The following is a 115,343-nucleotide window of genomic DNA, read 5'->3' as shown; positions in this document are numbered from 1 at the left end:
CGAGCTTATCGAGGTGAAGGGCCCGGGAGATGCCCTAAGAGATAATCAGACAGTCTGGCTGGATTGGTTTAATCGAAACGGCGTTAAGGCCAGCGTCTGTTATCTCTCTTGGCTCGACTAACATTGAGTAACCTTGACTAAAATAGGGTGTTCGTTCAGGCGTTTTCATAATGCACACTCTTTCTTGCTAAGTCGTGATAACAGCATCTTTCCCTGTCCTAATACCATGATTTTTTGCTAACCTCATTAATAAGATAGGAGACTTTTGTTAGTAAACGCCCGGTACAAGCGATAAAGAAAGTGTTTAACCAGCTGTGAAGGATTTGTGATGTCACGAGAACAGAAGATGCAAGGCGTTCCGCCGTCGGTAGAGGGGAGAATGAGATCCCCCATGATGACCAAGCTTGTTTGGTTATCGATGGCAATGCTCGTTTGTCTGTCTATGGTGCTGACGAGTCACGCTGCGCCGCGTCTGGACTTGAGCGCCAAGACACAAAGCGGCGAGCTGGTGTCTCTAGCGCCTTATAAGGGCAAGGTGGTCTACGTGGATTTCTGGGCCTCCTGGTGCGCGCCCTGTCGCGACTCCTTTCCCTGGATGGAGCTGATGCATCAACGCTATGGCGACAAGGGGCTCGCGATCGTGGCGATCAATCTCGATGAAGAGAGTGAGATGGCAGGGCCATTTCTGGCCGATTTCAACACTAGCTTCGATATCCTCTACGATCCCAAGGGGGAGGTGGCCGGTCACTTTAATCTGCAGGGGATGCCCAGCAGTTATCTGTTTGATAGCGACGGGCACTTGGTCAGCGAGCATCTGGGGTTCTTCAAGTCCAAGCAAGTTGCCGTCGAGCAGGAGATACAATCTTTGTTGAAGAAGAGGTTAGTCGATGCGAACTGATTTAAAGCTACTGATCATATTGGTAGCCTTGCTGTCTGGCTGTGCCAATCTCGGCGTAAAGCCCTGGGAGCGAGGGCAGTTCGCCCGGGAGGATATGCAGCTAGATGCCGACGAGATGGATATGGCGATAGAAGATCATATCTATTTCAGTAAGGAGGGCTCCAGCGGCGGCCGTACCCTTGCCGGTGGTGGCTGTGGTTGTAACTAGGTTGTTTTAAGAGATAACAGGGAATAAGGAAGATCGCTTGAGCGACATGAAGGACAGGCCGACACCAAATCAACTTGGGACAGTAGAAAGTGCTTCGCTAAAAAGCGACTCGCTAGAAAGTGAGTCTGTCATGGCATCTCTGCTGATGGCCAGCAGCCTGTTTCTCGGTGTTGGCGCGGCACTGTCCTGTGGCAGTGCGCTTGCGGGCGAACAAGCCGCCGAGACGCGCGATAATACCGCTGAGCAAGAGGAACAAGCGAGCGATCCGCTCGCCGGCGCGACCATAGATGCAGCCCTAGTCTACTATCAGGAGCAGGACAGGGTCACGGCGGCAGAAGGGATAGTCAACTACCGTCAGGCGCTGAATGATGCCAATATTATTCGCGGCAAGATAGCGCTGGACGCCCTAACTGGCGCCTCGGCCAATGGCGCCGTGATCCAGGCAAGCCCTCAAAGCTTTACCCGGCCTTCGGGAACCGGCGTCTATCAGGCGAGAGCCGGAGAACTGCCGCTGGATGACACCTTCAAAGACACCCGCTTGCAGCTAAGCGCCAACTGGCAGCATCTCTTCTCTGCCAAATGGCAGACCAGTCTCGGTGGGTATCTCTCTCGCGAATATGATTACACCTCACTCGGTGTCAATGCTGGGCTCGAGCACTCCTTCAATCAGAGCAATACCCAGGTGTTTGCCGGCGCGGCCTACTATTTCGATATCGTCAATCCAGTGGGCGGGCGGCCCGTTGGGATGAGTGAGATGGTGTTTCGTAAAGACTTTGCCAGCGAGGCCGAGTTTAGGCAGGCATTCGATGCCACCCGTTATTACGATACGGCCCTCAAGCGCACCTTAGATCTCAATGTGGGCATCACCCAAACCCTGAATCGTCGCTGGCAGGCTCAGCTTAGTTATGGCCTCTCGGCCGTCAATGGCTATCTTAATGATGCCTACAAGGTGGTTAGCCGGGTCGATAGTAGAGGGCAGGCCCTTGGCTATCACTATGAGCAGCGCCCCGACGAGCGGCTAAAACACAATCTCTATCTCATGACCAAGGGCGCCTTAGATAGCGGCACACTGACCTTTTCCTATCGCTACAGTAATGATGACTGGTCGCTGCAGGCCCATACCTTAGATGCCCGTTATCGCTACAACCTCAGCGGCGCCGCCTATTGGCAATGGCAGTTTCGGGTTTATTTGCAGGACGCGGCCGAGTTTTATCACCTCTATCTCACTGAGGGTGAGCCCTTGCCCGAGTTCGCCTCGGCGGATCATCGTCTCGGTAAGATGCAGACCTATACGATAGGCGTCAAATATGGCCAGAAGTTAGAGCAGGGGATGCTGGCAAGTGTGCGTCTGGCCTACTATCAGCAGCGCCCGCAAAACCCAGGTGTCGAGTTGCCAGGAGAGCTGGCTAGCTTCGATCAGTTCCCCCGCATCGATGCCATAGTGCTTCAATTTGGAATGCGATTTTGATCTCAACAGGTGAAGGTCTCAAATTTTCGTCGCTTGCTGATCTAGACAATCAACAGGCGGTGATCTCGGATGAAAGCCAATACGGTCACTATAACCTTAAGGGTCTCAAGGGCGAGTTCATGGCTATGGCCAGTCGCTGTGAGTTCCTGGCGCGTCCTAAGCAAGCTGCTAGCAAAGCGCAAGGTGACAAGACTCAAGGTGACAAGGTTCAAGGTGACAAGACTGGCGGAGAGCGAATAACTCAGGCCTTTGAGCGCGCCATGGCCGAGGTTAAGCGCATCGAGGCTAAGTACAACCGTTTTAGCGAGAACAGCGTATTAACTCAAATCAATCGCAGCGCAGGTGACTGGCAAGCGATCGACGATGAAACCCTTGGACTACTCAAGTTTGCCGAGCATTGTTACCGGTTAAGTCAGGGCAAGTTTGATATTACCGCCGAGCCTGTATTGGCCCTCTGGCCATTCGGCGATGGGGAGAGTGCTACTCCGCCGAGTGACTGCCAGATAGAGACGGCGCTTGAATGTGTAGGCTTCGAGCGGCTGATTATTGAGGAGCTGCGCCTCTTTCTACCCTATGGGATGGGGATCGATCTCGGTGGGATCGCCAAGGAGTATGCTGCCGACAGGGCCATAGAGGTGCTGCGACGTGAACTGCCCGAATATGATCTCTTAGTGAACCTCGGCGGGGATATGATTGCCTCCCCATGTTGCGAGTGCCCCTGGCAGATAGGCATAGAAGATCCCCACAAGCTAGATACCCCCGCCCGTGTGGTGACGCTTAAATCTGGCGCGCTGGCCACCAGCGGACACTCCCGGCGTTATCTACTCCACCAAGGCAAACGCTATGGCCATATCATCGACCCCAGCACTGGGTATCCCATCAAAGGCGCGCCGCTGTCGGTCAGTGTGTTTGCTCCTCAGTGTGTCGTCGCCGGCATGCTGGCGACCCTGGCCATGCTTCAGGGGGAGGGAGCCGAGACCTTTCTCGTCGGTCAGGGCACCGTTCACCATATCATCCGTGGCTAGTTTTTTATGATGAGCTTGTCATGACTAACTTTTCATGACTGGTTTTTCACGATTAGCCTTCAGGTATTTAAGGTGCGAGAGCGAGTCAATATTCATGCTCATTTTGCCCATTCTAATGCTCGTTGATACGACATGACTGTGGTGCTCGTTTATCCGGCATGACTCTGCTAGAGTGGCTATAAATCAATGACTTTAGTTTAGTAAATCATCAATAATAGGTTTATTAAATGTGCATGCGCATTTTGCCAAATAGATGCGCATGCGCACTAGTGAAATGTTAAATCTACAGGGAGTAATCATGTATACCGGATATTGGATTGATGATAATTACATTTGGGGACCTGAAGAGTCGGGTAAATTCTGGATCGACGATGGTTGGGTCTGGGGGCCATACAATTCTGGGAAGTGGTGGATTAAAGACAATTGGATTTGGGGGCCAACTGACGGTGGTAAGTTTTGGATAGATGATGGCCATATTCATGGCCCCTCCAATACATTACCTTGGTTTAAAAAGTAGGAGCCTCAAATGACTGAGTGGGTAAATGTTAGGTCTACGGCAATTCGCCGCATTGGGTATGACGCAGGTTCAATGCGTATGTATATCGACTTTGAAGATAGTGACCCAATCTACACATTTTGCAGGGTTCCTGAGCGTGTATTTAGAGAGTTCGTGAAAGCTCGTTCAGTTGGTCAGCATTATCACCAATATATAAAAGATCGCTACGATTGCTAAAAAACATTTAATAAGGCCAATCACAATTGTTTAATGCAAAAAACGCAGTGTACTGAAAGGTTTACACTGCGTTTCGGCCGCCCGTGTAGGCAGCGTTAATTGGCTTTAAGGTCGTCAGGAGTAGTCAAATTGAGTAGATATGAACAAGTCGATTTAGCCTATGAGTTTCTGTCTTCAAAAGAGACCGAAGGTGAATCTTTTACAATTGATGAATTAGCCAATGCAACAGGTTGGAAAAAGCAAACTTGCGCAACGTATCCCTCAAAACGTTGGCATCAATATGTTCAAAAAGATGGTTCTCATTACCTCACAGCAGGAATCAAATTTCTAAGCAAAGATGAATTCAGGGCTGTACATAGTCAAAGGTTACAACAGGTTGCAGATCAATCTGCAAAAGGCATGTTGCTGTACAAAGCAAGAGAGTTCGCGTTACTTGCTGTCTCAACCTATAACAACCCATACACAGAGTTTAAAACGTATGGTTATATCGTAAATATCGTTATTGCCTATACGGCACTATTCCATGCCATCTTTGAAAAGAAAGGTGTTAACTATTTCCATCTGAAAGGTGGAGAACCGGTGGTAATAGACGATGAAGTGAAAGCGTGGGAGTTGATGGAGTGCTGCAATCAATATTGGAATGGTGTTGAACGTCCTGAAAAGTACAACTTACAGTTTTTGATTGGGCTTAGAAATAAAATCGAACACCGTAGTCTACCTGCGATAGACCTTGCGGTTGCTGGGGAGTGTCAAGCCGCTTTAATTAATTTTGAAAATCTGTTGGTAGAAGAGTTTGGTGATGCTCATGCGCTCTGCACCAACCTAGCTATTGCCATGCAACTCAGTCGTATCTCTGAGCAGGCGCAAATTGATGCTATGAAGCAATTACAAAAAGAGAACTATAAAGTTGTACGTCATTACATGGAAACGTATCGTGCTGACTTAGAGGATAATATTGTTGAAAGTCAGAAATATCGTATTCGAGCAATGCTAGTTCCAAAGTTAGGTAATCATGCCAAGTCATCAGATATTGCAGTTGAGTTTATTAATGTTAATAAGCTCACCGAAGAAGAACTGCAAAACTATGAACAAGGTGTAGCTTTCATTAAGGGAATCGAAAACCCATATAAATTGAAACCGTCTAAGGTAATGATTCTCGTGCGTGATGCGATCCCTATTTTTAATATGTCTTTACACACAAAGTCTTGGAAGTACTTTGAAGCTCGCCCTAGAGACAATTCACCTGATTTCAAAGGTGAGTATGCATCATTTGTTGAGGGCTTTGATGGTTACTTATATACGAAACAATGGGTTAAATTTTTGATAGCAGAGCTTAAAAAAACAGAAGTGTTGGAAAAGGTAAAAAAAGCCAATTAAGTACGCTCTCGTTGGTCGCCGGATTCATTCCGCTCTTCGCTTATTGGTAGCGTTAGTCCATAGAAATTACAATCTGAAATCTGCGCCCATAAAAAAACGCCCCGTAGGGCGTTTTTTTGCAGAACTGGCTTTAGAAGTTCGCTGACTTAGGCGCGCGTGGGAATGGGATCACATCGCGGATGTTCGATACGCCGGTCACGTAAGAGACCAAACGCTCGAAGCCCAGGCCGAAGCCTGAGTGTGGCACTGTGCCGTAACGGCGCAGGTCACGATACCACCAGTAATCTTCCTTGCTCAGACCCATCTCGTCCAGACGGGTATCTAGTACGTCCAGACGCTCTTCACGTTGGGCACCACCGATGATCTCACCGATGCCAGGAGCCAGTACATCCATGGCCGCTACTGTTTTGCCATCTTCGTTGAGACGCATGTAGAAGGCCTTGATATCTTTTGGATAGTTCTTCACGACCACAGGTGCCTTGAAGTGCTCTTCTGCCAGGTAGCGCTCATGCTCAGATTGCAGATCGATACCCCATTCGACATCGAACTCGAACTTCTTGCCGCATGACTTTAGGATCTCGATGGCGTCTGTGTAGTCTACCTGGGCGAAATCGCTGTTGACGAAGTTTTCAAGGCGCTCGATAACTGTCTTGTCGACGCGCTGGGCAAAGAACTCAAGATCGTCACGGCGCTCATTAAGCACGGCGCGGAAGCAGTACTTCAGCATACGCTCGGCCAGGCCGGCAACATCGTTCAGATCGGCGAAGGCCACTTCCGGCTCAACCATCCAGAACTCCGCCAGGTGACGGCTGGTGTTTGAGTTTTCGGCGCGGAAGGTTGGGCCAAAGGTGTAGATCTTAGACAGCGCACAGGCGTAGGTCTCGCCGTTCAGCTGACCCGATACCGTCAGGAAAGATTCCTTACCGAAGAAGTCTTCGCTGAAATCGACCTTACCCTCGTCGGTACGTGGCAGGTTTTCCAGATCCAGAGTCGAGACGCGGAACATCTCACCGGCACCTTCACAGTCAGAAGCCGTGATCAGCGGGGTAGAGACCCAGATGAAGCCTTCTTCGTTGTAGAAGTTGTGGATGGCATGAGACAGACAGTTACGCACACGGGCCACGGCGCCGATGATGTTGGTGCGAGGACGCAGGTGAGCCAGTTCGCGCAGATACTCGATAGAGTGACGCTTGGCCGCCATTGGATAGGTATCAGGATCTTCAACCCAACCTGTGACCTCAACCTTAGTCACCTGCATCTCAAATGCTTGACCCTTACCTGGGCTCTCAACCAGTTCACCCGTCATCACGACTGAGCAACCGGCCGTGAGGCGTAAGATTTCGTCGTTATAATTGTCTAAGCTATTTGGCACAACGCCCTGAATGGGATCAAAACAGGAACCATCATATACGGCAAGAAAAGAGATGCCGGCCTTGGAATCTCGGCGAGTTCTTACCCAACCGCGTACGGTAACTTGCGAACCAACCGCAAAATCACCCTTAAATACAGAAGCGACAGATGCAATGCTCATTGTTGCTTAGTTCTCCAACGAAACGTTTTATTAAAAATTTTGGAGGTTTATATTACCTTGCTGGTGGCTTTTCTCAAGGGAAAAACAGCAGATAGATTGGCCTATAGGCAAATAAAATGGGCATTTCAGCCAAGGCAGGCGTAAGCGCCGTGAAAAAGCGGCCTTAATCTGCTGTTTATCCGCTAATGGTGTTAGGCTGGAAAGCTTGTTATGCTTAAAATATGGCCAGTTAATTCAGTGGGCTAGATGGTATACCAATCGTAGTAAATAATTGATCATGCTAACTTGTTAAAACGTCCGATAACGGCGTTACAATTTTTGATTGTAGAATAACTACTAATCGAAAAATTCTGCCTTGTTCTCGACCGTTTTTCCTGCGTTATTTCTGATCACTTACTTACCGTGATTGGTATCAGGGGGCTAGATGAAAAAAGTCAAAGTTTTCCAGATTTTTTTAGGCACCTTGTCGATCTTAGGTTGGTCCTTGGCCGTGTACGCATTACTGCTCTTTGGTGAGGCCAGACCGGATCGCGCCGTGGGCTACTTTCTCAGTAAAGGGGCTAGCGTGCGTCTCACCTGGGATCCCACCATCACCCTGAGGCTGGAGTATGTGATCTGGAGCTGCGCCGCCATCAGTTTGATCAACCTGGCCTTTAACTTCTATGTGGCCCACCACAGCCGCATGGGCTACTGGTTCAATATCCCGCTGCTCTTGTTAACCTCTACTGCTGCAGGTCTCTATCTCAAGTTTTTTGTCTAGGGCGTCAGTCCGCAATCGATCACAGTATTCGCAGTTTGAAAAAATGCATAGACTAAGTGCGGGCTTGTGCAGCGTTGTTAGCTCTTCATTAGAGCGAACTTAGCTCGTTCGTTAATTGCCTATCTGGCGACAGAGCCTGTCTATCATGGCGGCGGTGGCGCCCCAGATAAAATATTCGCCATAGGGGATGAAGTAGACGGGGTAACTCACGCCGCGGCGGGAAAACTGCTTCTGAATGCGATTGGCAGGTTCTAAAAGGAAACTTAGGGGCACGCTGAACAGCTCATCTACCTCACCGGGATCTAACACAGGCTCGAAGGCTTCTCTCACGACACCTATGATGGGCGCGATGGCAAAGCCGGTGAAGGTGTTAAACATGGGGTATTGGCCCAGCACCTCGACATTGTCTCGCGGCAGGGCGATCTCCTCAAACGCTTCACGCAGGGCGGTGTCGGCGTAACTGGCATCACTCTCTTCGACCTTGCCGCCGGGAAAGCTAATCTGCCCCGGATGGGCCCTTAGGTGGGTGGGCCTGCGAGTGAGCAGCAGTTCCAGCTCACCACTAGCTTCCATCAGGGGAACGAGCACGGCGGCCTGTCGCAGGGTGCGATGGATCTGCGGCCCTGTGTCTGTGGGCAATTGGTGCAGAGCGTAGCGCCGTTTAAACTCGTCCAGTGTCATATTTGCCTAATTACTTGTCAGTTACTCAGTATGGGGAGGATCTTACTCACCTTATCATAACTCTCCTGATATTCGGCATCGACCTGCGAGTCGGCCACTATGCCGCCACCCGCCCAGCAGTAGAGACGTGGTGGCTCGGCCACCAGGGTGCGTATGGTGATGCTGGTATCCATCTGCCTGTCTTGGCTGATGTAGCCGATTGAGCCGCAATAGAGGCTGCGGCGCGACGGCTCCAGCTCTTCGATGATCTCCATGGCGCGGATCTTAGGCGCGCCCGTGATAGAGCCACCGGGAAACGCGGCTCTTAATAGATCGCAGGGGCTGTTGGGGGTAGCCAGCTTGGCAGTCACTGTGCTCACCAGATGGTGCACCGCCGGGAAGCTCTCTATGGCAAACAGATGAGGCACCCGCACGCTGCCAGGACTTGCCACCTTGCCGATATCGTTTCGCAGCAGATCCACGATCATCAGGTTTTCGGCGCGATCTTTCTCCGATGCCGCCAGGGCTTCGGCGGCGGCCTTATCTGCCGCGGCGTCGCTAGATCTCGCCATGGTGCCCTTGATGGGCTTGGTCTCTATGGCATCGCCCTTAAGCTTGATGAAACGCTCGGGCGAGATGGAGAGAATGGCGTGCTTATCCAGGCGGATAAAGGCAGAGAAGGGCGCCTTGTTACTGGCCCTAAGCTTTAGGTAGGCCTGCCACTCATCTCCGCGATACTCGGCCTCGAAGCGCTGGGTCAGGTTGATCTGATAGCAATCGCCGCTGTGTAGATAATCCTGCACCCGATCAAACTTGTCTCTGTATTCGTCCTTAGTGATCTGTGGCTGCCAGTCGCGGCTCAGGGCAAACGTCTCATTATTGGCTGCTTCGTTCGACCGCGAATTTAGCCTCGCTTCTAGGTCTGCGAGACGTTCTTTAAGCGCAGTTTCTCCTAGATAGTGCACCAGAGACCATGTCTGACTCTGGTAGCAAAACACTAGCGCCCAGTCATAGAGGCCGACATTCATCTCGGGAAGCGCGATATCCTTGGCCGCGGTGGCAGGGAGCTTCTCGATGCGTCTGCCCAGATCATAGCTAAAGGTGCCCAGGGCGCCGCCGCTGAAGGGCAGCTCACAGGCGTGCTGAATTGGGAAATAGTCGGCTATCGCATTTTGCAAAATTGAAAAGGGATCGTCCTGGCTAGTTTCATCACTGTTTTTAGAGTTCCCAGTAGCGGTCGCCGCAGTTGGACGCAGATGCCTGGTTTGGGTCACGCCATCCTGGCTGGTGATGGTGGCCAGAGGATCGAAGCTGATGATGTCGTACCGGGCGTCAATATGATCGCTGTCGGCAGAGTCCAGCAGTATGGCCCAAGGCAGGTGAGCGAAGCAGTCAAATACCTCAATGGTGGAGAGTTTCCAGTCTAACTTTTGCAGTGCAACGCCTTGAGTCGACGAAAAATCCATCGATAACCCTTATCTAAAATGTGATGTTCCCCTAAAAGTCGCGAAAGAGTATCATATTGTGAACGGATTCAAAAAAAATACGCGACCCTGCAAAAGGGCGGTGAATAACCAAAACGTGAGTAAGGAAATGTCTGTGACTATAGAACAGCCCATCATCAAGCAAGCGGACCTCATCGAGAGTGTCGCCGACGCACTACAATATATCTCCTATTACCACCCTAAAGATTTCGTTGATGCCATGGCCGAGGCCTATGAGCGTGAAGAGAGTGCGGCGGCAAAAGATGCTATCGCGCAGATCTTGATCAACTCTCGTATGTCCGCCGAAGGCAAGCGCCCACTGTGTCAAGACACAGGTATCGTGACCTGTTTCGTTAAGATCGGCATGGGCGTCAAGTGGGATAAGACAGACATGACAGTGCAGCAGATGGTGGATGAAGGGGTAAGACGCGCCTACACCAACCCAGATAACCCGTTGCGCGCCTCTATCGTTGCCGATCCTGCCGGTGGCCGTAAGAACACTAAAGACAACACGCCATCTGTGGTACACGTCGAGATGGTGCCGGGCAACCATGTTGAAGTCGCCATCGCCGCTAAGGGCGGTGGATCGGAAAACAAGTCTAAGATGGTGATGCTTAACCCATCGGACGATATCGCCGAGTGGGTCGAGAAGACACTACCAACTATGGGCGCCGGCTGGTGTCCTCCAGGCATGCTGGGCATAGGCATAGGCGGCACCGCCGAGAAGGCGGCCGTGATGGCCAAAGAGGCCCTGATGGATCCTGTCGACATCCATGAGCTGCAAGCCAAGGGCGCCGAAACCGCCGAAGAGAAGCTGCGTCTGGATATCTTCGAGCGCGCTAACAAGCTAGGCATAGGTGCCCAGGGCCTTGGCGGCCTGACTACCGTGCTGGATATCAAGATCAAATCGGCGCCAACCCACGCGGCCTCTAAGCCTGTGGTGATGATCCCTAACTGTGCGGCAACTCGCCACGTACACTTCCACCTCGATGGAACAGGCCCAGCCGAGTTGGAGACGCCTAAGCTGGAAGATTGGCCAGAGATCACCCGCGAAGCGGGCGAGGGCGTACGCCGCGTGGATCTTAATACCGTTACTCAAGCTGACATCGAGCAGTGGAAGAGCGGTGATGTGCTGCTGCTAAACGGTAAGATGCTTACCGGTCGTGACGCGGCGCACAAGCGCATTCAAACCCTTATCGAGAGCGGTGAAGGTCTGCCTGAAGGCGTTGATTTCACCGGTAAGTTTATCTACTACGTTGGCCCAGTCGATCCTGTGGGTGACGAAGTGGTTGGCCCAGCGGGTCCAACGACGGCGACCCGTATGGATAAGTTCACCGATCTGATGCTGGATAAGACAGGTCTGATGGGCATGATAGGTAAGGCAGAGCGTGGCCCGGCCACAGTCGAGTCTATCAAGAAGCATAAGGCGGTTTACCTGATGGCAGTAGGCGGCGCCGCTTACCTGGTGTCTAAGGCGATCAAGAAGTCACGGGTAGTGGCCTTCGAAGACCTAGGTATGGAAGCCATCTACGAGTTCGACGTGACCGATATGCCGGTGACCGTTGCCGTAGACAGCGAAGGGGTCAATGCCCACGAAACAGGTCCTGCCACCTGGCGCGTCAAACTTGCCTAACCCAGAGTAAAGCATCAAGAAGTGGGCGGGATTAGGTGAGTCAGGCGACTTGCTTAACCCCCCATTTTTGTTTAGTGTCTGTTGCGTATTTTGGCGACACTTTTTGGCTTTAGGCGCCTTTTCTTAGCATTAAGCATTGTCGCCTTGCCGTTCAACCATAAAGATGACTATAACAATGAAAAAAACTGCAATCATACTTGCCTTGGCGACAGCCGGTCTGGTGTCTGGCGCTCACGCCGCAGCACCTGAGCCTTTCAAGGTACAGCATCTCGTTAAAATGAATAAGCTGCATTCCAGTGCACTGTCTAATGATGGCACTAAAATCGTTTATGCAGTTAAAAAATTTGATGATAAGGGTGAGGCGCAATCTGACCTTTATCTTCAGTCGCTGACCGATGGCAAGGTAAAGCGCCTGACCTCGGCCAAAGGCACTGAGCATAGCGTTGCCTTTAGCGCAGACGATAAGAAGATCTACTTCCTGGCGGCTCGCGATGGCAGCTCACAACTGTATGAGCTGGCACTCGATGGCGGCGAAGCGGTTAAGATCTCTAATCTGCCGCTGGACGTGGAAGGCTTTAAGCTGTCTCAAGATGGCGCACAGGTCGTGATGAACATGCGTGTCTACCCTGAGTGTGACACCTTGAAGTGCACAGCCGACAAGCGTGAGCAGGAAGCCGAGCGTAAATCTACCGGCCGCGAATACAAGCAGCTGATGGTGCGCCACTGGGATACATGGGGCGATCACAGCCGCAGCCACCTGTTTGTGGCAAAACTAGACGGCAAGATGATCGACACTGCCGTGGATGTGACTAAAGGCCTGGACACCGAAACCCCACCGCTGCCATTTTCAGGTATGGAAGAGGTGACCTTTACCCCAGATGGTAAGTATGTGGTCTACAGCGCCAAGGCGCCGAGCAAGTCACAGGCTTGGGAAACTAACTACGACCTATGGCAAGTCTCCGTCCTGGGCGGTGAGGCGAAAAACCTAACCGAGAGCAACAAGGCGTGGGACGCCCAGCCAACCTTCTCGGCCGATGGCCGCTACCTGGCGTATCTCGCCATGAGCAAGCCTGGCTTCGAGGCGGATCGTTACCGCGTCATGCTGCGTGATACTGTGACCGGCCAAGAGAAAGAAGTTGCGCCGCTGTGGGATCGCAGCCCAAGCTCGCTGACTTTCGGCGCAGATAACCGCACACTTTACGTGACTGCGCAGGATCTGGGTCAGGTAAGCATCTTCGAGGTCAACACTCAATTTGGTGACGTGAAGACGCTGCACAACGATGGCAGCAACAGCATCCTGGGTGTGACCGGCGACAAGATCGTCTTCAACCACAAGAGTCTGGTTGAGCCGGGCGATCTCTATACCATGTCTCTCGACGGTCAGAATGTAAATCGCCTGACCGAGGTGAACAAAGACAACCTGGCCAAGATCAAGTTTGGTGAGTTTGAACAGTTCAGCTTCAAGGGCTGGAACAACGAAGAGGTCTATGGTTACTGGATCAAGCCTGCTAACTACAAGCAAGGTAAGAAGTATCCTGTTGCCTTCTTGGTACACGGTGGCCCACAAGGCTCATTCGGTAACTCATTCAGCAGCCGCTGGAACGCGCAGCTATGGGCGGGTGCCGGTTACGGCGTGGTGATGATCGATTTCCACGGTTCTACCGGTTATGGTCAGGCCTTTACCGACTCTATCTCTAAGGACTGGGGCGGCAAGCCGCTGGAAGATCTGCAGAAAGGTTTGGCTGCGGTGACGGCTCAGCAGAAGTGGCTAGATGGCGATCGCGCCTGCGCCCTGGGTGGTTCATACGGCGGCTACATGATGAACTGGATCCAAGGTAACTGGAACGACGGCTTCAAGTGTCTAGTTAACCACGCGGGTCTGTTCGACATGCGCTCTATGTACTATGTGACCGAAGAGCTGTGGTTCCCTGAATATGAATTCGGTGGCACCTACCAGGACAACAAGGAGTTGTTCGAGAAGTTTAACCCGGTTAACTATGTCGATAACTGGCAGACTCCTATGCTGGTGATCCATGGAGAGAAGGACTTCCGTGTGCCTTACGGACAGGGCCTGGCGGCGTTTAGCTTCATGCAGCGCAAAGGGATCCCATCTGAGCTGCTTGTCTACCCAGATGAGAACCACTGGATCCTTAATCCAGACAACCTGGAGCAATGGTACGCCAACGTGCTGGGCTGGATGGACCGCTGGACCAAGAAGTAAGCCGAGTTTAAGACTCGCAAGATGTGGGTGACAATTTAGTCACCCGATCATAGAAAATAAAAAGCCAGAACTCAGTTCTGGCTTTTTTGTGGGCGTTTTTTGTATGCGATTAGCTTGCCCGAGTCTAGTTCACATGCGCTTCCAATGATAATCGGGCAGGGTGAGCTATCGTTTGCCTATATAGCGCTCTCATTCGACAAATTTGCACATGCCAAGTCCAAGAGGTTCCCCTGTTCTGGGGCTGTAGCCAAATTGAGAGTAAAACGCTTCCTTACCGCAGGCGGCCAACAGCCCAATGGTGGCGCCGGGCATGGCGTTGTCTGCAACAAAACTCTCTATCTCTTGCATGATAGATCTGCCTACACCTTGGTTTTGATACTCGGGTGAGATCACTATGTCTTGCAGATAAAAATACATAGCGCCGTCGCCCACAATACGGCCGTAACCCACAAGCTTCGAATCGATATGGGCGCAAACGTGAAAAAGCGAGTTATTCAGGCTTTGTTGAACCAGTCCAGGCTTGGGGTTTGTCCAGCCAACTGCAGTTCGCAAAGTCATGAACTCTTCGAGATCTGGTGCCCGGTTGCTTATTCTCACTTCCATCTTTCTCCTTGTGGTGCTTCCTAATCTAGCTAAAGATTTATCTCGTTGATTCATTTTATGATATTTTTTCTAACGCATTTGTAATGGGTATTTAATAGACTTAGCCCCACGGCAACTAATAGCCAGTGAACATCCAATTTTCAAATACAGTCGCGTATGATGCAGATATATACATCACCTGGGAGGCGAATAGCTTTTGCGTGTTCCATTCGAACAATCAAAATAGTGGGCCTGCAGATTTCTTTAATTAGCACACCTAGTGTCAGGAGAGTCAGTCAAGATGAAAGGTAAATGTCTGTGTGGAGATGTCGAATTTTACATAAGCGGATCTCTTCCTCACTTTTATCAGTGCCATTGTTCTTTATGTCGAAAGTTGTCTGCTTCTTCGTCAGATACCGCCACATTTCTTAATAAAGCGCAATTTACATGGATTAAGGGGGAGTCCCTTGTTAATTCATACATCAGTGAAACCGGTTATCGTTCTGATTTCTGTAGCAAGTGCGGCAGTACAGTACCTCACCTGATGAGTAATAAAAAACAGTATTGGATCCCTGCTGGATTACTCGATGATGCTAAAGATAGCCGTGTCGTTGCGCATCTTTTTGTTGAGTCTAAAGCCAATTGGGACATTATTGGTGACAGCGGAGCACAATTTGAAGAGATGCCCGACATGGAAACCCTTAATAAGGCATTGCAAAGATCAAATTGACGATCACTTTAGGCTCATCATTTCTCAGGAAGACCCTATCAATTTAAGCGTGTTATCTCCCTTAGTGGCAACCTGTGATGAGGCCTGAAAAACCTATGTCGCTTTCCAAAGCGGTCGGTCGAGATATGCGGCTAACTGTTTAGCACTGGCTTCAATTTCTAACTCGCTGCCGTGATCCATCACATTGGCTCGCTCACCATTGCGAAAGACCAGATTAAGCTCATAGCTGCGGTACGATCGATTGTTAGAGCGTATAGACTCACTGATGATTTGTAATGCGTAGATATCGCTGAGTCGTCCCTGACGACTGGCATCACCTCTTTTAGAGCCATCGTAGCTTTTGCCACAAAAATAGGTGCCTAAGGTTTTATCGAAGGTCATGTGCTTCTTGCTGGACAGCATCAAGAGACTAACCCCGATGAATAGGGCGCCAAGTAACGCCATGGCGCTGCCACCACCAGATTCACCTTCGAGAAACAGGGTGGGACTGACGATGAAAAATATCCCTAAACCAGGTAGCAAAAACATCGCATATAAAATAATAGCCGTGACAGAGTGCTTAATAACAATCCGGCCTTGGGTCTCGACCATATCTTGTGTTATAAAGTTTGCGCCGCCAGATTTCAGCGGATCCCAGCTGGTCTTTTCGGCAACGGGGTCATCCGTATCAGCTAATTTCAATTCGAACTTGTTGATTCTTATGTCCTTAATGGCGCTCATGGGCGTTTCCTTCTATGGCATTACTCCATAAGGGAAAGAGTGTAATGCTATGGGAGTATTGAGTTTGAATCTCAGTGACGGCTTCAGTTATGACTTGTCATCTTCTATGCGGTTAGCGGCTTCTCAAGTGATAGTCATTACAAGCGACGATCATCACAAGCAACAAGCTTCACACTCATAGCGAGTAAGCAAAGGATCCTTTTCATGTGGCATCCCTATCATCTATCACCTCCTAAGAAGTGCGCACCTTGCTCGGCTGACCTAGCTAGCTTTGTTAGCAATTTTTAGTGGGGATAATTCATTTTTACAATAACTTATCACCGTCTTTGGCTGGTTGCTAATAGGTTGACATGGGGAGAAGATGGAAGATTTGCTGAGCGAGACTGCAGGTGGGCTGCTTGTTGTGAATTAGAGTACGAGATTCGATGCCGCTCGGCGCCCAATTTCCTTATACTTATATCTAAAGGGAATTCAGGCGCTGTAGCCTAGATACTGTAATGCTTAGTGCCCCGGCATGCCGTCGTTGATGCGATACCAGGAGGTGAGGCTGTATCTGTGGTGATGGGACAGGGATACCTCATGGGGAAACAGCTCGCTTAAGAAGATCACCATGGTGCCGGATCTGGGCTCGACCGTCTGAAAGGGAGCCGTTTCGTCACCTTGGTACATCAGCAGTTCACCGCCATGGCTGGGTTGCCAATCGGGGTTGAGGTAGAGAATGCTGGTGAGCTTGCGGTTGGTCTGACCCCGAAAGGCGTCCAGGTGTCGCTTATAGAAGGCGCCTGGGGCGTAATAGGCCAGCATGGCTTCTTGATCGAACAGGCCAAGATAGAGATAACGGTTGACTGCCAGGCGCAGTTGCTCTGACCAGGTGAAATAGTCCAGGGTAAAGTCCATCGACTCGTTGAGCCAGCAGATCTTGTCGCGGCGTATGGTCTCGACAACCTGTTGGTCTTGGGCACGGCCGATTGCCGCGGCCTTAAAGTCTTCCTCGGCAAGCTCTGTGATCCCATCGAGTAGCTGTTGCAGCATGCTGGGTGGGAAGACATTATGCAGCACCGCATAACCATGGGTGGCAAGCTGGTCGCATATGTCGGCAAACAACATATCGTCGAGTGCGGGATCGGATGTTAATTCTAAATTTGCAGTCAATGGCTTAGGTTTTTATTGAGGCGGTGAAGCCTTATAGTCCTAAGCGCAGAGGCTGGCTAACTAATAATTTTTGTGGTTAGGATAAAAAGCTTTTTATTTTGTTTTTATCTAATAATAACAGATAGCTATATTTATATATGGACTAACTATGAAATAAAAAAGGTGCCACATGGGCACCTTTTAAGCTTAGCTAACGCCATCGCGTCTTAGACAGGATCTTGATACTTCTTACCGTAGAAGCTGGCGGTCAGAATCGCTTTTAGCTCGGCGATCAATGGGTATCTTGGGTTGGCACCGGTACACTGGTCGTCGAAGGCGTCTTCGGCCAGCTCATCAAGCTTGGCGAAGAAGTCGGCTTCGTTGACGCCTGCTTCTTGGATCGAAGCCGGAATGCCAATCGTCTTCTTGAGTTCATCGATTTTTTCGAGCAACGCTTCCACTTTTTCTTCATCGCTAATGCCTTCGCCTGTCGCGCCTTTAAGTTTAAGATGTTCAGCTATCTTTGCGTAACGACAAAGGGCCTTGGGTCGATCGTATTGGCTGAAAGCGGCCTGCTTGGTAGGCAGATCGGTCGCGTTAAAGCGGATCACGTTACTGATAAGCAGCGCGTTTGCCAGGCCGTGGGCCAGGTGGAACTCTGCGCCTAGCTTGTGGGCCATGGAGTGACAGATACCCAAGAAGGCGTTGGCGAAGGCAATACCGGCAATGGTTGCGCCGTTATGGACCTTCTCACGGGCAACCGGAGCCTGAGCGCCCAGTGCGTAGGAGTCTGGTAGGTACTTAACTAACAGATCCAGTGCCTGCAGTGCCTGACCGTCGCTGTATTCGTTGGCCATCACGCTGACATAGGCTTCCAGTGCGTGGGTGATCGCATCGATACCACCGAAGGCGGTGAGCGACTTTGGCATGTCCATGACTAGGTTAGGGTCGACGATCGCCATGTTAGGTGTCAGCTCATAGTCGGCAATCGGGTATTTCATGCCGGTTTGCTCGTCGGTGACCACAGCAAATGGCGTGACCTCTGAACCTGTACCCGAAGTGGTCGGGATAGCGACCATCTTGGCCTTCCTGCCCAGTTTAGGGAACTTGTAGATACGCTTACGAATATCCATGAAGCGCAGCGCCAGGTCGGCAAAGTCTACATCAGGGTGTTCGTACATGACCCAGATGATCTTGGCTGCATCCATAGGTGAACCACCGCCCAGGGCGACGATCACATCGGGTTGGAAGCTCTTGGCCACGCTGGCGCCTTGATTAACGATGGCCAACGTAGGATCTGCTTCTACCTCATAGAAGACTTCGGTTTCTAAGCCCTGAGACTTCAATATCTTGATGGTCTCATCGCAGTAGCCGTTATTAAACAGATACTTGTCTGTCACGATCAGCGCGCGTTTCTTATCGCTTAACTCTTCGAGAGCGATAGGCAAGCTGCCGCGGCGGAAATAGATAGAGGAGGGGAGTTTATGCCACAACATATTTTCGGCTCGCTTGGCGACAGTTTTTTTGTTGATAAGGTGGCTAGGGCCAACGTTTTCTGAAATAGAGTTACCGCCCCATGAGCCACAGCCCAGAGTAAGCGAAGGCGCTAACTTAAAGTTGTAGAGATCGCCGATGCCGCCCTGAGAAGCCGGGGTGTTGATCAGAATACGGGCCGTCTTCATGCGATAGCCGAAGGTTTTCACTCGCTCTGTTTGGGTGTCTTGGTCGGTATAGAGGCCAGAGGTGTGGCCGATGCCGCCCAATGTGACTAAGGCTTCTGCCTTGTTGAGTGCGTCATCGAAGTCGCTCGCACGGTACATGGCCAGCAGCGGAGAGAGCTTCTCGTGGGCGAAGGCCTCGGCTTCGCTGACTTCGGTAGCCTGACCGATCAACACCTTAGTGGTGTTTGGTACCTTGATGTTGGCCATGGCGGCTATGGTCGCCGCACTCTGACCAACGATGTCGGCGTTGAGGGCACCATTTTTCAGGATCACCTTCTGCATCGCCTTGGCTTCTTTGGCCGAGAGGATATAGCCACCGTGGCTGGCAAAACGCTCTTTAACTGCGTCATAGACGGCATCGACCACGACGACGGCTTGTTCAGACGCGCACACTACGCCGTTATCGAATGTCTTGGACATCAGGATAGAACTGACCGCGCGTTTGATGTCGGCGGTTTCGTCGATAACGATCGGGGTGTTACCGGCGCCGACACCGATCGCAGGCTTACCTGAAGAGTAGGCGGCCTTAACCATGCCAGGGCCACCCGTGGCCAGAATCAGGTTGATCTTCTCATGGGTCATCAGCTGATTAGACAGGGCAACGCTGGGCTCGTCGATCCAGCCGATGATATCTTTCGGTGCGCCGGCTTCAACCGCGGCTTCTAGTACCAGGCGGGCGGCCGTAGTGGTCGATACTTTGGCTCTTGGGTGCGGTGAGAAGATGATACCGTTACGTGTCTTAAGGCTGATTAAGGCCTTGAAGATGGCAGTAGAAGTCGGGTTGGTTGTCGGCACAATACCGCAGATGAGGCCCACTGGCTCGGCGATGGTGATGGTGCCGAAGGTGGGATCTTCCTCTAGGATGCCGCAGGTCTTGTCATCTTTATACTTGTTGTAGATGTATTCGGATGCAAAGTGGTTCTTGATCACCTTATCTTCCAGCACACCCATGCCGGTTTCGTTTGCCGCCATCTTGGCAAGCGAGATACGGGCATCGGCCGCGGCCAGGGCGGCGGCGCGGAAGATCTTGTCGACCTGCTCCTGACTAAAGTTGGCAAATTGTGCCTGGGCCTTGGCGACCCTTTCGACCAGTTGGTCGAGTTCCTGTTGGTTGCTAACAGTCATAATGAGATCCTTTGAAAAAAATTTAGCGAAAATCGGTTTTGGCTAAATTCTCTTGATGAAACAAAATTACACTCTTGACGGGGTGATAACCGTGATCGACGCCGCAAAACCTCCTGTTAATGTAATAAAATGACATTGTGAGTACAATGTGAAGGTCCTCACTGGCATAATTCTAGTCGGGTAAAAATAGAATATTTAAGTCAAAGTTGTGAATTGTGATAGAAAATCTCGTTTTTCCAGGCGTGAGCAATACTGTACAGTATGCGTTTTTCAACCATACTGCTTTTTAACCGACTATAACGTCACTTGAGGAGATGACATTGGATTTAACACTCTATGTTAAATTTTTTCTTGGTTTGGTAGCCATAATTAACCCCATAGGTTTGCTGCCCGTGTTTGTGAGTCTGACCAGTCACCAGACGGAAGCGGAGCGTAACCATACGGGCAAGGTCGCTAACTTTGCGGTGGTCGTGATCCTCCTGGTCACCATCATTGCCGGCCAGCACATCCTCAATATGTTTAGTATCTCACTGTCGGCGTTTAGAATTGCCGGCGGTACCCTGATCGCGATCATCGCCATGTCCATGCTGCAAGGTAAGCTGGGCGAGGTGAAGCGTAACCAGGAAGAAGACAGGGAGGCTTCGGGCATGGAGTCGGTTGCCGTAGTGCCCCTGGCTTTGCCACTGATGGCCGGTCCCGGCGCGATCAGTTCGGTCATAGTGTCGGCGGCTCAACACAACACCTTCAGCGATCTTATCGGTATGTCGATCACTGTGGTGATCTTCGGCCTCACCAGCTTTACCCTGTTCCGTATGGCGCCGGTGATCTTCAAGTTACTGGGCAAGACGGGCATTAACGTGATCACCCGTCTCATGGGTCTATTAATGCTCTCTATCGGTATCGAGGTGATGGCGGCCGGGTTTAAGGGCTTGTTCCCAAGTTTGATAGGCGGCTAATCGTTAGGGCCTATTGATATTACTGCAGATAAAAAAAACGCGCCTAGAGCGCGTTTTTTTATGCCTAGGTCTTAGATTCTCTATTGCAGATCGATCAGGGACCCAGCGCGGGCACTAAAGAGATGTTGGTGCAGGCGGGCGGCAAACTCATCTGTCATCCCCGAGATATAGTCGGCGATCACCCGGTTGCAGTTACCCTCTAGCGCCGCCATCTGCTGCCAGCGCTCCTGGGTATTGAGCGGTAGCAGGCGCTCGGGATCCGAGGCGAAGGCCTCAAACAGCTCCATGACGATCTGTTGCCCCTTGTACTCCAGCATCTGGATCTCTGGCTTACGGATCACTCTTTTGTAAACAAACTGCTTGAGTACATGCAGCGCCTCGGCAAAGGGGGCTTCTAGGCGGGCATTGTATCTTAGCAGGGGCTCGTTAAATTCCGGGTTTTCATCGATAAGGATAGCGGTGACAAAGCCGTTTACTAAGGTGCCTATGGCATCCTTGCGCAGATGATTTTCCAGCGCAAACAGCTTGTCGCCGATATTGGCAAACTCTTTCGCTATCCAGTTATCTTCACTCTGACTCAGCACACTGGCTACATCCTGTTGCCACATGGCCTGGGTGACTATGCCCATGACGATGGCATCTTCGAGATCGTGGATCGCGTAGGCGGTATCGTCGGCCAACTCCATGATGGAGCAGTCGAGCGACTTATATCGGGTGCGCTTGTGTTGATCTTTTTCTCCGGGCGCTGCAGAGACGAATCGCTCTCTGTCTTGGGTCGATAACGGCTCGAGTACCCAGTCGAGCACAGGCTTGTCTTCGTCGAAGATCCCTTTAACCGGGCGCCATTGGCTGGGCTTGAGCTGGCGATAGCTATCGACGTCCGGCCTTGGCTGGGACTGGTACAGTTCGGCATGGCTCGCAGGATACTTGAGGATCCCTAATAATGTGCGCCGGGTGAGGTTCATGCCAAAGTGTTGGGTATAGGGCTCGAGCGCGGTGAGGATCCTGAAGGTCTGGCCGTTGCCCTCGAATCCCCCGTCGCTGCGCATCATATAGTTGAGCGCGACCTCACCGCCGTGACCGAAAGGGGGATGGCCTATGTCGTGGGCCAGGCAGAGAGACTCTATCAGGCTCATGGAGTCGAGCAGGTGATGCAGGTCTGGGTATTTCTGCTTGAGCTGGGCGCAGATCCCTGTGCCTATCTGGGATACCTCTAGCGAATGGGTGAGGCGGGTGCGGTAGAAATCGTTCATACCCACCCCTAACACCTGAGTCTTGGCCTGCAGGCGCCTGAAGGCAGCCGAGTGCAGAATGCGGGCTCTATCGCGTTGATAGGGGCTGCGGTGATCGTTGCGCCTGAGTTTCTCTTCGCCCAAGCGTCTTTCATGCCAGATGGCAGATGTCATATGGTTTCCTCTTTGGCAGCCTTAGCCGCTATAGCAGGCGATTGATCTCATCGAGATTGAGCTCGAAGCTGGGAATAAAGGTGTCGATAAAATATTTTACCGCCGGATCCGGGTTCTTGCTTAGGGATTCGGTGAGGCGTCGCTTGGCGGTGTTGAATTCATGATTGCCAGCGGTCTGCTCCTCCAGGCATTTGAGGTAGGCGCACAGGGTGTCGGCAGATTTTACCAATTGTTTGTACTCTTCATCGGCCTGCTCGCTTAGCAAGAGATCTTGGTAATCTTCCTGAAACTCCTCCGGCACCATCTCAAGTAGCCTGCGCTCGGCAATCGCCTCTATCTTCTTGTACTCGGCTTCGATCTCCTTATTGAAATACTTGACCGGGGTGGGCAGATCGCCGGTAAGGATCTCGCTGGCATCATGAAAAATCGCCAGGGTGGCGGCGCGCTCTGGGCTGAGCTGCTTATTGAATTTCTTGTTGGCTATGATGGCTAAGGCGTGGGCCACCATGGCGACCTGAAGCGAATGTTCCTGTACGTTTTCCGGGCGGACGTTATACATGAGCGGCCAGCGTTGGATCAACTTCATCCTGGCCAGGTGGGCGAACAAATGACTCATACTGCTATCCCTGTTGCTAAGTTGCATTAACAGTAACACAGGGCAAGTAAATAGAAACAGGGCCTTATACTAATCGTAATAAAAACCTGATCATTTTAGCTTGTTAAAACGCTTGATAACGGCGTTAGGATTTTTAATCCTGGAATTACTAAATCTGGAATAACTAGTTATCTAAAAATCCTGCCTTGTTCTCAGCTGTTTTTCCTGTGCTATATCAGCTCACTGATTTATTGTGATTGGTATTAAATATAAAAAAGCGATCCTGAGATCGCCTTTTCTTCGCTTAGTCACCGCTAGAAAGTTTATTGGCTGTAAGTTGAGAGGAAGTCGCCAAACTCCACCAGCGCCTTATTCAGATCCTCCTTGTGAGGCAGGAAGACGACCCTGAGGTGATCGGGCTCTGGCCAGTTAAAGGCGGTGCCTTGTACCAAGAGAATTTTCTTCTCTTTGAGTAGATCCAGCACCAGGCGCTCGTCGTCTCTCAGGTTGAACTTCTTGGCGTCCAGTTTCGGAAAGGCGTACAGGGCGCCCTTAGGTTTCTTACAGCTCACCCCGGGGATCTGGTTGAGCAGTTCATAGCAGGTGTCACGCTGCAGCGTAAGTCGGCCTTCGGGCGCCACCAATTCGTTGATGCTTTGATAGCCGCCCAGCGCCGTCTGTATCGCGTGCTGATTGGGCACGTTTGAGCACAGGCGCATAGAGGCCAGCATGTCTAGGCCTTCGATATAGCTCTTGGCGGCCTTGAGGTTACCCGAGAGCATCATCCAGCCGACACGAAAGCCCGCGGCGCGGTATGACTTGGAGAGACCATTGAAGGTGACGGTGAGAATGTCGTCCGACAGGGTCGCCGCCGGAATATGCACGGCGCCATCGTAGAGGATCTTGTCGTAGATCTCATCGGCAAACAAGATGATGTCGTGCTGACGGCACAGCTCGATGATCTCCAGCAGTAACTCGCGGGAGTAGACGGCGCCCGTTGGGTTGTTGGGGTTGATCAGCACTATGCCGCGGGTTCGGCTGCTAATCTTGGCTTTGATGTCGTCGAGATCGGGAAACCAGTCGGACTCCTCGTCGCAACGATAGTGCTGCGCCTTGCCGCCGGAGAGGTGTACCGCGGCTGTCCACAGGGGATAGTCGGGTGAGGGCACCAGCACCTCGTCGTCACTGTTCAGCAGGCCCTGCATCGCCATGACGATGAGTTCAGATACACCATTGCCTATGTAGATATCTTCGATATCGACGCCAAACAGCCCCAGGCTCTGGTAGTGTTGCACAATCGCCTTGCGCGCCGAGAACAGGCCCTTGGACTCGCTGTAGCCCTGTGCGCTGGGCAGGTTAAGGATCACGTCGCGTACTATCTCTTCCGGGGCCTCGAAACCAAAGGGGGCAGGGTTACCGATATTAAGCTTAAGGATGCGATGGCCTTCGTCTTCCAGGCGTCTGGCTTCCTTATGGACAGGCCCGCGGATGTCGTAACAGACGGTGTCGAGTTTATTGGACTTAATGATAGGGCGCATCGAAACCTCGTGATAGCCAGTAGAGAAAAAAGCTGCTTGTGTCAAAGCTCGTAAGTTATCGAACAATAACGAAAAAAAGTATTGTTTAAAAGGGGCTTTGCCGCAATTTGGCAATTATTTTCAGAGGAAAATGCTGAAAGACTTATTTGTTAAAAATAAAATTAGTGATAAATGCTGACATGATGGCCAGATGTAGACAGTTAAACTGGATTGGTTGGCTGTAGCTACAAAAAAGCCAGCGAAAAACGCTGGCTTTCATCATTGGGTAAACGGCTTGTTTACGCGCGCTTCTTGAACTCGTGTGTGCGAGTATCGATCTCGATCATGTCGCCAGTTTTCACGAAGTCTGCAACGCTAAGGGTTGCGCCACCAGCGATAGTTGCTGGCTTCATTACCTTACCAGAGGTGTCGCCACGTGCTGAAGGCTCTGTGTAGGTCACTTCACGTACAACAGTTGTTGGTAGTTCAACAGAGATTGCCTTGCCTTCATAGAAGGTTACCTGGCACTGCTCTTCCATGCCGTCAACGATATAGGCAGCTGCGTCGCCCAGGTTGTCAGCTTCAACGTCATACTGGTTGTACTCTGCATCCATGAAGACATACATAGGATCGGCAAAGTAAGAATAGGTACAATCAAGACGGTCTAGAATGATATCTTCCATCTTGTCTTCACCCTTGAAGGTGGTTTCAGTCGATGAGTCTTGAAGTAGGTTCTTCAGCTTCATCTTAACGATAGCCGCGTTACGGCCAGAACGAGTTGTTTCAGTCTTTTGAACAACCCATGGGCTGCCATCTAACATGATCACGTTACCAGGACGGATTTCATGAGCAGTTTTCATTTCTCTATTTCCTATATTTTAGGGTGTTTCTATTTCAACGCAGTATCTTAGCTATTTTTAACGAATTGAACTAGTCGTGTTGCAAGATCTGCATCATTTATTGCTTCATCCGGCCATTTTTGCGCGTGTTGCGTCAGGGCCGCATGTGCGGTAATGACTTGTTGCCACAGGGGAAGCAGGGCTTCCTGGCTACCTTGATTGAAGCCAATATTGAGTGCTTTCCAGGCGTCGGCAACTTCTGGCGCCAGATTATGACAATAAAGTGCCATAAAGGCTTCTAATTTTATCAGGTGATAGTCCTCTTCCTGAGGATAGATGTGCCAGATAAAGGGTTTGGCCGCCCATTGGGCGCGCAGGAAGGAGTCTTCACCGCGCACTATATTAACATCACAGCTCCAAAGCAGCCTGTCGTACCCCTGCTGATCTGTCATCGGCAGAAGATGAATGGCCAGCTTGCCATGGCAAAAACGCTGACCCGGCGCTAAGTCCTGTTGCGGGTCTATGAAGGTGGCAAGACTATTTAGGCTGCGGCCAATGGGAACCAGCAGATGTACCTGCTGTTTGCCTTGGCTCCAATGCTGGCAAAGTGCCTCTAGGCTCGCGGTTTCATAGCTAAACAGGCTGATCACAGTATCGTCGGCTGCAATGCCACTGAGGCCAAGCTGGGTAAAATAGTTAAGTCGCTGCTCGCTCTCTTGCCAACGCTGCCTTGTCGCCAGCAGGTCCGATTCGCAGATGAGGCCGCCTGTCTTGTCGGTAAAGCCCGGGAAATAAAACTGCTTTTTCAGGCCGCTGCGCTGCAGGGAGGGCAGGCCGTGGCAGCCCTCGACCCAATCTTCTGCGCTGAGATACTCAAGGTTTAGCCATACCGGCACCTTGTCACCGGCTTGATGTGCTTTGGTTATTTTGCAAAGCACCTCTGGCGGCAGTTCACAGGCGAAGGCCTCGATAAGCACCTCTCCGGGTTGATAGTCCTGGCTAAGGGGCAGATCCCAGTGCTTGATGCAGACGCCTTCGAAGGTCTGAGTCGGGCATTTGGGATCTAGCGCTGGCAGGATATGGCCAAAGCTTGCCAGATCGTCGACCCAGAGATTGACTGCTAGCCCATATTCTTTTGCCAGCTGTTTGGCAAGGCGCCAGGTGACGCCGATATCGCCATAGTTATCGACGACGGCGCAGAAGATGTCCCAGTGAGGCGTGTGAGTATGATTGTGCATCGGGGAAGATTAGGTTGAACTGTCTCTGTGTGGGTGATTAAAGGTATCGGCTTCAGGGCTAAAAAAAGCGGCTGTTCGCCGCTTTTTATGCTGATGTGGCCGAAAGATTAGTCTTCCAGCTCTGCCAGGCACATCTCTTCGTAGATCTGTTTTACCCAGGCATCGACACGCTCTTCGGTCAGCTCTGGTTGACGATCTTCGTCGATACCCAGACCCACGAAGTGTTTGTCATCGGCCATGCCTTTAGAGGCCTCGAAGTCATAGCCGTCGGTTGGCCAGTGACCGATTACCACTGCGCCGCGGGCTTCGACGATCTCGTTAACCATGCCCATGGCATCGAGGAAATACTCGGCGTAATCTTCCTGATCACCACAACCAAAGATAGCGACCAGCTTACCGTCGAAATCGATCTGTTCTAATTCAGGGAAGAAATCGTCCCAATCACATTGGGCTTCACCGTAATACCAGGTCGGGATACCGAATAGCAGCAGATCATATTCTGCAATCTGTTCTTTGGTACTCTTGGCGATATCCTTGACGTCGACCATCTTCTTGCCCAGTTTTTTCTGGATCATCTTGGCGACGGCTTCGGTATTACCTGTATCACTGCCGAAAAAAAGACCTACAGTTGCCATTGTCTTTCCTTTATCTAGTTCACTGACATTTGTTTCAACACCACTTAAGATCAGGGTCTTACCTGCTTAAGCAATATTGATTCGATTAATTGGCTGCGGCTGATGTTACTGGCCAAAGCCTTTTCATTCAAGGCGTCGTATAAATCTTGTGACACCTTTAACTCTATTCGTTTTAATCCTGCGGCTCTGTCGCGCTGGATCTGATTTCGCTTGTTGACCTTTAATTGTTGCTCCCGGGGAAGGGGATTGCTGCGAGGACGTCCTCGGCGCTTCTCCGTTGCAAACAGGTCTATCGTTGTTCTGTCTGAAGATTCTTTTGCCATCGAATGTTCATTTAACCTATGCCAGAGCTCTCCCAGGAGAGTTGGATCAAGCCCTTAGCTATAAACCCGGCACAGCCGAGAAATAATACTAACCAAACAATATAGCGGCCAAATTTAGGGACATTTCCCTGCTTGAGCACGTCATGTATTGCCATACCAATAAAGAAAAATATCGCTGCAAAGAACAGGTTTAAGCCGACCGCCTCTATCTGTTCCATGTACTGAGATAACATGCTGCGTTCCCTCAGGCTAAAAAAAGAGGCGCGAATATACCATAGTTAAGCAACGTCTGCTACACGCTTTACAGACAAGATTCAGTCATTTTGCGCGATAAACTCGGCGACGATGCGATTGAAAATCGCAGGTTTTTGTGCGTGTAACCAATGACCTGTGCCGGCCAGTGACTTGGCCTGGATCTTAGGGAACTGAGACAGGAACGCCTGACGGTGCGCCGCGGTGACATAATTTGAATCGGCGCCGCGGATGCACAGGCTTGGGCCCATGTATTGTTTGTCTGCCAGTGGCCAGCCGATAAGATGCTCATAGCTGGATTTTAGCCCGGCAAGGTTCATCTTCCAGGCAAAACCCTGATCATCTTTGGTGAGGTTTTTCAAAAGAAACATCGCCGTACCTTCGTCGATACCTGCACCGAGCAGTTGTTTTTGCGCATCAGCGCGGTTAGTCAGTGCGCTAAGGTCTAGGTTGCTTAGGCCGGCAAACACGGTTTGATGCCTGGGCTGATAGACGACGGGTGCGATATCTGCCGCGACCAGAGTCTTGACACGATCGCCATAAAGCAGCGCCGTGGCCATGGCGATTTTACCGCCCATGGAGTGGCCGACCAGGTGCGCCGAGTCCAGCTCGAGTTCATCCATGAGCTCAATAATCGCGTCTGCCAGCATGGCATACTCCATGTTGGGCCAGTGTGGGCTCAGGCCATGATTTGGTACGTCGATACGGATCACCTGATGATCATCGAGTGCATTGCCTAGGGTCTTTAAGTTATCCAGGTTGCCAAATAGGCCGTGGATCAAAATCACCGGGCTACCTTGTCCCGATTGGGTGTAGTTCAAGCTGCTCATGGAAAGTTTAAGTTGAGAGAATTGGCCAAATTGTGCCTGTAAATCGGCTTAAAAGACAGCATTAACGGCCAGCTAAGCATTCTCTGGCGGGTTTTTGCGCACTTGAGAGCTAATTTATTGATCTTGTAACCAAGTTGTGGATTTTTAATGCGATCGCTCTTTATTCCGGTGGGAAAGATAGCATACACTTGAACGGATCTGGCATCAGTTGCTGCGGATCGCATTCGCAATAACAATAACCTATTTACCTTTACCGCCTAAGGAAGATTCTAGTCATGAAATATATTGAGATTGATGAAGAGCTATATCGCCATATTGCCAGCAAGACAGAGCGCATAGGAGAGAGTGCTTCAGAGATCCTGCGACGATTACTCGGCCTAGACGTAGAGAAGGTTGCCATGGTGCAGCCTGCGCAGATCAGCCAGCCTGGCCTAGATAAAGAAGTAGCACAATCACAGCAAGTGGCGAGTCTCGATGCCGACACTCTGATCGACAAGGCGGCACTGGCACAGCAGAAAGGCGCCGTCGGTCGCTTCCTGTTTACCTTAGAGGCTATCTATAAGGCCACGCCAAATCAATTCGATCAGGTGTTACAGATCCAGGGGCGCGATCGTCTCTATTTCGCCACCTCTAAAGAGTCGCTACTCAAGGCTAGTAAGTCGGCCAACCCGAAAGAGATAGGTAACAGCGGCTTCTGGGTGACCACCAATAACAATACGGCCAAGAAGCGTACCATCCTAAGCGAAGTACTAGGTCAGTTCGGCGTACAAGAAAAACAGATTGAATCCATAATCGGTCATATTTAGTCGGCATACTGAGGTTCAATCTACCCATCACTTAGGAGTACATTTTGGCGCTACACGAGCGAGCAGGTTTAGCTGCACAACAAAGGGACTTGGTTAATATTCCTAAACTGATGAGCCACTACTATCGGCTCTCACCGGATGTGACCAATGATGCGCAGAAGGTTACCTTCGGCACCTCGGGTCACAGAGGCTGTGCCTTCAGTAAGAGTTTCAACGAGAAACATATCCTGGCTATCGTTCAGGCCGTAGTGGATCACCGCATTGAGGAGGGAGTAAAAGGCCCCATGATAGTGGGCATAGATACCCATGCACTGTCTCAAGCGGCCTATGTCACGGCGCTTGAGGTGTTAACCGCCAATAGCGTTCAGGTGATTGTCGCTAAAGGTGATGAATATACGCCGACTCCAGTGGTGTCACATGCCATCATAGCGGCCAACAGAGTGCAGGGGGCTGGCCTTACCGACGGCCTGATTATCACACCCTCCCATAATCCACCCCAAGATGGTGGCATCAAATACAATCCGCCCCATGGTGGCCCCGCCGAAGGCGGAATTACGGCCTGGGTCGAGCAGCGTGCCAACGATTATCTGGCCAAGCAGCTCGAAGGGGTGAAACGCCTCAATTACTCGGTTGCACTGAAAACAGGGCTGATCGTCGAGCGGGATCTGATGGCTGAGTATGTCGTCGATCTAGAGCAGGTGATCGACATGCAGGCCATTAAGCAGGCTGGCATTCGCATCGGAGTCGATCCCCTAGGTGGTTCAGGGATTCACTATTGGGCCAAGATTGCCGAGCAATACGGGCTGGATATCACATTAGTAAACGATCGTATCGATCCCGCCTTTAGTTTTATGCCGCTGGATAAGGATGGCAAGATCCGTATGGACTGTTCATCCCCCTATGCCATGGCGGGTCTGCTGGCGCACCAGGATGCTTTTGATATCTGTGTCGGCAACGATCCTGATTACGACAGGCACGGCATCGTCTGTCCGGACACAGGCCTGATGAACCCAAACCATTACCTGGCGGTTGCCATCGAATATCTGCTGTCTCATCGCCCGCTGTGGTCAGCCGCGCTCAAGATAGGCAAGACACTGGTCTCCAGCGCCATGATAGACAAGGTGTGCCGAGAGCAGGCGCGCAGCCTCTGTGAGGTGCCGGTTGGCTTTAAATGGTTCGTCGACGGCCTGGCCGATGCCAGCTTTGCCTTTGGCGGCGAAGAGAGTGCCGGCGCCGCCTTCCTGCGCCGTGACGGCGGCAGCTGGTGTACCGATAAAGATGGTTTCATCCTGGTGCTGCTGGCGGCAGAGATCCTGGCGGTTACCGGCAAGACCCCGGCCAAGCTCTATGCCGAGATGGTCGAGCGTCACGGCGAAAGTTTCTATAAACGCATCGACTCGCCGGTTAACCCCAAGCGTAAGGCTAAGTTTAACCAGCTGGTGAGCGAGCCGCTTAATGTCAGCGATCTTGGCTGCGAAACCATGGCGGGGGATACCATCCTAGAGGTGCTCACCCATGCACCGGGCAATGGTGCGGCTATCGGCGGCATTAAGGTGGTTACCGAAAATGCCTGGTTTGCGGCGCGGCCATCGGGGACCGAGGCGCTATTTAAGCTCTATGGCGAGAGTTTTGTTAGCCAGGCGCATCTCGAGCAGGTGCTCGAACAGGCCCAGCAGATGATAGAGCGGCTGTTGGCTTAATTTGTTGGCCTAGTTCGTTAGACTAACAGGCTCTTGGATAAACCTTAGTAGGTTACTCCATAGAAGCTTAATACTTAGACAAAATAAAAAAGCCAGTGAATCACTGGCTTTTTTTATGGATAAAACGTTATGAGCTGAAAAGCTGTGACGCGCTAGTAGGTGAGGTGACAGCTAGGCAAGTTGTTCTTTTCCAGGTAGTTCTGATGGTACTCCTCCGCCTTATGGAAGGTCAGCACTGGGACTATTTCGGTCACAATGGGTCTTATTCCCCACTTACCGCTGCGGGCAAGGGTCAATTTCGATGCCTCTGCCTTGGCTTTTTGCTGCTTATCGTGGAAGAAGATGGCGCTGCGATACTGACTGCCGATATCCCCCCCCTGCATGTTGAGCATAGTCGGGTTGTGGTTGCTCCAGAACACCGCCAGCAGATCTTCGAAACTCACCTTAGACTCGTCATACTCGACCTGTACCACCTCGGCGTGTCCTGTGGTGCCAGTTTTAACCTCTTTATAGCTGGTCGCCTTGTCATCGCCGCCCATATAGCCACAGGTGGCAGAGGTCACACCGTCTATCTGCTTGAAAAAATACTCTACACCCCAGAAACAGCCTGCGCCAAATGTTGCTAATGCCATGGTTGACCTCGTATCGATTGAGCCTATCAATGTTTATCTCTTTTTATTAATTGTTCCGGTTTGCCAAACACCATTTGGATGTTTAGACGGCCAGATGGCTTTATTCTGTATTATCTGATTAACGAATGCAATAGGGAAATTATGCGCCGATTGACTGGCCCGCGTGGCCGTGGGTTCGCTTAAATGATACTATGCTGGCCAATTGATAATAATGCTAATAAATCCAAGGAGTCGCCCCGCTAGCTTGCCTAGGCAAGTGCGCCGGTTTGGCGATGGAATGAAGGAGTTTTCTGTGCAAGACACCCTGATGTTGTCGAAAGACTTTTTGCAATTGACCTTAGACAATCCTGTTAGCCTTGCGGCGCCGTTCGAATTTACCCTAGGGCAGCACACTCAGGTTTCCGTGTGGGATACCGGCGTGATCGCCTTTGAGCCTTTGTCTAAGACAGATGCCCAAACCAAGAGCATAGTGCTATCCTCAGCGGTACACGGTAACGAGACAGCGCCCATAGAGTTATGCAATCAGCTGATCACTGCGCTGTTGTCCGAGACCCTTATTGCGGCCCATCGCGTGCTGTTTTTAATCGGTAACCCGCCGGCCATCCTCAATGGCACCCGTTTCGTCGAGGAAAACCTCAATCGTCTGTTCAGCGGTGCCCACTCACGAGGCGAAGGCCTGATCAACGCCGAGCGTCTACGTGCCCAGAAGCTGGAGCAGTATGTGGATCGCTTCTTTAACGCCGCGCCTCAAGGGGGCGATCGTTTCCATTACGACCTGCATACCGCGATTCGCGCCTCCAAGCATGAGAAGTTTGCCATCTACCCTTATCCTCATGGCGAGCCCTATAGCGGTGAGCAGATCATGTTCCTGGCCGCCTGCGGCATCAAGACAGTGCTGTTCCACCACGAACCTACGACCACCTTTAGTTACTTCTCGGCCCACGGTTATCAGGCCCACGCCTTTACCATAGAGCTGGGCAAGGTGATGCCTATGGGGCAGAACGATATGACCCGCTTTATCGCGGTCAAGGAGATGCTGACCCGTCTGGTGAGCGGCAGAGATCTTGAACTTGGCGAGTTTGATGCCAGTCAGGTGAACCTGTATCAGGTAAATCGTTCCATCAACAAGCAGTTTGACGATTTTAGCTTTACCTTTGCCGATGACGTGGAGAATTTCACCGCGTTTCCAAAGGGTTATATATTGGCTAAGGATGGCGGGACTGAGATAAAGGTTGAGGCCGAATCTGAGTCTATCGTATTTCCCAACGCCAATGTGCCGGTTGGGCAGCGTACTGTGCTGTGTTTAGTGCCTGCCAAAGATTATCGCTTGGTCTAGTATCCGGCTTGTAAAGCTAGCGATACATGGGCGGGGACAGCTAGTTGTCGGCCGCGCCCCGCGATAGCTTGCTAGGTAGTTTACGTTAACGTAACTTTAAGGCCGCGTCATAATAGAGAATAGTGAACAACTTAGGATGTTCGCAGTCAGATAACAAGAAAACTCAGCTGATAAGAGAATAGTATGAGCAACGCAACGAGTAATACAGAGACTGTCCATCGCGTCAGTTTTCTCGATAAGGATTCATTATCGATCCCGATCCTGAAGATCCTTCAAGCCGACGGTACCACCTTTGAAAATGCTGTGTTACCCGTGATCGATCAGGATTTGGCAGCCAAAATTTATGATACTTGTGTGTTCACACGAGTACTCGACGAGCGCATGTTAGCTGCTCAGCGTCAGGGACGGATCAGCTTCTACATGACCTGTACCGGTGAAGAAGCCGCCGTCGTCGGCAGTGTCGCCGCCCTGGACCAAGACGATGTGATTCTAGCCCAGTACCGTGAGCACGCGGCGATCCGCTATCGTGGCTTCACCACTGAGCAATTCATGAATCAGATGTTCAGTAACGAGAAAGATCTGGGTAAAGGCCGTCAGATGCCGATCCACTACGGCTGTGAGGCGCTGAATTACCAGACCATCTCATCGCCACTGGCCACGCAGATCCCTCAGGCCACAGGTGTCGGCTATAGCCTTAAGATGCAGGGTAAACGCAACGTTGCCATCTGCTACTTCGGTGAAGGCGCCGCCTCAGAGGGCGATTTCCATGCTGGTCTAAATATGGCCGCCGTGCTGAACTCGCCAACCATCTTCTTCTGTCGTAACAATGGCTACGCCATCTCAACCCCGACCAACGAGCAATTTGCCGGTAACGGCATCGCCAGTCGTGGTGTGGGCTATGGCATGCACACCATTCGCGTGGATGGTAACGATATGTTAGCCGTGATGGCGGCTACGCAGCAGGCGAGAGCCTATGCGCTTGAGCACAACAAGCCGGTGCTGATTGAAGCCATGACCTATCGTCTCGGCGCTCACTCCTCTTCGGACGACCCATCTGGTTACCGTTCTAAAGACGAAGAGGCCAAGTGGCAGCAGCACGACCCGGTTAAGCGCTTCAAGCTGTGGCTGATCAATAAGGGATGGCTCGCCGAAAACGATGATGCGGCCCTGTATGAGAAGTACCGTGAAGAGGTATTGGCTGCGGTGAAGGTCGCCGAGAAGCTACCGGCACCTAAGATCGACGAGATCATCGAAGATGTCTTCGACGAACCGACGCCGAGACTCAAGCAGCAACTGACCGAGCTTAAGCAGCACATCAAGAAATATCCTGATTCCTATCCACGCAGCGCAGGGAGAGATTAAATCGTGGCCAAGATTAATATGTTACAAGCCATCAACGATGCCTTGACCATTGCGATGGAAACCGACGACAAGGCGGTGATCTTCGGCGAAGACGTGGGACATTTTGGTGGGGTATTTCGCGCCACCTCTGGCCTGCAGGATAAGTTTGGTCGCGACCGTTGTTTCAACACGCCGCTGACCGAACAGGGGATTGCGGGTTTTGCCAATGGTCTGGCATCAAATGGCATGACGGCCATTGCCGAGATCCAGTTTGCCGACTATATCTTCCCGGCGTTCGATCAGATAGTGAACGAGTCAGCCAAGTTCAGATACCGCAGTGGTAACGAGTTTGAAGTAGGCGGTATTACCTATCGTACTCCTTATGGCGGCGGCATCGCCGGTGGTCACTACCACTCGCAGTCGCCCGAGGCCTATTTCACGCAGACGCCTGGTCTGAAGGTAGTGGTTCCTCGTAACGCCTATCAGGCAAAGGGCCTGTTACTTGCCTCGATTCGCGACAAGAACCCTGTGGTCTTCTTCGAGCCTAAGCGTCTCTACCGCGCCAGCGTGGGCGAGGTGCCAGATGAAGCCTATGAGATCGAGCTAGGCAAGGCCGAGGTGGTTCAGCAAGGCACAGACATTACCGTGCTGGCCTGGGGCGCTCAGATGGAGATCGTCGAAGAGGCGGCTAAGATGGCGGCCAAGAAGGGGATCTCTTGTGAGGTGATCGATCTGCGTACACTAGCGCCTTGGGATGTCGATACGGTCGCGGCCTCGGTGAAGAAGACAGGTCGTCTGGTCATCAACCACGAGGCTCCACTGACGGGTGGCTTTGCCGGCGAGATCGCCGCAACCATTCAGCAGGAATGTTTCCTCTATCTGGAATCGCCAATTAGCCGCGTGTGTGGTTTGGATACACCTTATCCACTGATCCACGAGAAAGAATATATGCCTGATGCGCTCAAGACCTTTGAAGCGATCAAAGCATCGATGAAATACTAGGAGCCCCAGGCATGATTAAAGATTTTATTTTGCCCGATATCGGTGAGGGCGTGGTGGAATGTGAGTTGGTCGAGTGGTTGGTTGCCGAAGGCGATACCGTCACAGAAGATCAACCCATCGCCGATGTGATGACTGACAAGGCACTGGTGCAGATCCCGGCCGTGCACGGCGGCGTCATCAAAAAACTTCATTACAAGAAGGGCGACATTGCCATCGTTCATGAGCCACTCTACTCGGTGGAAATTGACGGTGAGGTTGCAGATGAAGTGGCGGCCGAACCGGCAGCCGATACGCAGGTCGTTCAATCTGATTCACAGCAAGGTGCTGGCGGAAAACGCGTCGAAGAGTTCTTGCTGCCGGATATCGGTGAAGGGATTGTCGAGTGCGAATTGGTCGAGTGGTTGGTACAGGAAGGCGATATGGTGGTCGAAGATCAGCCTATCGCCGATGTGATGACCGACAAGGCCTTGGTGCAGATCCCAGCAATCAAGAGCGGTAAGGTGGTTAAGCTGCATTACCGTAAAGGCCAACTGGCTCAGGTGCACACGCCGCTTTTCTCTATCGAGGTAGAGGGCGAAGAGGGGACTTTAGCTGCGCCGGTTGCCGATACGGTAACTGCTGCTAGTGAGAGCCAAGATGTTGAGCTGCACGCCCCGGCCGGTAACGGTAAGGCGTTGGCGAGTCCTGCTGTGCGTCGTTTGGCGCGCAGCTATGATATCGATCTCAGCCTAGTGCCAGGCTCTGGCAAACATGGCCGTGTTTATAAGGAAGATGTCGAGCGCTTCCGTAGCGGTGAAGCCGTGAAGGCCAAGGCGGCTAAAGTGCAGGATCAGAGCGAACAGACTGTGGCTGCTGTGGCACCATCAGCCGGCGATCGCGTCGAGCCAATCCGCGGCGTCAAGGCAGTCATGGCTAAGATGATGACAGAGTCTGTCTCGACCATTCCGCATTTCACCTACTGTGAAGAGCTGGACTTGACAGAGTTGGTCGCACTGCGCGAGTCGATGAAGGCGCGTTATTCAAGCGACGATCTAAAGTTGACCATGATGCCATTTTTCATGAAGGCGATGTCTCTGGCGCTGACTCAGTTCCCCGGCATCAACAGCCGCGTGAACGAGGATTGCAGCGAGCAGACCTTCCTGGCGTCACACAACATAGGCATGGCGGTAGACTCGAAAGTCGGTCTATTGGTACCCAACGTGAAGGATGTACAGCAAAAATCTATCCTTGAGGTTGCAGCCGAGATCACTCGCCTGACCAAAGACGCCCGTAGCGGCCGCGTTAGTCCGGGCGATCTGAAGGGCGGCAGCATCTCCATCTCTAATATTGGCGCCTTGGGTGGTACGGTTGCGACGCCTATCATCAACAAGCCAGAGGTAGCCATCGTCGCCCTAGGTAAGTTGCAGACGCTACCACGCTTCAACGATAAGGGTGAGGTCGAGGCGCGTAAGATCATGCAGGTTAGCTGGTCTGGCGATCACAGGGTGATAGACGGCGGTACCATCGCGCGCTTCTGTAACCTGTGGAAGCAGTATCTCGAGTCGCCACAAGAGATGTTGCTGGCAATGCACTAATTTATGCATTATGTATCTAAGAAGGGCGCCTTTTGGCGCTCTTTTTTTTCGCCGCAGTTAATCTTTGGCGTGAGATTAAGTATAATGCCGCTAATTAGTCCCACTCTTTGGTTTGAGCATGAGTCAAGTAGCACCAAGCATCGAAAATATTCAGTATCCGTTTCCAGCAAAGCCGGTTCCCCTAAGTGATAGCGAGAAGCAGGCCTATAAGGCGCGCATCAAGCAGCTATTGAAGGAGAAAGAGGCTGTCTTGGTGGCCCACTACTACACAGACCCTGAGATTCAGGCGCTGGCCGAAGAGACCGGCGGCTGTGTTTCAGATTCACTGGAGATGGCCCGTTTTGGTCGTGATCATCCTGCCAAGACCTTGATCGTGGCCGGCGTTAAGTTTATGGGCGAGACCTCTAAGATCTTAAGCCCGGAAAAAACCGTACTGATGCCGACGCTGGATGCCACCTGTTCGCTAGACGTAGGCTGTCCTATCGACACCTTTAGCGCCTTCTGTGATGCCCATCCAGATCATACCGTCGTGGTATATGCCAACACCTCGGCCGCCGTCAAGGCGCGCGCCGACTGGGTAGTGACCTCGAGCATCGCCCTTGAGATCGTCGAGCATCTCGACAGTCAGGGTAAGAAGATCATCTGGGGACCTGACCGTCACCTGGGGAGCTATATCGCCAAGCAGACCGGAGCCGACATGCTGATGTGGCAGGGCGAGTGTATCGTTCACGATGAGTTTAAGGCAAAGGCGCTACTTCAGTTAAAGGCGCAGTACCCTGATGCCGCGGTACTGGTGCATCCCGAATCGCCAGCCAGCGTGGTCGAGATGGCCGATGCCGTTGGCTCGACCAGCCAGCTCATTAAGGCGGCGCAAACTTTAGATAACGACACCTTTATCGTGGCAACCGACAAAGGGATCTTCTACAAGATGCAGCAGGCAGCACCCAATAAGACCCTGATCGAAGCCCCCACAGGCGGTAACGGCGCGACCTGTCGTAGCTGTGCCCACTGTCCTTGGATGGCGATGAATGGCCTTAAGGCCATTGAGGCCGCACTGGTTAACGATGGCTCAGAACAACACGAGATCTTCGTCGATGAGTCCCTCAGAGACAGGGCTCTGGTGCCACTGGATCGCATGCTGGATTTTGCCAAGACACTGAACATGCAGGTGAAAGGTAACGCTTAGGCTGTTAGCTTAAGGGCGCCTTTGATTGTCAAAAAAGCGCATTTAAGGCGCTTTTTTGCTGCCTATTGGTTGGTGACTGGCTAACCATACTAGACTTTATGGGCATTGTGAGGCCGTTTAAGGCATGGTAAAAAATGATAAGTGTCATCTTATTTGTGCCTTTAGTGCATGTTTTTAGATGACTTTTATTTTAACGTCAGATTTTTATGCTAGTGTTAATACGGTAATGGATAAGGCTTTTGTCTGTGCCGGATCTGTAAAGTGACGCAATGCCACTCTATCAACCCGCCGTGGTTAGGGATAACGCAAGATGAATATGCAATGGATCAGTGATCTCAATATAAGAAACAAACTTTTGCTGGTGATAGTGCCGCCCATTTTGGGGGCAACCTTCTTTGGTCTGTTTGTGGTCTATGGTCAATATCAGCTGCATCAAGGCCTGAGTCAGGTAGAGACCCTGTCCGAGTTGGCGGTCGTGAACAGCGATTTTGTTCATGAACTGCAAAAAGAGCGGGGCATGAGCGCCGGATTTCTGGGCTCTAAGGGCAAGAACTTTGGCGATAAATTGCCAAAGCAGCGACAGCTGAGTGATGAGCAGCTCAATAACTTCAAAGCCTTTATAAGTAGTCATGAGCTACCTAAGTCATTTGCTCAGCAGATGAGCCAGGTGAATCAAATGATTAACCAGCTCAGCGATATGCGCCGCAAGGTAGATAGTTTAACCATTTCTGTGCCCGAAGAGGTAGCCTATTACACCAAACTCAATGGGTTACTCTTGGCGATCGTGGATCAGACCAGTCAACAAGGGGCTAGCCGTCAGATCGCGGTCGCCTCGGCCAGCTTTGCCGCCTTTTTGCAGATGAAGGAGCGTGCCGGTATCGAGCGGGCGGTGCTCAGCTCAACCTTCGGTAACAGCGTCTTCAAACCCGGCATGTTCCTCAAGTTTGTCAATTTGGTCTCGGAGCAGAACACCTATCAGGAGCGCTTCTTAGCCTTGGCCAGCGACAAGGTGAGTGCGGACTATGGACAAGTCGCGTCATCACCAGCCTTCATGGCGGTGACGGCACTGCGCGACAAGGCGATGAGCCAGGATCCCGCGGCGTTGAGCGCTCAGAGCTCCACAGATTGGTTTGCCAAGTCTACCGCCCGCATCAATGCCCTGCGACAGTTTGAACGCCAATTGTCTCAACAACTTTTGAGTGACACCCGCGGTGCGCTTGCCAACGCCAAGTCGCTGATGGTGAGTGTTATCGCCTTGATGTTGGTTTCGGGTGTCATGGTGATCTTCCTGTCGGTGTTTATTGGCCGCTATCTGCATGGCTCCCTCAGACACCTGTATCACAAGGTGACAGAGTCCCAGAAACATTATGACCTCAGTGTACGAGTCGAGCTTTCGGGTGAAGATGAGATAGGTCAACTCGGCTCGGCCTTTAATCATATGATGGCCGACTTCGAGAAGGTGATCAGCATGGTGAGAACTAATACTCAGGGACTGCTCACCGCCTCCCAGGAGATGGAAGGCTGCGCGCGTACCATGCGTGAAGATGTCGCACTTGGCCATAGTGAAGTGGATCAGGTTGCCTCGGCGATGACAGAGATGAGCGCAACGGTGCAAGAGATAGCGCAAAACGCGGTACAGGCCTCAGAAGCCTCGGCGCAGGCGAACAAGGAAGCCCAGGAGGGCAGTAAAGAGGTAGGGCGCACAGCAGAATCGATCAACGAGCTGGCACAGGAGATCGCCGATGCGGCGCAGGCGATCAATAACCTAGACGAAGATATCAAAGGGATCGTCGATGTGCTTGGGGTGATCAGTGGTATCGCCGAGCAGACGAATTTGCTGGCCCTCAATGCCGCTATCGAGGCTGCCCGTGCTGGCGAGATGGGACGTGGATTTGCCGTGGTCGCCGACGAGGTACGTAGCCTGGCACAAAGGGCACAAACCTCCACGGAAGATATTCGCAGCATGACAGAGCGACTAGAGCGGGGGGCTAAGATTGCCGTTAAGGCGATGGAGAGCGGACGCAGCAAGGCAGAGATCAGTGTGGTCGAGTCCAAGCGCGCCGGTGAGGAACTTGTGCGCATCGTCAGCGAGGTAAGCGTGATAGACAGCATGAACGAGCAGATCGCGGCGGCGACCCATGAGCAATCGGCGGTGTCCGAAGAGGTAAACCAAAACGCGATGAAGATCAGCGACATCTACCGCAATACCCATGAGGTTTCCGATCGTCTCAGTGAGTTGAATGAGTCGTTGCTTAATGACGTGAGCGCCATGTCTGAGCTGGTGAGCAAGTTCAAATAGGGCGGATATGCAGCGAATTGGCGATCTATTACGCAAATGCCTGAGCAGACAGTTTTTTAGCTTGACCCTGTTTAGCGATTTGCGTAAAGTACCGCTCCGTTGATGTGATTCCTATTGGAGATTGCACAACGCTACGGTGAGTTGTCCGAGTGGCTGAAGGAGCACGCCTGGAAAGTGTGTATACGGCAACGTATCGAGAGTTCGAATCTCTCACTCACCGCCAAATTCACTAAGAAAGACGCCTCAGGGCGTCTTTTTTTATGCCTGTCTTAAGTCTCTTTCCCTATCAACCTCATTTTCCTGCAGTTAAAACCAGGCAGTCGAACAAGCCATTAAAGGCTGTGTAAGCAGCCTGTAGTACCCGCGTATGAAATGAACGCTCTGATTAAAGCCTTTTTAAGTGGATACGCCTGGCTATAGGCAGGCAAGGGGATAAAGATTATAATCAAATGATAATGTTTTTAGTGCGAGGATTAGCCCATGGAAAATAAGACGGCACGTTTCACCGTGTTACTCGACCCCAGTAAGAAACAGGCGTTTGAACAACTTTGTGCTTCACAGGATCTTACTCCATCTCAGGTGGTGAGACAGCTGATCCGTGGCTATTTGGAACAACATGGCGTGAGCTATGGTCAGGCCGAACCAACCAAGAATCCTAAGGTTAAAGTCTAGCTAAGGGAGTGGCGAATCGGTTTAGCCGATTCTTAGCTGGCCTGGATATGATAATTTTATTATAATGCGATTATCATTGTGAGCAGTGCTAAGCGTACAGGTGGCGAGTGAGCGACCCGATACCCAGACTGATCCTTACCTTTTAATGAAAGAGAAAGAGTTATGAGCGATACAATTCCACCATGCCCAAAATGTGAGTCACCTTATGCCTATGAAGATGGCTCATTGTTGATCTGTCCAGAATGTGCTCATGAATGGAATCCTAACGAAGTAGCGGTCGATCCCGATGCGATCATCCTTAAGGATGCGGTAGGTAACCTGCTAGAAGAGGGTGACAAGGTTACCCTGATTAAAGATCTAAAGGTGAAGGGCACTTCACTGACCCTTAAAGTGGGCACCAAGGCGGTAATCAACCGTTTTGTCGATGCCGACCACGATATCGACTGTAAGGTTGATGGCCATGGTCAGATGATGCTGAAATCTAAGTTCGTGAAGAAGCAGAGCTAAGGATTAGACTTTCTCTTAGTCTTAGTCTTAGTCCCAGTCTCAGGCTTGGACCTATGCGTTAATAAAAGACCTGCCTCTGGCAGGTCTTTTTTGTCTCTCGTGCTAATTCGTTTTGTGTAAGAGAAGGTCTTTGCAAGAGCCGTTTTGTGTATGAGTTATTTTTCTATGACCACGCGGCCTTTAGAGTCCTCATGGCTTACCGCTTGCCACCTCTGTTTCTTGCCTCGAATGGTTCATTCCAGCTTTCTTTAGCGCATTAGAGTAAGGGGCTAAAGAGATAGAAGAGGTGTTCTATCACCCTCTGGTACAAAGGCCTGCGCTGCCAACGCTTGTATTCGAGTTGCTCGGCGTTGTCGATATAGCCCTGCTGCAGCGCCCTTAAGGACTCGGCAAAAACCTTATCGTCCACCGCCAGGGTAAGTTCGAAGTTGAGCCATAGGCTGCGCATGTCCATGTTGACCGTGCCGATAAGGCAATGCTCATCGTCGATCAGCACAGATTTAGTATGCAGCAGACCTCCCCTAAATCTGTGGATCTTGACGCCAGCCTTAAGCAGCTCCGCAAAGAAGGAGCGACTGGCCCACTTGACCATAGTGGAATCGTTTTTCTGTGGAATGATGATGTTAACATCGACGCCGCGCGCGGCCGCCGTGATCAGTGCATCCAGCAGGTTTTCGCTGGGGACAAAATAGGGCGTGGTGATCACTATCTTACGACAAGCCTGGTAGAGGCTCTGCAGCAATACTTGGTGGATCACCTCTTCGGGCATGCCCGGCCCAGAGGGGATCACCTGTACCAGAGAGTCCTGTACTAGGGAGTCGTCCTCTGTGGGCACTTGAGGAAGGCCTGGCGGCTCGGGTAAGCATCGTTCGCTGGTTTCCACTTCCCAGTCCCATGCGGCAACTGTGTTTAGTAAGGGCACGGCCGGGCCGATTAAGCGCACCATGACATCTATCCATTGGCCGACGCCTTCGCTCTGCTTAAAGTATTTGGGATCCACCAGGTTCATCGAGCCCGTATAGGCGATTTGATTATCGATAACGACTATCTTGCGATGCAGGCGTAGATCCAGCCGTCTAAAAAACATCCTTAAGGGGCTGACACTCAGCGCCTGGGAGATCTCTACGCCAGCGGCGCGCATCTGTGTTGGCCACGGAGAGTTAAAAAAGGTGCGACTACCGGCGGCGTCTAGCAGGATCTTCACCGCAACGCCGCGCTCGGAGGCATTTATCACCGCTCTGGCAACTTCATCGGCCAAGCCACCTGGATGCCAGATGTAAAACGCCATGACGACACTCTCACGCGCCGCGTCGATATCTTGGGTAATAGAGTTGAGTATGCCTGAGGGCGTATGCTGCAAACACAGATGATTGCCGCTCAGAGAGGGGATACCCAGCTGAGTATCGCATAGCTGGCTTATGGCTCTGGCGTGATCGCTTTGACGCTCTGGCGTGTGCTGAGGGTGTTGATACAGCGCGGCGAACCATTGACCATAGGGCTTAAACATTGCCTTGGAGCGAGTGGCCCGGGTTTGCCCCAGGTGCAATTCGCCAAAGAGAATGTAGGCGATAATTCCCACCAGGGGAAGAAAGTAGATCACCAGTATCCAAGAGAAGGAGACTCCTATGGTGCGGCGTTTAACCACCAGGCGCAGCGCGATGGCGCCGAGTAGCAGCCAATAGATGAATACGCCTGCGATGGCGAGAATTTGATGTACATTTTCCATAATGTCAGTATGAGCCTAGATCGCACTCGCTGAGTATGATTCGATAATGACGATGAAGCTAACTATAGCGTGATCGCTATCATATAGGCTAAGCTGCTGGTACCAAAGCACTATTTTTAACTGTCTCCTTAAGGCAGTTAATATCCATGATTAGAGTAACCCTGTGAGTCAAAAGCCAGCCAAGTCGACGCGATTGTCGCGCCTGTGGTTAAAATCATTACTATTATTACTCCTATCTGCGGCTGTCTATGTGGCTGTGGCGACCTATCTTAACGGCGAGCCTGAGGTGATGATGAGTGAGATTGAGCCTGTATTTGTCTCTCAATGTGTTACCGCTCCGAGTAGCCGGGTGCTCGATAGTGAAGGGCGACTCAGGGTGGGGGTCTGGAACATCTATAAGCAGCAAAAGAAGGGCTGGCAGCAGGATCTGACCGAGCTGGCCAGACGCAGTGAGCTGATGCTGTTGCAGGAAGCCAAGTTAAACGCCGGATTCCATCAATACCTCGACGGTTCTAGCCTGCATCTGGTAATGGCCAAGGCCTTTTCCCTACTCAAATCCCCCGTCGGTGTGATGAATCTCGCTACAGAGCAGGCGCGCGATGCCTGTGCCTACCATGCGGTAGAGCCTTGGATCCGTTTCGCTAAATCGACTCTTATCTCACGCTACCCCTTATCCAACGGCCAGACCCTCTTAGTAGTCAACCTCCATGGGATCAACTTTGACTGGCAGTTAAAGAGCTATCGTGCCCAGTGGCAGCAGATCGTTCAGAAGATCAATCTGCATCAAGGTCCCGTGATATTAGGGGGCGACTTTAATACCTGGCGTGGACAGCGTATGGCCTATATTGAGCAACTGGCACATCAACTCAGGCTGAAGGAAGCCGTGTATGAGGAGGACAAGCGCCATCGGGTATTCGGCTTGCCGCTGGATCATCTCTATTATCGAGGTCTAAACCTGATGATGGCTGAGTCCTTCACCAGTGGCGCGTCGGATCACAATCCCATCTGGGCCGAATTTAAATTAAAGCCTGGCGCTCATTAGCGCTGTTCCCAAAAAGACTAACCCTAATAGCCCTCGCTCTGATCACACTCGATAATTGGGTTAGGTTTTACTTATCAGAACGACCATGGGTAACGCTAAAGCTTCTATGGCAAGGCTCGGTAAGCTTGTATGCGTAGCAGTTTTTAAATAAGCGTTTTAGGTAAGTGTTTAGATAGGTGCTTACATAAATTTCTAAATGAGTATTTGAACAAACATTTGAGTATTACTGGTAGTCGAAGCGACACGCCTGCGTATGGCGATTGAAGCGCTCGAGGAAGCCTGGGTGCTTGGCCAAGAAAGTCTTGCCAAAATAGACGCCGAGATCGATGCGCATATTGGGCCTTTTCACAAAGGCGTCCAGTGACAGTTGCGACTGGCGCACCTGGGCTTCAAATAGCAGGGCATTTTCCATCACGCCATCTATACGCTTGGCGTCCAGCAACTTAACCAGTTCGCTGATCGTCGGAAACGTTTTCACCCGCTTAAATTTATTCTTGGCCAGCCAATGGGCGCTATTGGAATGGATACGCGCGCCAAATACTGTATTGGATTTTTGCTCATTCATACTCGCCGGAATCCGATAATTCTTGTGGTAGTAAAAGTTCCATTCCTGTTGAATGAAGGTATTACTCAGTACGGCGAATTGATCGCGCCATTCGTTGCGTGAGGCGGAGAAGAAGGCGTCATATTTTCCCTGTTTGACGCTATTTTGTGCCCGGCCCCAGGGAAGGAAGATCACCCTATAGGGTTGTCCTATTTTTGCCATGACACAATCGAGAGCCGTTAGCCCGTAGCCGCTCTCATGGGCAACGCCCTGTGTGTCTCTTTCCTGGCTATGATAAGGCGCCCACTGCTGAGTGGTTATGGTGACCAGCTTAGGCTTGCTCTTTTGTGATGAATTATTTTGATCGCTCTTGGCGTTGCTATAAAAGGCAATAGAGAGAATAGTGCCTATTATAATCAGGCTCGAGCAAAATATTTTCACCTTTGCTTGATGATGAAAAGAGCGTTTGGACTGGGCTTTGTTAACCATGGCGAACCTCGTTAGGCCTCTAAACTCAGTGTAGTGTCCACCGGCCCTCTGTCAAAAACGCTTATGCCATGTACAGCTTATGTTGGAATGGGGGCGGGCGATTGGGGAGGGCGTTAGTCGAGATTAGACGTAAATCGCACCGTCAGGCATGAGCATAGCAAACGGCTTTGTAACAAAGCTTGTCTAATCTGGTCTGCCTGCTGCAATTTGCTTGGCAACGTGATTTACTATGGGCCAACTGGGCTAAGCTCATGTATCGGCTAAGTATCTCCAATGACAGCAACAGCTGAGCAGGCCGTATAGAGATCCGGTTAAGCTAAGCATTCATCAGGAAATTTTCAGCCGTTAATAATAAGAATCAAGGGAAGAAGCATAATGAAAAAAAGCATCATCGCTGCCGCCATCGTCCTGGGGCTAGGTAGTTTAACCGCTTGTCAGACACACCAGGCAGAATCGGTAGATTCTCAAGGGGCTAGTGCACTAGAGGTACAGGCATTAAGTTTTAGCGAGTTTTCAACGCAATTTATCGATGCCTTGTGGCAACAGTCGCCTACCTGGGCGCTCTATAGTGGCTATCACAAATACGATGGTGTGCTTAAGGTGCCAAATGCTCAAAGCCGCAAAGAGAGCCTAGCCTTCGTCGATGCCCAACTTAAGCTGCTAAATGGGTTCGATATGAATAAGCTCACGCCCAGCGAGCTGATCGACTATAAGCTTATCGAGAACCTATTGAAGCAAGACCGCTGGGAGATAGAAACCTTTAAGTCGTGGCAGTGGAACCCAGCTAATTACAATGTTGCGGGCGGTTTTGCACAGCTGATCAACGAAGATTTTGCGCCGCTGGACGAGCGTCTGCGCTCATTCTTGTCTCGTATGGAAAATGTGCCTGCCTACTATGTGGCGGCAAGGGAGAATATCGATAAGCCGACCTTGGAACATACGCAATTGGCCATCATGCAAAACCGTGGTGCCTTCAGCGTGTTTTCCGACGATCTGCTAAAACAGGTCGCCGCCTCGGGTCTTAGCGATGATGAGAAGGCGCTGTTCAATTCTCGTTTCAAACTCGTAGTCGATGCCATCAACCAGCATATCGACTGGTTGACTAGCCTTGAGGCTAAGCTAACCAAAGAGGGAGCCCGTAGCTTTAGAATTGGCGAGGCGCTCTATGAGCAGAAGTTTGCCTTTGATATTCAATCAGGCATGTCTGCCAAGCAGCTGTACGAGAAGGCCCTTGCCGATAAGGCCAGAGTCCAGGGGGAGATGGCTAAGATCACCAAGCAGCTGTGGAGCAAATATTTCAATACCCAGATGCCAAGCGACACTAAGGTGGCAACCCGCCAGCTGATTGATAAGTTGTCGTCGCGTCATGTTAAACGTGAAGACTTTGTGACCGAGGTGCGCGCTCAGATCCCCGAGCTGGTAAAGTTTGTCAACGAGAAGCAGCTGGTTACCCTAGATCCTAAGAAGCCCCTAGTTGTACGTGAAACCCCAGAATATATGCGCGGGTTTGCCGGCGCCTCGATTAGTGCGCCTGGCCCCTATGAGAAGACGGGCAACACTTACTATAACGTCACGCCACTCGATGGCATGAGCGACGCTTCTGCTGAGAGTTACTTGAGAGAATACAACCATTGGATCTTGCAGGTGCTCAATATTCACGAGGCGATTCCTGGCCATTATACTCAGTTGGTCTACTCCAATGAGTCGCCTAGTCTGGTGAAGAGCCTATTTGGCAACGGCGCCATGGTCGAGGGTTGGGCCGTTTATGCCGAGCGTATGATGCTCGAAGAGGGCTATGGTAACTTCGAGTCTGAGATGTGGCTAATGTACTACAAGTGGAACCTGAGGGTCATTGCCAACACGATTCTGGATTACAGCATTCAGGTGAAGGGGATGACCGAAGAGGAGGCGATTGCGCTGATGACTCAGGAGGCGTTCCAACAACAGGCGGAAGCAGAGGGTAAATGGCGCCGCGCGACCCTGAGTCAGGTGCAGCTAACGAGCTACTATGCGGGTTATCGCGAGATCTATGATTTCCGCGAAGAACTTAAGGCTAAACAGGGCGAAGACTTCAACCTTAAAGGTTTCCACGAACAGTTCTTAAGCTATGGTAGTGCGCCGGTGAAGTACATTCGTCAGCTGATGCTAAAGTAAGATAGACAAGTGATTAAGGCCCCTAAAGGGGCCTTTTTTGTCCCTTCGTCACTGCACCTGTGAGATGTCGGTCATAGTTTTATCCTCAGGTGAGATAAAGGACTGGATTGGCTCGATGAGTTAATGTAACCTTAATGATAATTGTTATCATTAAGGTTATTAAATGGAAAGAGTGCTACTCGTTGATGATGATCCCTTTGCGCGCGAAGTCCTTTATCTTGGCTTAATGGCCAGCGGGTATCAGGTGCATTGTGCCAGTAATGGCCAGGAAGCGCTGTTGATCTTAGGTAAAATGACGATAGATCTCATTATCTTAGATGTTGAGATGCCCCATCTGGATGGCTTTGCGTTTCTGCAGGCACGCAGCGATAATCTGCCGGTGATCCTCATCTCGGCAACCGATGAAGAGGAGAGGCGGATAAAAGGATTTCGCCTCGGCGCCGATGATTTTATCTCTAAGCCGGTCAGTGTACGCGAGCTGGTGGCACGCATCGATGCGCTACGCCGCCGCGCGGACATCACTAAGTCCCAGTTAACCGAGGTTCTGCCGTTGCCGATAAAGGCGATCTACTTTAATCAAAATGACTTTAGCATCGAGGTAGCCGAAAGACGTGTCGCCTTAACCCAGACGGAGTTTAAGCTGCTCAAGTACCTTTTCGATCGCAAGGGCGAGGTGATCACTAAACAGGAACTGCAGCGTAGTGTGTTAAAGAAAGATCTCGGACAGTTTGATCGTAATCTGGATATGCATATCAGCAATACCCGGCGCAAACTGGCCAAGATCAGCCTGCCAAAAACCATCATCAATACGGTTAGAGGCCAAGGCTACAGCTTTCTCTGCTAGGGCCTGGTTTTCTTTCGGGTCTAACTTGAGGTCGAGCTAAAGCTGTTGGCGTCTTGTCTCTGGGCTTTTTACTTGTGCTTAATGCTTGGCGCTTGGTGCAAGAGTCGAGCAATGGAGGAGTGGCCTAGCTTTGTCTTGGACTCCCAGTGTCCTGGCTTAGTCTATCTCCAGCCATAAGCAGTTGGACGCATATATCGGATGGACGCATAAAGATGTTCCCCTAGCCGCCGCTATCCGCATTTGTCGACTATTTTGACTGTGTCATCTCGGATTGCTTTGCAACAACAAAACCGCCTTGATTCTGCCTTGTATAAATCACCTTCAAACTGCTTTAAAAACAAACGGCAAAGGTCAACAGGCCCTAGTCATTTTGACAGCAAAAAATCTGGCTTTTATTTGGCGCAAGCGGTGCGAAAATGGGGCAAATTAGTTTATCCTTAGGGGATCAGCAGACCCAAGACGTCTGCCTTAACTCAATGAAGGAATGGATATGCTAATCAGTGCCAATTTTGACGGCGGTAATATTGAAGTCATCAACCAAGATGATATCAATAATGTGCAACTGGCCATTAGACCCGATGAAGGGGGCGAGTTTTTTCAGTGGTTTAACTTTCGCCTACAAGGTGAAGTGGGCCAGCGCTATACCCTGAATATAATCAACGCGGGTCAGGCTTCTTACACCAAAGGTTGGGAAGACTATCAGGCTGCGGCAACCTACGACAGACAGCAATGGTTCCGCCTGCCGACGCATTATCAAGATGGCAAACTGACCATAGAGGTAGAGTTGGATTGTGAGATGATCCAGATTGCCTACTTCGCGCCCTATAGCTATGAGCGTCATCAAGACCTGCTCAGTGCCGTACAGGTCCATCCCTTAGTCTCTATCGAGCATCTGGGTAAAACCTTAGACGATCGCGACATGACCCTGGTTAAGGTGGGTGATGAAGATGAAGAGAAAGCCAAGATCTGGATCACCGCTCGCCAGCACCCGGGTGAAACCATGGCCGAATGGCTGGTGGAAGGCCTGCTGAATAACCTGCTCGATGGCGATTGTCCAACGGCCAAGGCGCTGCTGGATAAGGCTAACTTCTATATCGTGCCAAACATGAATCCCGATGGCGGCGTACGTGGCCACCTGAGAACCAACGCTAAGGGGGTTAACCTCAACCGCGAATGGCAGAGCCCATCGCTAGAGAAGAGCCCCGAGGTGTACCATGTGGTCAATCGGATGAAAGAAACCGGTGTCGATCTCTATTACGATGTCCATGGCGACGAAGGCCTGCCTTATGTGTTCCTCGCTGGCTGCGAAGGTGTACCGGGTTACAACCAGAAGATGGCCGATCTCCAAGCCGATTTTGTTAAGGCCCTGCTGATGGCCAGTGCCGATTTTCAAGATGAATTTGGCTACGATAAGGATGAACCGGGTCAGGCGAATCTTACCGTGGCTTCAAACTGGGTGGCGCAAACCTTCGGCTGTCTCTCTAATACCCTAGAGATGCCGTTTAAAGATAATGCCAACATGCCAGATCCTATGTCTGGCTGGTCACCTGAGCGTTGTATCTACCTTGGCGAGGCGTCACTGCTGGCGATGCTGGCCGTGGTCGATAAGCTGAGATAGGAGGGGAGATGGCCTTAGTAGAATGCCCAAGCTGTCATAAGCGCATATCGAGTTTGGCTAAGAGCTGCCCGCACTGTTCTTCCGGCCTGTCGGGAGATAATGAGTCGCTTAATCGGATCAGTCATATTAAGCGCACTAACCAGCTAATGAATCAGAGTTTTCTGGCGATGACGCTGTTTATCGCCGGTGTAGTGCTCTGGTTTTGGGGCGGCGAACCCGCCGAGGGACTCAGAGCCAATATCGCTGGCATCTGCTTCGTCTTTGGCTTTATCGGTTATCTGATAGCCAGAATCCGCATCGTGTTACATAAACGGAAGAGTATATGAGTGATATCAATAAGGTGATCGATGATATGCCCCAAGAGGTATATGAGCGATTACTCAGCGCCGTCGAACTCGGCAAGTGGGAAGATGGCACTGTGCTGTCTGATGAGCAGAGAGACTCGACCCTGCAACTTGTGATGATGTACCAGGCTCGCAGGTTAGATCAGAAGGATCACTTCACCATCAATAATCAGGGTGAATTGAACGAGCTGTCGAAGGCTGAGCTGAAACGTCAGTTTAAGGGCGAGAGTATCGCCGCCTTCAAAGAGCAAGACCTCTAAGCGCAAAAAGCCCCTTTAATAAGGGGCTTTTTAATTCATCGTCTGTTGGCTAATAAGCTGTTTAGCTTATCGCCTTTAGGCTTCGCTAGTCTTCGGTCAGCTCGCCGCAGAGATCTTGCTGCATCTGCACCCGAATATCGCTTACCGAAAGCTCGGTCGATAGCAGGTAATGCAGTTTGCTGAGCGCGGCTTCCGTCGTCATATCGAAACCACTGATCACCCCGGCCTTGGCCAGCGCATTGCCCGTGGCATAGCCACCCATGTTGACCTTACCCTGCAGACATTGGGTGAGGTTCACCAATATGATGCCGCGCTCGTTGGCTCTACGCAGACACTCGAGCAGCTCAGGATTCTGTGGTGCGTTGCCCACACCGTAGGTGAGCAAAATCAGCGCCTTGACTGGCTGCTGCAGTATGTTGTCGATGATCTCAGTGGTGATCCCGGGGTAGAGGGTGACCACGCCTATGGGCTGTGGACTGATCTTGTTGACCGTGAGGGTATTGGCCTTACTATCTGAGATGCGTCCCGCCTTGAGGCGGATCTTAATGCCCGCTTCTAACAGGATAGGGAAGTTGGGCGAGGCAAAGGCATCGAAGCCGTCCGCATGGGCCTTGGTGGTACGATTGCCACGAAACAGCTTGTTGTTAAAGAATAAACATACCTCGGCCACCGGATAGTTGGCGGCGATATAGAGGGCGTTGAGCAGATTGGTCTGTCCGTCGGAGCGCAACTGGGCGAGCGGGATCTGCGAGCCGGTGACGATCACGGGCTTGGTGAGCCCCTGAAGCATGAAGGAAAGCGCCGAGGCGGTAAAGGCCATGGTATCTGTGCCGTGCAGGATCACGAAGCCGTCATACTTGTCATAGTTCGCCTTGATATCGTCGGCGATCATCTGCCAGTCTGTCGGCGCCATGTTGGAGGAGTCGATCAGGGGACAGTATTCATGGATGACAAAATCTGGCATCTCCTGGTGAAAAAACTCTGGCATGGCCTTTACGCAGTCGGTAAGAAACCCTGGTACCGGGGCGAAACCATTGTCTGTCTTTTGCATGCCTATGGTGCCGCCTGTGTAGGCGACATAGATGGAGGGCTTTTTCATTATAGTGATAGCTTTATTGATGCAGGATTGGCGCGATTATACTTAGGATGACGCCAATAAAAAAGCCCGCATCGGCGGGCTTTATTGTGATTAAGTCGCGATAGCGACTAACTAGTTACAGCTGTCGCAGTAGAGATAGAGACCCTTTGGATCGTCAAAGGCGTTAAACTCTTCGGCGATGCTGCTCACCTGACCAAGCAACTGTTCGACTAGGCTGCTCTGAGACAGGCTCTGTGGCATATAACTAACGGCCTGGGCAAACATCTCTTGAATGAACAGCTCTTGGGGAGAGAGTTCCTGCTCGATCAATTTGGTATCGAATTTCTCAAGCTTAGCAAGCTCGGCCGCCTTGGTGACGGCCTGCTCAAGATCGCCGAGTTCATCGACCAGGCCAAGGTCTAGGGCACGTTTGCCTGACCAGACACGGCCTTGGGCGATTTTGTCTACCTCGTCGGGCTTCATGCCACGCTCCTCTGAGACGAGGGAGATAAAGTCCTGATAGCCGCGCTCGATATGACGCTGGATGATCGCCTTAACCTCATCGCTGATCCCTTGGGTGCTGGAAAACGACGTCCAGCCAGAGGTCGATACGCCGTCTGTGTGGATCCCGATCTCAGCCAATGAATCTTCGAAGGTGGTCATCATACCGAAGATGCCGATAGATCCCGTCAGCGTTGTCGGTGTGGCAAAGATATAATCGGCGCTCGCCGAGATCCAGTAGCCACCCGAAGCGGCGTAGGTGCCCATGCTCACTACCACAGGTTTATTGGCCTCCTTCAGGGCCAGTACTTCTTGGCGGATCTGCTCTGAGGCAAACGCGCTGCCGCCAGGGCTGTCGACTCTCAGAACGACCGCTTTTACCTTGTCGTCGAATCTGGCCTTGCGTAGCAGGGCAGAGGTGCTCTCGCCGCCGATCTGGCCAGCCGCCTGGTGACCATTGAGAATGTTACCCTTGGCCACTATGATACCGACGGCATCGTGCATCAGCACCGGTGGGAATTGTTGAATAACGCTCTGGTAGTCATAGAAGCTAATCTGCTTGAAACTGTGACCCTCTTTGGCTTTACCAACTTGCTCTACCATGTGCAGACGGAACTGCTCGGCGGAGGCGAGTTTATCGACCCAGCCAAGGTTCATCGCCATCTGTGATGAGCGGCCTTTGGCCTTGTCGAGTTCGCTAAGGTAACGCTCGGCGCTGAGCATGAGGTCTTCCTGCTTGATGCCGCGGTTCTCACTGACTGTGGCTTCGTAGCTATCCCAGATGTCTTGCAGTAGTTCGCGGTTGGCCGACTTGGCGGCCTCAGACATGTCGTCGCGCATGAAGGGCTCGACCGCTGACTTAAAGGTGCCCACCCTGAAGACGTGCGCCTTGATCTTAAGCTTGTCCAGTGCCGACTTAAAATATTGACGATAGCGGCTCAGGCCTTCGATCTCCACCGAACCCTGGGGATTAAGGTAGATGGTATCGGCGAAGCTCGCCAGGAAGTACTGGTTTTGTCCATACCAGTTGCCCATGGCAATAATTGGCTTACCCGAGTCTTTAAAGCGACTCAGCGCATCGCCTATGCTTTGTAGCTTGCTGATCCCCGTCCATCTCAGGTGACCAATGTCGAGCACTATGGCGGAGATACGCTTGTCGCTGGCGGCGTTATCGATAGCATTTAGCAGATCGGCGAGTAGGATCTCGCCGTCACTCTGGCCCCCTTTGCCACTCTTCATGGCTGCCTCGATGGGGTCCACCTGGCGCTTCTGCTCAACCACACTACCAGAGAGATCCAGCACCAATGCTGATCCCTCTTCGACGGTCGGGCTCTCCTCGCCGGCGAGGATCACAACTAATAGGGCGATAAAACCGAAGAAGAATAGATTTAAGATCACCTTGCGTGTGGTATTCACCACCTTCCACAAGGTGGAAAAGATCCGTTTAAATATTGAGGGCTTAGCGGACATTATCCACTCCTTTATGACTCTGATCCCTCTATGCTAACTGAAAATAGCCATGGGGGCGAAACACAATTGTAAATGAATCTTAAGCTTTGGCATGCATTGAGTATTGAGCAAAATGGAAACAGCGGGTATGCTGATTTAAATCACTTGTTTAAAAAGGATGTTTAAATGTCGTTTCCGCATTTATTAGAACCCTTAGATCTTGGCTTCACACAACTGAAGAATCGTGTGCTCATGGGCTCCATGCACACTGGACTCGAAGAAGAAAAGGGCGGTTTTGAGAAACTGGCAAAATTCTATCAAGAACGTGCTGCCGGTGGTGTTGGTCTGATTGTCACCGGTGGGATCTCGCCTAACCTCAGAGGCCGACTGGCGCCTAATGCCTGTCAGCTTAGCTTTCCCTGGCAGGTGGCCAAGCATAAAATCGTCACTCAGGCGGTACACGAGGCTGGCGGTAAGATCTGTATGCAGATCCTCCATGCAGGACGTTACGGTTATCATCCTTTTTCCCAGGCGCCGAGCAAGATAAAGTCGCCTATTACGCCTTTTACCCCGTCGGCCATGTCGGGACGTCAGGTAAGAAGCACCATTAAAGATTACGCCACCACGGCGGCGCTGGCTAAGAAGGCGGGCTATGATGGTGTCGAAGTGATGGGATCTGAAGGTTACCTCATTAATCAATTTATCTGTGCCAGAACCAATAAACGCAGCGATGAATGGGGTGGAGAATTTAGCCAAAGAGCCAGATTCCCGGTGGAGATCGTCAAGGGTATCCGCGAGAAGGTCGGCAGCGATTTTATTATCGTGTTTCGTCTCTCTATGCTGGATTTGGTGGATAACGGTTCTTCCTGGGAAGAGGTGGTGCAGCTGGCTAAATGGTTGGAAAGCGCCGGCGTGACCATTATCAACACGGGAATAGGCTGGCATGAGGCCAGGGTGCCGACCATTGCCACCAGCGTGCCTCGCGGCGCATTCGCCTGGGTTACCGAGCGCCTTAAGCAAGAGGTGAGTGTGCCGCTTATTGCCACCAACCGCATCAATACCCCTGAAATCGGTGAGCAGATCATTGCATCGGGTCAGGCCGACATGGTCTCGATGGCCCGTCCATTCCTGGCCGATGCCGAGTTCGTCAATAAGGCGGCGGCTGGAGAGAGCAAGCTAATCAACACCTGTATCGGTTGTAATCAGGCTTGTCTGGATCATACTTTTGCGCTGAAGCGCGCCACCTGCCTGGTTAATCCCAGGGCATGTTATGAGACCGAGCTAAATTTTACGCCAGCTAACAACAAGAAGCGCATCGCCGTCATGGGCGCAGGACCTGCCGGCATGGCATTTTCCATCTATGCCGCCAGCCGCGGCCATCAGGTCGTGCTGTTTGAGGCCAAAGGCGAGGTAGGCGGTCAATTTAACCTGGCCCGTAAGATCCCGGGCAAAGAAGAGTTTGATGAGACCATACGTTACTTCACCGAGCAGATGAAGTTGCATAAGGTCGAACTCAGGCTCAACACCCGACTGGACGCCTCAGTGGTTAGAGACGAGCCCTTCGACGAGGTGGTGATTGCCGCAGGTGTCGTGCCAAGAGCGCTCGATTTACCTGGCTTTAAGAGTCCCAAGGTTGTGAACTATCAACAGGTTCTCAATGGCGAGGTAGAGGTTGGCGAGCGGGTAGCGCTTATCGGCGCCGGCGGCATAGGCTTCGATATGGCTCACTATCTTGGAGAGCAGGAGTCGACCACGCTTAAACCCGATACCTGGCTGAAGCAGTGGGGTATCGACAAGTCCTATGGCGAGCGAGGCGGTTTGACTACACCTGAGTCTGAACATCCAAGCCGTAAGATTTATCTGTTGCAACGTAAAACCAGCAAGATGGGTAAGGGGCTTGGCAAGACCACAGGTTGGATCCACCGCGCCGTAGCTAAACACCATGATGTCGAGATGTTAAACGGCGTCGCCTACGAGAAGTTTGACGAACAAGGCCTGCATATCAAGGTGGGTGAAGAGGCCAAGGTACTCGAGGTCGATAATGTGGTCTTATGTGCCGGTCAAGAGTCCAACCGCAGCCTGGTCGACGAGATGAAAAACAGCGGACTGCCGGTACACCTGATTGGCGGAGTAGATGTCGCAGCAGAACTTGATGCGAAACGGGCGATTCGCCAAGGCGCCGAGCTGGCCGCAAGCATCTAAGAAGCTTAAAAGTTGGCTACCGCTAGCTAATGGTTGTAAAAGTGAAAAGCTAATCCTTTGGGTTAGCTTTTTTTATGGTCTTGACATAACTTAAGCTAATGCTTACTAAGGTGGATTAGATAATGAACGAAATTAGAACAAAAGCTAATACAGTAACGAGTACCAAAAATCATCGCTTGCTCGTTACTTTGATGGGGGCTATAGCGACTCTGGTGGTGAGTTTGCCCCTAAGGGCAGAAACCTATGACGCCGAGCTGGCCGCCAAGGTCGGCGCCGATGAATATGGCATGAAGCGCTACGTGATGGCCATGCTCATGAGCGGTCCTAATCGCGACCAAACCGAAGAAGAGGCAGAGCGGCTGCAGCGGGCGCACCTGGATAATATCACTCGATTGGCCGAGGCTGGCAAACTGGTGCTGGCAGGGCCCTTCTTGGAAGAGGGTGACTTAAGAGGGATCTATATCTTCAACGTTACCAGCGTCGAGGAGGCTAAGGCCTTAACCCAGTCCGACCCCGCCATTAAGGCCGGTCGCCTGGTGATGGAGCTGCATCCCTGGTATGGCAGCGCCGCCTTGATGGAGGTTAATCGGCTGCACGATAAGCTAGCGAAAAAAGCGATCTAACTGACAGCGCAGTAAGACAGCTGAAGAGTGCCAAAGCAATATCCGGAGTTTGTCTGCTGCTTTTCTGATGGTTTGTCTAGGTGGGCTTTGGCTAAGTTTCTGTACAAGTTTTTTTAAGGCTATGCCTTAGCGGTGAGCTAAGTTGAGCGCTGAGAGGGGCGCTGAGTGAGTATCTGGGAGTTAGTCGGCGGCGGCGCAGGCTAACTCGACAGAGACTTGCGCGGTAACGACCTCAGCCCCCTGGGCCGAGAGTGCCAGATCCAGATCGCCATCGGGATGACAGCAGCAGGGCAGGCACTCATCCTCTTCCAGCTCGACCAGCGGCTCTGTGTGGTAGACGACACTGCCGCGATTGACCTTGGTCTTACAGGCACCACAAAAGCCGTTGCGACACTCAGAGAAGATACGGACTTTCTTCTGCTCGAGCGCCGCCAACAGGCTCTGGTGGTTGCTGGTATAGAGTAGGACTGGTTGCCCTTGAAGGCTCACGATAGGAGCCTTCTTAAAGATCGCCTTGTTAAAGGCCTCTTTCTTATAGATCAAAGTCGGCAAACTCACTTTCGTCGACAGAGGCGTCGATCTGACCCACAAGATAAGAGGATACCTCGACTTCCTGTGGCGCGACCTGTACCGAATCACTCTCCAACCAGTTCTTCATCCAAGGCAGAGGGTTGCTCTGATCGGCATATGGGCTTGCCAGGTTGACTGACTTCATACGCTCGTTGGTGATGTACTCGACGTACTGACAGAGGATCTGCTCGTTCAGGCCGATCATAGAGCCATCCTTAAACAGGTACTTGGCCCACTCTTTCTCTTGCTCGGCTGCCTTAACGAAGATATCGATCGCCTGCTGTTCGCACTCTTTGGCGATCTCGGCCATCTCAGGATCGTCCTTGCCGCCTTGCATCAGCTTAAGGATATGCTGAGTGCTGTTAAGGTGAAGGGCTTCATCACGGGCGATGAGGCGGATGATCTTGGCGTTACCTTCCATCACCTTACGCTCGGCGAAGGCGAATGAGCAGGCGAAGCTGACGTAGAAGCGGATCGCCTCAAGTACGTTAACCGACATCATGCACAGGTAGAGGGCTTTCTTGATCTCACGGGTTGTGACCACTAGGGTCTTGCCGTTGATCTCGTGAGTGCCTTCGCCCATCAGATGATAGATCTGGCTGAGTTCGATCAGGTTATCGTAGTAATCGGCAATATCGCTGGCACGCTTGAGGATCTCTTCGTTCTGGACGATGTCGTCGAATACTACCGAAGGATCGTTCACTATGTTACGAATGATGTGGGTGTATGAGCGAGAGTGAATCGTCTCGGAGAAAGACCAGGTCTCGATCCAGGTCTCAAGCTCTGGCAGCGACACTAATGGCAGGAAGGCGACGTTTGGCGAGCGTCCCTGAATAGAATCCAGTAGGGTCTGGTACTTGAGGTTTGAGATAAAGATATGCTTCTCATGATCCGGCAGCGCCGCATAATCAATCTTATCTTTGCTGACATCCACCTCTTCTGGACGCCAGAAGAAAGAGAGTTGCTTCTCGATCAGCTTTTCGAACACTTCATATTTTTGCAGATCGTAACGGGCAACGTTAACCGATTGACCGAGAAACATGGGTTCAAGCAGGGCATTGTTAGGTGTTTGACAAAATGTTGAATAGGCCATTTTTCTATCTTCCGATAAAGGGGGCAAGGCCCCCTGATAAAAGGTTAAAACACGTAGAGTTAGATCTTACAGGCGCCGCCTGCACAGCTATCGTCTTCTTTCTCAATGGAGGTGATATCGTCATATTTATCTGACGCACCGTCACGTGTGTTGTGATAGTAAAGTGTCTTCACACCATATTTGTATGCCGTTAGTAGGTCTTTCAGCAGCACCTGCATAGGCACCTTGGCACCTGGGAAGCGGCTTGGGTCATAGTTGGTGTTGGCCGAGATAGATTGGTCAACAAACTTCTGCATCAAGCCTACCAGCTGCAGGTAACCTTCGTTGCCTGGCATGTTCCAAAGTAGCTCGTAGCTGTACTGGTACTTCTCGAAGTCCGGTACCACTTGCTTGAGCTGACCGTCCTTACTGGCTTTTACGCTGATAAGGCCGCGTGGAGGCTCGATACCGTTAGTCGCGTTTGAGATCTGCGATGAGGTCTCAGATGGCATCAGGGCCGACAGGGTCGAGTTACGCAGGCCGTGGGTCTTGATCTCCTCACGTAGCGTTTCCCAATCCAGGTGCAGTGGCTCGTCACAAATCTTATCGAGATCGCGCTTGTAGGTATCGATAGGCAGGATACCCTTTGCGTAGTTGGTCTCGTGGAAGGCAGGGCAGGCGCCTTGCTCTTTTGCAAGCTTCATCGAGGCCTTAAGCAGATAGAACTGGATCGCTTCGAAGGTCTTGTGCGTGATGCCGTTGGCGCTGCCGTCTGAGTAACGTACGCCTTCTTTAGCCAGATAGTTGGCAAAGTTGATCACACCAATTCCGAGCGTACGACGATTCATCGAGCCTTTGTGCGCCGAAACGATCGGGTAGTCTTGATAATCAAGCAGGCTATCGAGTGCACGCACGGCAAGATCTGCTAGGCTTTCGAGCTCGTCCAACTTCTTGATGGCACCCAGGTTCAACGCAGAAAGGGTACAAAGGGCTATTTCACCATCGGGATCGTCGATGTTGTTTAGCGGCTTGGTCGGCAATGCGATTTCAAGACACAGGTTAGATTGACGCACCGGCGCAACCTTAGCATCGAACGGGCTATGAGTATTACAGTGATCCACGTTCTGGATATAGATACGACCCGTTGAGGCCCGCTCTTGCATCATCAAGGAGAAGAGTTCTACCGCCTTGATCTGCTTCTTACGAATGCTCTCATCTTGCTCATACTTCACATACAGACGCTCGAACTCGGCCTGATCTTCGAAGAAGGCATCATATAGGCCTGGTACGTCTGATGGGCTAAACAGGGTGATCATGCCGCCCTGAATAAGACGCTGGTACATCAGCTTGTTGAGCTGCACGCCGTAGTCCAGGTGACGAATACGGTTATCTTCTACGCCGCGGTTGTTCTTCAGCACCAGCAGAGACTCAACCTCAAGGTGCCACATCGGGTAGAACAGGGTTGCTGCGCCGCCGCGAACGCCGCCTTGTGAACAAGACTTAACCGCCGTCTGGAAATACTTATAGAAAGGCAGACAGCCTGTGTGGAATGCCTCACCGCCGCGGATTGGGCTGCCCAGCGCGCGGATGCGGCCAGCGTTGACCCCGATGCCAGCACGTTGCGACACATATTTCACGATAGAAGAGGCGGTCGCATTGATAGAATCCAGGCTGTCACCACACTCGATCAGTACGCAGGAGCTGAACTGACGAGTCGGCGTACGCACGCCTGACATGATAGGTGTCGGTAGCGAGATCTTAAAGGTCGAGGTCGCGTCATAGAAATCTTTAACGTACTGAAGACGCGTCTCTTTCGGGTAGTTGGCAAACAGACAGGCCGCCACCAGAATATAGAGAAACTGCGCGCTCTCGTAGACTTCGTGGGTGACACGGTTTTGAACCAGGTACTTACCTTCCAGCTGCTTAACCGCGGCATAAGAGAAGTTCATGTCGCGCCAATGGTCGATATAGCTGTCGAGTGTGTCTAACTCCTCGCGGCTATAGTCGTTAAGAATATGCGTGTCATATTTGCCTAGCTCAACCAGCTTCACCACATGGTCGTATAGCGAAGGCGGCTCAAACTGACCGAAGGCTTTCTTGCGCAGGTGGAAAATGGCCAGACGTGCAGAGAGGAACTGGTAGTCTGGTGATTCCGGCGAGATAAGGTCGGCAGCGGCCTTAATAATGGTTTCGTGGATCGCTTCAGTTGGGATTCCATCATAAAACTGAAGGTGTGAACGTAATTCGACTTCCGATACTGAGACATTATTCAGTCCTTTGGCCGCCCAAGTGATCACTCGGTGGATCTTATCGAGATCGATAGTTTCACGTTCGCCACTGCGCTTCGTGACTTGCATATTGCTGTTCATTGAAGATAAGCCTTGAATTAAATATCGCTAGGGGTGAAAAGCTCCACCCTACGTTTCCATGTAAAAACAATCGAAGATGTTAAAAAAGTACCTGAGCACTACTGCAGTTCTAGTGGCTTCGACCGCCGCCCATACACAAGATATGGTGTTTTTTATTTAATAGGATACAAGATAGTGAGGTTGGTGGGATATTGCAAGCGGGTTTTTAGGGGACAAGTTGTGGATATCTTGGGGGTAAACCAAAGGGTTAGTAATGGCTTACCTTTAACCCTTGTTTTCAATTACGATAGCAAAGTCGGGTCAAGTTTTAGACGACCGATAACGCCTATCACGAAAGCTAAAATATTGGCCAGATCCTATGGATCTTTTTGTGCTAAAAAAGGATCGCGCTCCCAGTTAAGACGACTTTTTACTGATGCGTCACACGCCAGCACACAATAGCATGTGATTCATCTCTCTTAACAGACACTTATCCCTGTTTTAGCAGCTCAAGTACCTTAGATGGCGCCTCGAAACCAAAGTCGTGCGGCCATAGGTGTGCGTGGTCATTGTTTCCAATATAACCCCAATGCGCGATGCCGCCGAGCATGTCACTATTGCGTGCCGCCTCGAGGTCTCGTTTGGCATCGCCGAGATAGAGAATATGCGCACAGCTCACACCCAGTTGGGATGCGGCCAGCCGCATCGGTGCGGGATGGGGTTTACTCTGGGTGGTGGAATCGCCGCTGATGATGGCTGGCATCTTACTGGCTAACTCAAGCCTGTGCAGTAGGGGCCGGGCAAAGCGCGCCGCCTTATTGGTGACGACACCATAGGGGATGCGCTGGTCACTAAGGTGTTGCAGCAAGGGGAGCATGCCATCAAACAGCTTGGCCGCCTGGCCATTGACCCTGTGATAATGAGTAAGTAGCGCCTGCTGGATTGCCGCTTTCTCTTCATCATTAAGGTGGGGCTGAGCGGCTTCGACCAAGGCCAGGCTGCCATGAGACGCCGCAAAGCGAATATCTTCCAGCAATTGGCTGGGCAGTCCGAAGTCGTTTAGTGCGAGGTTTAGCGCCAGCACGAGATCTGGCGCCGTGTCGACTAAGGTGCCATCGAGGTCGAACAGTACACCTTTTATCTGCATTGTATCGATAGCCACTGCATCGATAGGCACTGCATCAATAGGCATTGCATCGATAGGCATTGCATCGATAGACATGCCTTCTGTCGCCAACCCTTTAGTCATCCTGCTTAACCGTGGCGATCATATAGTTGACGTCTAATGACTTGGTGTAACGGAAGATATCGGTCAGCGGGTTATAGGTGATGCCAGTGGCGTCGACGCACTCTAGCTCCACCGCATCGGCCATGCCAATGAGTTCCGATGGCTTGATGTACTTCTTATGATCGTGGGTGCCCACAGGCAACATCTTAAGTAGATACTCGGCGCCAAGCACTGTCTCAACATAGGCCCTCAGGTTGCGGTTGATGGTCGAAAAGAACACATAGCCGCCAGGCTTGACCATGTCGCTACAGGCCTTGATCACAGAGGCAGGGTCGGGCACGTGTTCGAGCATCTCCATGCAGGTGACTACATCATACTGACCTTTATGGCTGTCTCTGTGGTGCTCTGCCGTGTCCTGGATGTAGTTAATCTCAACGCCCATCTCTAAGGCGTGAAGTTTAGCAACATCGAGGGGCTCGGCGCCCATATCCAATCCATCTACCTTAGCTCCCAGACGCGCCATGCTTTCGGAGAGAATACCGCCGCCGCAACCGACATCCAGCACACGCTTACCAAATAGGCCACCGACGGCTTGATCGATATAGTTGAGTCTCAGGGGATTGAGCTTATGAATAGGTTTAAATTCCCCTTCGGGATCCCACCAAGTGGCAGCCATCTTCTCAAACTTGGCAATTTCTTGCGGATCGACATTGGCATTACTAGTTTCAGAAAAATTTGTCTCAGAAAGGTTAGACACGGACGGTCCTCACAAGGGGATAAATGATGTAGCTATTATACCCATCGCCTTAGATAAACAAAGAAGAAGCCAGCGAAAATGTCTGCTTAGTCATCAGATTGCTGTTAAAGCGTTCATTCTACCTAAAACCGACTTAGGTTTTACGCCGTAAACAGATATTTGAGGTGAAATTTCAATAGGGTCTAGCGCCTTTAAATATCTGTGTTAGAATGCCAAATCACGTTTTCAGGCTTGGTAAAATATTGCCTGGTTTTTAAGCAGTATTTTGTCGGCTAAATTTCAAGGGATCGAGCAGTTTATGACTGATCTGGCTTCATCTATAACACCAATTAATATTGAAGACGAATTAAAGAATTCATATTTGGATTACGCCATGAGCGTGATCGTTGGCCGTGCGTTACCCGATGTGCGTGACGGTCTAAAGCCGGTTCATCGCCGCGTATTATTCGCGATGAACGAGTTGAAGAACGATTGGAACAAACCTTATAAAAAGTCGGCGCGTGTCGTCGGTGATGTGATCGGTAAATATCACCCGCACGGTGACTCGGCCGTTTACGACACTATCGTTCGTATGGCGCAGCCGTTTTCTATGCGCTACACCTTGGTCGATGGTCAGGGTAACTTTGGTTCGGTCGATGGTGACGCCGCGGCGGCCATGCGTTATACCGAAATTCGTATGGATAAGCTGGCGCATCAACTGCTGGCTGACCTAGAGAAAGAAACCGTCGATTACGTCCCTAACTACGACGGAACCGAGCAGATCCCGGCAGTGTTGCCGACCCGCATTCCTGCTTTGCTGGTCAACGGTTCGTCGGGTATCGCCGTGGGTATGGCGACCAACATTCCACCTCATAACCTTTCAGAAGTGATCTCCGGCTGTCTTGCGCTGATCGATGAGCCAAGTCTCTCTATCGAGCAGTTGATGGAGCATATTCCAGGTCCAGACTTCCCAACGGCGGCGATCGTCAACGGCCGTAAGGGTATCGAAGATGCCTATAAGACGGGTCGTGGTAAGGCGGTCATGCGCGCCCGCGCTACCGTTGAGACTGAAGACAACGGTCGTGAACGCATTATCGTTACCGAGATCCCTTATCAGGTGAACAAGGCGCGTTTGATCGAGAAGATCGCCGAGCTGGTAAAAGATAAGAAGATCGAAGGCATCAGCGGCCTGCGCGACGAGTCTGATAAAGACGGTATGCGTATCGTTATCGAGGTGAAGCGTGGCGAAGTGGGTGAGGTGATCCTCAACAACCTATACGCCCAGACACAGCTACAGACCTCTTTCGGTATCAACATGGTGGCCTTGACCAATGGTCAGCCTAAGTTGTTTAACCTTAAAGAGATGCTCGAGTGCTTCATCCTTCACCGTCGTGAAGTGGTGACTCGCCGTACCGTATTTGAACTGCGTAAGGCGCGTGAGCGTGCGCATATCCTCGAAGCATTGGCGATTGCGCTGGCTAACATAGATCCTATCATCGAGCTGATTAAGGCATCACCAACGCCAGCCGAAGCGAAAACCAAGCTGGTTGCGCAAGGTTGGGCCCTTGGTAATGTACAAGGCATGCTGGAGAAGGCCGGAGATGATGCCGCGCGTCCAGAGTGGCTGGCGCCCGAATTTGGTATTCGCGATGGCCTCTACTTCCTGACCGAGCAACAGGCTCAGGCGATTCTGGATCTGCGTCTGCACAAGCTGACTGGTCTGGAACATGAGAAGATCTTAAGTGAATATGAAGAGCTGCTGGAACTGATCGCAGCCCTGCTTTACATCCTGCGCAGCCCAGCGCGTCTGATGGAAGTGATCAAAGAAGAACTCCAGGAAGTGCTGGAAAACTTCGGTGATGAGCGCCGCACAGAGCTTAATGCTTCTGCTGTGGATATCAGCCTCGAAGATCTGATCAACGAAGAAGATGTCGTGGTCACCCTGTCTCACCTGGGTTACGCCAAGTATCAACCATTGAGCGACTATCAGGCCCAGCGTCGTGGTGGTAAGGGTAAGGCGGCGACTAAGGTGAAAGATGAAGATTTCGTCGAGAAGCTGCTGGTTGCCAACACCCACGACACCATCCTGTGCTTCTCCGATTTCGGTAAGATGTACTGGCTCAAGGTGTACCAGCTACCGCTGGCAAGCCGTCAGGCCCGTGGTCGTCCAATTATCAACCTGTTGCCATTAGCCGAAGGCGAGCGCATTACCGCTATCTTGCCAGTACGTGATTACGATGCCGACAAGTATGTGATCATGGCGACCTCTCACGGCACCGTGAAGAAGACCTCACTGGATCAATACTCTCGTCCAAGAGCCAACGGTATCATCGCCGTGAACCTTAAAGATGGCGATCAGCTGATCGGTGTCGATATCACTAACGGTGATAACGAGGTAATGCTGTTCTCTAACGAAGGTAAGGTCGTTCGCTTCAGCGAAGATCAGGTTCGTGGCATGGGCCGCACCGCGACAGGTGTGCGCGGTATCAAGCTAGAAGATGGTCAGAGCGTGGTCTCGCTCATCGTGCCTAAGAATGATGGCGCCATTCTAACCGTCACCGAGAACGGCTATGGTAAGCGTACGGATCTGGATGAATACCCAGCTAAGAGCCGTGCGACCAAGGGTGTAGTCTCAATCAAGGTCAGCGAGCGTAACGGCGCCGTCGTAGGTGCGGTACAAGTGCTTGAAAACGACGAGATCATGTTGATCAGCGATAAGGGCACCCTGGTACGTACACCTGCATCTGGTGTATCGACAATTGGTCGTAACACTCAAGGTGTGACCATTATCCGTACGGCAAGTGACGAGACGGTAGTGGGACTGCAACGTATCGACGAGATCCAAGATGAACAGGAGTTTGACGAAGAGGGCAACCCTATCATCACAGATACTGTCGAAGAGCAACAAGTCGAAGGCGAAGCGCCCGAGGCTGAGCCAGACGTTGAGCCAAACGAATAGCGTTTAGCGAGATTAACGGGCGTCCTTATGGACGCTCGTTTTGTTTGAGCAAGTCAAACCCACAATTAACAATAAGCCAGTGGCATTTAATCTGACGCAACACAGTTGAAAGAAGAGCAAAGGAGAAAGCAGTGAGCGCGACATATAATTTCTGTGCAGGGCCGGCCATGTTACCTCAGCCCGTAATGCAAAAGGCACAAGAGGAGTTATTGGATTGGAACGGGCAGGGTGTCTCCGTGATGGAGATCAGCCATCGTAGTAAAGAGTTTATCGCGCTGACTCAGCAGGCCGATGCCGACATCAGAGAGCTGATGAATATTCCCAGCAACTACCATGTACTCTTTATGCATGGCGGTGGTCGTGGCCAATTTGCCGCTGTTGTGAATAATTTACTTGGCAATAACGGAAAGGCGCTCTATCTGGTCGATGGTAGCTGGTCTTCATCGGCAGTCGAGGAAGCCAAGAAACTCGCCGGTGATGCGCAGATCGACACTCTAAATATCGTTGACAAAACCGATGGTATTAGCCGGGTTGTGTTACCAGAGCTGAGCGAGATCAAGCAAGATTATCGTTATCTGCATTACTGCCCAAATGAGACGGTAGATGGTATCGAAATTTTTGATGAGTTAGATTCTCCTTGGCCAATTGTTGCCGATATGTCTTCTAACATCATGTCTCGTGAGATAGAAGTCAGCCGCTACGGCCTGATCTATGCCGGCGCCCAGAAAAACATAGGCCCATCGGGTTTGAGCATAGTTATCGTCCGCGATGATTTACTGCAATATCCGCAGCTGACTCAGGCGTCCATCATGGATTATCGACTGGCAGTAAAACATGACTCCATGTTCAATACGCCGCCAACCTTCGCCTGGTACCTGGCCGCCGAAGTGTTTAAGTGGCTTAAGGCGCAAGGTGGCGTGGCTGAAGTCGCCAAGATTAATGAGCGTAAGGCCGAGACCCTATATGGCTTTATCGACAGCTGTGACTTCTATGAGAACCGCGTGGCGAGCGCAAACCGTTCGAATATGAACGTGACCTTCTACCTAAAAGATGAGTCCCTTAACGAGGCGTTTTTAGCCGAGGCCAAGGCCGCAGGCCTGGTCGCATTGAAGGGCCATCGCAGTGTCGGCGGCATGCGCGCCAGCATCTATAACGCCATGCCTTTAGCAGGCGTCGAGGCGTTGGTTAGCTTCATGAAAGCCTTTGCCGATAAACATGCTGCCTGATACCAATCGTAATAAACAATTGATCATTCTAGCTTGTTAAAACGCTCGATAACTGTATTAGTATTTTTAATTGTAGAATAACTACTTATCTAAAAATTCTGCTTTGTTCTCAAGCGTTTTTCCTGTGCTATTTCTGATCACATGTTTACTGTGATTGGTATAACTCAAAGGGCGCTTGAGCTAAACAAAAAGGGGACCGTAGGGTCCCCTTTTTACTAGATATTAAATATCTGATATCGGCTGAGTATTACAACACCTTGGCGATGGACTCGGCGAGGTAATCGACATTGCCATTACCTATGCCGGCGATGCTGATGCGGCTAGAATCTACCATATAGATACTGTGGTCCGCTTGGAGCTGCGCAACTTGTTCTGGGGTAATGCCGAGGAAGGAGAACATACCTTTCTGCTTGGCAATAAAGCTAAAGTCACGGGTCACACCTTTTTCGATCAGCTTGTTCACTAGCATGGCACGGTTGCCATTGATGCGGTCACGCATCACTTTTAGCTCATCTAGCCACTGCTGCTTGAGTTCATCTGAACCCAAAATGGTTTCTACAATCGCCGCGCCATGGGCTGGCGGCATAGAGTAGATGCAGCGCACCACGTAGAGCAGTACAGAATAAGCCACATTGGCCTTTTGGCTATCTTTAGCGACGATAGAGCAGGCGCCGATACGCTCGCGATACAGGCCGAAGTTCTTCGAGCAAGAGCTACACAGGATCATGTCGTTGACGTTAGCCGCCATGTGGCGCACGCCATAGGCATCTTCATCGACACCATCACCAAAGCCCTGATAGGCCATATCGATGAGTGGAGTGAAACCTTGCTGCTTAGTCAGTGCGATCACCTGATCCCACTGCTCGTTAGTGAGGTCCATGCCACTTGGGTTGTGACAACAGGCATGGAACAAGACCACATCGTCTGCGCTAATCTGGCCAAGGGTTGCCAGCATCTCCTCGAATTTCAGCGTCTTGTTTTGATGATCATAGTAGGGGTAGGTCTTGACCTGAATACCGGCCGCCTCAAACAAGGCAGTATGATTTGCCCAGGTTGGATCGCTCACCCAGATCACGCTATTTGGATTGATGCGTTTGATGAAATCCGCCGCGACACGCAGGGAGCCTGTGCCACCTGGGGTAGATACGGTGCGAATGCGATCGGCTAGCAGCGCCGGATTGTCTTGGCCAAACGCCAATTCGCCCATCAGCTGATTAAAGGCGGGGGAGCCCGTTGGACCTATGTAAACTTTTGTTGCCTCGGTATCGATACGATGCTGCTCGGCGCGTTTGACGCAGGCTAAGATCGGGGTGTTTCCCGCTTCGTCCTTATATACACCAACGCCTAGATCTACCTTGTTTGCATGGGGATCTTCACGGAATTTTGTCATCAGCCCTAGGATAGGATCGGCGGGCATAGGGGAAAGATTCTCGAACATGGCTCCAACTACCTTATTGTCTTGTTATAGGCCCTTAATGGCCTTCGCTGTGCGTAGCCTTAGGATAAACTAATTTTGCGCGGGATTTACAGCACAAGACACGATTTTATCGAAACTTAAACTTGGCAAATTTTCATGCCAGTGGAGTATGGCTTGCCTGTTTTTACCGTTTATTAGTGGGCCGATAGCGTACTAAGAAAGAAAATTACTCATTAACGGCTAAAAATCGTAAAAAAGGGTTGAATACTGCGGCTCAATCAGTAATTTTATAACCACGAGGCTCAGGTCAATTGAGCAGATGGCCATTTTGTCGTGATGGCAAGTGTTAAGTATCTAACAGTATCAATAATCCGCGGCCAGCCTTGGCTGCATCCAATTAAGAAGTGATTAATGAAACAACTACGACTCGATCCCATATCTAAGGTTCATGGCACCGTCAATATTCCCGGTTCCAAGAGTATTTCTAATCGCGCCCTGTTGTTGGCGACCTTAGCTGAAGGGAAAACCCGGCTCACCAATCTGCTCGATTCCGACGACATTCGTCACATGCTAACAGCCTTGAAACAACTTGGGGTGAATTATCAGCTGTCAGACAACAACCAGGTTTGCGAACTCGAAGGCCTGGGCGGCGCCATTAATAGTGACTCGGCTCAGACACTGTTCCTCGGTAACGCTGGTACGGCGATGCGTCCCTTATGTGCGGCGCTTACACTTGGACGCGGTGAATTTACCCTAACCGGTGAGCCTCGTATGGAGGAGCGTCCCATAGGTGATCTGGTCGACGCCCTTAGCGCCCTCGGCGCTGATATTCGCTACCTGAAGCAGCCAGGCTTTCCGCCATTAACCATAAATGCCACCGGACTCAATGGTGGCGATGTAGAAATTGCCGGTGATCTGTCGAGTCAGTTTCTTACCGCACTGCTGATGGTCACGCCACTGGCTAAGGATCAGGTGAATATCAAGATCAAGGGAGAGCTGGTCTCTAAACCCTATATCGATATCACCATCGCCTTGATGGCACAGTTTGGCGTCACCGTCATTAATCATGACTATCAGCGCTTCGAAATTCCCGCGGGGCAAAAATATGTCTCGCCCGGTACAGTGCTGGTCGAGGGCGATGCCTCCTCGGCGTCTTACTTCCTGGCCGCGGGCGCCATTCAGGGCGGTGAGGTTAAGGTCACCGGCGTTGGACTAAAAAGCATTCAGGGCGATGTGAAGTTTGCCGACGTGCTCGAGGCCATGGGCGCCGAGATAGAGTGGGGAGATGACTTCATTATCGCCAGAAGCGCGCCGCTGCATGGGGTGGATCTCGATATGAACCATATCCCGGATGCCGCCATGACGATTGCCACGACGGCGCTGTTTGCAAGCGGCACCACCACCCTGACCAATATCTATAACTGGCGTATCAAGGAGACAGACCGTCTCGCTGCGATGGCGACCGAACTGCGTAAAGTGGGCGCCGAGGTCGAAGAGGGCCACGACTTTATTCGCGTCACGCCACCGGCTCAGCTAAACACTGCCGATATCGATACCTATAACGATCATCGTATGGCCATGTGTTTCTCGCTGATGGCCTTTGCCGATTGTGGCATTACCATCAACGACCCAGATTGTACCTCCAAGACCTTCCCTGACTATTTCGCCCAATTCGCGGCGCTGGCCCAGTAGGCTAAGTCTTTCACCTAAGTCCTCCAGCGCGGGGCAGCTCATATGACCCGCGCACTTAAATGATCCATTTGTGTTAATTCGTAACTTTTTGCCGCTTTATGCAAGCTTTTAGTTTATAATGCGCGCGCAGTTTTTCGAGGACGACATTCAGGATCTTTAGGGAAGATAGATTTAATTTGGAGAATCATATGTCACAACGGGCTCCCATCGTCACTATTGACGGCCCAAGCGGTGCAGGTAAAGGCACTATTAGTCAGATACTTGCTTCGCGTTTAGGATGGAAGCTGCTTGATAGCGGTGCCATATATCGTGTCTTGGCCCTCGCGGCTATTCACCACAACGTCGAGCTGGACAACGAAGCATCACTGGCTCTGTTAGCGGCGCACCTAGATGTGCAATTCATTTCGGCTAACGGCAACGGCATTAAAGTGGTGTTAGAAGGCGAAGATGTGTCCCACGCCATTCGTAGCCAGGAGTGTTCAAACGCCGCCTCTAAAGTGGCCGCTTTTCCCCGCGTTCGTGAGGCGCTTCTTCGTCGTCAGCGCGCCTTTGCCGAGGCACCGGGTCTTATCGCAGACGGTCGCGATATGGGGACGGTCGTTTTTCCCACAACTCCAGCTAAACTTTATTTAACCGCATCGGCTGAGGAAAGGGCCCAAAGGCGCTATAATCAGTTGCAGGACAAGGGCTTCGATGTTAATATCGACCGTCTTTTGGCCGAGGTCGTAGAACGCGATGAGCGTGATATGAATCGTCCGGTTGCGCCTCTGGTTCCTGCCGAGGATGCGCTGGTGATCGATACGACTGGCATAGGCATTGATGAAGTGGTTGAGCTTGCGCTCTCACACATCAAGGAAAAATTACCTGATCTTGTCCTCTAGGGGGCAGGGTCTTTACGATTTGTCACACGGATGCGACAAATGATTAATCTGACTCCACGTCTAGGATGGGCCGTGGTTTATTACTTAAAGTAAATTAACATGACTGAATCTTTTGCTGATCTATTTGAACAATCCCTTCAACAACTTGAGTTCCGTCCAGGTTCTATCGTTCGTGGTACTGTAGTATCAATCCAGAACGGTATGGTACTGGTTGACGCTGGCCTTAAGTCTGAAAGCCCAATCCCAGCTGACCAATTCAAAAACGCTCAAGGCGTTCTAGAAATCGCAGTTGGCGACGAAGTTGACGTAGCCCTTGACTCTGTTGAAGACGGTTTCGGTGAAACTCAACTTTCTCGTGAGAAAGCTAAGCGTCACGAAGCTTGGATCGTTCTAGAAAAAGCTTACGAAGATGCTGAAACTGTAATCGGTGTCATCAATGGTAAGGTTAAAGGCGGTTTCACCGTTGAACTAAACGGTATCCGTGCATTCCTACCAGGTTCTCTAGTTGACGTTCGCCCAGTTCGCGACACTGCTCACCTAGAAAACAAAGAACTAGAATTCAAGGTTATCAAGCTAGACCAGAAGCGTAACAACGTTGTTGTTTCTCGTCGTGCAGTTATCGAGTCTGAAAGCAGCGCTGAGCGTGATGCATTACTTGAGAACCTACAAGAAGGTCAAGCCGTTAAGGGTATCGTTAAGAACCTGACTGACTACGGTGCATTCGTTGACCTAGGTGGCGTTGACGGTCTTCTACATATCACAGATATGGCTTGGAAGCGCGTTAAGCACCCATCTGAAATCGTAAACGTTGGTGACGAAATCAACGTTAAAGTACTTAAGTACGATCGTGAGCGCACTCGTGTTTCACTAGGTCTTAAGCAACTTGGCGAAGATCCATGGTTAGAAATCAGCAAGCGCTACCCAGAAAACACTAAGTTGACTGGTCGCGTAACTAACCTAACTGACTACGGCTGCTTCGTTGAAATCGAAGAAGGTGTTGAAGGTCTGGTACACGTTTCTGAAATGGATTGGACTAACAAGAACATCCACCCATCTAAGGTTGTTAACCTAGGTGATGAAGTTGAAGTTCTAGTGTTAGACATCGACGAAGAGCGTCGTCGTATTTCTCTAGGTCTGAAGCAATGTAAGACCAACCCATGGGATGATTTCGCAGAGCGTTATGCGAAAGGTGACAAGGTTACTGGTAAGATCAAGTCTATCACTGACTTCGGTATCTTCATCGGTCTAGACGGCGGTATCGACGGTCTGGTTCACCTGTCTGACATCTCTTGGAACGGTACTGGCGAAGAAGCCGTATCTGATTACAAGAAAGGCGACGAAATCAGCGCAGTTGTACTGTCAGTTGACCCAGAGCGTGAGCGTATCAGCCTAGGCGTTAAGCAGACTGAAGACGATCCTTTCAATGCATACCTTGCAGATAAGAAGAAAGGTGCTATCGTAACTGGTACTGTTACTGCAGTAGACGCGAAAGGCGTAACTATCGAGTTGGCTGAAACTGTAGAAGGTTACCTACGTGTTTCTGACATCTCTCGTGAGCGCATCGAAGATGCATCTACTGTATACTCAGTAGGTGACACTGTTGAATCTAAGTTCATGGGTGTTGATCGCAAGAACCGTACTATCAGCCTGTCTATCCGTGCGAAAGACGAAGCTGATGAGAAGGAAGCGATGGCTAACTTGAACAAGCAAGATGACGTTGCTATGAGCAATGCCATGGCTGAAGCGTTCAAAGCGGCTCGCAAATAATTCGCCTGAAGTTCGGGGATGGCAACATCCCCGCTAGGTGACTGTGTTTGGCTTGATTATAGAGGGTACAGGATGACTAAATCCGAACTGATCGAAAAACTTGCCAGTAGGCAGTCGCAGCTGTCGGCAAAAGAAGTAGAAAGCGCTATTAAAGAGATGTTGGAGCAGATGGCAACAACATTGGAAGGCGGTGACCGTATCGAGATCCGTGGCTTTGGTAGTTTTTCCCTTCATTATCGTGCACCACGTACAGGCCGCAATCCTAAGACTGGTACTTCAGTTGAGCTGGAAGGCAAGTATGTACCGCACTTTAAGCCTGGCAAAGAACTGCGTGAGCGCGTTGATGCTATCAACTCGTAAATGACATTGTTTTAAAAGCCTCCGAAAGGAGGTTTTTTTATGCCTAAATTCTAGGTATGGCTAGCTAGTTCGCTAAATTTCTTGGATAATCAACCCATCACCACGGGTTTATGGAGAGTAACGTGAAGTCATTTATCGCGACCGTGCTTGTCGCCCTGTTTTTTGTCTTGGCTTTATTGTTTGGTGCGCGTAACGAACAGCTGGTGACCATCAGTTATTTCGTCGCTCAGGGTGAATATCGACTACCTGTCGTGCTCGGCGTGGTGTTTTTGGCGGGTTTCCTGGTCAGCTGGCTGTTTGCCATCTATCACATTACCAAGGTGAGACTGCAACTGCGTAAGGCCAATAAGAAAATCGAGCAGCTAGAGGCCAAGTTACCGGTTGAGGCGCTCACGCCATCTTCTCAAATCGAACATCAAGCGAAGGAAGTAAACGCTTAATATGTTAGAAATTCTGTTTCTGTTGTTGCCCATCGCCGCCGGTTACGGCTGGTACATGGGGCGCCGTAGTATCAGGCATAAGCAGAATAGTAAGCGAAAGCAGTTAAGCCGCGATTACTTTACCGGCCTTAATTTCCTTCTGTCTAACGAATCGGACAAGGCTGTCGATCTCTTCATCTCCTTGCTCGACGTGGATGATGACACCATAGATACCCATCTCTCGCTAGGCTCGTTATTTCGTAAGCGAGGCGAGGTGGACAGGTCTATCCGCATTCACCAAAATCTTATCGCCCGCCCAACCCTGACCACTGAGCAGCGCGACATCGCCATGATGGAGCTCGGCAAAGACTATCTGGCCGCCGGCTTCTACGACAGGGCAGAGGAGATCTTCCTCAATCTGGTACGACAGGAAGATCACAGCGAAGAGGCCGAAGATCAGCTTATCGCCATCTATCAGGTGACCAAGGATTGGCAGAAGGCGATCGATATTATCAAGAGCCTTAAACGTAAGCGTCAGCAATCTCTCAAGCACCTGCTGGCCCATCTCTATTGTGAGCTCGCCGATGAGGCAAGCGATAACGAGCTAAAGCTCAAGCACCTGGCTCAGGCAATCAAGCAGGACGGGCAATGTGGCCGTGCCATGTTAACCAGCGCCAAGTTGTTTCTTGCGCAACAAGAATTTGGCCGAGCCAAAGAGATGTTGTGCCGGTTGAAAGATGCCGATATCGAGCTCTTTCCCGAGGCGCTCGCCATAGCAAAGGAAGTTTACCAATCGACTAAGGATCTTGGTGCCTATCGCGAGCTGCTTCGCGAGGCGTTAGAGCTGGGGGCCGGTGCCAGCGTCGCCATCACGCTTGCCCAGCAGATGATTGCTCAGGGGGAAACCCAAGATGCCGAGAAGTTGATCCTCGATGGCCTCTATCGTCATCCCACCATGAAGAGCTTTCAGCATCTGATGAAGATGCAGATCCAACATGCCGAAGATGGCCAGGCCAAACAAAGTTTGAATATGCTCGCCGAACTGGTCGAGCAACAGATAAAATTCCGTCCCAGTTACCGCTGCACCGAGTGTGGTTTCCCGTCACACACTCTCTACTGGCATTGTCCCTCTTGTAAGAGCTGGGGCACCATCAAGCGGATCCGCGGACTCGACGGGGAGTAAATAGCTAATAAAATGCAAAGCAACAGGAGAACAGCATGAGCAACAAACCTATTATAGTGGCGTTAGATTACGATAATAAATCCGAAGCTTTGCAGCTCATCGATCAGTTAGACCCCAACATGTGTCGCCTTAAGATAGGCAAAGAGATGTTCACACTCTTCGGCCCTGAGTTGGTTAAAGAGATTCATAGCCGTGATTTCGACCTCTTCCTGGATCTCAAATTCCATGACATTCCCAATACGGTTGCCAAGGCAGTCACCGCAGCCGCCGAGCTCGGAGTATGGATGACCAATGTGCATGCCAGCGGTGGTCTTGCCATGATGCAGGCCGCACGCGAGGCACTGCTTCCCTATGGTGATAAGGCGCCGCTATTGATCGCCGTGACGGTACTGACCTCAATGAGTGATGAAGAGCTGGCGCTGCTTGGCATCAATGTACCTGCTGCAGAGCATGTTAAGCGTCTGGCGAGCCTCACAAAACAGGCTGGACTGAACGGTATCGTCTGTTCGGCCCAGGAGGCCAGCATGTTAAAAGCCGAATTTGGCGCCGACTTTAAGCTGGTCACGCCGGGCATTCGTCCGGCGGGCAGCGACAAAGGCGATCAGCACCGCGTGATGACGCCGACCCAGGCACTGGCTGCAGGGTCAGACTACCTGGTCATAGGTCGTCCTATCACCAAGGCGGCTAATCCACTGGCTGCGCTAACCGAGATCCACGCGTCGCTTAAATAGCTTGACCTGATCCCCTGAGCCTCCTAATTTAATCGTTAAGGTTTTATCAGACAGGGAAAGAAGATGTTCGATTATCAAGGGAAAAACGTTTTTGTGGTGGGCGGTACCAGCGGCATTAATCTCGGTATCGCCAAAGCCTTTGCCAAGGCGGGTGCAAACGTATCGGTAGCCAGCCGTCGTCAGGAGAAGGTCGATGCCGCCGTTGAGGCGCTGCGCGCGCTTAACGCGAAAGGTAATATGCTTGGTGTCGCCTTCGATGTACGAGATCTCGACGCCCTAAAGGCTGGGTTCAAGCAGGTAGCGGATGCCTATGGCCAACTGGACGTGCTGGTCAGTGGCGCGGCAGGAAACTTCCCAGCGACGGCGGCGGAACTTTCCGAAAACGGCTTTAAGTCAGTGATGGATATCGATTTGTTAGGCAGTTTTCAGGTGCTTAAGCAGGCCTATCCCTTGATGCGTCGCCCAGGCGGTGCCATAGTGCAGATCTCGGCGCCACAGGCCTATATCGCCATGCCGATGCAGTCCCATGTGAGCGCCGCTAAGGCCGGGGTCGACATGTTGACGAAGAGCCTGGCGCTGGAATGGGGAGCTGAGGGAATAAGGGTAAACTCTATCGTGCCCGGCCCGATAAGTGGCACAGAAGGATTTAATCGCCTAGCACCGAGTGAAGCGCTACAAGCGGCCGTAGCCCAAAGCGTGCCTCTTAAGCGAAACGGCAGCACTGATGATATAGCCAACGCGGTTATGTTTATCGCATCAGAAATGGCAAGCTATATTACTGGTACAGTGTTGCCGGTAGACGGTGGCTGGTCGCTTGGTGGTGCAAGTATGGCTATGAACGAATTGGGCAAGTTGGCCCGACAACCAAAAGATAAGTAGGTAGCGCCAGGCGCGCAACCCAGTAAGTGAGAAGATAGATGGCAAACCCATTTCAAGAGCAGTTGCTCAAGGCTGGCCTAGTCAGCAAACAGAAGGTTCGAGATGCCAAAACCCAGAAGCGTCGCGATCGTAAAGCCAAGGTCGATGATGGTTCGGCGGCGTTGAAACAGGAGATCGCGGCAAAGAAACAGGCGCAGATCGATAAAGACAAGGCGCTTAATGAACAACGCTTTGCCGAGGCGATGGAGAAGGGCCAGGTACGCGGGCTAATCACCGAATTTAAGCGCAGCGCCATCGAGCCGCCAAAGGACGCCGAAGTTAAGTTTAACTATACCTTAGGCACTAAGATTTTTAGCGTGTATGTGACTGAAAAACTCCAGAGTCAGCTGCTCAACGGCCAACTCGGTATCGTTCGTCACGAAGAGGTGAGTTACCTGGTGCCTCATAAGTTGGCCGAACGGGTTAACCTCTTGGTGCCAGACTGGTGTGGTTACCTATGGCAGGCCGAAGACGCCACCCAAGTGGTCGAAGAAGACGATCCCTACGCCGATTATGTTATCCCTGATGACCTCATGTGGTAACTCACAAAAATTCAGTAAGCCTCGCACTCTAAGCGGGGCTTTTTTATTTGAGCGATCGGACAATATTTGACTAAAGGGCTTTATTCTCAGTGGCAACTAAGATAGATTAAAACAACTGTTTTAATCTTACGTTTGAGAGAGACGAGATGAATCCATACCAGGCGCCATTAGCCGACATGAAATTTCTGTTGGAGCGCGTGTTCGATGCTCCGCAAACTTGGGGTGAACTAGCGGCCTTGGCTGAGACCATCGATATGGACACGGCCGTGGCTATCCTCGATGAGGCCGATAAGATCTCGCGGGACCTTATCCATCCTATTAATCGCCCTGGCGACGAGCAAGGCGTAAGCTTTGAAGATGCTAAGGTGATCACACCCGACGGTTATCGTGAGGTCTACGACCAATATGCCGAAGGCGGTTGGGTCGGTCTGTGCGGCGATCCTGAGTTTGGCGGTATGGGGATGCCCAAGATGCTGGGCGTCCTGGTGGATGAGATGGCTTACAGCGCCTGTAACGCCTTTACCCTCTACGGCTCGCTCACCGCAGGTGCCGCGCTCTGTATCAATGCCCACGGCAGCGATGCGCTTAAGGAGAAGTACCTGCCAAATCTGTACTCGGGGCAGTGGGCCGGCGCCATGGATATGACAGAGCCACAGGCAGGCTCGGATCTTCGTAATATTCGCACCAAGGCCATGCCTCAAGAAGATGGCAGCTATCTGATCTCCGGCAGTAAGATTTTTATCACAGGTGGCGATCATGATCTCACCGAGAACGTGATTCACCTAGTACTGGCAAAACTGCCTGACACTAACGGTATCTCGCTCTTCCTGGTGCCTAAGATAAAAGTCGACGACAACGGCGAGCTAGGCGACAGCAATGGTGTCACCGTAGGTTCAATCGAGCACAAGATGGGGCTTAAGGGCTCGGCTACCTGTGTGATGAATTTCGATGACGCCGAGGGCTACCTTATCGGAAAGGCCAACCGCGGCCTGGTGTGTATGTTCACCATGATGAACTATGAGCGCCTGGCGATAGGCATCCAAGGCCTGGGCACCTCGCAGGCGGCTTATCAAATGGCTAGCGATTATGCCAAGGAGCGTCTGCAGGGCCAGGCGGCAGGTGGTAGCGCCAACGCTAGCGATCCTATCCTGGTTCACGGCGATGTGCGCCGTATGCTGATGACGATACGCTGTTACACAGAGGCGGGCCGCGCACTCTCTGTGTTTACCGGCCAGCAACTGGATCTGGCCAAACATGCCGAGGGTGAAGTACAACAGAAGGCCGCGCGTTATGTTGGCCTGCTTACGCCGGTCGCTAAGGCGTTCTTGAGCGACCGAGGCCTGGACGCGGCCGTCATGGCGCAGCAGGTGTTTGGTGGTCATGGCTATATTCGTGAGACGGGTATCGAGCAGTTGGTTCGTGATACGCGTATCGCGCAGATCTATGAGGGAACAAACGGTATTCAAGCCATCGATTTCCTGGGCAGAAAGACCACGGGAGACGACCTGCGAACCCTGGCCGAGTTTGTTGCCGAGTGTCAAAGTCAGTTGGCGGACATGGCTAATGTGAGTGATGAACACAAGGCGCTTATTACGCAGCGCTTCGAGGCCTTACTGGCGAGCGGCGAATATATCAACGCCAACAAGTTAAACCAACCAGCCTTGATTAACGCTTGTGCCGTCGACTTCCTCGACGCCTTCGGTCACCTGGTTTACGGTTACTTCTGGCTACTGATGGCCGATAAGGCGAGTGATCACGAAGACGCCGGCTTTAGTAAGGCTAAAAGGCAGTTGGCCGATTTCTATCTGGCCAAACTGCTGCCTAAGGTGGACTATCACCTGGCTCAGGTTAACGCCGGGGATGCCAGCGTAATGGCCATGGCCGATGAGCTATTTTAATATTTGCCTAAACAGCTGATGAAAACGCCCGGATTGTTTAACCCGGGCGTTTTTTTATTGGGCGGTTTCGCGTTTCGCGTCGCTACTTGAATCGCTATGACTAATGGCCGTCTGCTCGGGTTTATCGAGCAGGCTCTGCAGGAAGAGTGCACTAAATGGCACCAGACTTTGCTTTTTACTCTTCTGACTCTGGCCATTTTCCATCACCACAAATAACAGCTGTTGGTCGCTACCTAGTGAAAGGTAACCCGCTAAGTTATCGACGCCTTGCATTGAGCCCGTCTTGGCCGATACCTTGCTCATCAGCGGTGGCTGGTGAAAGCCTCTCTTATAGGTCAGAGTACCACTTATCCCCGCAACCGGAAGCAGTGCCATAAGAGGTTTTAATTTTTCATCTTTGGCGATAAGGCTTAACGTCTGCGCCAGTTGGCGCGCCGAGATAAGGTTATAGCGTGACAGGCCTGAGCCATCGATGATCTGGGAGTGGGTCAGGTCAATTCCATCTGCCGAGAGTATCTCCTTAACGGCCTTTGCACCGGCATGAAAGCTCTCGGGCACCTTATAGTAGCGTGCACCAATGGCCTTAAACAGGCTGTCGGCAATCAAGTTGTCAGAATCGAGCAGCATGGTGCTGAGGAGCTCATTCAACGCGGCCGATTCATGGGTGACAATCGGCTTGAGTCCAACAGGCGCTCTGTGTGCGATGGCCACTTGGCCGCTTATTTTGATGTGGGCACTCTTTAACATGCGCCTCAGCATCTGTTTGGCATAAAGTGCAGGGTCGTCAACGGCAATAGCAAGACTAAGCGGCTTGTCGCCAGGATAGCATCCGCTGATGTGATAGTGATTATCGGGAAGCCTTGCCAGGTTTAGCTCACAGAATGCCTCTTGCTGCGACTTATCAAACACGGCGGTAGTCGACACCTTGATAGGCAGGTAACGCGGAAAGTTCAACTGGCTGGCATTGCTCGCCAGCTTAGGCTTTAGCTGTCCCTTGACGCAGTTTTGGTTGACGATAAAGCTTGAGACTGGCGCGGCGTAGCAGATCCCGAGATCGTCCCACACCCAACCTGGGGCTCGTGTCTGCTCCTTGGCTTGGCCAAGGAGCAATAGGTTGCCCTTAATGGTATGAATACCTGAGTCTTTCAGCTGCTTTAGCATAGCCCTCAGGTCGTCGGTATTTAACGTCGGATCGCCACTGAAGCTCAGGTAGAGATCGCCCGTTAACACACCGTGAGACAAGCGCCCCTTAGTCGAAAACTGGGTGGGAAAGGTAAATTCACTGCCGAGCACCCGCATCGCGGCTACGGCCGTCAATAGCTTCTGAGTACTGGCGGGCAATAACAAGGTGTCGGCATTGCGCTGATAGAGTATCTCTTTGCTGGTGAGATCTTGCGCAAACACTGCCAGTTGCGAGTGGGGGGGCGCAATCACCGACAAGAGGTTGTCATAATAACCCTGGCTATCAAGATCGCTGACCTCGGCCCTCGCACTGCCCATTAGCGGGAGAGTGAAGGCCGCGAGGATTAAAGGAAACGCTCTAGTCAGCGACCTTGGGAGAAGATGGGGAAGGGCGGTAAGCCTTCGAGTCAATCTGGTATACATAAGCGTCGAAACATGTCCTTGTTTACTGGGTTTAGGCTAATCGTCCTGGGAAGGCTCATCTTTTTCCATCAAGCGGTATAAACGTAGCGTGACAAATAGCACCAAGACAATGAAAAGCGGCAGCACCATAAAGCCTAGTTGCGCCTTAAAGTGAAAGATACCCCAAGCGGCTAACAGGGTTAATGCCAGGGTGAGAAGTATGGTTTTATTCATGCTGGAACCTAAAAGCAGACAGATGTGCCTATTGTAAGGTGTTTTACGCCCAATGTTGGAGGGTTAAACAATAATTAAGACAAAGGAGGCCAAAGTCACCCCTTTAGCCGCTGATTCTGCTTAATTTTAACCCGGTTTACCCCAAGTGCGACGCACAACAACAGAAAACCCTTGCCCCAAACCCGGTAAATGGGTAATTTCTACCCCTTAAGATTTGGGATGGAACCAGTATGCCACACATTCGTATGCGCGGTTTACCGCAAGAGGCGGTATGTCGAATCAGTGAAACCTTGCTCGATGAGTTAGCGAACCAGTGTCAGGTTAAGACCGATAGTTTCACCTTAGACTGGGAGCCGAGCGTTGCTTTTCGTCATGGTAAGGTCGATAAGGCATTCGTGCAAGTCGAGGTACTCTGGTTTGCCAAAGATCCCGAAATTCGTCACGCAGTAGAGCAGATCATTCGTCAGGCCGTATTAGCTGTATATTCGCCTGCAAAACATATCTCAGTCATGTTTATGGCGCTCACGCCACAATGCTACTACCGTGATGGGCAGCATTTTTAAAGGAGGATACCTTGCTGGATAAGCTAGGTGGAATTGCGTTACCCGCCGACGCCATACGTTGGTTGCTGACGCCTGCGGCGCTAAAAGCCGAACTACTCAAACAGATTGCAAACGCCAAACGGGCGATCACCCTAGCCGCACTCTATCTCGAAGATGATGAAGCGGGTAGGGAAGTATTGGCTGCCTTGATGGCGGCTAAGGCGGCAAGACCCGAGCTGGACGTCACCATTTTGGTGGACTTCCACCGCGCCAGACGTGGCCTTATCGGTCATAAGGGTGACAGTGGCAACTACCTCATGTATCAAAAGGTGGTTAACGCCGCCGAGCATCCGATCAATATCCTTGGTGTGCCGGTAAAGTCCCGTGAATTTATGGGCGTGCTTCACCTGAAAGGCTTCATCATAGATGATACGGTGATCTACAGCGGTGCCAGCCTGAACAACATCTATCTGCACCAGGGCGAGAAGTACCGCTTCGACCGTTACCATGTGATCGAATCTAAGCCGTTGGCAGAGTCTATGCGCAATATGGTGATGGAGTATATCGCCAGCGACAGAGCCGTGACCTCGTTAACCCAGGACAAGGCCATCGAGAAGCTGCCCGAGAAGAACGACGTGCGTAGCCTGAAGCAGCGTCTGGCAAAGGCAAAGTACCGTTTTTCAGGCACCAAGACGGGTAATCGCATCACGCCTGTGGTTGGTTTAGGCCGTAAGAAGAATAAATTAAACAAGCTAGTGATCGATCTGGTCTCTCAGTCGCAGCGCTCACTGTTTATCTGTACGCCCTATTTTAATCCGCCTTATATCCTCTCCAGAGCCTTGGCCAAGCACCTCAGAAAAGGTAAGCGCATCGATATCGTGGTGGGTGATAAGACGGCAAACGATTTCTACATTCCGCCGGAAGAGACCTTCTCGACCATAGGTGCCTTGCCTTATATGTATGAACAGTCGCTGCGTAAGTTTGCCAAGCGTCAGCAATGGGCTATCGATGCTGGGCTACTCAATATCCATCTTTGGAAGCATGATCGTAATAGCTATCACCTCAAGGGGATAAGCGCCGATGATCGTCTTCATCTGATCACAGGCTCAAACCTCAATCCTAGGGCGTGGGCCTTGGATCTCGAAAATGGCTTGTTGCTGCAAGATGAAACCCAAGCCTGGACCGAGCAGTTTAAGCAGGAACAGGCGCATATCCTCGAACATACCGAGCGACTCTATCATTACAGCCAGATAGATACCTTGAACAACTATCCTAAGCCGGTACGTAAGATCATGAACCGTATCAGACGGTTAAGAGCCGATTTTCTGCTGCGCCGCATCTTGTAACGCAAAAGATAGCAAGGCAAAGCTAATATGATGATACCTTTAGCTAGCCTGTTAGGATGATAACTGAAAAGGGCGAACATTATGGTTCGCCTTTTTCACGATTGCGATTTAATTGGCTTTGCGAGCGTTATACTTAACCAGGTAAACAATCACTCGTAAGGCTCAAGTTTTTAATAGGTTACTCAATGACACTTCCTCCCCATGCGGTGCATCAGCGCTATCAATATCGTAAGGCAATCTCTACCCGGCCCTACAACGCCCGCGGTAAGAACCTGGAGCGCTGTGATGCCTGTTTGCTGGCGACACGCTACTGCACCTGTGATACGCGTACACTGCTAAAATCTCAGGTAAGTTTTCTGCTGGTGATGTATGACGATGAGGTGTTAAAGCCGAGTAATTCCGGGCGCCTAATAGCCGATCTGATCCCCGATACCCATGCCTATATCTGGGATCGCACTCGAACCAATCGCCGGCTGTTGGGGTTACTTAACTCACCCGAATATCAGCCTTACTTGGTGTTCCCTAGCGAGTATGCCATGCCTTCTCAAGTCGTGGTGCCAGATAGTGCGCTGAAAGCGCGTTTAGACACAGATACCAAGCGCCCCCTGTTTGTGCTGCTCGACGGTAGCTGGCGCGAGGCGATCAAGATGTTTAACAAGAGTGACTATCTGCAAGATCTACCTATGCTCTCGTTTGCACCGGATGCCGCCGCCCGTTATGGCCTGCGTAAGGGGAGTCGTGACTTTCAGCTGGGTACCGCCGAGGTGGCCAGTCTTGTGCTCAGTGCGGCGGCAGAGCCTGACAATGCGGCTAGTCTTTCGGCCTGGTTTTCACTTTTTATCGAATCCTCACTCTATAGCCGTAGTCGCAAGAGTCCTAAGGATCTCGCGCCATTAGACAGTCTAAAGGCCGAATTTCTCGCAAGCTTAAAGTAAGGGGCTAATCTGCGGTGTTGTGCTTCTTGCAAAGGACTTGGGCCATTTGCCGCAAACCACGCCTTGCATCTAGGTCTGTAAGCCGACGCAGAGCATGTTCGCAACTTACCTATGTTTTGCGCCGCGGAGAATATTTTCTTATAGTGAAATAAGGGCCTTCACTTTAAATGCCTAGTATTTGTACCTGCTTTTCGTTAGGGGCCAGTTAGAAGAGCGTCGGGCATAGGACAAAATAAGGAGTGGCTATGTTAAATAGACGATTGCATAGATACTTGCGTAAACCTTTACCCATGAGTTTGCATGGCTTAGCGTTCGGCGGCTTCTTATTGTTACTCGGCAGCTTACCAGCATGCACACAGGTTAATGCATCGGCTACCGTATCTCGGGATGCTAGCGCATTTACTACAGTGAGCTACAACCGGTATCAAGCCATCTATTTTTGCAAACAAAATCGCTGGGCCTTCTGCCAGAGTTGGGGAGAGCTGGGTGTCACGCGTCTTGCCTAATACCTAGAAGGCACTTAGAGCAAACTCCTAGATAAAGCTCCTAGATAAGAGTAGCGGATAAGCGCCTTAGGCGATAGCCCAAGGCGAGTTTCAAACGTTGTTTTTCCACTGTAACAATCGCCAGTTCGCGCTCAGAGTCTTCCGTTCCCGAGCGCGACGGATAAGTTCAAATGATGGCCGTTAATTAGACCATTAACCGCTGGCTAGTCTTTGTAGATCACGCCATCCTTCATGACGAAACCCACCCGTTCCATCACCGAGATATCCGTCAATGGATCGCCATCGACGGCGATAATGTCGGCATAGAAGCCTGGTTTTAGCTGGCCGAGGCTATCTTGTTGCTGGACCAGCGCGGCGCTGTTGATGGTTGCCGCTTGCAACGCCTGGGCTGGCGTCATGCCAAAGGTCACCATGCGGGAGAACTGTTTACCGTTGTCTCCATGGGGATAGATGGCCGCATCTGAGCCAAACACCATCTTGGCACCGGCTAGGGTAGCGCGTCTAAAGCTGTCACGCTGCGCCTTAGAAACCTGCTTCTCTTTTTCGATATTTTCTTCTGGCACCCCATTTTCCTGGCCAAAGGCCAGCGTGTATTCGGTATTGTAGATATCACAGGAGAGGTAAGTGCCGGCCTTAACCGCCATCTTGATCGCTTCCTCATCCATGAAACTGCAATGCTCTATGCTATCGATACCGGCGCGGATAGCCGCCTTGATGCCGCTGGTGCCATGGGCATGGGCGGCGATGACTAAGCCACGTCGATGGGCCTCATCGGCCGCGGCGGCTAGTTCCTGTTCGCTATATTGCTGCACGCCGACTTTGGTACCCTTGGAAAATACACCACCGGTTGCGCAAACCTTAATGGCATTGGCGCCATATTTGATGTTTTCACGCACCTTCTGTCTGACGGCCCAGGGACCGTCGGCGACACCGCCGGCTACGCTGTGCATCTCGGGCGCGGCAAAGTTATCGTCACAGTGGCCCCCTGTGATACTCAGGGAATGGCCTACCGCCCAGATCCTGGGCCCCGGGATCTCGCCGGCATCGATGGCATCACGGGTCGCAATAACAGAGTAGCCTGACGCGCCGAGATCACGCACGGTGGTAAAGCCAGCCATAAGCGTATTACGGGCGTTTTTTACCGCTTTCACCGTCTGTCTTGGAATGGAGTAGTTCATCGATTCGAGAAAGTTATCTTCGGCATCACTGGAGAGATGAACATGCATATCCATAACCCCAGGTAGCAGGTATTTATCTTTAAGATTTATCACTCGATAACCATCTTGCTTTGGGACACTGGCTTGATGGCCGACTGAGATGATTTGATTGTCTCGCACCAGTATAGCCGCATCTTCAATGGTCTTTCCCTTGACGACATCCACATAACCCTTGGCCAGCAGCAGAGTATCTTGGGCCTGGGCGTAGCTTGGTGACAACACCGCAAAGGCCAGCGCGAGCTTGCTAAGTTGTTTAGCTAAAAACGGTAGCGGCTTAGTTAGTGGCAGGCCTAAGAGCAGAGACTCGCTCTGTCGATAAGCGTTATTGAGGCGTTGCGGCGTCATAGGGTTTCCTTATTGTTATCGATGTTCAACGGAATAATGTTTAACGCAATAATGTCTAACCCATTAATGGGTAATGCAAGCGCCATCTTAAGCCATAATTAGTCGCTTATTTAGCTGCTTATTTAATCGCTTATTTAATGGCTTAGACGAGCGCGCTTTTCGTTGCTAAACATTACCCCAAGCTATTTAAAAGTTAACCGTGATCCTTGGCAAATACCTGATGCCAGAACTCGGCGCCCAGCGAACTGATGACCCGGGATTCACCGTTGAGTAAGATGGCAATGCCAAGGTCCAGCTCGGGTGAGTAGGCCACCTCGGTGACATAACCCGCGACCCAACCGGCGTGATAGATGAGGCGATGGCCATTAAACTGGTAGATGCGCCAGCCCTTGCCATAATGGGCATCGTCAAGATAGGGCTTCCAATCGCGGCGGCGAAGCTCCTTAGTGGTGCGAACCCCTGGCGTGGTGATATCTTCGATTATTCTCGGTGATAGTACCTTAGGCTGGTGTCCCATGTTGGCCATCAACCATTTGGCCATATCCGTGATACTGGCATTGACCCCAGCGGCCGGTGCCAGCTGATAGTAATTAGGTTTTACCTTAACCTGTTTAAAGCCATGTTTGGTCTTGATGTGCGGCTCGGCGCGGTTGGTCGTGTGGGTAAAGGCTTCATAGCCAATTGAGGCCGTCTTCATCGAAAGCGGTGCAAAGATGCGCTTCTCGATTAATTGCTCATAGGACTGGCCGCTTTCCTGTTCTATCGCCTGGCCGATAAAGGAGAAGGCGACATTTTGATAGCTGTAGCAGACGCCAGGGGGACAGATGGGCGTGAGCTCGGCAAATTTAGGAATGATCTTGTTTAACTTAACGTTGGCATTGACCAGGTTATCGTAGCTGTTTGGCATTAGCCCAGTGCTTTGGCCTATCACATGGCCTAAGGTGATCGCCTCTGAGTCGGTTGGCACTGCCAGAGAAAATTCCGGAAGATAGTGGTTGATCGGTTGCTGCCAGCTGAGTTTATGTTCATGCACCAATTGACTGGCCAGCGCGCCGGCAAAGGTTTTAGAGACTGACGCCAGACGAAACACGGTATCGGCATTAACCTTCTTACCACTGCCCTGACGGCGTTTCCCGTAGGTGTCCAGGGTGATGATGTTTTCGCCCTGAACAATCACAAAAGCGCCGCCAGGTACCTTGTTTTGTTTGAGTTGTTTGTGAAAATTTTGCTGAAAACTTTTACCTAGGTTTTGGTAAGACTGCGCCCATGCCGGGGCATTGAGAAGGAGTGCGCAGGAACACACGGCGAGAGACGAAAGAGCCGTTTTTAAAGACATTAATGAGCTACCCGAATAAGCTAATTGTTTATAGTAGTTGTTATTGCGACGTCAATGTCGTGTCAAATTATGGATAAATGTCACGACTTTGACGCCCATGCCATACTAATTAAAGCGGGAAAAAGATGTAAGCCAGGTTCGCCCATTTCCCATTACAACGGCTAATGATTAACCGCCTCATTAATGATAGGGCGTTTTTCATACACTCGCTGGCTACAGATTTATACAAAAGACAAAAACAATCTTAGGGTTTAGTTATCGCCATCAAATAAGCGAGCTCGGCGACATTATTCACCTGCATCTTCTGCATAACTTTTTGGCGGTGGAGCTCAATGGTGCGCTGGGCTATGTTGAGTTCAGCGGCAATGACTTTGTTTAACTTACCGGCGAGCACGGCGTGCATGACTTGTTGTTCTCTCGGCGTCAGCGAAGCGATTCGTTGTGCCACACTCGATGCCTTTTCTTTATGCTGGTAGGCGTCAAGGCTCATCAATGAAGCCTTTTTCATCAAGGCTTGGAGTTTGTCGCCATCGGCGGGTTTTTCTAAGAAGTCGATGGCGCCATGTTGTAAGGCTTGTACGGCCATCGAGATAGTGCCGTGGCCGGTGAGCATGATGACACTCAGCGGGCTTTCTTGCTGCTTGACTCGCTGCAGTAACTCTATGCCATCGACACCCGGCATCTGAATATCCAAGATAGCGACCCCGGGCAGATGCAGATCTACCTGAGTTAGGAAGCTGCTGGCATTGGTGAAGGTTTGGGGGGCGTAGCCCATGCCTTCAAGCATCCACTTTAAAGAATCTAAGACGTCTTGGTCGTCATCGACCAGATAGAGATTACACATGTACGTTTTCCTTAAGAGGCAGAGTGATCACTAAGGTGAGCCCTGTGGCGAATCTGGGAAACTCATTGCCAAGTTCCTTAGGTAAGTGTTGAGTTCTCGAGGCCTCTCGATTGTTAAAGGCGCGGATCTTGCCGCCATGCTCTTCGACTATCCGTTTGCAAACCACCATACCAAGCCCCAAACCATTGGCCTTAGAGGTCTCGAAGGGGAAAAATAATCGCTCTAATGCCTGTTCACTCAGGCCGATGCCGCTGTCGGACACGACTATCACGGCATTCTCGCTATCGTTAGTTATGGCTATCGCCAGTTGCGGATCGTTAGTCTCATCCATCGCATCTAACGCGTTACGGATCAGGTTAACAAACACCTGCTGCATTAAGCTGATGTCTAGGGTCACGGTTAAAGGCCAGAGAAACTGCTTAGGGTTAAGGTCCATGCGCTTAAAATCAGGTTGCATCAGATTAAGCGTATCTTGAATGAGCTCCTTTAGATCACAGTCTTGATAGACGCTGGGTTGTTGGCAAAATTGGCGAAAGCGTTTAATGGTGTTTTGGGCACGGTCGACCTGTTGCAATATCTTACTGAGTGCGTGTTGCAGATCAGTTTGCTGCGCTAAGAGCCGGTAAATACTGCCTTGGGCCAGATAGCGGATACCCGCCAGCGGCTGATTCAATTCATGGGCAATGCCAGATGCCATCTCACCGGTTAGCAGCACTCTTTGCGCCCTATAGAACTGTTGTTGCTGCTCGAATAGCCTCTTTTGAGTGTCTTTATGTTGCGTCATCTCATCACTTAGCGCCTGGGTTCGTTTCTTCACAAGTCGTTTTACCCTAAGGTGGTGAAGGTAGCCAAGCGCCAGGATGATGGCTATCACTAAGGCCCAGGGAATCGCATCCTCGGCCAATCGTTGCCAGTTGGTGACGAAGGGCCAACGGTCTAGTTGCTGGAGCAGGGTAAATACCTGGCTATCGTCAACCGGCACAGACCAAGTGTGATAACGCCCAAGTATGGCCTGCTGATCTTGGGACTCGATGTCGAGTAAGGCCCGCACAATATGCCGCGCGACATCATGATCTGTCTTGCCTAATTTCGAGAAGGCATAGCCAGGATAAAGGCTGCTAGAGGCTTGGCAGCTAAAGCCCGGTTGAAACTGCGGCAGAAGCACATGCAACTCACCGCGGGTCAACTTGCCTTGGGCGATGGCGGATTCAAGCACGCAGCTGGGGAGTATGGCCACATCGGCACGATCTTCTCGCAGAAAGTCGAGTAATTTCTCCTGTGGAAAGCCGACAAACTCAAGTTGTCTCAAATCGTTAAGAGGATCGATTCCCGCCGTGATCATTTCTCCGGCTATGATTTGAAAACCACCAAAGGCGTTTGGGTCTGAGGAAACGACTCTCAAGCCTTCAAGATCGCTTAAGGCATTAATTTCCAGTGAGCTTCTCGAAATCAGAGCAGTGCCAACGGCCTGCTCTGGATTAGCATGATTTAGCGGTACCAGAGTCAACAGATGGCTGACGCCATAGTCCTTCTTAAAGGCCACGGTGATGAGTGCATTGCCTATGATAAAATCTAGGCTGTTATTGGAGACACGTTCAACCAGCTCATCAGGTCTGAGGGGGACAAGTTCCAGCGCAATGCCAGTCTCCTTTGTGACCCTCGCCAGGGTAGGTGCCCAGCGCTGATACACTATCTCGGGTGCCGCAAAGGCAAGCGCGCCCACTGTGTATGAGCGAGACGTTAAGGTTGCTGCTTGATTCGAATCACTGTTAGCCAATGCACTTGGTACCGGGCTTGCTACCAGAGCGACAAATAGACCTATAAACAGGCCTCTAAACAAGGAGGTGAACAGCTGTATCGATACTTTCCATAAGTGCCTTATGTGCCTTAACCTTAAGAGCTGGGCGCGCTTTAAGTACTTAAGCGCCGATAGCTTAGCTGCAGCTTCGTTTGGGTGCTGATACCAATATCGGCTATCGCTTTTTCTAGCGATAGCTCTCTGTCTGTCGCAAATAGATGTCATAGGGGCATCAATTGATTATCTCTAGACTAATTATGACCTATGATGACGAAATACCTTAATGTTTTAGTGCTTCTCAGTGATCCGTTTCACATCTGAGCGTTTATTGCGGAAAACCGCTATATAAATATTGATAACTCTTGCGAATAATTAATGAGTGGCAATGTATTACATGCTGGCTTTTATATTTGCTTTGTTTTTTATTTTATTGTTTTTATCGTTATTGCTTCTACTGTTTGTTAGGCTTTTTTATTCCCATTTCCCGGTATATTGATTAAAGCCGGTAGATCTTATTTTGTCTCCTTTAGCATTAATATACCAAATTGCCTCGATCCATGGCTGACTATTAACATACTCAAGACCCTCGTCGACAGGCATTAAGAACAACATGGTTGATATCACGTCGGCATATATTTGATTGTCGCTTAAAACAACTGTCACAGATATGCCTTCGGTCTCTGGGTAGAGGGTTTTAGGGTCTATGATATGATGGTACTTCTTTCCATCGACCATAAAGTACTTTAAGTAGTTACCACTGCTGACGACTGTTAAGTCACTGCCAGCGATGAGCTCGTGATAACGGCCTTGTTCAGACTGGCATTTGGGTGAGCGATAGTGATTCTGCCTACAGATGGGATCTTCGATAGCGATATTAAAATAGCGCCCGCTTGGGTGTAGGCCATAGTGGCGTATGTTGCCGCCGGCGTTGATAACGAACCGGCTCATGCCATCGCGTATGAGCTGATCATAGAGCTTCTCTACCATCCAGCCCTTGGCGATCCCGCCGAGATCTATGCTCATCCCTTCGGCCAGCTGGATCTTGTTGGTCTGCCTGTCCAGGTGGATCTTATCGACATCGATATGCTCTGAGGCTTGTTTTAGTGCCATTTCATCGGGAGTTGAGCAGTTATCCTTTTGTTTCTCGCACGCAAATCTTTGCGCTCGCCACAAGGCGATCACTGGCGACAGCGCGATGTTAAATCGTCCTCGACTCTGTTGATGCCAATCGATGGCCGATGCGATTAACGCCGTCAATTGAGGGTCGATATCATGACTCTGTCCTGGTGCCTCATTGACGCTTTTAACGTTGGTGACATGGGGATAGGTCGAGTAGTCCGAGGCGAGATAGTGATACTCCTGGATCACCGAAAGCGCTCGACATAGGCTCGCCCGAGTCTGCTCAGTTGGTGCTTGATAAAGGCTGATGGTGATAGAGGTGCCAAAATACTTTAATGTCGTCAGGCTTGCGGTCTGGTTATCTAAGGTGATCACCGCATTATCTTCACAGCTGTAGTAACTATCTAATATTTCTGACGAGTATTTGTCTTTCGCCAGTTTGAATACATCCTCGTCACTTGCGGCAAAAACGGATGTAGCCGTCAAACAGGCTATTATAAAAATACTGGCGAGCAGCGCTGGCTTTATCATTCACATTAAACTCTTTAAATAATTCAGGTGATCAATATAAATCATGTCTTACAGTGAAATATAAACAGGATGTTTGTTTTTGTTAAGCAGATCAAAATAACAAACAATAAGATCTAAACCTGCGGTTTTCCGTAGTTGTTGCCAAATTTAGATTACTTATGCTTGCAAGTAATTTCTCGCAGTACAGGTAATTAACAATGGCAATGTCCAATAAATTAAAAAAAACAATCATAGTATCGAGTATTGGGTTGGCAACATTATCTGCCCTTGGCTGTGCCTCTTCGCACACTCAAGGCAAATACGTTGACGGCACTCATCTGGTTCAGGCCAAAGGGAAGAAAAGCCAAATCGTATTAGAGATCAAGGTCGATCAGGGCAAGATTGTCGATATCAAGACCAAGTCTCACAAGGAGACAGAGTCACTCTATCTAAATGCGGAGCGTCTACTGCCGAGGATTGTTGCCAACAATGGCCATGAAGGCATAGATGCGATATCAGGCGCCACTTACTCCTCTAACGGCATTCTAAAAGCTGTCAATGATCTGCCGCGCGCTAGCGGTGTGCAACCAGAATATGTGGCCGTTGGAGCGAAAGAGGAGCAAGGTGATGATTTCAAGCTCAAGTGGTCTATTCAGCCTAAGTTAGGTCTGCTAGTAGGAGACTATTACTACGAGGAGGCGAGATTCCGTCAGGGTCACATGGGTAGCATGACCATAGTGACCAACAGCCAGGATAGAAACGACGTTATCTTGGCTGAGTTCAACGAGAGCGGCCGACCAAACTATTACACGCGCCTGTATCAAGACGTCCCTAAACGCATGTCTGAATATAACTTTTCGATGGGAAAGAAGAAGGGCACTGCCTGGGTACAGTCTGCCTTGACCATGGAAAAGCTCATGGTTGAACAAGATAAATTAACCTTCGAACCCAACCCTAATCATGATCCTAAGTTAGCCAACAAGTTAAAAGAACCTAATCGACTCAAATATTTAGGAATCGACGTCGTTGCCGGTGCCTCTAACAGCATTCAACAGTCGATGATCCCACTGACGGCAAAGATCCATCACAAGATTCATGGCGAAGGCACGACGCTGAAATTTTATCAACTTGCTGAAAAACTAGTTGACGAAAAAGGCCGCTGGACAGGTATCACGGCGATGTTGCGCCTGGTGGTAGACCCAGCCTCAAAGCAGATCGTTAAGGCCCATTTTGACGAGATCTTCGCAGATGAGAAGGCGCAGATTCAGGATGCTTCACTGAAGAAATTCTATCGCCAGTCGAAGTACGACTCTATCAACTATTCAGAGCCTGCACGCATAGGTTTTAACGTGATGATCGATGCGTTAAATGCGCACCTACAAGCCGGTGGCTCGCTATTTGACATCAATGACCTGCCGGCGACTGGAGATAGCGGAAACTATGCGGCGACGGGATTTACCAAACGCTCTAGCTCTTGGGATATCTACCTTAACCAGGCCGAGCAACTCTATAAAAAGATGCGTCTAGATGGTGTGATCGCCGAGCACAAGCATCCAGCAGCTAAATAACAACACTAAGCCTAAAAGAGATGATGATTATGAAAACTTTCCCACTTACATTATTGGCGACTAGCCTGTTTGTCGCCCCTCAGGTCATGGCCGAAGAACTTGTCGATTTTTATGGCCGACTCGATTATTCGGTAACACATTCCGACAGCGGTAGCGCGACCCATAGCGGCAAAAGCGGGACTATTCTCGAGAACAACTTCAGCCGTATCGGGGTGAAAGGGCAGACTGCGCTGACCACAGACTGGTCACTATTTTACAAGATTGAGGTTGGGGTGAATGGTGCCCAGCAAGATAAAGCGAGTAAGCCATTTTCTGCCCGTCCAACCTTTATCGGCTTTAAACATTCAAGCATGGGACAACTAGCGGTTGGGCGCATCGATCCCGTATTTAAAATGAGTAAGGGTTTTGCCGATGCCTTTGATAACTATAGCCTAAAGCATGATCGGCTAATGCCTGGCGATAAGCGCCATGGTGACTCATTGGAATACAAGAGCCCTAAGTGGAACAAGCTACAATTGGGTGTGAGTTACCTGATGGAAGACAACTACTTTAACGACTCTGATCTGCGTAAAGATAACGGTAACTATCAAATCGCTGTGACCTATGCGGATAAGTTCTTTAAAACGAGTAACTTTTATCTTGGCGTTGCCTATTCCGACGGCATCGAAGACATTAAAGCCACTCGTTTAGTCGGCCATGTGAAATTCGATAAGCTAAAGCTAGGCACCATCATTCAGCAAACCGAACTTGCTAATCCGACTAAGCCACATTATCAAGACCGTGACGGTGTCGGTTACATCCTTAGCGCCACTTATCAGATCGAACAGCTGTTGTTGAAGGCTCAGTACGGTAGCGATGATTCAGGTACGGGCAAAATCGCGGGCCGTGTGTACGATGCGCTGGGCGAGTCGGCCCTGGTCGTGCCTGAAGTTTCACAATGGGCGGTTGGCGCCGAGTACCGTTTATCTAAATCTGCTCGTATCCACACCGAAATTGGTCAATTTGACGTGAAGCAATACCAAGATTTTGATGACACCATCGTCAGCCTAGGTTTCCGTTACGATTTTTAGTCTGTAGAGACAGTATAAATAACTCCCCGGCGCATGGACGCGCCACTATTCACCTAACTCTCGTTACACCTAAGTCTTTAAACATTAGTCTTTATACATCTCACTTTACACATCTCGCTTCACTCATCTTTCTTCCTGTTCGCTGTCGAATGTATAGCTTGCTGAGGTTTATCTAAAGTGGCTATCATAGCCAGCTGACTGACGTTGAGCGCACTAATAATAACAGGGAGTCCCATGCAAATTGAAAACAGCGAGCGTTTACGCTTTGAGGTGGTCACCAAAGAAGATGCACAGCTTCTATTCGATCTAAACCAAGACCCAGAGGTGATGCGCTATATCAATGGCGGCAAGCCTTCGACCATGGCAGAAATTGAAGACTATTTTATTCCTCGCATCGAAGGCTTTACCAACCTTGATACCGGCTGGGGACTTTGGAAGGTCACCGCACTCGCCACCGAGACAAGCCTTGGCGATAGTTTTATCGGTTGGATCTTAGTGCGGCCGATGGATTTCTATACCGATGCGCCAAAACTTGAGGATCTCGAGGTAGGTTGGCGCTTTACCCAGGCCAGTTGGGGTAAGGGCTATGCCACAGAAGCGGCCAAGGCGGTTTGCCAGGCTTTGGTAGAACACTCTCAGTCTAATGGCAACCCTGTTACGCATTTCAGCGCCATCGCCGATCCGGCCAACAAGGGCTCAATTAACATAATGACCAAGCTTGGCATGCAGTATATTAAAAACGATAGCGTCGATACCCCTGACGGTGAGGTAGAGGTGGTGCTATACCGCATGTCCGTTTAAGAGCGCATGACTGAGAGATATACGGCGAGGATGGAATGTTTTCTCATCCGGCGCCATCTGGCCTATATTTATGCTGCTCAATTATCTTGAACCCTGGCATTAGACTAGCGTCTAACCAATTAAAGGCAGGGGAGTAATGTAAATTGATTTTCCTTTTGATAAAATGCCGCAAAATTTACTGTGAGAGTTAACTATGCCAATGTACGTTGTGGGTCATAAGATCCCAGATTCAGATTCAATTTGTGGTGCGATTGCACTGGCTTACCTGAAGAACCAAATCGGCGAAGAGGCCATTGCCGCTCGCCTGGGTGAGCCATCACCAGAAACCGCCTTTATCCTGGAACGCTTTGGTTTTGAAGCCCCGCTGTATAAAGAGCACTACGCCGGTGAGCAGGTTTATATCGTAGACCACTCTGAGCTGACTCAGGCGCCTGATGATATCGCCGAGGCGACCATTGTCGGTATCGTCGATCACCATAAGCTAGGTGACCTGACGACTTCTACACCGCTTGAGTGTTGGATCCGCCCAGTGGGTTGCAGTAACACAGTGATCAAGATGATGTACGACTTCTACAACGTCGAGATCCCAAAAAACATCGCCGGCATCATGATGTGTGCCATCCTGAGCGATACAGTGATTTTCAAGTCGCCAACTTGTACCACGGCCGATATCAAGTGTGTCGAAGCCCTGGCTGAGATCGCAGGTATCGAAGACTACAAGGCGCTAGGCATGGAGATGTTTAAGGTTAAGTCGGCTGTAGAAGGCACGCCGGTTCGCGATCTTGTGATGCGCGACTTTAAAGACTTCAACATGAACGGTAACCTGGTTGGTATTGGCCAACTAGAAGTGATCGACCTGTCTGTTTTTGATCAGGTTAAGGCTGAACTTGAAGCCGATATCGCGGCGCTTAAGGCCGAAGGCAATCGCCACAGCGTACTGCTGCTACTCACCGACATCATGAAAGAAGGCTCAGAGATGTTGGTCGTATCCGATGATGCCGATCTGACCGAGCGCGCCTACGGTAAGGCGACCGAGAACGGTCGTGTCTGGCTCGACGGCGTCCTTAGCCGTAAGAAGCAGGTGGTTCCGCCACTGCAAGAAGCCTTTGCCTAATTGCGGTAATCGCACAGATAAAAAAAGCCGGTCTCGTACCGGCTTTTTTATTGGTTAATGATTTGGATTCTAATCCTTTAGTCTTTAATCCTTAAACCTTCGCCTTTTGAGTGCGCTTAACGTGATCTCTTAGCTTCTGCAATCTGACATCGGCCAGGGCATAGAGGCTGTCTTTGGGATAATCTTCGAACTCAAAGTCGCGCTCACCGGCCGGGATGCCAGTTAAGATCTCAACCGCTTCATTAACGTGATCGATCGCCCAGATGGCAAACTCTCCCTTTTTAACGGCTTCGACGATATCACTTCTTAACATGAGGTTTTGCACATTGATGCGAGGAATGATCACCCCTTGAGCCTGATGGCGTCCCTTTATCTTACAGACATCGAAAAAGCCTTCGATCTTCTCGTTTACTCCCCCTATGGGCTGCGCCTGACCAAATTGGTTCATCGAACCTGTGATGGCAACATCCTGACGCAGTGGTACCTTGGCAAATGCAGATACGATGGCGCACAGCTCGGCCATAGAGGCACTATCACCGTCGACGCCCGAATAGTTTTGCTCAAAGGTGAGGTGAGTCGTAAGCGGGATCTTATCCGTCTGGCCGAAGATAGTCGAAAGATAAGCGGTTAAAATCATCACGCCTTTTGAGTGGATCTGACCGCCGAGTTCTACCTTGCGCTCGATATCAAATACGGCGCCTTCACCGAGGGAAACGCTGGCGGTGATACGACTCGGGGCGCCAAATTGATGATCCGATGTCGCCACCACAGACAAAGCGTTGATCTGACCCACCACGCTGTCTTGCGTATCGATAAGGGTTGTGCCGTTGATAAAGCTCTGCATCACATGGTCGCGCAGACGACAGACCCTGAGTTCATGGTTATGCAGCGCCTTCTCCACATGGCCGGCGCGTATCATGTTCGACTTACTGGTGCGGGCCACATAGTTAGATTCACGCAGCAAGTTGGCGATATCCGCCGAATGTAGCGACAACTTGTTTTGGGCATCGGCCTGGCGCGCGCTGAACTCTATGATACGTTTTATCGCGCCGCGGTCACAGTGCAGCATCTTGTTGCCCACGACGATACTGGAGATAAATTTCGCGTACTGCACCTCGGAGGCATCGGTACGTGGCATCTCATCTTCAAAATCGGCAGTGACTCTGAATAGCTCTTTAAATTCAGGGTCATAGTGCTGCAATAACTGGTAGGTCTGGTAATCACCAAAAAGAATAATCTTCACATCTAACGGGATAGCTTCAGGATCCAGGGAGATGGTGCCCGACAACGTCACCTCGCGCTCGAGGGAGCTCAGGCTGAGTTTTCGTGAGCGAAGCGCGCGCTTCAGACCGTCCCACACATAGGGCTGTTCCAATACCTTGATGGCGTCGATCATCAACACGCCGCCGTTGGCCTTATGCAGGCTACCAGGGCGGATCAGGGAGAAATCGGAAAAGATAGTGCCCTTATAGGTCGCGTTTTCGATATAGCCGAAGATGTTGTGATAGTTGGGACTCTCCTCAATCACAATCGGCATGGGGATATCGCCATGGTTAACCAGTACATTGACCTGGTAGCGCCGCGGCATCTTCTTGGCCAATGAGGCGTAGGAGAGGGCGATCTGCTCTTCATTTTGCTCGAGGAAGATATCCAGATTATCTAAGATATCTTTGTGCATCTCATTAAGGTGAGCCTTCACCTCGGGATATTGAGCATAACTTTCCTTCAAAGGTTCAAGCAGATGCACTAACACTTCCTGGGCTACCTGCTCGTCATGCTTCTGCTGTTTATCCGAGTAGCTCTCTTCCCAGGCGGTGAACTTACGCACCACCTCACGCAGCTTAGACTCTAATGAACCGATGTTTTTCTCGAGTCTGGCCTGTTCCTTAGCGCTAAGCTCGGCAAAGCTCGACTCGGTGTGAGGCTCCTCGCCATTCATGGCAACCAGCTCGTAGCTGCCCTGAGGGTTGATAGACAGGCTGATCTGCTTAGCGGCGGCCTCTTTGGTGATCTGACCCAGTGCCGACTCCTGCTTGTCGGCCAACTGCGCCTTTAGCTTTTCGGCCCGTGAATAGTAGAGCTCGTTGTCAAAGGCTAAGGGGAGGGCTTTGACCAGGCGTTTCATCAAGTTTTCGATGTCGGCCTTGAAGGCCTGGGCCTGACCTCTAGGTAGCTTGAGCACCTTAGGGGTTCGAGCATCGTCAAAGTTCACCACATAACACCAGTCGAACAGCTGGTGATGACCGTTAGGGTCATACCTGTCCAGGTAACGCATCACCATAGTGCGCTTACCCAGACCATTTCGGCCGATGGCGTAGATGTTATAGCCTTTGTCTTTCATCGACATGGCAAACTCTACTGCCTGTTGGGCCCGTTCCTGGCCAACGATCTCATTTAGCGGCGTCAACTGTTTTGTCGATTTAATACTGGGATCGAGTAGGGCGAGTGTAGAAGAACGATAAAGCTTGTCACTGGCAAGAGGAGAAATTGACATAGGCGAGTGCCCTCATATGACAAATATTAAGCCCAGTGTAGGCAGCTCATTTTTCAATTTACAATCATTTTTTATGTTGAAAGAGGTATTTAGGCGTATCAAGCGGGTCGTTCGCTCATTATCTGTACAAATAGCGGTAGCCTGGTGCAATACCTCGTCATGATGATGATTTTGACAATTCATGAGCACAACACCGATTTAATTTAAATCCCGCAACGCCAGTCTAACTTGTTAATATAGCACTCGTAGTTAACACAACTATACTCTTGTTAGGTACAGGGAATGTCAGTTTAAATAAGAAGAGACCCTTGATATGCCGTATGACGCGTCCAATTTACATCCTGATCTGCTCCAGTGCCTCGCCAGCGACAGTTATCTGTTGCAGCTGACATTAGATTCCCTACCTGTGCCTATCTTTTATAAAGATAAAGATGGTGTATACCTGGGCTGTAACAAGGCGTTCGAGTCTTTCATCAAGCTTACCCGAGAAGAGTTAATTGGTAAGAGTGTGTACGAGCTTTTCGACGATGAGCTCGCCGAAGTCTACCAAAGGGCCGATCAGGCGCTTTTCGATAATCCCGGCGTGCAGATCTATGAAAAACAGATAAAAACGCTCGAAGGGGACTCGGTTTTTGTCCGTTTTCATAAGACAAGTTTTAATGATTATCGAGGCGAAGTGGCTGGCCTGATAGGTGTAATCTTTGATATTACAGAGCAAAAGGCATTAGAAGAACAGCTTACGCACCATGCCATCTATGACGACCTCACTCAGTTTTACAACCGCCGCGAAGGTATCGCCATTGGCGAACGTCTGTATCACGCCTGCAGTCAACAGCAGGGAGAACTGGGCGTCATCCTTATAGATGTCGATTATTTCAAGTTGATCAACGACACCTACGGCCACATGGTCGGCGACGAAGCACTGCGTCATATTGCCGCGACATTAAAGCGACAACAAGATCCCGAGGATATATTGATGCGCTGGGGCGGTGAAGAGTTTGTCGTCTTGGTTAATCGACCCTTTGGTACAGACAAGGATTTTGAGATCTACCTTAAAGACACTGCACAAGTCTATTGCGATGCGATTAGAAAGAATCGTTTTCAGATAGGCGATGACTCACTGCAGATCACTTTTAGCTGTGGCCTAAGCTCGTTCGAGCCGGGTAAGAGCCTGACGCAGATGCTACACGACGCAGACGCTGCGCTATACAGAGCTAAAGATGCAGGGCGAGATAATGTAAGCTGGTAACTTACATTGCCCGCAAAGTCTATTTAACATAATATACATTGTGCGCATTAATGTGTCTAAGACTGTGCTGGAGAGTGAGCCAGATATCAATCTTACAAAGACTAGCCTATATGCCATTTCTACTTTCACTTTTGATTTTGCCATATCGGCGTATAGCCTAAAAGCTATCTGTCTCGAATACGCCCACTAAAATGAACAATTTAAATAATACTAAGTCCTTTCTCTTCTTTTATCAGTGCTATCTCTTTTTATGGGAATAGAGATTCAGCTCATTTAGCTGAGTTACAGTTGCTACAGTATCGCTATTCTTTTTCATACAAAGCGAATTTACTAAGACTGGCATCTCAACAAGCGCTCCGAGTCGATATCTTAATTCAGCTACTGGCCTTTAGGCAGTCCGTTAAAGAATCGTCTTGCCTTTCCTAAAGTCCTTATTGGTATCTAACGCATTGAGATATTCTTTCTGTGGAGCATTCTAATCAGCATCCAGGGTTTTACTTGCCTTGGATTGCTCAATCATTAGGCGTTGCTACGTGAAATCTGGTGGGTAATCCCCTTGTTTGAGCAATTTCATGCACGTAGCGACGCATTTAATTTGTGTTGGTTTTTCCTGGGTCAGCTATCATAACCTTCGATCAGCAAGCACTTGGAAAGCTATGGTTAGTTTAGATGTTCTAGGTGTTACGGGGATTAGGAACCAACCAGGTTTGAGGGGTTGATCGTTTCGGTGCGTTACTTTGAATGCTTTACCTAATTTTAAACATTTAGATGTTTAATCTGGGGGCTTTCAATAGAGGAGTAATGCAAAACAGCGCGCATGACTAACCTAACTGCAGTTCAGAACCTGGCCACCAATATGTAATCGGCACGTCTTTGTAACTTACCAGATGATTCAATTTAGCCCCTCAGATGCAAACGCTCAAAAGTAACCTAAGGGATCTTAAAAGTAACCTAAGGATCTTAAAAGTAACCTAAGGATCTTAGACGTCTTGATATTGAGAATCGCATATAGAATAAGAGTTGCTAGTCAGAATAATTGCTAAAAAGATATTTTAGTCAGATGCCGATAATGATACTTATCGGCATTAAGCGATTTGAAAAATGGCACGCCATTCTAATAGTTAAAAGTCTGGTCAAAATTCACGCATCCGGTCATCATAATATTTTTAGGTTGGCAGAAACTTTTAGTTAAGCATTAACTAAAGCGTCATATGAGTGACATGGAATCGCAAAACAGCCTATTTAAACTGATATCGTCAACTCAAATTAGAGCCCTGTCTATTAAGTCTTTCCTGTTTGAGATACTTAAGCGATGCGACCGCTTTAGGCTCCCTACCCGTGTCTGCCCGGACACGGGATTTTTTGATCATTCTATGCCGGCTAATCTATCCAAAGGCTTATTGGCTGCACTCTGGTGCCTCTCCGCCTGAGACGTGTGAAGATACTGAGATGTGGTATCGATGCTCTCATGCCCTGCATCGGCCTGAACGTGGGAAAGCGGCCTGCCATTAAGGTTGATATCGTGCGTGATCCCCGTGTGGCGGATACTATGCACTGTCAACTTTCGCATCACTTCTGCATCTTCTAAAAGTCCATCTTCTTCGGCGACATCGGCGGCCTGATTGATAAGCGACTGTACAGACTCCCTCACCTGGCGAATGCCTAGGTTGGCATCGATCAATCCCGCCTCGCGCCCCCGCCCGGCAGCTCTATGGCGAACAAAAATTGGGGTTTGTTCCTGATAGCTAGGTAAAGGTGCCAGGCCTAAAAACTTTCTGTACTGTTTTAGCGCGGTCAATAACGCATTAGACAAGGGAATTTGTCGCTGTTTGCCGCCTTTACTCTTGGGGATATGAAAACGCCAGATCCCTGTCTGCTTATCCTGCTTAAATTGACCCATGATAGGACTGTAACCTGCTCGTGCACTCACATCAGACACCCGCAGATAGCAACCGTATATCAACTTAATCAAAAACAGACTACGTTGATGCTGCTCTGGGTCAACCTTGGCTAGCCGTTCAACGGTTGAGATCACGTAGGACCATTGCAACTCGGTAAAGGCGAGACCACTGCCCTCCTCTTCGCTCATGGCAAACTTTCGCTTATGGGCAAACTTTGAATGGTTCATCCAGGCCTGAGCAGGATTGCGCTCGCAGTAATCTTCCGCCACCAAGAAGCCATAGAATGAGGAGAGAATCGCCATCTTAGTCTTCAGGGCATTATCGCTGAGGTGATATTTTTCGCCTCGCTTGCCGACAAAGGGCCGCCATAACGGATTGGGGACTCGCTGCTGACTCGCCTTGTCGAGTTTAAACTGGGCGACATTAAATTGACCGATCAGGTCTTGTGGTGGTGACTGGCAGTAAGCGACAAATTTATCCATGTCTCGCCTGCTGATCTGCCCGGGCGACTGCCGAACTACATCGAAGCACCAATGTAGGAAGCAGGTAATTTCACTGCGAAAGCTCTTATAGCTATTTTCGTTTTCTCGCTGCGCGAAAAGAAGATCCGACGCCAGTTCATAAACATAGCCCGCATCTTCGACGCAGTTCATGGTAATTGCCGTAACATGCTGATTGACAGTGGGATTACCTATTTCGATATAGTCTATAGCTTCAAATAAGGGGATGGCGTGCAAGAGTCGACTCCATAAAATTGAGGCACTTAAAATTCTCTCTACCTACTATAGCAATAAAACATACAAAATATTCAATAGAATGCGACACTTAGGGGAACAATTACCCACCTGCTTAGGATTCAAACTCTAGCTTGGATGAAAATATACCGGAACAGTTACTCTACCCGCTATGCCTTAGTCATCCTTTATCTTTACGGAGCTGGCTAACTGCCTCATTTATTCTACAATTTTAATTTCTTGCCAGTCTAAATTCTCCAGCCAAATTGAGCGCAAGTTACTACACTAAATATTAAGGTCTATTAAATTCACCTAAGAGGGGTACGGATGCTGATTGATATGGCAAAAAAGAGTCCACTGTTCTCAGGTAAAAAGAAAGCAGCCGAAACAGAAACAGGACCGGCCTGGCGCATACTCATCGTCGACGATGAGCCCGATGTACACACAGTAACCAAGCTGGCACTGTCTAGGTTCAAGCTAGATAACCGCGGCATCGAGTTTATTAATGCCTATAGCGGCGAAGAAGCTAAGCGCGTATTACAAGAAGAAAACGACGTGGCCATGGCGTTTATCGATGTCGTCATGGAGAGCGATCATGCCGGTCTTGAGCTGGTAAAATGGATCCGCGAAGAACATAACAATCAAAGCATAAGATTGATCCTACGCACCGGCCAGCCCGGGCAAGCGCCGGAAGAAGATGTAATCGTTAATTACGACATTAACGATTACAAGGCCAAAGCGGAACTGGATTCTCGTAAGCTGATCACCAGCGTCTACTCTGCCCTAAGAAGTTACCGCGACATCATGGAAATCGAAGCGGCCAAGCAGACGCAGATTCGCTACCGCGAGGGACTAGAACGAGTCGTCAAGGCCACCTCCGGCCTGTTTGAGTTGAGAACGCTGCATCATTTTGCCGATGGCCTGTTAACTCAGGTGGCCAATCTCCTCAACCTCAACAATGAGACCCTGCTGTTAACCTGCAATGCCATCGACGCAATGAGCAAAGAGTTAAGTACAGATAAACTCCACATCTTGGCTGGCACCGGCCAATTTGCCAGTCACCATGAAAAAGCCATACCCGAACCTATAGAGAAATTACTCAAACGCGCCTTGGAAGAAAAGGCTTGTCTGTATGAGGACAACTTGTTCGTCGGTTACTTCCCCGCCAAGAGCGGTTGGATTAACCTGCTATATATGGACAACATACATGCGATTGGGGACCTGGATAAGAAACTTATCGACATCTTTGCCATCAATGTGGGCGTTGCTTTTGAAAACCTGCTGCTAAACAAAGAGCTTGAAGACACCCAGTCAGAACTCATCTTCCGCCTGGGAGATGTGGTCGAGAGCCGCTCAAAAGAGGCCGCCAACCATGTTAAGCGTATGGCCGAATACTGCTATACCCTGGCAAAATTGGCAGGCCTAGATGATCAACAGGCGGATCTGATTAAACACGCGTCGCCGATGCACGATATCGGCAAAATAGCGACCCCGGATTCAGTGCTTTTAAAGCCGGGTAAATTAACCGACGAAGAGTGGCAGATCATGCGCCAGCACCCTGCCATCGGCCATCAGATCTTGGGAAATTCCGAGCGTCCTATCCTCAATGCCGCTGCGATTATCGCCCTACAACATCATGAAAAGTATGATGGCAGTGGTTACCCTGATGGCTTGAAAGGAGAAGAGATTCATATCTTTGCGCGCATTGTCGCTATCGCGGACGTATTTGACGCCCTATCCCACAAACGTTGTTATAAACCCGCCTGGCCGCTAGACGAAGTGATTGAAGAGATTGCAAAAGGCTCGGGTACCCATTTCGACCCCGCGCTAACCACACTCTTCATCGACAACATAGAACATTTCAATAAGGTGCGATTAGCCCTGTCTGATGCCAATTAGCGAGCGCCATCGTTGAGCGGTGATGGGAACGAGTTTGGCTAACGCAGCGATCTTCGATTAGATCCTATTTTTTAATAATAGGATCTAGGGCTAACTCGCTACACAAAGCAATCTGTACAAATTTTAGTCGTTACGGCCTGGGTTATCGGCCAAAAAATCGTACATAACTGCCTTAGACTGACCGTCTATCTCGAAGCTAGCGATAAGACGCCACACCATATAATTGCTGCTGCAAGAGCCGTATATTAGCGTTCCTTTATAGGTGTTTTTAGCCGTTTCACTTAAAATAACTGGAATAACCCCCATAAACATATCTCTGCCCTCAACCCTTACCTTGAGGTTATTAAGTGTTGCACCACTAGTTAAGGCAACAGATATGGGTCTTTCACTTGGGGCATTTGCTGGAGAAATCGCCAGCGAAATAAGGGTTTCGCCTATCTGCTTAGCGCAAGCGCCTCGATGAAAATCGCATAGGCTGGTGTCGATTTCAAAGGTGGCTTTAGTCGCGGATTTTAGCGCTTGTTCAGGTGCTTTTTGGGGCTTTTCACAGCCTGTTGCCAAGACCATCACAAACAGGCTTGCAACGAGCGAAGTAACGGGGAAGTGTCGATTCAGTAGCACAATTATTAACCTTTTGAATCATAGTGTTTACATTCTATCCAGGTAGTTTGATCTGGATCAATATCCCTGGCCGCATAATTCCTATCTTTTTTGATATTGCTCAAGTATCATTGCGTTACTCGGCATTAATTTGCGTTAATGTTGCGTGACACATTGACACAATCTTGTTTGTTTCGTAGGGAAACAAGCCTTTGATGTCATTTTACCGGGTAAAGTGCCACTTTACTCAAACAATAAGTATAAGTAATAAGCAGTGGAAGCAATATGATGAACCATTCCCAGCCTCAAGGCGCTGATTACAATTACACCGTTGTCCGCCAATTTGCCCTTACCACAGTATTGTGGGGGATTATTGGTATGACGGTAGGTGTATTGATCGCGGCCCAGTTAATCTGGCCACAACTCAACTTCGAAACTCCATGGCTAACGTACAGTCGTCTACGACCTCTGCACACCAACGCCGTGATTTTCGCATTTGGTACTTCAGCGTTATTTGCAACATCCTATTATATCGTCCAGCGTACCTGCCAAACCCGCCTATTTGCACCTAAGTTAGCTGCATTTACCTTCTGGGGATGGCAAGCCATTATTCTTTCAGCCGTTATTACTCTGCCGCTGGGTCTGACCAGCAGTAAAGAATACGCTGAACTTGAATGGCCTATCGACATCGCTATTACCATAGTTTGGGTAGCCTATGCCGTTGTGTTCTTTGGCACAATTGTTAAGCGAACCACGTCACACATCTATGTGGCAAACTGGTTCTTCGGCGCCTTCATCATCACGGTTGCAGTACTGCATATCGTGAACTCAATGGCAGTACCTGTTAGCCTATTCAAGTCATACTCATTATACTCTGGCGCCGTAGATGCCATGGTGCAATGGTGGTATGGCCACAACGCCGTTGGCTTCCTACTGACGGCTGGTTTCCTGGGTATGATGTACTACTTCGTACCTAAGCAAGCGGGTCGTCCTGTTTATTCTTATCGTCTGTCTATCGTTCACTTCTGGGCTTTGATTGCACTGTACATCTGGGCGGGTCCACACCACCTGCACTACACAGCGCTACCGGACTGGACACAGTCACTGGGTATGGTGATGTCTCTGATCCTGTTCGCACCTTCTTGGGGCGGTATGATCAACGGTATTATGACCCTGTCTGGTGCTTGGCATAAGCTAAGAACCGACCCTGTTCTGCGTTTCTTGATCGTTTCTCTGTCATTCTATGGTATGTCGACCTTCGAAGGTCCTATGATGGCCATTAAGACAGTTAACGCATTGTCTCACTACACCGACTGGACCGTAGGTCACGTACACTCAGGCGCGCTAGGCTGGGTGGCTATGGTATCTATCGGTTCGCTATACCACCTGATCCCTGCAATCTACGGACACGGTCGTATGTACAGCACACAACTGATTAACGTTCACTTCTGGTTGGCGACTATCGGTACTGTACTTTATATCGTTTCAATGTGGATCTCGGGTGTTATGCAAGGTCTGATGTGGCGTGCAGTTAACTCTGACGGCACCCTAACCTACAGCTTTGTTGAAGGTTTGGAAGCGTCATACCCATTCTACTTTGTTCGCTTCTTAGGTGGCCTGTTCTTCGTCACTGGTATGCTACTGATGGCATACAACGTGGTTAAGACAGTTAAGGCGCCAAAAGAATCTTTGCCAGCGCTGGCTGAAGCATAAGGAGTAGATTTGATGAAATTTAATCATGAGATAGTCGAGAAAAACATCGGTCTGCTGGGTATCTTTACCGTTATTGCTATCAGTATTGGTGGCCTGGTACAGATCACTCCCCTGCTTTTCCAAAAAGACACTACTGAGCCTGTAAATGGACTGCGTCCATACTCTGCGCTTGAGTTAGAAGGTCGTGACATCTACATCCGTGAAGGTTGCGTAGGTTGTCACAGCCAGATGATTCGTCCGCTACGTGCTGAGACTGAGCGTTACGGTCACTACTCTGTTGCCGGTGAGTCAGTTTGGGATCACCCATTCCTATGGGGTTCTAAGCGTACTGGTCCAGACCTGGCCCGTGTTGGCGGTCGTTACAGCGACAAGTGGCATGAAGTTCACCTACTTGATCCTCGCGCAGTAGTACCACAATCAAACATGCCTGCCTTCCCTTGGTTGGCCGAGAACGTCCTAGACGGCGAGCTGACGGCTAAGAAGATGGAAGTGTTCCGTGGTTTCGGTGTGCCTTACTCTCAAGAAGATATCGACAACGCTAAGAATGCCGTTGAAGGTAAGACTGAGATGCAGGCACTAATTGCATACCTACAGTCGCTAGGTCACGCACTGAAATAAATTGGAGGCATAAATATGGATTACGGCACATTACAAGGGATCATTACCGTTGTTGTCATGGTGACGTTTGTCGGTATTTTTGCATGGGCTTATAGCGGTCGTCGTAAGGCTCAATTCGACGAGGCCGCTAACCTTGTTTTCTCAGATGATGAGAAGAACAAGGACTCAGGAGAACATAAGTGATGATGAGTAGCTTCTGGAGTATTTGGATTACCGTACTCACAATTGTGGTAATCGCAGGATGTTTCATCCTACTGTTTGTTGTCTCTAAAAACACCACAGGTGTTGAAGAAGGCAAATCAATGGGTCACAGCTTTGATGGCATTGAAGAGATCAATAACCCACTACCAAAGTGGTGGAGTTATATGTTCTACATCACCATCATCTTCGGTGTGGTCTACCTGGCGGCGTACCCAGGCCTAGGTAACTTCAAAGGTTTCCTCGGTTGGTCAAGCTCGAACCAAAGCATTGGTACCGACAAAGGTATCAAGGAAGATTCTGCCGCAGCCGTTGAACTGGCTGAGAAGGAACATCGCTGGGTTCAGTATGACCAAGAAGTCGTCAAGGCTAACGCTAAGTACAGCCCGATTTTCGAGGCGTACCTGGCTACACCGCTTGAAGAGCTAGTGAAGAACGAAGAGGCCCTCAAAGTGGGTGGCCGTCTGTTCCTGCAAAACTGTGCTCAGTGCCACGGTAGTGACGCGCGCGGTAGCAAGGGCTTCCCTAACCTGACTGACGGTGATTGGTTATATGGCGGCGATCTTGCCACCATCAAGACGACAATCATGAACGGTCGTCACGGCATGATGCCTCCAAAAGGCGGTCTACCTATCGAAGACAGCGAGCTGAAAGGCTTAGCTGAATACGTAGTGAAGCTGTCTGGTCGCGATCACGATGAAGCGTTGGCCGCTCAGGGTCAGGCATCATTCATGAAGGGTTGTTTCGCCTGTCACGGTATGGACGGTACTGGCAACAAGTTCATGGGTGCACCTAACCTCACCGACAACACCTGGTTGTATGGCGGTAGCCGCGGTGTGATCCAAGAGAGCATCAAGAACGGTCGTTCTGGCGTGATGCCTGCTTGGAAAGATGTCTTGGGCGAAGAGAAAGTTCATGTCATCGCAGCCTATGTTTATAGCTTGTCAAACAAGTAATTACATATAAGTAACACCAAGGCCTCGAGACAGATCGAGGCCTTTTTTTTAAGTGCTATCACTGCCATTTAACGGTAAGATATGGCCAACAAAAATAACAGGTAGTATCCATGAATAAACCACAAGCTTGGTATAAACAGTTTTGGCCTTGGTTTCTGATTATTCTGCCGCTGTGCGCCGTATTTGCCAGTGTGAACCTCATGTTCCTCGCAGTCGAAAACAAAGATTCCCTAGTCTCTGAAGACTATTACAAAGACGGCAAGGCCATTAACATGGACCTGCGTAAGATTAAACATGCCAAGCAGCTCGGATTACAGTTTGAGTTACATCTTGCGAAAGATGAGATCACCCTTACCCAGCACGGCGGCGAGCCTTATGCCGCGGCGCTCAATGTCGAATTCTATCACCCTACCCTACAAGAAAAGGACTTTGGCCAGGTAGCCACCGCCGATGGCAACATGGTTTACCATATCAAGCTCAACACGCCAATTCAGGGCAGTTGGGAAGTCAGACTGGAAGGGTTTGATCGCAGCTGGCGCATCCAGAAACGTCTCGAGCTAAAAGATAATCAACAATACTGGTTAAACTAATCTTTTATGGATGCGTTGAACTGCTTTCATTGCGGCGAGCCGGTGACTACCGGCCGCCAATTCGAGACCCTTATCGATAATGTTCCTCAGCCTATGTGTTGTCCCGGCTGCCAGGCCGTCTCCGCAGCCATCATAGAGGCGGGACTCACCAACTATTATAAGTATCGTACCGAACCTGGTAGCAAGCAGACGGCGCTGGTGCCCGAGGCGCTCAATGCCTTTTCCGCATTCGATCTCAAAGAGGTCCAACAGGACTTTGTGCATCAAGACGTGCATCAAGACAAACAGAGTGCCAGTACTTCTCTTACCATAGATGGCATCACCTGTGCGGCCTGCGCCTGGTTGATCGAGCATAAGCTGCAGCATATTGACGGTATCAATAAGATAGCTGTTAACACCACCACAGAGCGCGCCCAAGTCAGCTGGGATCCGGACAAGATTAAGCTGTCGGAGATCTTGGCGCAGATCAGCCGTATCGGCTATCAAGCCGCGCCCTATCAGGTGGATGACGAAGAGATTCAGAGCAAGAAGAATAGCCGCAAATTCCTGCTTAGATTAGGGCTGGCAGGCTTTGCCACCATGCAGGTGATGATGTTTGCTTTGGCGCTCTATTCGGATTACTTCACCGATCTCGATGTGGAATTCAGAGACTATTTCCGTTGGGTAAGCATGATATTCGCCGCGCCAGTAGTCTTCTATTCGGCGCAGCCTTTCTACTTTAGTGCCCTGCGCGCCATGTTATCGGGCAGGCTCAACATGGACGTGTCGGTATCCATCGCCATCTGCGGCGCCTATATCGCCAGCTGTATCGCTACGGTATCTGGCCAGGGAGAGGTCTATTTTGAATCGGTGAGCATGTTTACCTTCTTCCTGCTACTTGGTCGTTATTTTGAGCAAAATGCACGGCAGAAGGCCTCTATCAGCTCTAATAACCTGCATAAACTGATCCCGCTAACCGCTAACTTGCTGGACGATGAAGGTAATCAAACCGAGGTGCCGGCCAAGCGCCTCAAGGTGGGTGACCTTATCATGGTCAAGCCCGGTGAGGTGATCGCCGCCGACGGCGACATAATCGAGGGCATGAGCAGCGTCAACGAGGCCATGCTCACGGGCGAGCAGATGCCGGTGACTAAAAACCTTAATAGCCAAGTGTATGCGGGTACCATCAATGTGGACCACCCGATTCAGGTCAAGGTCACGGCGACCGGGCAAGATCAGCTAGTTGCCGAAATCATCCGCCTGCAAGAGGCGGCATCGAACAACAAGCCTAAGGTGTCCCTCTACGTCGATACTATCTCCAACTATTTTACCTGGACCATCTTGGTCGTGGCCGCCCTCACCTATCTGGTGTGGAAACATTATTGGCCCGAAGATGCCTTTTGGGTCACGCTTTCCGTGTTAGTTGCCACCTGTCCCTGCGCGCTGGCGTTGGCAACGCCGACGGCGGTGACCTGCGCTACCGGCCTCTTTACCAGACTTGGGGTGGTGGCCCGCCGTCCAGGCGTGTTTGAGAAGCTGCCAAAAGTAGATCAGGTGGTATTTGATAAGACGGGTACCCTGACTTGCGGCAGTTTAACCCTGAGCGAAACGCAGCGTTTTACTCATGATGAATCCCTCGAGGTGCTAGCGATTGCCGCCGCCATGGAGTCACAATCGATTCATCCGATCGCTAAGGCGTTCACCCCCTATTACCAGACCGGTTATCGGCTAAGTGAGAGTCAGTATGTCGCCGGCGAAGGCGTAATAGCCAGCGTAAATGACACCCGCTATTTTCTCGGCAGCGCGGATTTTATTCGAGGTAACACTCAGCTTGGCGATATCAAAGGCGATCACAGCGTCTACCTCGCCGATAAAACGCGCTTACTCGCCGGTTTTACCCTGAGCGATACGATTCGAGAAGATGCCAAGGCAACGCTGCACACCCTCAAGGAGATGGGCTTTGCCACCTGTATTGCCAGCGGTGACACCAGCGAACACGTCGAGCAAGTCGCCGCTGAGGTGGGTATCGACACCTTACATAAGGGGTTAAAGCCGCAAGATAAATTACAACTTATCAATCAGCTAAGAGATCAGGGCAAACAGGTGGTCATGTTCGGAGACGGCGTCAATGATGCGCCTGTGCTTGCGGGCGCAAACCTGTCGGTAGCCATGGGCAGCGGCGCGGACATTGCCAAAAACAGCGCCGATCTTATCCTGCTCGGCGATCAGCTTTCACGCTTTCCCCAGGCGGTTCGTATCGCCAAGCTGACAGAGCAGATCATCAGGCAAAACCTGATCTGGGCCCTTGGCTATAACCTGCTTATCATTCCTTTAGCGGTAACTGGACACGTGTTACCCTACATTGCCGCCATAGGTATGTCGGCCAGCTCATTAATTGTTGTCGCCAATAGCCTCAGACTACTAAAGGTTCGTTTATGAGTATTATCTATGTCTTGATCCCTATCGCCATGCTGTTTGTGCTGGTTGCCGTAGGCATCTTCTTCTGGGCCGTGAAATCTGAACAGTTTGACGATCTCGACAGGCAGAGCGTATCTATCTTGTTTGATGATGACATCAAGCAGAAGCCTAACGATACCAAAGACGAGTCGACGCCAAGTTGATCGATTTTAGCGTTACCGGCGCCTTCCTCGTCGGTCTGATGGGCGCGGGCCATTGCATCGGCATGTGTGGTGGCCTGGTCGGCGCCTTCTCCCAGCAGCTCCCTAAAAAAGCCAGCGATAATATTCTGCTGGGTCAGCTTAAGTTTATTCTCAGCTATAACCTGGGGAGGATCTTAAGCTATACCACGGCCGGCGCTCTGGTGGGCGGCTCGGCCAGCCTGCTCAGTACCCTCTTTAGTATCGATGCCTACCTAATTGGCATGCGCGTATTCGCCGGTGTGATGATGATAGTGACTGGTCTGTATATTGCGCAGCTCTGGTCTGGTGTGGTGCAGATTGAGCGAGTGGGGAAATTATTGTGGCGTCTCATCGGTCCTATCGCCAATAAGTTACTACCGATAAAAGATTTAAAACAAGCCTTTGCGGCAGGCCTACTATGGGGCTGGTTACCCTGCGGCCTAGTCTATAGCACCTTGACCTGGGCGGTCGCGGCAAATTCGGCGCAGCAAGGCGCCTTGATCATGGCGGCTTTTGGCCTGGGCACCCTGCCCGCACTGGTCAGCGTCGGTGTCGCAGCGCGCTATTTTGCCCAGTTGGTTCAGGCTAGAAAAGTAAGGCTTATCAGTGGCTTAATCTTAGTAAGCTTTGGCATACACACTTTGTATATTGCATTTGCTCAGCTAGGCTAGCTGTCACTATTAAATTAGTTTAACATAAGCCTAATTGAGAAATTCGAGAGAGATTATGACAGATATTATTAAAAGTCGTCGTTCGGCTGTACCCGGATGCGCCATTCATTGTCATGACTGCAGTATGGGTACGTTATGTATCCCTTTCACGTTGAATAACAACGAGCTAGATCAGCTTGATGACATCATCGAACGTAAGAAACCGATACAGAAAGGCGAACAAATTTTTAAGTCTGGCGACTCGTTAAAATCTCTCTATGCGATCCGCTCAGGCACCATCAAGAGCTACACCATTACCGAACAGGGTGATGAGCAGATCACCGGCTTTCACCTGGCCGGTGATGTGATTGGTTTCGATGGTATTCACTCGCAAACTCATCAGAGTTTTGCCCAAGCCTTAGAGACCTCGATGGTCTGTGAGATTCCATTCGATACCTTAGACGAACTCTCGGGCACCATGCCTAAGCTCAGACAACAGATCATGCGTCTGATGAGCAATGAGATCCAAAGCGATCAGGAAATGATCTTGCTGCTGAGTAAGAAGAACGCCGAAGAACGTCTAGCGGCCTTCATCAGCAATCTGGCCAGTCGTTTTGGCAGTCGTGGCTTCTCTCCCAAGGAGTTCCGCCTCACAATGACACGTGGTGACATAGGTAACTATCTTGGTTTGACCGTTGAAACCATTAGCCGTCTGTTGGGACGCTTCCAAAAAGCAGAATTGATCGAGGTAAAAGGAAAGTACATTACCATCGTCGATTTTGACTCGCTTAATAAGTTAGCCGGTAACAATAAGATAGGCCGCTAATTAGCCGGTTTTCTGGGCAAATTTGATCTAAAACAAGGCAATTTGCCCTATATCGCTCATTATTTAAGTACCACCTCAGATAAAGGAAGAATCTATGAAGGACTATCATAAGATCCTTGTTGTAGTGGATCCAACAAGCGACAAGCAATCTGCCCTCGCCAGAGCCGTCGAACTCGCCTCTAAAAACCAAGCGTCAATCACCGTTTTTCTCTCTATTTTCGATTTTTCCTACGAGATGACCTCTATCCTCTCGGGTCATGAGCGTGAAGCCATGCGCCAGGGAGTCATTGCACAGCGTCGCGCCTGGCTCGACGATATCCTGGCTGGCTACAAAGACAGTGGCGTCGCCATCGATAGCGAAGTGATCTGGCATAACCGCCCCTTCGAGAGCATCATCTTACACGCCATCGAAGGTGGCTATGATCTGATCGTTAAGGGTACTCACGAGCACGATAAACTCAAGTCGGTGATCTTTACCCCCACCGATTGGCATTTGATGCGCAAGGCGCCAGTGCCGGTTCTTTTGGTGAAAGAACATGACTGGCCGGTAGCCGGTAAGATCCTGTGCGCCATCAACGTGGCCTCGGAAGATGACGATCACCAAACCCTTAACGGCAAGATCATCGAACACGCCCAAGACTTAGCCAAGAAGTTTGATGCTCAGGTACATCTGGTTAACGGCTATCCAGGCACACCAGTTAACCTGGCTATCGAACTGCCGGACTTTGACGCACACACCTATAGCGAAACTATTCGCATGCAGCATGAGCAGCGTGTCTGTTACCTGGCCAGCAATTACGGCATCTCCAGCGACTTTTGTCATATCAAAGAGGGTTTGCCAGAGGATGTCATCCCTGAATTGGCCGAACAGCTCGACGCCGAGTTGGTGATTCTTGGAACCGTCGGCCGCACTGGCTTCTCGGCGGCGCTAATCGGTAACACCGCAGAGCATGTGATCGACAGCATTAACTGTGACCTACTGGCGATTAAACCCGACGGCTATAAGTCACCACTAGAAGAGGAATGATCGCCTTAGGCCATCTTCTTTAGCCCAATTTTTTAAGATATACTACGCGCCCAGAATTTTACGATACTAGGCGCGTTTTTTATTATGTCTGAAGAAACCCTCTCAAAGAAACAGATAACTCGGCTAAACAAGCTACAAAAGCGTCTTAGGCGCGAGGTCGGTAGTGCCATCGCCGATTACAACATGATTGAAGAGGGCGACACCGTCATGTGCTGTCTTTCCGGCGGCAAAGACAGTTATGCCATGCTGGATATCCTGGTCAATCTGCAGCAAAGAGCGCCGGTTAATTTTAATCTGGTAGCCGTCAATTTGGATCAGAAGCAGCCAGGTTTCCCAGAAGACATACTGCCAGCCTATTTAGATAGCCTAAAGGTGCCTTACCATATCCTCGAGAAGGACACCTACTCTATCGTTAAAGATAAGATCCCCGAAGGCAAGACCACTTGCTCACTCTGCAGCCGTCTGCGTCGTGGTACCCTGTATGGTTTTGCGCAGAAGATTGGCGCCACTAAGATTGCCCTGGGACATCACAGAGACGACATCATAGAAACCATGTTCCTCAACATGTTCTACGCCGGAAAGCTTAAGGCGATGCCGCCCAAGTTGCTGTCGGACGATGGCGCGAACGTGGTTATCCGACCTCTCGCCTACAGCCGCGAGAAAGACATTGCCGAATATGCCGAGTTAAAGGCGTTTCCAATCATCCCTTGTAACCTGTGTGGCTCACAGGAAAACCTTAAGCGTGCGGCGGTAAAAGAGATGCTCAAGAGCTGGGATAAGCAGTTCCCAGGTCGTATCGAAACCATCTTCACCGCAATGCAAAACACGAGTCCGTCACAGGGGGTCGATAGAGATCAGTTCGACTTTGTTTCTTTGAAACAAGATCCCGACGCACCGATGAAAGGCGATGTAGCGGAGTCGGATCTGCCGGCGTTTGACTTCCTGGATCTGGCTAACAGCGGTCATATCGATCTAGATGCGGCCAAGCGCAGTAGCGATCAGCTTAAAATCGATGTGGTGAGCACCTATACGCCTTAGGTTTTAACCTAGCGACTTGCATGAATTGTCTTTATAGATAATAAAAAAGCCCTCTCTTGAGGGCTTTTTTACGTCTTTGTCCGTTTATGTCCGCGCTCTAAACGACAAGCTAACTAGGAGCTCTTGACCCAAGGGCTGACCACCTTAGGCGTTTCACTAAAACTTATCGTACTTAGCGCGCTAATTTCATCACTTGCTAAGCGATAGATGCCGTCAACCTGCTGCTCTTTACCATCGATCGTCACCTGCGCCTTACCTGCAAACTCAAAGCTGACCCCAGCAATATCATCGGCAAAATATTTCATTGGAAAGCCCTGCATCTGCTTGAGCAACTCATCCATCTGGGTTGCCAGCTCGCTAAGTGCTTCCTGGCTATATTCATTTGAGGGCGACTTGGCGCGGATCTGCATCGCCACCCCACAACGTGTGGCATCGTTCTTCATTTGTAGATTGATGAGGGCACGGTCTGACTTCAAGGTTTCATCGAATGGAATATAGAGACGTTGGTCACCGGAGAATGTCAGCGGATAGTTGCGCTTCTCTGTAGTGATTGAGCCGCTTTCGATAAGACAGCCATTTTCCTTAGGCACAGAGAAGGCGATGTCGATAAGCGAATAGTTGCCTTTATTCATCTGCTTCATTCTTTGATAGAAGCCCTGATAGTCGAGAGAAATGGGCGTTGCCTGAACAACACTCGTTGCCAGAAGCAGGCAACTACACAGCAGGCCTTTGTTCATGATTTTCCACCAAAAATTGATTGTTATGACGTAGCATATCAAGCAGCTCTTCAACGTAAGCTTCCTGACGTTCTGAGTAATTCATTAGACCGTAGACCAACTTCTCGGCGCTTACCGGCTGATTCTCTGCTCTTAAATCGGCGCGAATGGCC

At 50.5% G+C, this 115,343-nt stretch carries 102 protein-coding genes and 1 tRNA gene (2 of these 103 only partly in view); 64 read left to right on the top strand and 39 right to left on the bottom strand.

The genetic code is table 11. From position 1 onward, the window contains the following. From L2731_RS05755 to L2731_RS05725, 8 genes are all read left to right on the top strand, one after another. Positions 1–121: the end of a VRR-NUC domain-containing protein gene (locus tag L2731_RS05755; protein WP_249252206.1), read on the top strand. Its footprint begins 1,766 nt before the window's first position; 121 of the gene's 1,887 nt are visible here — the last part of the coding sequence; its start codon lies beyond the left edge, outside the window; it ends in the stop codon at positions 119–121. A gap of 207 nt (positions 122–328) precedes the next feature. Further along, positions 329–898 carry a TlpA disulfide reductase family protein gene (locus tag L2731_RS05750; RefSeq protein ID WP_249252205.1) on the top strand — a complete coding sequence of 190 codons (570 nt, stop codon included), beginning with the start codon at positions 329–331 and terminating at the stop codon, positions 896–898. Next, a complete protein-coding gene (locus tag L2731_RS05745) occupies positions 888–1,106 on the top strand; it encodes a DUF4266 domain-containing protein (protein ID WP_249252204.1) in 219 nt (72 codons plus the stop codon). The genes L2731_RS05750 and L2731_RS05745 overlap by 11 nt, the downstream gene beginning before the upstream one ends. A 46-nt stretch (positions 1,107–1,152) precedes the next feature. Then, the gene (locus L2731_RS05740; protein WP_249252286.1) at positions 1,153–2,574 is read left to right on the top strand and encodes a DUF3570 domain-containing protein; all 1,422 of its coding nucleotides are present in this window, start codon (positions 1,153–1,155) and stop codon (positions 2,572–2,574) included. Further along, positions 2,571–3,599, top strand: a complete 1,029-nt coding sequence (locus L2731_RS05735; RefSeq protein ID WP_249252203.1) for an FAD:protein FMN transferase — start codon at positions 2,571–2,573, stop codon at positions 3,597–3,599. Before L2731_RS05740 ends, L2731_RS05735 begins: the two co-directional genes overlap by 4 nt. Positions 3,600–3,897: 298 nt before the next feature. Next, positions 3,898–4,116 (top strand): hypothetical protein, encoded by a 219-nt coding sequence (locus L2731_RS05730; RefSeq protein WP_249252202.1) that lies wholly within the window; start codon positions 3,898–3,900, stop codon positions 4,114–4,116. 9 nt (positions 4,117–4,125) lie between these two features. Continuing rightward, positions 4,126–4,332, top strand: coding sequence for a KTSC domain-containing protein (locus tag L2731_RS19590; protein WP_415837016.1), 207 nt, complete (start codon positions 4,126–4,128; stop codon positions 4,330–4,332). Positions 4,333–4,461: 129 nt separating this feature from the next. Beyond that, complete coding sequence (locus tag L2731_RS05725) at positions 4,462–5,709, top strand: DUF3644 domain-containing protein (protein ID WP_249252201.1); 1,248 nt, start codon at positions 4,462–4,464, stop codon at positions 5,707–5,709. 130 nt (positions 5,710–5,839) lie between these two features. On the opposite strand, the gene asnS is transcribed toward L2731_RS05725, so the two are convergent. Beyond that, positions 5,840–7,240, bottom strand: coding sequence for an asparagine--tRNA ligase (gene asnS / locus L2731_RS05720; protein ID WP_220058253.1), 1,401 nt, complete (start codon positions 7,238–7,240; stop codon positions 5,840–5,842). 424 nt (positions 7,241–7,664) lie between these two features. Between asnS and L2731_RS05715 the strand changes: the two genes are divergently transcribed. Next, positions 7,665–8,000, top strand: coding sequence for a hypothetical protein (locus tag L2731_RS05715; protein ID WP_249252200.1), 336 nt, complete (start codon positions 7,665–7,667; stop codon positions 7,998–8,000). Between the two features lie 111 nt (positions 8,001–8,111). Here the strand turns inward: L2731_RS05715 and L2731_RS05710 are convergent, their stop codons facing one another. Both L2731_RS05710 and pabB read right to left on the bottom strand, forming a co-directional pair. Further along, a complete protein-coding gene (locus L2731_RS05710; RefSeq protein ID WP_249252199.1) occupies positions 8,112–8,681 on the bottom strand; it encodes a CoA pyrophosphatase in 570 nt (189 codons plus the stop codon). A 17-nt stretch (positions 8,682–8,698) separates the two neighbouring features. Then, positions 8,699–10,126 (bottom strand): aminodeoxychorismate synthase component I, encoded by a 1,428-nt coding sequence (gene pabB, locus L2731_RS05705; protein ID WP_249252197.1) that lies wholly within the window; start codon positions 10,124–10,126, stop codon positions 8,699–8,701. A gap of 127 nt (positions 10,127–10,253) precedes the next feature. Between pabB and L2731_RS05700 the strand changes: the two genes are divergently transcribed. Together L2731_RS05700 and L2731_RS05695 are read left to right on the top strand one after the other, a co-directional pair. Continuing rightward, positions 10,254–11,777 carry a fumarate hydratase gene (locus L2731_RS05700; protein WP_239884568.1) on the top strand — a complete coding sequence of 508 codons (1,524 nt, stop codon included), beginning with the start codon at positions 10,254–10,256 and terminating at the stop codon, positions 11,775–11,777. 175 nt (positions 11,778–11,952) lie between these two features. After that, on the top strand, positions 11,953–13,998 hold the full coding sequence (locus L2731_RS05695) for a dipeptidyl-peptidase 5 (RefSeq protein WP_186300536.1): 2,046 nt from the start codon (positions 11,953–11,955) through the stop codon (positions 13,996–13,998). Positions 13,999–14,187: 189 nt separating this feature from the next. Here the strand turns inward: L2731_RS05695 and L2731_RS05690 are convergent, their stop codons facing one another. Continuing rightward, a complete protein-coding gene (locus L2731_RS05690; RefSeq protein WP_249252196.1) occupies positions 14,188–14,601 on the bottom strand; it encodes a GNAT family N-acetyltransferase in 414 nt (137 codons plus the stop codon). Between the two features lie 280 nt (positions 14,602–14,881). Between L2731_RS05690 and L2731_RS05685 the strand changes: the two genes are divergently transcribed. Beyond that, positions 14,882–15,310: a GFA family protein gene (locus L2731_RS05685; protein WP_249252195.1), complete on the top strand. Its 429-nt coding sequence runs from the start codon at positions 14,882–14,884 to the stop codon at positions 15,308–15,310. Between the two features lie 93 nt (positions 15,311–15,403). Here the strand turns inward: L2731_RS05685 and L2731_RS05680 are convergent, their stop codons facing one another. The 3 genes from L2731_RS05680 to adhE all read right to left on the bottom strand — a co-directional run bounded on the left by L2731_RS05680 (position 15,404) and on the right by adhE (position 20,007). Next, positions 15,404–16,030 carry a hypothetical protein gene (locus L2731_RS05680; protein WP_249252194.1) on the bottom strand — a complete coding sequence of 209 codons (627 nt, stop codon included), beginning with the start codon at positions 16,028–16,030 and terminating at the stop codon, positions 15,404–15,406. A 501-nt stretch (positions 16,031–16,531) separates the two neighbouring features. After that, positions 16,532–17,182: a 2OG-Fe(II) oxygenase gene (locus L2731_RS05675; RefSeq protein WP_249252193.1), complete on the bottom strand. Its 651-nt coding sequence runs from the start codon at positions 17,180–17,182 to the stop codon at positions 16,532–16,534. A 206-nt stretch (positions 17,183–17,388) separates the two neighbouring features. Beyond that, positions 17,389–20,007, bottom strand: coding sequence for a bifunctional acetaldehyde-CoA/alcohol dehydrogenase (gene adhE, locus L2731_RS05670; RefSeq protein WP_249252191.1), 2,619 nt, complete (start codon positions 20,005–20,007; stop codon positions 17,389–17,391). Between the two features lie 320 nt (positions 20,008–20,327). Here adhE and L2731_RS05665 point away from each other — a divergent pair, with 320 nt between their 5' ends. Next, the gene (locus L2731_RS05665; protein ID WP_041511309.1) at positions 20,328–20,963 is read left to right on the top strand and encodes a YchE family NAAT transporter; all 636 of its coding nucleotides are present in this window, start codon (positions 20,328–20,330) and stop codon (positions 20,961–20,963) included. Positions 20,964–21,043: 80 nt separating this feature from the next. Here the strand turns inward: L2731_RS05665 and L2731_RS05660 are convergent, their stop codons facing one another. The 9 genes from L2731_RS05660 to L2731_RS05620 all read right to left on the bottom strand — a co-directional run bounded on the left by L2731_RS05660 (position 21,044) and on the right by L2731_RS05620 (position 28,589). Next, positions 21,044–22,369 (bottom strand): anti-phage deoxyguanosine triphosphatase, encoded by a 1,326-nt coding sequence (locus L2731_RS05660; protein ID WP_249252190.1) that lies wholly within the window; start codon positions 22,367–22,369, stop codon positions 21,044–21,046. A 28-nt stretch (positions 22,370–22,397) separates the two neighbouring features. Beyond that, on the bottom strand, positions 22,398–22,985 hold the full coding sequence (yfbR, locus tag L2731_RS05655) for a 5'-deoxynucleotidase (protein ID WP_239850492.1): 588 nt from the start codon (positions 22,983–22,985) through the stop codon (positions 22,398–22,400). 302 nt (positions 22,986–23,287) lie between these two features. After that, positions 23,288–24,502 (bottom strand): pyridoxal phosphate-dependent aminotransferase, encoded by a 1,215-nt coding sequence (locus L2731_RS05650; protein WP_249252188.1) that lies wholly within the window; start codon positions 24,500–24,502, stop codon positions 23,288–23,290. 278 nt (positions 24,503–24,780) lie between these two features. Then, positions 24,781–25,341, bottom strand: a complete 561-nt coding sequence (gene efp, locus L2731_RS05645; protein WP_041511305.1) for an elongation factor P — start codon at positions 25,339–25,341, stop codon at positions 24,781–24,783. A 47-nt stretch (positions 25,342–25,388) separates the two neighbouring features. Continuing rightward, entirely contained in the window at positions 25,389–26,558 is a 1,170-nt protein-coding gene (gene earP, locus L2731_RS05640) for an elongation factor P maturation arginine rhamnosyltransferase EarP (protein ID WP_249252187.1), read from the bottom strand. 107 nt (positions 26,559–26,665) lie between these two features. Next, on the bottom strand, positions 26,666–27,193 hold the full coding sequence (gene fldA / locus L2731_RS05635) for a flavodoxin FldA (RefSeq protein ID WP_011865715.1): 528 nt from the start codon (positions 27,191–27,193) through the stop codon (positions 26,666–26,668). Positions 27,194–27,243: 50 nt separating this feature from the next. Beyond that, positions 27,244–27,516 carry a LexA regulated protein gene (gene ybfE / locus L2731_RS05630; protein WP_041511303.1) on the bottom strand — a complete coding sequence of 91 codons (273 nt, stop codon included), beginning with the start codon at positions 27,514–27,516 and terminating at the stop codon, positions 27,244–27,246. An 11-nt stretch (positions 27,517–27,527) separates the two neighbouring features. Next, a complete protein-coding gene (locus L2731_RS05625; RefSeq protein ID WP_011865717.1) occupies positions 27,528–27,749 on the bottom strand; it encodes a DUF2788 domain-containing protein in 222 nt (73 codons plus the stop codon). A gap of 81 nt (positions 27,750–27,830) precedes the next feature. Further along, the gene (locus L2731_RS05620) at positions 27,831–28,589 is read right to left on the bottom strand and encodes an alpha/beta fold hydrolase (RefSeq protein ID WP_249252186.1); all 759 of its coding nucleotides are present in this window, start codon (positions 28,587–28,589) and stop codon (positions 27,831–27,833) included. 284 nt (positions 28,590–28,873) lie between these two features. Here L2731_RS05620 and seqA point away from each other — a divergent pair, with 284 nt between their 5' ends. Both seqA and pgm read left to right on the top strand, forming a co-directional pair. Continuing rightward, positions 28,874–29,404 carry a replication initiation negative regulator SeqA gene (gene seqA, locus L2731_RS05615; protein WP_249252185.1) on the top strand — a complete coding sequence of 177 codons (531 nt, stop codon included), beginning with the start codon at positions 28,874–28,876 and terminating at the stop codon, positions 29,402–29,404. Between the two features lie 44 nt (positions 29,405–29,448). Continuing rightward, the gene (pgm, locus tag L2731_RS05610; RefSeq protein WP_249252184.1) at positions 29,449–31,104 is read left to right on the top strand and encodes a phosphoglucomutase (alpha-D-glucose-1,6-bisphosphate-dependent); all 1,656 of its coding nucleotides are present in this window, start codon (positions 29,449–29,451) and stop codon (positions 31,102–31,104) included. A 152-nt stretch (positions 31,105–31,256) separates the two neighbouring features. Here pgm and msrA read toward each other — a convergent pair whose 3' ends face one another. Then, positions 31,257–31,736, bottom strand: coding sequence for a peptide-methionine (S)-S-oxide reductase MsrA (gene msrA, locus L2731_RS05605; protein ID WP_249252183.1), 480 nt, complete (start codon positions 31,734–31,736; stop codon positions 31,257–31,259). A 277-nt stretch (positions 31,737–32,013) separates the two neighbouring features. On the opposite strand from msrA, the gene astE reads away from it, so the two are divergent. From astE to L2731_RS05560, 9 genes are all read left to right on the top strand, one after another. After that, on the top strand, positions 32,014–33,072 hold the full coding sequence (astE, locus tag L2731_RS05600) for a succinylglutamate desuccinylase (protein ID WP_283165024.1): 1,059 nt from the start codon (positions 32,014–32,016) through the stop codon (positions 33,070–33,072). Between the two features lie 183 nt (positions 33,073–33,255). After that, positions 33,256–34,434 (top strand): thiamine pyrophosphate-dependent dehydrogenase E1 component subunit alpha, encoded by a 1,179-nt coding sequence (locus tag L2731_RS05595; protein ID WP_239850499.1) that lies wholly within the window; start codon positions 33,256–33,258, stop codon positions 34,432–34,434. Positions 34,435–34,437: 3 nt separating this feature from the next. Beyond that, positions 34,438–35,415, top strand: a complete 978-nt coding sequence (locus L2731_RS05590) for an alpha-ketoacid dehydrogenase subunit beta (protein WP_041511297.1) — start codon at positions 34,438–34,440, stop codon at positions 35,413–35,415. Positions 35,416–35,426: 11 nt separating this feature from the next. Next, entirely contained in the window at positions 35,427–36,989 is a 1,563-nt protein-coding gene (locus L2731_RS05585; protein ID WP_249252182.1) for a dihydrolipoyllysine-residue acetyltransferase, read from the top strand. 118 nt (positions 36,990–37,107) lie between these two features. After that, a complete protein-coding gene (nadA, locus tag L2731_RS05580) occupies positions 37,108–38,175 on the top strand; it encodes a quinolinate synthase NadA (RefSeq protein ID WP_249252180.1) in 1,068 nt (355 codons plus the stop codon). Between the two features lie 310 nt (positions 38,176–38,485). Further along, positions 38,486–40,474: a methyl-accepting chemotaxis protein gene (locus tag L2731_RS05575; protein ID WP_249252179.1), complete on the top strand. Its 1,989-nt coding sequence runs from the start codon at positions 38,486–38,488 to the stop codon at positions 40,472–40,474. A gap of 135 nt (positions 40,475–40,609) precedes the next feature. Beyond that, positions 40,610–40,697: transfer RNA gene (locus L2731_RS05570), tRNA-Ser, on the top strand. Positions 40,698–40,954: 257 nt separating this feature from the next. Beyond that, positions 40,955–41,146, top strand: coding sequence for a ribbon-helix-helix domain-containing protein (locus tag L2731_RS05565; RefSeq protein ID WP_033540539.1), 192 nt, complete (start codon positions 40,955–40,957; stop codon positions 41,144–41,146). A gap of 162 nt (positions 41,147–41,308) precedes the next feature. Further along, positions 41,309–41,653 (top strand): zinc ribbon domain-containing protein YjdM, encoded by a 345-nt coding sequence (locus L2731_RS05560; RefSeq protein WP_011865729.1) that lies wholly within the window; start codon positions 41,309–41,311, stop codon positions 41,651–41,653. Positions 41,654–41,909: 256 nt separating this feature from the next. Here the strand turns inward: L2731_RS05560 and cls are convergent, their stop codons facing one another. Continuing rightward, the gene (cls, locus tag L2731_RS05555; protein ID WP_249252178.1) at positions 41,910–43,379 is read right to left on the bottom strand and encodes a cardiolipin synthase; all 1,470 of its coding nucleotides are present in this window, start codon (positions 43,377–43,379) and stop codon (positions 41,910–41,912) included. Positions 43,380–43,542: 163 nt separating this feature from the next. On the opposite strand from cls, the gene L2731_RS05550 reads away from it, so the two are divergent. Further along, a complete protein-coding gene (locus L2731_RS05550; RefSeq protein ID WP_239850505.1) occupies positions 43,543–44,421 on the top strand; it encodes an endonuclease/exonuclease/phosphatase family protein in 879 nt (292 codons plus the stop codon). 223 nt (positions 44,422–44,644) lie between these two features. On the opposite strand, the gene L2731_RS05545 is transcribed toward L2731_RS05550, so the two are convergent. Further along, the gene (locus L2731_RS05545; RefSeq protein ID WP_249252177.1) at positions 44,645–45,454 is read right to left on the bottom strand and encodes a substrate-binding periplasmic protein; all 810 of its coding nucleotides are present in this window, start codon (positions 45,452–45,454) and stop codon (positions 44,645–44,647) included. Between the two features lie 375 nt (positions 45,455–45,829). Here L2731_RS05545 and L2731_RS05540 point away from each other — a divergent pair, with 375 nt between their 5' ends. The 5 genes from L2731_RS05540 (at position 45,830) to L2731_RS05520 (ending at position 50,674) form a co-directional block, all read left to right on the top strand. After that, positions 45,830–47,608, top strand: a complete 1,779-nt coding sequence (locus L2731_RS05540) for a DUF885 domain-containing protein (RefSeq protein ID WP_249252176.1) — start codon at positions 45,830–45,832, stop codon at positions 47,606–47,608. 163 nt (positions 47,609–47,771) lie between these two features. Then, complete coding sequence (locus L2731_RS05535) at positions 47,772–48,452, top strand: response regulator transcription factor (protein ID WP_249252175.1); 681 nt, start codon at positions 47,772–47,774, stop codon at positions 48,450–48,452. A gap of 490 nt (positions 48,453–48,942) precedes the next feature. Continuing rightward, entirely contained in the window at positions 48,943–50,070 is a 1,128-nt protein-coding gene (locus tag L2731_RS05530; RefSeq protein ID WP_239850509.1) for a M14 family metallopeptidase, read from the top strand. An 8-nt stretch (positions 50,071–50,078) separates the two neighbouring features. Beyond that, positions 50,079–50,396, top strand: coding sequence for a hypothetical protein (locus L2731_RS05525; protein ID WP_041511287.1), 318 nt, complete (start codon positions 50,079–50,081; stop codon positions 50,394–50,396). Continuing rightward, positions 50,393–50,674: a YeaC family protein gene (locus tag L2731_RS05520; protein ID WP_041511286.1), complete on the top strand. Its 282-nt coding sequence runs from the start codon at positions 50,393–50,395 to the stop codon at positions 50,672–50,674. Before L2731_RS05525 ends, L2731_RS05520 begins: the two co-directional genes overlap by 4 nt. A gap of 85 nt (positions 50,675–50,759) precedes the next feature. Here L2731_RS05520 and ansA read toward each other — a convergent pair whose 3' ends face one another. Both ansA and sppA read right to left on the bottom strand, forming a co-directional pair. After that, positions 50,760–51,773 (bottom strand): asparaginase, encoded by a 1,014-nt coding sequence (gene ansA / locus L2731_RS05515; protein ID WP_041511285.1) that lies wholly within the window; start codon positions 51,771–51,773, stop codon positions 50,760–50,762. A gap of 111 nt (positions 51,774–51,884) precedes the next feature. Next, positions 51,885–53,723 (bottom strand): signal peptide peptidase SppA, encoded by a 1,839-nt coding sequence (gene sppA / locus L2731_RS05510; RefSeq protein WP_249252174.1) that lies wholly within the window; start codon positions 53,721–53,723, stop codon positions 51,885–51,887. 165 nt (positions 53,724–53,888) lie between these two features. Between sppA and L2731_RS05505 the strand changes: the two genes are divergently transcribed. Both L2731_RS05505 and L2731_RS05500 read left to right on the top strand, forming a co-directional pair. Continuing rightward, positions 53,889–55,904: an oxidoreductase gene (locus L2731_RS05505; protein ID WP_249252173.1), complete on the top strand. Its 2,016-nt coding sequence runs from the start codon at positions 53,889–53,891 to the stop codon at positions 55,902–55,904. A gap of 191 nt (positions 55,905–56,095) precedes the next feature. Beyond that, complete coding sequence (locus L2731_RS05500; RefSeq protein ID WP_249252171.1) at positions 56,096–56,527, top strand: YciI family protein; 432 nt, start codon at positions 56,096–56,098, stop codon at positions 56,525–56,527. Positions 56,528–56,707: 180 nt separating this feature from the next. On the opposite strand, the gene yfaE is transcribed toward L2731_RS05500, so the two are convergent. The 5 genes from yfaE to ubiG all read right to left on the bottom strand — a co-directional run bounded on the left by yfaE (position 56,708) and on the right by ubiG (position 62,502). Beyond that, positions 56,708–57,085 (bottom strand): class I ribonucleotide reductase maintenance protein YfaE, encoded by a 378-nt coding sequence (yfaE, locus tag L2731_RS05495; RefSeq protein WP_415837018.1) that lies wholly within the window; start codon positions 57,083–57,085, stop codon positions 56,708–56,710. Then, positions 57,060–58,190, bottom strand: a complete 1,131-nt coding sequence (nrdB, locus tag L2731_RS05490; protein WP_041511282.1) for a class Ia ribonucleoside-diphosphate reductase subunit beta — start codon at positions 58,188–58,190, stop codon at positions 57,060–57,062. Before nrdB ends, yfaE begins: the two co-directional genes overlap by 26 nt. 59 nt (positions 58,191–58,249) lie before the next feature. After that, positions 58,250–60,538, bottom strand: a complete 2,289-nt coding sequence (nrdA, locus tag L2731_RS05485) for a class 1a ribonucleoside-diphosphate reductase subunit alpha (RefSeq protein ID WP_239850514.1) — start codon at positions 60,536–60,538, stop codon at positions 58,250–58,252. Positions 60,539–61,007: 469 nt separating this feature from the next. Continuing rightward, entirely contained in the window at positions 61,008–61,673 is a 666-nt protein-coding gene (locus L2731_RS05480) for an HAD family hydrolase (RefSeq protein WP_415837021.1), read from the bottom strand. 85 nt (positions 61,674–61,758) lie between these two features. Beyond that, a complete protein-coding gene (gene ubiG / locus L2731_RS05475; RefSeq protein WP_346429473.1) occupies positions 61,759–62,502 on the bottom strand; it encodes a bifunctional 2-polyprenyl-6-hydroxyphenol methylase/3-demethylubiquinol 3-O-methyltransferase UbiG in 744 nt (247 codons plus the stop codon). Between the two features lie 298 nt (positions 62,503–62,800). On the opposite strand from ubiG, the gene gyrA reads away from it, so the two are divergent. After that, a complete protein-coding gene (gene gyrA, locus L2731_RS05470) occupies positions 62,801–65,440 on the top strand; it encodes a DNA topoisomerase (ATP-hydrolyzing) subunit A (protein WP_249252169.1) in 2,640 nt (879 codons plus the stop codon). 131 nt (positions 65,441–65,571) lie between these two features. Continuing rightward, positions 65,572–66,666, top strand: a complete 1,095-nt coding sequence (gene serC, locus L2731_RS05465) for a 3-phosphoserine/phosphohydroxythreonine transaminase (protein WP_249252168.1) — start codon at positions 65,572–65,574, stop codon at positions 66,664–66,666. Positions 66,667–66,913: 247 nt separating this feature from the next. Here serC and L2731_RS05460 read toward each other — a convergent pair whose 3' ends face one another. Beyond that, positions 66,914–68,104 (bottom strand): amino acid aminotransferase, encoded by a 1,191-nt coding sequence (locus L2731_RS05460; RefSeq protein WP_249252167.1) that lies wholly within the window; start codon positions 68,102–68,104, stop codon positions 66,914–66,916. 390 nt (positions 68,105–68,494) lie between these two features. Between L2731_RS05460 and aroA the strand changes: the two genes are divergently transcribed. From aroA to L2731_RS05410, 10 genes are all read left to right on the top strand, one after another. Further along, complete coding sequence (gene aroA, locus L2731_RS05455; protein WP_249252166.1) at positions 68,495–69,775, top strand: 3-phosphoshikimate 1-carboxyvinyltransferase; 1,281 nt, start codon at positions 68,495–68,497, stop codon at positions 69,773–69,775. A gap of 188 nt (positions 69,776–69,963) precedes the next feature. Then, a complete protein-coding gene (gene cmk, locus L2731_RS05450; protein WP_041511276.1) occupies positions 69,964–70,656 on the top strand; it encodes a (d)CMP kinase in 693 nt (230 codons plus the stop codon). Positions 70,657–70,755: 99 nt separating this feature from the next. After that, positions 70,756–72,423 (top strand): 30S ribosomal protein S1, encoded by a 1,668-nt coding sequence (gene rpsA / locus L2731_RS05445; RefSeq protein ID WP_041511275.1) that lies wholly within the window; start codon positions 70,756–70,758, stop codon positions 72,421–72,423. Between the two features lie 72 nt (positions 72,424–72,495). Then, entirely contained in the window at positions 72,496–72,783 is a 288-nt protein-coding gene (gene ihfB / locus L2731_RS05440) for an integration host factor subunit beta (RefSeq protein ID WP_033540518.1), read from the top strand. Positions 72,784–72,905: 122 nt separating this feature from the next. Beyond that, a complete protein-coding gene (locus tag L2731_RS05435) occupies positions 72,906–73,223 on the top strand; it encodes a LapA family protein (protein WP_041511274.1) in 318 nt (105 codons plus the stop codon). 1 nt (position 73,224) lies between these two features. Then, on the top strand, positions 73,225–74,385 hold the full coding sequence (lapB, locus tag L2731_RS05430; RefSeq protein WP_249252165.1) for a lipopolysaccharide assembly protein LapB: 1,161 nt from the start codon (positions 73,225–73,227) through the stop codon (positions 74,383–74,385). A 35-nt stretch (positions 74,386–74,420) separates the two neighbouring features. Beyond that, the gene (gene pyrF, locus L2731_RS05425) at positions 74,421–75,116 is read left to right on the top strand and encodes an orotidine-5'-phosphate decarboxylase (protein ID WP_144199282.1); all 696 of its coding nucleotides are present in this window, start codon (positions 74,421–74,423) and stop codon (positions 75,114–75,116) included. 63 nt (positions 75,117–75,179) lie between these two features. Continuing rightward, the gene (locus tag L2731_RS05420; RefSeq protein WP_249252163.1) at positions 75,180–75,995 is read left to right on the top strand and encodes an SDR family oxidoreductase; all 816 of its coding nucleotides are present in this window, start codon (positions 75,180–75,182) and stop codon (positions 75,993–75,995) included. Positions 75,996–76,033: 38 nt separating this feature from the next. After that, on the top strand, positions 76,034–76,576 hold the full coding sequence (locus tag L2731_RS05415; protein WP_249252162.1) for a DUF2058 domain-containing protein: 543 nt from the start codon (positions 76,034–76,036) through the stop codon (positions 76,574–76,576). 146 nt (positions 76,577–76,722) lie between these two features. Next, positions 76,723–78,474 carry an acyl-CoA dehydrogenase family protein gene (locus L2731_RS05410; protein ID WP_249252161.1) on the top strand — a complete coding sequence of 584 codons (1,752 nt, stop codon included), beginning with the start codon at positions 76,723–76,725 and terminating at the stop codon, positions 78,472–78,474. A 54-nt stretch (positions 78,475–78,528) separates the two neighbouring features. Here the strand turns inward: L2731_RS05410 and dacB are convergent, their stop codons facing one another. Together dacB and L2731_RS05400 are read right to left on the bottom strand one after the other, a co-directional pair. Beyond that, the gene (dacB, locus tag L2731_RS05405; RefSeq protein WP_249252160.1) at positions 78,529–79,974 is read right to left on the bottom strand and encodes a D-alanyl-D-alanine carboxypeptidase/D-alanyl-D-alanine endopeptidase; all 1,446 of its coding nucleotides are present in this window, start codon (positions 79,972–79,974) and stop codon (positions 78,529–78,531) included. 141 nt (positions 79,975–80,115) lie between these two features. Further along, complete coding sequence (locus tag L2731_RS05400) at positions 80,116–80,292, bottom strand: hypothetical protein (protein WP_239850524.1); 177 nt, start codon at positions 80,290–80,292, stop codon at positions 80,116–80,118. A 230-nt stretch (positions 80,293–80,522) separates the two neighbouring features. Between L2731_RS05400 and L2731_RS05395 the strand changes: the two genes are divergently transcribed. The 3 genes from L2731_RS05395 (at position 80,523) to L2731_RS05385 (ending at position 83,115) form a co-directional block, all read left to right on the top strand. Further along, entirely contained in the window at positions 80,523–80,855 is a 333-nt protein-coding gene (locus tag L2731_RS05395) for a DUF1904 domain-containing protein (RefSeq protein WP_249252159.1), read from the top strand. An 11-nt stretch (positions 80,856–80,866) separates the two neighbouring features. After that, positions 80,867–82,180, top strand: coding sequence for a CDP-diacylglycerol--serine O-phosphatidyltransferase (gene pssA, locus L2731_RS05390; protein WP_249252158.1), 1,314 nt, complete (start codon positions 80,867–80,869; stop codon positions 82,178–82,180). Between the two features lie 185 nt (positions 82,181–82,365). Further along, on the top strand, positions 82,366–83,115 hold the full coding sequence (locus L2731_RS05385; protein WP_249252157.1) for a tRNA-uridine aminocarboxypropyltransferase: 750 nt from the start codon (positions 82,366–82,368) through the stop codon (positions 83,113–83,115). 709 nt (positions 83,116–83,824) lie between these two features. On the opposite strand, the gene L2731_RS05380 is transcribed toward L2731_RS05385, so the two are convergent. The 5 genes from L2731_RS05380 to L2731_RS05360 all read right to left on the bottom strand — a co-directional run bounded on the left by L2731_RS05380 (position 83,825) and on the right by L2731_RS05360 (position 90,811). Beyond that, on the bottom strand, positions 83,825–85,183 hold the full coding sequence (locus L2731_RS05380; protein ID WP_249252156.1) for a Xaa-Pro dipeptidase: 1,359 nt from the start codon (positions 85,181–85,183) through the stop codon (positions 83,825–83,827). A gap of 193 nt (positions 85,184–85,376) precedes the next feature. Continuing rightward, positions 85,377–86,519, bottom strand: coding sequence for a serine hydrolase domain-containing protein (locus L2731_RS05375; RefSeq protein ID WP_249252154.1), 1,143 nt, complete (start codon positions 86,517–86,519; stop codon positions 85,377–85,379). A gap of 244 nt (positions 86,520–86,763) precedes the next feature. Then, positions 86,764–87,363 carry a response regulator transcription factor gene (locus L2731_RS05370; RefSeq protein WP_249252153.1) on the bottom strand — a complete coding sequence of 200 codons (600 nt, stop codon included), beginning with the start codon at positions 87,361–87,363 and terminating at the stop codon, positions 86,764–86,766. After that, a complete protein-coding gene (locus L2731_RS05365; RefSeq protein WP_249252152.1) occupies positions 87,356–89,140 on the bottom strand; it encodes a sensor histidine kinase in 1,785 nt (594 codons plus the stop codon). The genes L2731_RS05370 and L2731_RS05365 overlap by 8 nt, the downstream gene beginning before the upstream one ends. Positions 89,141–89,632: 492 nt before the next feature. Continuing rightward, a complete protein-coding gene (locus L2731_RS05360; protein ID WP_249252151.1) occupies positions 89,633–90,811 on the bottom strand; it encodes an FAD:protein FMN transferase in 1,179 nt (392 codons plus the stop codon). A 197-nt stretch (positions 90,812–91,008) separates the two neighbouring features. On the opposite strand from L2731_RS05360, the gene L2731_RS05355 reads away from it, so the two are divergent. From L2731_RS05355 to L2731_RS05340, 4 genes are all read left to right on the top strand, one after another. After that, positions 91,009–92,358: an FMN-binding protein gene (locus L2731_RS05355; protein WP_249252150.1), complete on the top strand. Its 1,350-nt coding sequence runs from the start codon at positions 91,009–91,011 to the stop codon at positions 92,356–92,358. Between the two features lie 29 nt (positions 92,359–92,387). Continuing rightward, positions 92,388–93,428, top strand: a complete 1,041-nt coding sequence (locus tag L2731_RS05350) for a porin (protein ID WP_041511260.1) — start codon at positions 92,388–92,390, stop codon at positions 93,426–93,428. Positions 93,429–93,662: 234 nt separating this feature from the next. Beyond that, entirely contained in the window at positions 93,663–94,229 is a 567-nt protein-coding gene (locus L2731_RS05345; protein ID WP_239850534.1) for a GNAT family N-acetyltransferase, read from the top strand. Between the two features lie 193 nt (positions 94,230–94,422). Continuing rightward, positions 94,423–95,343, top strand: coding sequence for a manganese-dependent inorganic pyrophosphatase (locus L2731_RS05340; protein ID WP_011865773.1), 921 nt, complete (start codon positions 94,423–94,425; stop codon positions 95,341–95,343). A gap of 91 nt (positions 95,344–95,434) precedes the next feature. Here the strand turns inward: L2731_RS05340 and L2731_RS05335 are convergent, their stop codons facing one another. Continuing rightward, positions 95,435–97,837 (bottom strand): Lon protease family protein, encoded by a 2,403-nt coding sequence (locus L2731_RS05335; protein ID WP_249252149.1) that lies wholly within the window; start codon positions 97,835–97,837, stop codon positions 95,435–95,437. 313 nt (positions 97,838–98,150) lie between these two features. Here L2731_RS05335 and L2731_RS05330 point away from each other — a divergent pair, with 313 nt between their 5' ends. Continuing rightward, complete coding sequence (locus tag L2731_RS05330; protein WP_239850536.1) at positions 98,151–99,086, top strand: GGDEF domain-containing protein; 936 nt, start codon at positions 98,151–98,153, stop codon at positions 99,084–99,086. Between the two features lie 1,366 nt (positions 99,087–100,452). On the opposite strand, the gene L2731_RS05325 is transcribed toward L2731_RS05330, so the two are convergent. Beyond that, positions 100,453–101,724, bottom strand: a complete 1,272-nt coding sequence (locus tag L2731_RS05325) for a tyrosine-type recombinase/integrase (RefSeq protein WP_249252148.1) — start codon at positions 101,722–101,724, stop codon at positions 100,453–100,455. Positions 101,725–102,048: 324 nt separating this feature from the next. Here L2731_RS05325 and L2731_RS05320 point away from each other — a divergent pair, with 324 nt between their 5' ends. Continuing rightward, the gene (locus tag L2731_RS05320; protein WP_249252146.1) at positions 102,049–103,620 is read left to right on the top strand and encodes a DUF3369 domain-containing protein; all 1,572 of its coding nucleotides are present in this window, start codon (positions 102,049–102,051) and stop codon (positions 103,618–103,620) included. A 123-nt stretch (positions 103,621–103,743) separates the two neighbouring features. Here L2731_RS05320 and L2731_RS05315 read toward each other — a convergent pair whose 3' ends face one another. Beyond that, positions 103,744–104,241 carry a hypothetical protein gene (locus L2731_RS05315; protein WP_249252145.1) on the bottom strand — a complete coding sequence of 166 codons (498 nt, stop codon included), beginning with the start codon at positions 104,239–104,241 and terminating at the stop codon, positions 103,744–103,746. 264 nt (positions 104,242–104,505) lie between these two features. On the opposite strand from L2731_RS05315, the gene ccoN reads away from it, so the two are divergent. The 11 genes from ccoN to ttcA all read left to right on the top strand — a co-directional run bounded on the left by ccoN (position 104,506) and on the right by ttcA (position 114,454). Beyond that, positions 104,506–105,933: a cytochrome-c oxidase, cbb3-type subunit I gene (gene ccoN / locus L2731_RS05310; protein ID WP_041511255.1), complete on the top strand. Its 1,428-nt coding sequence runs from the start codon at positions 104,506–104,508 to the stop codon at positions 105,931–105,933. A 12-nt stretch (positions 105,934–105,945) separates the two neighbouring features. Beyond that, the gene (gene ccoO, locus L2731_RS05305) at positions 105,946–106,551 is read left to right on the top strand and encodes a cytochrome-c oxidase, cbb3-type subunit II (protein WP_249252144.1); all 606 of its coding nucleotides are present in this window, start codon (positions 105,946–105,948) and stop codon (positions 106,549–106,551) included. Between the two features lie 15 nt (positions 106,552–106,566). After that, positions 106,567–106,734 (top strand): CcoQ/FixQ family Cbb3-type cytochrome c oxidase assembly chaperone, encoded by a 168-nt coding sequence (locus tag L2731_RS05300; RefSeq protein ID WP_041511253.1) that lies wholly within the window; start codon positions 106,567–106,569, stop codon positions 106,732–106,734. Positions 106,735–106,736: 2 nt separating this feature from the next. Further along, positions 106,737–107,705: a cytochrome-c oxidase, cbb3-type subunit III gene (ccoP, locus tag L2731_RS05295; RefSeq protein WP_239851095.1), complete on the top strand. Its 969-nt coding sequence runs from the start codon at positions 106,737–106,739 to the stop codon at positions 107,703–107,705. Between the two features lie 110 nt (positions 107,706–107,815). Then, on the top strand, positions 107,816–108,295 hold the full coding sequence (locus tag L2731_RS05290) for a FixH family protein (RefSeq protein WP_041511252.1): 480 nt from the start codon (positions 107,816–107,818) through the stop codon (positions 108,293–108,295). Between the two features lie 6 nt (positions 108,296–108,301). Then, positions 108,302–110,713, top strand: coding sequence for a heavy metal translocating P-type ATPase (locus L2731_RS05285; RefSeq protein ID WP_249252143.1), 2,412 nt, complete (start codon positions 108,302–108,304; stop codon positions 110,711–110,713). Further along, the gene (gene ccoS / locus L2731_RS05280) at positions 110,710–110,895 is read left to right on the top strand and encodes a cbb3-type cytochrome oxidase assembly protein CcoS (RefSeq protein ID WP_249252142.1); all 186 of its coding nucleotides are present in this window, start codon (positions 110,710–110,712) and stop codon (positions 110,893–110,895) included. Before L2731_RS05285 ends, ccoS begins: the two co-directional genes overlap by 4 nt. Further along, positions 110,892–111,584, top strand: coding sequence for a sulfite exporter TauE/SafE family protein (locus tag L2731_RS05275; protein WP_041511249.1), 693 nt, complete (start codon positions 110,892–110,894; stop codon positions 111,582–111,584). Before ccoS ends, L2731_RS05275 begins: the two co-directional genes overlap by 4 nt. Positions 111,585–111,639: 55 nt before the next feature. Further along, positions 111,640–112,389, top strand: coding sequence for an electron transport transcriptional regulator EtrA (gene etrA / locus L2731_RS05270; protein ID WP_041511248.1), 750 nt, complete (start codon positions 111,640–111,642; stop codon positions 112,387–112,389). A 94-nt stretch (positions 112,390–112,483) separates the two neighbouring features. Further along, entirely contained in the window at positions 112,484–113,416 is a 933-nt protein-coding gene (gene uspE / locus L2731_RS05265) for a universal stress protein UspE (protein ID WP_041511247.1), read from the top strand. Between the two features lie 84 nt (positions 113,417–113,500). Then, positions 113,501–114,454, top strand: coding sequence for a tRNA 2-thiocytidine(32) synthetase TtcA (ttcA, locus tag L2731_RS05260; RefSeq protein WP_249252141.1), 954 nt, complete (start codon positions 113,501–113,503; stop codon positions 114,452–114,454). A 113-nt stretch (positions 114,455–114,567) separates the two neighbouring features. Here ttcA and L2731_RS05255 read toward each other — a convergent pair whose 3' ends face one another. After that, entirely contained in the window at positions 114,568–115,191 is a 624-nt protein-coding gene (locus tag L2731_RS05255; protein ID WP_239850545.1) for a DUF2987 domain-containing protein, read from the bottom strand. Beyond that, positions 115,169–115,343 carry the final stretch of a glucosaminidase domain-containing protein gene (locus L2731_RS05250; RefSeq protein WP_239850546.1) on the bottom strand. It continues 653 nt past the right edge of the window, so 175 of the gene's 828 nt are visible here — the last part of the coding sequence; the start codon falls outside the window, past its right edge; the stop codon is at positions 115,169–115,171. The genes L2731_RS05255 and L2731_RS05250 overlap by 23 nt, the downstream gene beginning before the upstream one ends.

Source organism: Shewanella aquimarina (genome assembly GCF_023349185.1).
GTDB classification, from domain to species: domain Bacteria; phylum Pseudomonadota; class Gammaproteobacteria; order Enterobacterales; family Shewanellaceae; genus Shewanella; species Shewanella aquimarina.
Note: the sequence above shows the minus strand (reverse complement) of the source record. Positions and strands in the feature narration are given on the sequence as shown.

Coding starts and splice junctions, on each gene's coding strand:
- L2731_RS05660 (WP_249252190.1), bottom strand. CDS start 22,369: ATGACATCTGCCATCTGGCATGAAAGACGCTTGGGCGAAGAGAAACTC.
- L2731_RS05595 (WP_239850499.1), top strand. CDS start 33,256: ATGAGCAACGCAACGAGTAATACAGAGACTGTCCATCGCGTCAGTTTT.
- L2731_RS05530 (WP_239850509.1), top strand. CDS start 48,943: ATGCTAATCAGTGCCAATTTTGACGGCGGTAATATTGAAGTCATCAAC.
- L2731_RS05300 (WP_041511253.1), top strand. CDS start 106,567: ATGGATTACGGCACATTACAAGGGATCATTACCGTTGTTGTCATGGTG.
- ybfE (WP_041511303.1), bottom strand. CDS start 27,516: ATGGCAAAAGAATCTTCAGACAGAACAACGATAGACCTGTTTGCAACG.
- L2731_RS05255 (WP_239850545.1), bottom strand. CDS start 115,191: ATGAACAAAGGCCTGCTGTGTAGTTGCCTGCTTCTGGCAACGAGTGTT.
- L2731_RS05535 (WP_249252175.1), top strand. CDS start 47,772: ATGGAAAGAGTGCTACTCGTTGATGATGATCCCTTTGCGCGCGAAGTC.
- L2731_RS05525 (WP_041511287.1), top strand. CDS start 50,079: ATGGCCTTAGTAGAATGCCCAAGCTGTCATAAGCGCATATCGAGTTTG.
- yfbR (WP_239850492.1), bottom strand. CDS start 22,985: ATGAGTCATTTGTTCGCCCACCTGGCCAGGATGAAGTTGATCCAACGC.
- L2731_RS05385 (WP_249252157.1), top strand. CDS start 82,366: ATGACACTTCCTCCCCATGCGGTGCATCAGCGCTATCAATATCGTAAG.
- L2731_RS05745 (WP_249252204.1), top strand. CDS start 888: ATGCGAACTGATTTAAAGCTACTGATCATATTGGTAGCCTTGCTGTCT.
- msrA (WP_249252183.1), bottom strand. CDS start 31,736: ATGGCATTAGCAACATTTGGCGCAGGCTGTTTCTGGGGTGTAGAGTAT.
- L2731_RS05340 (WP_011865773.1), top strand. CDS start 94,423: ATGCCAATGTACGTTGTGGGTCATAAGATCCCAGATTCAGATTCAATT.
- L2731_RS05685 (WP_249252195.1), top strand. CDS start 14,882: ATGAAAGGTAAATGTCTGTGTGGAGATGTCGAATTTTACATAAGCGGA.
- L2731_RS05335 (WP_249252149.1), bottom strand. CDS start 97,837: ATGTCAATTTCTCCTCTTGCCAGTGACAAGCTTTATCGTTCTTCTACA.
- cls (WP_249252178.1), bottom strand. CDS start 43,379: ATGGAAAATGTACATCAAATTCTCGCCATCGCAGGCGTATTCATCTAT.
- seqA (WP_249252185.1), top strand. CDS start 28,874: ATGAAATATATTGAGATTGATGAAGAGCTATATCGCCATATTGCCAGC.
- L2731_RS05375 (WP_249252154.1), bottom strand. CDS start 86,519: ATGTCTTTAAAAACGGCTCTTTCGTCTCTCGCCGTGTGTTCCTGCGCA.
- asnS (WP_220058253.1), bottom strand. CDS start 7,240: ATGAGCATTGCATCTGTCGCTTCTGTATTTAAGGGTGATTTTGCGGTT.
- L2731_RS05380 (WP_249252156.1), bottom strand. CDS start 85,183: ATGACGCCGCAACGCCTCAATAACGCTTATCGACAGAGCGAGTCTCTG.
- L2731_RS05345 (WP_239850534.1), top strand. CDS start 93,663: ATGCAAATTGAAAACAGCGAGCGTTTACGCTTTGAGGTGGTCACCAAA.
- L2731_RS05415 (WP_249252162.1), top strand. CDS start 76,034: ATGGCAAACCCATTTCAAGAGCAGTTGCTCAAGGCTGGCCTAGTCAGC.
- ccoO (WP_249252144.1), top strand. CDS start 105,946: ATGAAATTTAATCATGAGATAGTCGAGAAAAACATCGGTCTGCTGGGT.
- L2731_RS05355 (WP_249252150.1), top strand. CDS start 91,009: ATGGCAATGTCCAATAAATTAAAAAAAACAATCATAGTATCGAGTATT.
- L2731_RS05680 (WP_249252194.1), bottom strand. CDS start 16,030: ATGAGCGCCATTAAGGACATAAGAATCAACAAGTTCGAATTGAAATTA.
- L2731_RS05700 (WP_239884568.1), top strand. CDS start 10,254: ATGTCTGTGACTATAGAACAGCCCATCATCAAGCAAGCGGACCTCATC.
- nrdA (WP_239850514.1), bottom strand. CDS start 60,538: ATGAACAGCAATATGCAAGTCACGAAGCGCAGTGGCGAACGTGAAACT.
- aroA (WP_249252166.1), top strand. CDS start 68,495: ATGAAACAACTACGACTCGATCCCATATCTAAGGTTCATGGCACCGTC.
- L2731_RS05690 (WP_249252196.1), bottom strand. CDS start 14,601: ATGGAAGTGAGAATAAGCAACCGGGCACCAGATCTCGAAGAGTTCATG.
- L2731_RS05330 (WP_239850536.1), top strand. CDS start 98,151: ATGCCGTATGACGCGTCCAATTTACATCCTGATCTGCTCCAGTGCCTC.
- L2731_RS19590 (WP_415837016.1), top strand. CDS start 4,126: ATGACTGAGTGGGTAAATGTTAGGTCTACGGCAATTCGCCGCATTGGG.
- L2731_RS05625 (WP_011865717.1), bottom strand. CDS start 27,749: ATGTTATCTCAGTACATGGAACAGATAGAGGCGGTCGGCTTAAACCTG.
- ihfB (WP_033540518.1), top strand. CDS start 72,496: ATGACTAAATCCGAACTGATCGAAAAACTTGCCAGTAGGCAGTCGCAG.
- ccoN (WP_041511255.1), top strand. CDS start 104,506: ATGATGAACCATTCCCAGCCTCAAGGCGCTGATTACAATTACACCGTT.
- uspE (WP_041511247.1), top strand. CDS start 112,484: ATGAAGGACTATCATAAGATCCTTGTTGTAGTGGATCCAACAAGCGAC.
- nrdB (WP_041511282.1), bottom strand. CDS start 58,190: ATGGCCTATTCAACATTTTGTCAAACACCTAACAATGCCCTGCTTGAA.
- L2731_RS05560 (WP_011865729.1), top strand. CDS start 41,309: ATGAGCGATACAATTCCACCATGCCCAAAATGTGAGTCACCTTATGCC.
- L2731_RS05505 (WP_249252173.1), top strand. CDS start 53,889: ATGTCGTTTCCGCATTTATTAGAACCCTTAGATCTTGGCTTCACACAA.
- L2731_RS05520 (WP_041511286.1), top strand. CDS start 50,393: ATGAGTGATATCAATAAGGTGATCGATGATATGCCCCAAGAGGTATAT.
- L2731_RS05360 (WP_249252151.1), bottom strand. CDS start 90,811: ATGATAAAGCCAGCGCTGCTCGCCAGTATTTTTATAATAGCCTGTTTG.
- L2731_RS05350 (WP_041511260.1), top strand. CDS start 92,388: ATGAAAACTTTCCCACTTACATTATTGGCGACTAGCCTGTTTGTCGCC.
- L2731_RS05575 (WP_249252179.1), top strand. CDS start 38,486: ATGAATATGCAATGGATCAGTGATCTCAATATAAGAAACAAACTTTTG.
- L2731_RS05710 (WP_249252199.1), bottom strand. CDS start 8,681: ATGACACTGGACGAGTTTAAACGGCGCTACGCTCTGCACCAATTGCCC.
- etrA (WP_041511248.1), top strand. CDS start 111,640: ATGACAGATATTATTAAAAGTCGTCGTTCGGCTGTACCCGGATGCGCC.
- astE (WP_283165024.1), top strand. CDS start 32,014: ATGAAGGAGTTTTCTGTGCAAGACACCCTGATGTTGTCGAAAGACTTT.
- L2731_RS05750 (WP_249252205.1), top strand. CDS start 329: ATGTCACGAGAACAGAAGATGCAAGGCGTTCCGCCGTCGGTAGAGGGG.
- lapB (WP_249252165.1), top strand. CDS start 73,225: ATGTTAGAAATTCTGTTTCTGTTGTTGCCCATCGCCGCCGGTTACGGC.
- L2731_RS05500 (WP_249252171.1), top strand. CDS start 56,096: ATGGGGGCTATAGCGACTCTGGTGGTGAGTTTGCCCCTAAGGGCAGAA.
- rpsA (WP_041511275.1), top strand. CDS start 70,756: ATGACTGAATCTTTTGCTGATCTATTTGAACAATCCCTTCAACAACTT.
- L2731_RS05565 (WP_033540539.1), top strand. CDS start 40,955: ATGGAAAATAAGACGGCACGTTTCACCGTGTTACTCGACCCCAGTAAG.
- adhE (WP_249252191.1), bottom strand. CDS start 20,007: ATGACTGTTAGCAACCAACAGGAACTCGACCAACTGGTCGAAAGGGTC.
- sppA (WP_249252174.1), bottom strand. CDS start 53,723: ATGTCCGCTAAGCCCTCAATATTTAAACGGATCTTTTCCACCTTGTGG.
- L2731_RS05320 (WP_249252146.1), top strand. CDS start 102,049: ATGCTGATTGATATGGCAAAAAAGAGTCCACTGTTCTCAGGTAAAAAG.
- L2731_RS05370 (WP_249252153.1), bottom strand. CDS start 87,363: ATGTGTAATCTCTATCTGGTCGATGACGACCAAGACGTCTTAGATTCT.
- ttcA (WP_249252141.1), top strand. CDS start 113,501: ATGTCTGAAGAAACCCTCTCAAAGAAACAGATAACTCGGCTAAACAAG.
- fldA (WP_011865715.1), bottom strand. CDS start 27,193: ATGGCAACTGTAGGTCTTTTTTTCGGCAGTGATACAGGTAATACCGAA.
- pyrF (WP_144199282.1), top strand. CDS start 74,421: ATGAGCAACAAACCTATTATAGTGGCGTTAGATTACGATAATAAATCC.
- L2731_RS05695 (WP_186300536.1), top strand. CDS start 11,953: ATGAAAAAAACTGCAATCATACTTGCCTTGGCGACAGCCGGTCTGGTG.
- L2731_RS05650 (WP_249252188.1), bottom strand. CDS start 24,502: ATGCGCCCTATCATTAAGTCCAATAAACTCGACACCGTCTGTTACGAC.
- cmk (WP_041511276.1), top strand. CDS start 69,964: ATGTCACAACGGGCTCCCATCGTCACTATTGACGGCCCAAGCGGTGCA.
- L2731_RS05585 (WP_249252182.1), top strand. CDS start 35,427: ATGATTAAAGATTTTATTTTGCCCGATATCGGTGAGGGCGTGGTGGAA.
- L2731_RS05290 (WP_041511252.1), top strand. CDS start 107,816: ATGAATAAACCACAAGCTTGGTATAAACAGTTTTGGCCTTGGTTTCTG.
- L2731_RS05740 (WP_249252286.1), top strand. CDS start 1,153: ATGAAGGACAGGCCGACACCAAATCAACTTGGGACAGTAGAAAGTGCT.
- L2731_RS05410 (WP_249252161.1), top strand. CDS start 76,723: ATGAATCCATACCAGGCGCCATTAGCCGACATGAAATTTCTGTTGGAG.
- L2731_RS05540 (WP_249252176.1), top strand. CDS start 45,830: ATGAAAAAAAGCATCATCGCTGCCGCCATCGTCCTGGGGCTAGGTAGT.
- ansA (WP_041511285.1), bottom strand. CDS start 51,773: ATGAAAAAGCCCTCCATCTATGTCGCCTACACAGGCGGCACCATAGGC.
- nadA (WP_249252180.1), top strand. CDS start 37,108: ATGAGTCAAGTAGCACCAAGCATCGAAAATATTCAGTATCCGTTTCCA.
- L2731_RS05460 (WP_249252167.1), bottom strand. CDS start 68,104: ATGTTCGAGAATCTTTCCCCTATGCCCGCCGATCCTATCCTAGGGCTG.
- ccoP (WP_239851095.1), top strand. CDS start 106,737: ATGAGTAGCTTCTGGAGTATTTGGATTACCGTACTCACAATTGTGGTA.
- earP (WP_249252187.1), bottom strand. CDS start 26,558: ATGCACAATCATACTCACACGCCTCACTGGGACATCTTCTGCGCCGTC.
- efp (WP_041511305.1), bottom strand. CDS start 25,341: ATGAAAACTGCTCATGAAATCCGTCCTGGTAACGTGATCATGTTAGAT.
- L2731_RS05400 (WP_239850524.1), bottom strand. CDS start 80,292: ATGAATAAAACCATACTTCTCACCCTGGCATTAACCCTGTTAGCCGCT.
- pabB (WP_249252197.1), bottom strand. CDS start 10,126: ATGGATTTTTCGTCGACTCAAGGCGTTGCACTGCAAAAGTTAGACTGG.
- L2731_RS05285 (WP_249252143.1), top strand. CDS start 108,302: ATGGATGCGTTGAACTGCTTTCATTGCGGCGAGCCGGTGACTACCGGC.
- L2731_RS05545 (WP_249252177.1), bottom strand. CDS start 45,454: ATGGTTAACAAAGCCCAGTCCAAACGCTCTTTTCATCATCAAGCAAAG.
- ccoS (WP_249252142.1), top strand. CDS start 110,710: ATGAGTATTATCTATGTCTTGATCCCTATCGCCATGCTGTTTGTGCTG.
- L2731_RS05730 (WP_249252202.1), top strand. CDS start 3,898: ATGTATACCGGATATTGGATTGATGATAATTACATTTGGGGACCTGAA.
- dacB (WP_249252160.1), bottom strand. CDS start 79,974: ATGGGCAGTGCGAGGGCCGAGGTCAGCGATCTTGATAGCCAGGGTTAT.
- L2731_RS05715 (WP_249252200.1), top strand. CDS start 7,665: ATGAAAAAAGTCAAAGTTTTCCAGATTTTTTTAGGCACCTTGTCGATC.
- gyrA (WP_249252169.1), top strand. CDS start 62,801: ATGACTGATCTGGCTTCATCTATAACACCAATTAATATTGAAGACGAA.
- L2731_RS05395 (WP_249252159.1), top strand. CDS start 80,523: ATGCCACACATTCGTATGCGCGGTTTACCGCAAGAGGCGGTATGTCGA.
- L2731_RS05420 (WP_249252163.1), top strand. CDS start 75,180: ATGTTCGATTATCAAGGGAAAAACGTTTTTGTGGTGGGCGGTACCAGC.